Source organism: Bacillus sp. TH19, from assembly GCF_016651075.1.
Taxonomy (GTDB): domain Bacteria; phylum Bacillota; class Bacilli; order Bacillales; family Bacillaceae_G; genus Bacillus_A; species Bacillus_A mycoides.
Map to the genome: position 1 here is coordinate 1,499,460 of NZ_JAEKEO010000010.1, position 115,343 is coordinate 1,614,802.

At 33.8% G+C, this 115,343-nt stretch carries 87 protein-coding genes, 5 pseudogenes and 2 other annotated features (1 of these 94 only partly in view); of the genes and pseudogenes, 76 read left to right on the forward strand and 16 right to left on the reverse strand.

Annotated features, from left to right (window positions below):
* On the forward strand, positions 1-2,123 hold the 3' portion of the coding sequence (gene topB, locus JFU54_RS25455) for a DNA topoisomerase III (protein WP_002012275.1). 22 nt of this gene lie to the left of the window's left edge; 2,123 of the gene's 2,145 nt are visible here — the last part of the coding sequence; the start codon falls outside the window, past its left edge; it ends in the stop codon at positions 2,121-2,123.
* 440 nt (positions 2,124-2,563) lie between these two features.
* Here topB and JFU54_RS25460 read toward each other — a convergent pair whose 3' ends face one another.
* Complete coding sequence (locus tag JFU54_RS25460) at positions 2,564-3,232, reverse strand: YczE/YyaS/YitT family protein (RefSeq protein ID WP_033708993.1); 669 nt, start codon at positions 3,230-3,232, stop codon at positions 2,564-2,566.
* Between the two features lie 138 nt (positions 3,233-3,370).
* Here JFU54_RS25460 and JFU54_RS25465 point away from each other — a divergent pair, with 138 nt between their 5' ends.
* A complete protein-coding gene (locus JFU54_RS25465; RefSeq protein ID WP_000347551.1) occupies positions 3,371-4,246 on the forward strand; it encodes a LysR family transcriptional regulator in 876 nt (291 codons plus the stop codon).
* Positions 4,247-4,851: 605 nt separating this feature from the next.
* Positions 4,852-6,099 carry a DUF4153 domain-containing protein gene (locus JFU54_RS25470; RefSeq protein WP_201066856.1) on the forward strand — a complete coding sequence of 416 codons (1,248 nt, stop codon included), beginning with the start codon at positions 4,852-4,854 and terminating at the stop codon, positions 6,097-6,099.
* Between the two features lie 126 nt (positions 6,100-6,225).
* On the opposite strand, the gene JFU54_RS25475 is transcribed toward JFU54_RS25470, so the two are convergent.
* Positions 6,226-7,191, reverse strand: a complete 966-nt coding sequence (locus tag JFU54_RS25475) for an arsenic resistance protein (RefSeq protein WP_201066858.1) — start codon at positions 7,189-7,191, stop codon at positions 6,226-6,228.
* A 312-nt stretch (positions 7,192-7,503) separates the two neighbouring features.
* Here JFU54_RS25475 and JFU54_RS25480 point away from each other — a divergent pair, with 312 nt between their 5' ends.
* The 3 genes from JFU54_RS25480 to JFU54_RS25490 all read left to right on the forward strand — a co-directional run bounded on the left by JFU54_RS25480 (position 7,504) and on the right by JFU54_RS25490 (position 10,298).
* Positions 7,504-8,196, forward strand: coding sequence for an FMN-dependent NADH-azoreductase (locus JFU54_RS25480; RefSeq protein ID WP_016092819.1), 693 nt, complete (start codon positions 7,504-7,506; stop codon positions 8,194-8,196).
* Between the two features lie 237 nt (positions 8,197-8,433).
* Entirely contained in the window at positions 8,434-9,792 is a 1,359-nt protein-coding gene (gene brnQ, locus JFU54_RS25485) for a branched-chain amino acid transport system II carrier protein (protein WP_002141315.1), read from the forward strand.
* Positions 9,793-9,878: 86 nt separating this feature from the next.
* A complete protein-coding gene (locus tag JFU54_RS25490) occupies positions 9,879-10,298 on the forward strand; it encodes a VOC family protein (protein WP_002141316.1) in 420 nt (139 codons plus the stop codon).
* Positions 10,299-10,379: 81 nt separating this feature from the next.
* On the opposite strand, the pseudogene JFU54_RS25495 reads toward JFU54_RS25490, so the two are convergent.
* A pseudogene (locus JFU54_RS25495) lies at positions 10,380-11,220 on the reverse strand (dimethylarginine dimethylaminohydrolase family protein).
* Positions 11,221-11,436: 216 nt separating this feature from the next.
* Positions 11,437-12,156, reverse strand: coding sequence for a 4'-phosphopantetheinyl transferase family protein (locus JFU54_RS25500; RefSeq protein WP_002141318.1), 720 nt, complete (start codon positions 12,154-12,156; stop codon positions 11,437-11,439).
* A gap of 324 nt (positions 12,157-12,480) precedes the next feature.
* Between JFU54_RS25500 and JFU54_RS25505 the strand changes: the two genes are divergently transcribed.
* The 14 genes and pseudogenes from JFU54_RS25505 (at position 12,481) to JFU54_RS25550 (ending at position 48,572) form a co-directional block, all read left to right on the forward strand.
* Positions 12,481-13,512, forward strand: a complete 1,032-nt coding sequence (locus JFU54_RS25505) for a serine hydrolase domain-containing protein (RefSeq protein WP_012260750.1) — start codon at positions 12,481-12,483, stop codon at positions 13,510-13,512.
* Positions 13,513-13,732: 220 nt separating this feature from the next.
* Positions 13,733-14,743 carry a fatty acid desaturase family protein gene (locus tag JFU54_RS25510; protein WP_002141320.1) on the forward strand — a complete coding sequence of 337 codons (1,011 nt, stop codon included), beginning with the start codon at positions 13,733-13,735 and terminating at the stop codon, positions 14,741-14,743.
* 195 nt (positions 14,744-14,938) lie between these two features.
* On the forward strand, positions 14,939-15,658 hold the full coding sequence (locus JFU54_RS25515; protein WP_002141321.1) for a thioesterase II family protein: 720 nt from the start codon (positions 14,939-14,941) through the stop codon (positions 15,656-15,658).
* Complete coding sequence (locus JFU54_RS25520; protein ID WP_201066860.1) at positions 15,648-21,416, forward strand: non-ribosomal peptide synthetase; 5,769 nt, start codon at positions 15,648-15,650, stop codon at positions 21,414-21,416. Before JFU54_RS25515 ends, JFU54_RS25520 begins: the two co-directional genes overlap by 11 nt.
* Positions 21,417-21,465: 49 nt before the next feature.
* Positions 21,466-22,500, forward strand: a pseudogene (locus tag JFU54_RS30420) (beta-ketoacyl synthase N-terminal-like domain-containing protein); the annotation flags it as partial.
* A gap of 33 nt (positions 22,501-22,533) precedes the next feature.
* Positions 22,534-25,634 (forward strand): annotated as a pseudogene (locus JFU54_RS25525) (acyltransferase domain-containing protein).
* A 72-nt stretch (positions 25,635-25,706) separates the two neighbouring features.
* Entirely contained in the window at positions 25,707-25,847 is a 141-nt protein-coding gene (locus tag JFU54_RS29890; protein ID WP_242489448.1) for a hypothetical protein, read from the forward strand.
* Positions 25,848-25,873: 26 nt separating this feature from the next.
* Positions 25,874-27,721 (forward strand): condensation domain-containing protein, encoded by a 1,848-nt coding sequence (locus JFU54_RS30270; RefSeq protein WP_307838314.1) that lies wholly within the window; start codon positions 25,874-25,876, stop codon positions 27,719-27,721.
* Positions 27,666-30,134, forward strand: a complete 2,469-nt coding sequence (locus JFU54_RS30125) for a condensation domain-containing protein (RefSeq protein ID WP_277956420.1) — start codon at positions 27,666-27,668, stop codon at positions 30,132-30,134. Before JFU54_RS30270 ends, JFU54_RS30125 begins: the two co-directional genes overlap by 56 nt.
* Positions 30,135-30,157: 23 nt before the next feature.
* Positions 30,158-33,325 (forward strand): cyclic peptide export ABC transporter, encoded by a 3,168-nt coding sequence (locus tag JFU54_RS25535; RefSeq protein WP_201066868.1) that lies wholly within the window; start codon positions 30,158-30,160, stop codon positions 33,323-33,325.
* Positions 33,309-34,694 (forward strand): condensation domain-containing protein, encoded by a 1,386-nt coding sequence (locus tag JFU54_RS29905; protein ID WP_242489449.1) that lies wholly within the window; start codon positions 33,309-33,311, stop codon positions 34,692-34,694. The genes JFU54_RS25535 and JFU54_RS29905 overlap by 17 nt, the downstream gene beginning before the upstream one ends.
* A complete protein-coding gene (locus JFU54_RS25540; protein WP_242489450.1) occupies positions 34,652-45,547 on the forward strand; it encodes a non-ribosomal peptide synthetase in 10,896 nt (3,631 codons plus the stop codon). Before JFU54_RS29905 ends, JFU54_RS25540 begins: the two co-directional genes overlap by 43 nt.
* 719 nt (positions 45,548-46,266) lie before the next feature.
* On the forward strand, positions 46,267-47,916 hold the full coding sequence (locus JFU54_RS25545; protein WP_002086219.1) for a copper resistance CopC/CopD family protein: 1,650 nt from the start codon (positions 46,267-46,269) through the stop codon (positions 47,914-47,916).
* A gap of 35 nt (positions 47,917-47,951) precedes the next feature.
* Entirely contained in the window at positions 47,952-48,572 is a 621-nt protein-coding gene (locus JFU54_RS25550; protein WP_012260758.1) for a YcnI family copper-binding membrane protein, read from the forward strand.
* Positions 48,573-48,690: 118 nt separating this feature from the next.
* On the opposite strand, the gene JFU54_RS25555 is transcribed toward JFU54_RS25550, so the two are convergent.
* Both JFU54_RS25555 and JFU54_RS25560 read right to left on the reverse strand, forming a co-directional pair.
* Positions 48,691-49,467 carry an alpha/beta fold hydrolase gene (locus JFU54_RS25555; RefSeq protein ID WP_201066870.1) on the reverse strand — a complete coding sequence of 259 codons (777 nt, stop codon included), beginning with the start codon at positions 49,465-49,467 and terminating at the stop codon, positions 48,691-48,693.
* Between the two features lie 185 nt (positions 49,468-49,652).
* The gene (locus tag JFU54_RS25560) at positions 49,653-50,558 is read right to left on the reverse strand and encodes a DMT family transporter (RefSeq protein WP_002086216.1); all 906 of its coding nucleotides are present in this window, start codon (positions 50,556-50,558) and stop codon (positions 49,653-49,655) included.
* Positions 50,559-50,655: 97 nt separating this feature from the next.
* Here JFU54_RS25560 and JFU54_RS25565 point away from each other — a divergent pair, with 97 nt between their 5' ends.
* From JFU54_RS25565 to JFU54_RS25580, 4 genes are all read left to right on the forward strand, one after another.
* Positions 50,656-51,525 (forward strand): LysR family transcriptional regulator, encoded by an 870-nt coding sequence (locus tag JFU54_RS25565; protein WP_002012297.1) that lies wholly within the window; start codon positions 50,656-50,658, stop codon positions 51,523-51,525.
* Between the two features lie 119 nt (positions 51,526-51,644).
* Positions 51,645-52,076, forward strand: coding sequence for an Rrf2 family transcriptional regulator (locus JFU54_RS25570; protein ID WP_002012300.1), 432 nt, complete (start codon positions 51,645-51,647; stop codon positions 52,074-52,076).
* Between the two features lie 103 nt (positions 52,077-52,179).
* Positions 52,180-52,830, forward strand: coding sequence for a DsbA family oxidoreductase (locus tag JFU54_RS25575; protein ID WP_201066872.1), 651 nt, complete (start codon positions 52,180-52,182; stop codon positions 52,828-52,830).
* A 73-nt stretch (positions 52,831-52,903) separates the two neighbouring features.
* Positions 52,904-53,506, forward strand: coding sequence for a nitroreductase family protein (locus JFU54_RS25580; protein WP_002135720.1), 603 nt, complete (start codon positions 52,904-52,906; stop codon positions 53,504-53,506).
* Positions 53,507-53,695: 189 nt separating this feature from the next.
* On the opposite strand, the gene JFU54_RS25585 is transcribed toward JFU54_RS25580, so the two are convergent.
* Positions 53,696-54,115, reverse strand: coding sequence for a GNAT family N-acetyltransferase (locus tag JFU54_RS25585; RefSeq protein ID WP_002126872.1), 420 nt, complete (start codon positions 54,113-54,115; stop codon positions 53,696-53,698).
* Positions 54,116-54,305: 190 nt separating this feature from the next.
* On the opposite strand from JFU54_RS25585, the gene JFU54_RS30130 reads away from it, so the two are divergent.
* From JFU54_RS30130 to JFU54_RS25595, 3 genes are all read left to right on the forward strand, one after another.
* Positions 54,306-54,440 carry a hypothetical protein gene (locus JFU54_RS30130; RefSeq protein WP_002012306.1) on the forward strand — a complete coding sequence of 45 codons (135 nt, stop codon included), beginning with the start codon at positions 54,306-54,308 and terminating at the stop codon, positions 54,438-54,440.
* Between the two features lie 107 nt (positions 54,441-54,547).
* Positions 54,548-56,158, forward strand: coding sequence for an amidase family protein (locus JFU54_RS25590; RefSeq protein WP_201066875.1), 1,611 nt, complete (start codon positions 54,548-54,550; stop codon positions 56,156-56,158).
* A gap of 158 nt (positions 56,159-56,316) precedes the next feature.
* Complete coding sequence (locus JFU54_RS25595) at positions 56,317-57,336, forward strand: AI-2E family transporter (protein WP_033730335.1); 1,020 nt, start codon at positions 56,317-56,319, stop codon at positions 57,334-57,336.
* Between the two features lie 46 nt (positions 57,337-57,382).
* Here JFU54_RS25595 and JFU54_RS25600 read toward each other — a convergent pair whose 3' ends face one another.
* Both JFU54_RS25600 and JFU54_RS25605 read right to left on the reverse strand, forming a co-directional pair.
* Complete coding sequence (locus JFU54_RS25600) at positions 57,383-57,667, reverse strand: YesK family protein (RefSeq protein ID WP_002086206.1); 285 nt, start codon at positions 57,665-57,667, stop codon at positions 57,383-57,385.
* 112 nt (positions 57,668-57,779) lie between these two features.
* Entirely contained in the window at positions 57,780-58,724 is a 945-nt protein-coding gene (locus JFU54_RS25605) for an L-lactate dehydrogenase (RefSeq protein ID WP_002012312.1), read from the reverse strand.
* Positions 58,725-58,924: 200 nt separating this feature from the next.
* On the opposite strand from JFU54_RS25605, the gene JFU54_RS25610 reads away from it, so the two are divergent.
* The 7 genes from JFU54_RS25610 to JFU54_RS25640 all read left to right on the forward strand — a co-directional run bounded on the left by JFU54_RS25610 (position 58,925) and on the right by JFU54_RS25640 (position 66,342).
* Positions 58,925-60,361 carry a flavin monoamine oxidase family protein gene (locus tag JFU54_RS25610; protein WP_201066877.1) on the forward strand — a complete coding sequence of 479 codons (1,437 nt, stop codon included), beginning with the start codon at positions 58,925-58,927 and terminating at the stop codon, positions 60,359-60,361.
* 117 nt (positions 60,362-60,478) lie between these two features.
* Complete coding sequence (locus JFU54_RS25615) at positions 60,479-61,396, forward strand: CobW family GTP-binding protein (RefSeq protein WP_201066878.1); 918 nt, start codon at positions 60,479-60,481, stop codon at positions 61,394-61,396.
* A gap of 299 nt (positions 61,397-61,695) precedes the next feature.
* Positions 61,696-62,913, forward strand: a complete 1,218-nt coding sequence (locus tag JFU54_RS25620; protein WP_201066880.1) for a substrate-binding domain-containing protein — start codon at positions 61,696-61,698, stop codon at positions 62,911-62,913.
* Between the two features lie 90 nt (positions 62,914-63,003).
* On the forward strand, positions 63,004-63,777 hold the full coding sequence (locus JFU54_RS25625) for an ABC transporter ATP-binding protein (protein WP_201066882.1): 774 nt from the start codon (positions 63,004-63,006) through the stop codon (positions 63,775-63,777).
* The gene (locus JFU54_RS25630) at positions 63,755-64,456 is read left to right on the forward strand and encodes a branched-chain amino acid ABC transporter ATP-binding protein (protein WP_201066884.1); all 702 of its coding nucleotides are present in this window, start codon (positions 63,755-63,757) and stop codon (positions 64,454-64,456) included. The genes JFU54_RS25625 and JFU54_RS25630 overlap by 23 nt, the downstream gene beginning before the upstream one ends.
* 22 nt (positions 64,457-64,478) lie before the next feature.
* Positions 64,479-65,339 (forward strand): branched-chain amino acid ABC transporter permease, encoded by an 861-nt coding sequence (locus JFU54_RS25635; protein ID WP_201066886.1) that lies wholly within the window; start codon positions 64,479-64,481, stop codon positions 65,337-65,339.
* Between the two features lie 49 nt (positions 65,340-65,388).
* A complete protein-coding gene (locus JFU54_RS25640) occupies positions 65,389-66,342 on the forward strand; it encodes a branched-chain amino acid ABC transporter permease (protein WP_002126891.1) in 954 nt (317 codons plus the stop codon).
* Positions 66,343-66,506: 164 nt separating this feature from the next.
* Here JFU54_RS25640 and JFU54_RS25645 read toward each other — a convergent pair whose 3' ends face one another.
* A complete protein-coding gene (locus tag JFU54_RS25645; RefSeq protein WP_201066888.1) occupies positions 66,507-67,295 on the reverse strand; it encodes a LysR family transcriptional regulator in 789 nt (262 codons plus the stop codon).
* A gap of 120 nt (positions 67,296-67,415) precedes the next feature.
* On the opposite strand from JFU54_RS25645, the gene JFU54_RS25650 reads away from it, so the two are divergent.
* The 12 genes from JFU54_RS25650 (at position 67,416) to JFU54_RS25705 (ending at position 78,933) form a co-directional block, all read left to right on the forward strand.
* Positions 67,416-67,982: a DUF4865 family protein gene (locus tag JFU54_RS25650; RefSeq protein ID WP_002064888.1), complete on the forward strand. Its 567-nt coding sequence runs from the start codon at positions 67,416-67,418 to the stop codon at positions 67,980-67,982.
* 24 nt (positions 67,983-68,006) lie between these two features.
* A complete protein-coding gene (locus tag JFU54_RS25655) occupies positions 68,007-68,417 on the forward strand; it encodes a tautomerase family protein (protein WP_201066890.1) in 411 nt (136 codons plus the stop codon).
* A complete protein-coding gene (locus JFU54_RS25660) occupies positions 68,414-68,737 on the forward strand; it encodes a carboxymuconolactone decarboxylase family protein (RefSeq protein WP_242489451.1) in 324 nt (107 codons plus the stop codon). The genes JFU54_RS25655 and JFU54_RS25660 overlap by 4 nt, the downstream gene beginning before the upstream one ends.
* A 101-nt stretch (positions 68,738-68,838) precedes the next feature.
* Positions 68,839-69,282, forward strand: a complete 444-nt coding sequence (locus JFU54_RS25665) for a MarR family winged helix-turn-helix transcriptional regulator (RefSeq protein WP_002012331.1) — start codon at positions 68,839-68,841, stop codon at positions 69,280-69,282.
* A gap of 52 nt (positions 69,283-69,334) precedes the next feature.
* Positions 69,335-70,276: a ring-cleaving dioxygenase gene (locus JFU54_RS25670; protein WP_201066894.1), complete on the forward strand. Its 942-nt coding sequence runs from the start codon at positions 69,335-69,337 to the stop codon at positions 70,274-70,276.
* Between the two features lie 16 nt (positions 70,277-70,292).
* Positions 70,293-71,348 carry an LLM class flavin-dependent oxidoreductase gene (locus tag JFU54_RS25675; RefSeq protein ID WP_201066896.1) on the forward strand — a complete coding sequence of 352 codons (1,056 nt, stop codon included), beginning with the start codon at positions 70,293-70,295 and terminating at the stop codon, positions 71,346-71,348.
* A 625-nt stretch (positions 71,349-71,973) separates the two neighbouring features.
* Positions 71,974-73,377 (forward strand): cytochrome ubiquinol oxidase subunit I, encoded by a 1,404-nt coding sequence (gene cydA, locus JFU54_RS25680; RefSeq protein ID WP_002012335.1) that lies wholly within the window; start codon positions 71,974-71,976, stop codon positions 73,375-73,377.
* Entirely contained in the window at positions 73,364-74,380 is a 1,017-nt protein-coding gene (gene cydB / locus JFU54_RS25685) for a cytochrome d ubiquinol oxidase subunit II (protein WP_002141342.1), read from the forward strand. The genes cydA and cydB overlap by 14 nt, the downstream gene beginning before the upstream one ends.
* Positions 74,380-76,101 carry a thiol reductant ABC exporter subunit CydD gene (gene cydD, locus JFU54_RS25690; protein WP_201066909.1) on the forward strand — a complete coding sequence of 574 codons (1,722 nt, stop codon included), beginning with the start codon at positions 74,380-74,382 and terminating at the stop codon, positions 76,099-76,101. Before cydB ends, cydD begins: the two co-directional genes overlap by 1 nt.
* A complete protein-coding gene (gene cydC, locus JFU54_RS25695; RefSeq protein WP_201066918.1) occupies positions 76,098-77,822 on the forward strand; it encodes a thiol reductant ABC exporter subunit CydC in 1,725 nt (574 codons plus the stop codon). The genes cydD and cydC overlap by 4 nt, the downstream gene beginning before the upstream one ends.
* A gap of 195 nt (positions 77,823-78,017) precedes the next feature.
* Positions 78,018-78,239: a hypothetical protein gene (locus tag JFU54_RS25700; RefSeq protein ID WP_063217781.1), complete on the forward strand. Its 222-nt coding sequence runs from the start codon at positions 78,018-78,020 to the stop codon at positions 78,237-78,239.
* A gap of 244 nt (positions 78,240-78,483) precedes the next feature.
* Complete coding sequence (locus JFU54_RS25705; protein WP_002012340.1) at positions 78,484-78,933, forward strand: DUF6376 family protein; 450 nt, start codon at positions 78,484-78,486, stop codon at positions 78,931-78,933.
* A gap of 35 nt (positions 78,934-78,968) precedes the next feature.
* Here JFU54_RS25705 and JFU54_RS25710 read toward each other — a convergent pair whose 3' ends face one another.
* The 3 genes from JFU54_RS25710 to JFU54_RS25720 all read right to left on the reverse strand — a co-directional run bounded on the left by JFU54_RS25710 (position 78,969) and on the right by JFU54_RS25720 (position 80,845).
* Entirely contained in the window at positions 78,969-79,307 is a 339-nt protein-coding gene (locus JFU54_RS25710) for an EamA family transporter (RefSeq protein WP_002135751.1), read from the reverse strand.
* Positions 79,300-79,641, reverse strand: coding sequence for an EamA family transporter (locus tag JFU54_RS25715; RefSeq protein ID WP_002086172.1), 342 nt, complete (start codon positions 79,639-79,641; stop codon positions 79,300-79,302). The genes JFU54_RS25710 and JFU54_RS25715 overlap by 8 nt, the downstream gene beginning before the upstream one ends.
* 202 nt (positions 79,642-79,843) lie before the next feature.
* Positions 79,844-80,845, reverse strand: coding sequence for a S66 family peptidase (locus tag JFU54_RS25720; protein WP_201066920.1), 1,002 nt, complete (start codon positions 80,843-80,845; stop codon positions 79,844-79,846).
* Positions 80,846-81,064: 219 nt separating this feature from the next.
* Between JFU54_RS25720 and JFU54_RS25725 the strand changes: the two genes are divergently transcribed.
* Together JFU54_RS25725 and JFU54_RS25730 are read left to right on the forward strand one after the other, a co-directional pair.
* Positions 81,065-82,018: a D-alanyl-D-alanine carboxypeptidase family protein gene (locus tag JFU54_RS25725; protein ID WP_002086170.1), complete on the forward strand. Its 954-nt coding sequence runs from the start codon at positions 81,065-81,067 to the stop codon at positions 82,016-82,018.
* Positions 82,019-82,267: 249 nt separating this feature from the next.
* Complete coding sequence (locus tag JFU54_RS25730) at positions 82,268-82,867, forward strand: nitroreductase family protein (RefSeq protein WP_002141347.1); 600 nt, start codon at positions 82,268-82,270, stop codon at positions 82,865-82,867.
* A 43-nt stretch (positions 82,868-82,910) separates the two neighbouring features.
* On the opposite strand, the pseudogene JFU54_RS25735 reads toward JFU54_RS25730, so the two are convergent.
* Positions 82,911-83,080: pseudogene (locus tag JFU54_RS25735) on the reverse strand (DNA mismatch repair protein MutT).
* Positions 83,081-83,796: 716 nt separating this feature from the next.
* On the opposite strand from JFU54_RS25735, the gene entFM reads away from it, so the two are divergent.
* Positions 83,797-85,083: an enterotoxin EntFM gene (gene entFM / locus JFU54_RS25740; RefSeq protein WP_078204441.1), complete on the forward strand. Its 1,287-nt coding sequence runs from the start codon at positions 83,797-83,799 to the stop codon at positions 85,081-85,083.
* A gap of 166 nt (positions 85,084-85,249) precedes the next feature.
* Here the strand turns inward: entFM and JFU54_RS25745 are convergent, their stop codons facing one another.
* Entirely contained in the window at positions 85,250-86,014 is a 765-nt protein-coding gene (locus JFU54_RS25745) for an alpha/beta fold hydrolase (protein WP_002141349.1), read from the reverse strand.
* Positions 86,015-86,289: 275 nt separating this feature from the next.
* Between JFU54_RS25745 and JFU54_RS25750 the strand changes: the two genes are divergently transcribed.
* The 8 genes from JFU54_RS25750 (at position 86,290) to JFU54_RS25785 (ending at position 94,109) form a co-directional block, all read left to right on the forward strand.
* Positions 86,290-88,050, forward strand: a complete 1,761-nt coding sequence (locus tag JFU54_RS25750) for an ABC transporter ATP-binding protein (protein WP_002031356.1) — start codon at positions 86,290-86,292, stop codon at positions 88,048-88,050.
* Positions 88,051-88,136: 86 nt separating this feature from the next.
* Positions 88,137-88,814, forward strand: a complete 678-nt coding sequence (hitR, locus tag JFU54_RS25755) for an envelope stress response regulator transcription factor HitR (RefSeq protein WP_002031358.1) — start codon at positions 88,137-88,139, stop codon at positions 88,812-88,814.
* A complete protein-coding gene (gene hitS / locus JFU54_RS25760; RefSeq protein ID WP_016103187.1) occupies positions 88,811-89,884 on the forward strand; it encodes an envelope stress sensor histidine kinase HitS in 1,074 nt (357 codons plus the stop codon). The genes hitR and hitS overlap by 4 nt, the downstream gene beginning before the upstream one ends.
* Positions 89,885-90,052: 168 nt before the next feature.
* On the forward strand, positions 90,053-90,772 hold the full coding sequence (locus JFU54_RS25765) for a 3-ketoacyl-ACP reductase (protein ID WP_002012353.1): 720 nt from the start codon (positions 90,053-90,055) through the stop codon (positions 90,770-90,772).
* A gap of 149 nt (positions 90,773-90,921) precedes the next feature.
* On the forward strand, positions 90,922-91,593 hold the full coding sequence (locus JFU54_RS25770) for an O-methyltransferase (RefSeq protein ID WP_002012354.1): 672 nt from the start codon (positions 90,922-90,924) through the stop codon (positions 91,591-91,593).
* 133 nt (positions 91,594-91,726) lie between these two features.
* The gene (locus tag JFU54_RS25775; protein ID WP_002012355.1) at positions 91,727-92,605 is read left to right on the forward strand and encodes an aminoglycoside 6-adenylyltransferase; all 879 of its coding nucleotides are present in this window, start codon (positions 91,727-91,729) and stop codon (positions 92,603-92,605) included.
* Between the two features lie 262 nt (positions 92,606-92,867).
* Positions 92,868-93,698 (forward strand): peptidoglycan-N-acetylglucosamine deacetylase, encoded by an 831-nt coding sequence (locus tag JFU54_RS25780; RefSeq protein WP_002064911.1) that lies wholly within the window; start codon positions 92,868-92,870, stop codon positions 93,696-93,698.
* Positions 93,699-93,770: 72 nt separating this feature from the next.
* Positions 93,771-94,109, forward strand: a complete 339-nt coding sequence (locus JFU54_RS25785) for an SdpI family protein (RefSeq protein ID WP_002064912.1) — start codon at positions 93,771-93,773, stop codon at positions 94,107-94,109.
* 205 nt (positions 94,110-94,314) lie between these two features.
* On the opposite strand, the gene JFU54_RS25790 is transcribed toward JFU54_RS25785, so the two are convergent.
* Positions 94,315-94,923 (reverse strand): NUDIX hydrolase, encoded by a 609-nt coding sequence (locus JFU54_RS25790; protein ID WP_002064913.1) that lies wholly within the window; start codon positions 94,921-94,923, stop codon positions 94,315-94,317.
* 81 nt (positions 94,924-95,004) lie between these two features.
* Here JFU54_RS25790 and JFU54_RS25795 point away from each other — a divergent pair, with 81 nt between their 5' ends.
* The 19 genes and pseudogenes from JFU54_RS25795 (at position 95,005) to JFU54_RS25880 (ending at position 115,147) form a co-directional block, all read left to right on the forward strand.
* A complete protein-coding gene (locus JFU54_RS25795; RefSeq protein ID WP_002064914.1) occupies positions 95,005-95,643 on the forward strand; it encodes a pyridoxamine 5'-phosphate oxidase family protein in 639 nt (212 codons plus the stop codon).
* A 235-nt stretch (positions 95,644-95,878) separates the two neighbouring features.
* Positions 95,879-96,110: a binding site (T-box leader), on the forward strand.
* A gap of 114 nt (positions 96,111-96,224) precedes the next feature.
* Positions 96,225-96,457, forward strand: a binding site (T-box leader).
* Positions 96,458-96,611: 154 nt separating this feature from the next.
* Positions 96,612-97,907 (forward strand): homoserine dehydrogenase, encoded by a 1,296-nt coding sequence (locus JFU54_RS25800; RefSeq protein WP_002064915.1) that lies wholly within the window; start codon positions 96,612-96,614, stop codon positions 97,905-97,907.
* Positions 97,900-98,958, forward strand: coding sequence for a threonine synthase (thrC, locus tag JFU54_RS25805; RefSeq protein ID WP_016094234.1), 1,059 nt, complete (start codon positions 97,900-97,902; stop codon positions 98,956-98,958). Before JFU54_RS25800 ends, thrC begins: the two co-directional genes overlap by 8 nt.
* Positions 98,955-99,848, forward strand: coding sequence for a homoserine kinase (thrB, locus tag JFU54_RS25810; protein WP_016094233.1), 894 nt, complete (start codon positions 98,955-98,957; stop codon positions 99,846-99,848). The genes thrC and thrB overlap by 4 nt, the downstream gene beginning before the upstream one ends.
* A gap of 92 nt (positions 99,849-99,940) precedes the next feature.
* A complete protein-coding gene (locus tag JFU54_RS25815; RefSeq protein ID WP_002064918.1) occupies positions 99,941-100,153 on the forward strand; it encodes a DUF6366 family protein in 213 nt (70 codons plus the stop codon).
* 220 nt (positions 100,154-100,373) lie between these two features.
* Positions 100,374-102,677 (forward strand): glycoside hydrolase, encoded by a 2,304-nt coding sequence (locus JFU54_RS25820; RefSeq protein WP_201066921.1) that lies wholly within the window; start codon positions 100,374-100,376, stop codon positions 102,675-102,677.
* 359 nt (positions 102,678-103,036) lie between these two features.
* The gene (locus tag JFU54_RS25825) at positions 103,037-104,038 is read left to right on the forward strand and encodes an LCP family protein (protein ID WP_002064920.1); all 1,002 of its coding nucleotides are present in this window, start codon (positions 103,037-103,039) and stop codon (positions 104,036-104,038) included.
* A 62-nt stretch (positions 104,039-104,100) separates the two neighbouring features.
* Positions 104,101-104,361: pseudogene (locus JFU54_RS30425) on the forward strand (sensor histidine kinase); the annotation flags it as partial.
* Positions 104,362-104,495: 134 nt separating this feature from the next.
* On the forward strand, positions 104,496-105,317 hold the full coding sequence (locus JFU54_RS25830; protein ID WP_201066923.1) for a peptidoglycan-N-acetylglucosamine deacetylase: 822 nt from the start codon (positions 104,496-104,498) through the stop codon (positions 105,315-105,317).
* 15 nt (positions 105,318-105,332) lie between these two features.
* Positions 105,333-105,989, forward strand: a complete 657-nt coding sequence (locus JFU54_RS25835) for a YkyA family protein (RefSeq protein ID WP_002202330.1) — start codon at positions 105,333-105,335, stop codon at positions 105,987-105,989.
* Between the two features lie 177 nt (positions 105,990-106,166).
* Complete coding sequence (locus JFU54_RS25840) at positions 106,167-106,847, forward strand: MgtC/SapB family protein (RefSeq protein WP_002064923.1); 681 nt, start codon at positions 106,167-106,169, stop codon at positions 106,845-106,847.
* An 86-nt stretch (positions 106,848-106,933) separates the two neighbouring features.
* Positions 106,934-107,470, forward strand: a complete 537-nt coding sequence (locus JFU54_RS25845) for a GNAT family N-acetyltransferase (protein ID WP_033706680.1) — start codon at positions 106,934-106,936, stop codon at positions 107,468-107,470.
* A 248-nt stretch (positions 107,471-107,718) separates the two neighbouring features.
* On the forward strand, positions 107,719-109,527 hold the full coding sequence (locus tag JFU54_RS25850) for an IucA/IucC family protein (protein WP_201066925.1): 1,809 nt from the start codon (positions 107,719-107,721) through the stop codon (positions 109,525-109,527).
* Positions 109,528-109,594: 67 nt separating this feature from the next.
* Positions 109,595-111,436 (forward strand): IucA/IucC family protein, encoded by a 1,842-nt coding sequence (locus JFU54_RS25855; protein ID WP_201066927.1) that lies wholly within the window; start codon positions 109,595-109,597, stop codon positions 111,434-111,436.
* Complete coding sequence (locus tag JFU54_RS25860) at positions 111,423-112,661, forward strand: AMP-binding protein (protein ID WP_193663769.1); 1,239 nt, start codon at positions 111,423-111,425, stop codon at positions 112,659-112,661. Before JFU54_RS25855 ends, JFU54_RS25860 begins: the two co-directional genes overlap by 14 nt.
* Positions 112,658-112,933 (forward strand): petrobactin biosynthesis protein AsbD, encoded by a 276-nt coding sequence (asbD, locus tag JFU54_RS25865; RefSeq protein WP_201066929.1) that lies wholly within the window; start codon positions 112,658-112,660, stop codon positions 112,931-112,933. The genes JFU54_RS25860 and asbD overlap by 4 nt, the downstream gene beginning before the upstream one ends.
* Positions 112,934-112,957: 24 nt before the next feature.
* Complete coding sequence (locus JFU54_RS25870; protein WP_002126945.1) at positions 112,958-113,962, forward strand: DUF6005 family protein; 1,005 nt, start codon at positions 112,958-112,960, stop codon at positions 113,960-113,962.
* A 14-nt stretch (positions 113,963-113,976) separates the two neighbouring features.
* Entirely contained in the window at positions 113,977-114,819 is an 843-nt protein-coding gene (locus JFU54_RS25875) for a sugar phosphate isomerase/epimerase family protein (RefSeq protein ID WP_201066931.1), read from the forward strand.
* Positions 114,820-114,940: 121 nt separating this feature from the next.
* Positions 114,941-115,147 (forward strand): alpha/beta-type small acid-soluble spore protein, encoded by a 207-nt coding sequence (locus tag JFU54_RS25880; protein WP_000113539.1) that lies wholly within the window; start codon positions 114,941-114,943, stop codon positions 115,145-115,147.
* Positions 115,148-115,343: the final 196 nt, after the last annotated feature.

A 115,343-nucleotide genomic window follows, 5' to 3' on the forward strand; every position in this document is an offset into this window, starting at 1 on the left:
AACCAGATCAAGGTTTGGCTCTTGTTTCACAGTTTAAATATCGCCGGAAAGATGGATATTTAGAAGTAGAAGCAAATGAGTTATTTCCAAATGGAGCGTACTGTACATGGGCAATTGGTCATTTGACGCAGTTATGTAATCCAGAACATTATCACGCTGAGTGGAAGAAATGGTCATTAAATACATTACCGATGATTCCAGAGCGTTTTCAGTTTGAGGTAACAAAGTCAAAGTATAAGCAATTTAACGTTGTGAAACAGCTGTTACATAATCCTCAGGTAACAGAAATTATTCACGCGGGCGATGCTGGGCGTGAAGGGGAATTGATCGTACGAAACATTATTAATCTTTGCAACGTGCAAAAGCCAATGAAGCGTCTTTGGATTTCATCTTTAACGAAGCAAGCTATTTATCAAGGATTTAAAAACTTACTAGATGAAGCAGATACGATTAATACGTATTACGAAGCATATACAAGATCTTGCGCTGACTGGGTCGTTGGTATGAATGCATCGCGTGTCTTTAGTATTTTGCTAAAGAAAAAAGGAATGAATGATGTGTTTTCCGCTGGTCGTGTACAAACACCAACATTAGCACTCATTGTAAAGCGTGAAAAAGAAATAGAGAACTTTAAGTCAGAGCCGTTTTGGGAAGTGTTCGCAACCTTTAATATAGAAGGAAAGAAATATGAGGGGAAATGGGAGAAAGATAATGAGTCCCGCTTAAATGACCCTGATTTGGCAAATAAAATTGCAGCGTTTTGTCAAAACAAACCGGCTGTAGTAAAAGAAATGAAAACGGAGCGTAAAGAGTTTCAGCCGCCGTTTTTATTTAATTTATCAGCACTGCAAGCGACAGCGAATAAAGCCTTTAAATTTTCACCAAAAAAGACACTTGATATAACGCAAGCACTATATCAAAAAGGGATTGTCTCTTACCCTCGTTCGGATTCTAACTATGTTACACAAGGAGAGGCAGCGACGTTCCCTGATATTTTACAGAAGTTAAGTCAGTTTGATGAATATAAAGGTTTATTGCCAGCACCAATTGAATCGATTATGAATAATAAGCGTTATGTGAATGAAAAGAAAGTTACAGATCACTACGCAATTATACCGACAGAGCAAGTTACAAATCCAAGCAAACTATCAGGTGATGAAAAGAAAATTTACGATATGATCGTAAGAAGGCTGATTGCGGCGCATTATGAAGTAGCAATCTTTGACTACACAACGATTACAACTCTTGTAGACGAACGTGCTGCGTTCATTTCGAAAGGAAAACAACAAATTCAAGAAGGATGGCGTAAAGTCATTTTCCAAGACGATAAAGATGACGAAACGATTCTTCCAATTGTAGCTGAAGGTGAACAAGGGAAAGTTGTAAAGGTGAAAGTGAAAGAGGGGAAAACACAGCCACCGAAACGTTATACAGAAGGACAACTCATTACGTTAATGAAAACGGCCGGTAAGTATTTAGAGAATGAAGAGCTTGAGAAAGTATTGAAGAAAACAGAAGGTTTAGGTACGGAAGCGACTCGTGCCGGTATCATTACGATGCTGAAAGACCGTAAATATATAGATGTACAGAAAAACCAAGTGTACGCAACCGATAAAGGGAAAGTATTAATTACAGCAATCGGTGATAAAATACTAGCTTCACCAGAAATGACAGCAAAATGGGAACAACGCCTTGCGGAAATTGGAGAAGGTACAGCTTCACCAGCGACATTTATGGAGCAAACGAAAAAGCTATCAGCTAAAATTATTGAAGACGCGGTAGAAATGTCGGAGAAATGGGATTTCACCGGATTACATGTTGAATCGATTGAGCGAAAAGGATCGAAATTTACAACAGGTAAAAAAGTGGGGAACTGTAAAAAATGTGATGGCGATGTTATTGATAAGTCGACGTTTTACGGTTGTTCTAACTACAATACAACACAATGTGACTTTACCATCTCGAAGAAGATTTTAAGCAAAGCTATTTCGCAAAAAAACATGACGAAACTATTAAAAGGTGAGAAGACCGATTTAATTAAAGGCTTTAAAAAAGGCGAGAAAACGTTTGATGCGAAGTTAGAGTGGAAAGATAATAAGATTAATTTTGTGTTTGAGAATTAAGTGGTTTTAACAAATGAAAAAGCTCTTTCCTGAGTAAAATGTGCTGTATTAGGTTTGAAAATATAGATAGAAAAGAAAAAGCATGACAATCTTATGTCATGCTTTTTTATTTTATAATTACAGAGTTTTGTATACTAGCACTAAAATTTATTTGAAATAATTGTTTGAAAAGATAGTATGAAATAGTGTTAAGTAGCAATAAAGTCTTTTAAAATATAAAAAAGTTGTTTAAAGATCCTTCTTTAACTAAACGGCAGGTTAGTTTTAATACAATGTTTGTTTCATCATTTAACCAAAGTGATAGAAGGTCAAAGAAAAGGCAGTAATAAAGAAGTGCCATTCCTAATGTGGACTGGCACTTGGTAAGGTGTAAAATTCATTATTTGATTTCGGCTGAGGAATTTGATTCATCTATTTTTCCTGTACTTTATTATGATTCCTTAGACAGCCTTTTCTGTTTTAAATACCCATTGTTGGAGAGGTGGTTGATAATACGGTAGCATCCACCCTAAAATTTTGCCGATAAAATAGGCGGCAATTAGTGTGCCGATTCCGATTGAGCCTAATGATTGAATGAAAACTATACAGATTGCACCAGCCACACAAATGTTTATTAAATCGCTCAAAATTTTTGCTTTACCGAATTTTAAATTAAATTTTTCACTAATTGCATAAGTTAACGCATCATACGGCATTAATGGCAGTTTCGCTGTTGTATAGCCCATTAAACCGACCGCTATAACAAATAAACTAACAATCAAATATACACTTCGAGCAAGGAGAGTTTCAGGTGCAGGGAAAAGTTGTACAAGGAAGAGCGTTGCATCCATGAAAAAACCAAATAAAAACGAAATAATGAATTGACTCACAAATTCATTTAACTCCATTCGTTTACTTAATATCACTTGAATAATAATGTATAAAACATTTGCAAGCGCCATTGTCACACCAACCGATAAACCAATCGTTAGCGTACTTGCATATGCTAATGATGACACAGGCGATACACCAAATCCTGCTTGAATCGACATGCTAATGCCAATCGACATAAAAAATAACCCGAGCACGTATAAGATGATGCGCTTCAAGGTTCTACTCCAATGATTCATAGTATCTCTCACTTTCTAGTTAATATTAGCAATATAAAGACTATAGCTATAGAATTAAATATAACGCTAAATTCGACATATGAAAAATATATATATGATAAACTAATTATATCAAAAAACATATGACGGAGAGATACAATGGATTTCAGGCAATTATATTACTTTAAAGAAATTGTGAAACAAGGAAGCATTTCTAAGGCAGCAGAAGTGCTCCATATCGCGCAGCCCCCACTTAGCCAATTATTAAAAAAGCTTGAAACTGATCTTGGCACAACTTTAATTCATCGATATCGTCAAAAATGGGAGCTTACAGCAACAGGTGAAATACTATACCAATATGCCAATCAAATGTTAATGCAAATTCAAGATGTAAAGCAGCAAATTCAAGAAATTGAACAAGGTATAGGCGGAACAGTAAGTATCGGTGTATCGTCTACATGTTCGAATATGCTCATTGACTATGTTAGTACGTTTAGAACGCAATACCCTAATGTCAAAATAAAAATAGTAACTGGAAATTCAGAAGAATTATTAAAAAGACTAGAACAAAGAGAAATTGATGTTGCCTTACTTTTACGATTGGGCAATAGTGAACAATATGAGATGAAAATATTAAAAAAACAACCAACCGCTGTGATTATTCCATCAAGTTGGGCAACATCGTTTTCATCACAGCATGTGACGATTGAACAGATTGCCCAGTTTCCATTCATTATGCTAGGAGCAATGGAAGGACTCTCCTTCAATGAAGACCTTTTCAAAGTATTTGATGAACATCAAGTCAAGCCAAATATCATTATCGAGTGTAAAGATATAAGGATGGTTGTAGCACTTGTTAGTAGAGGACTAGGATTATCCGTTATTCCAAGAATGGATTACACATCATCATTTTTAGAACATACAACGCTTTTTGAATTGAAACAATTTGATTTTCAGTTAGAGCCTGTAATAGTAAAATTAAAAGACCAAAGAATTTCCAAAGTAGCATCTCAATTTTGGGAAATGGTTGATTAGGAGATATGAACAAAGCAAAAATAGCCTTCAATCAAGTAATAAAGACATCTTACGAAAAATTGAGCCGGGATAAAAAGTTCTTTACTTGAGGAAGTTTCAAAACTGACTGTAGCTATATAAATAAAAGGTAAAAAGTTCTTTACTAATTTGAAAAACGCAGTAATTACATTACTTATTAGTAAAGAACTTTTTATACAAGGACATAAGTGGTTTCAACAAATGAAAAAGCTCTTTCCTGAGTAAAATGTGCTGTATTAGGTTTGAAAAAATAGATAGAAAAGAAAAAGCATGACAATTTTATGTCATGCTTTTTTATTTTATAATTACAGAGTTTTGTATACTAGCACTAAAATTTATTTGAAATAATTGTTTGAAAAGGTGTTATTAAATTGGACGTTTATATCATTTTGATCATTTCTTTGAATGAGGAATGCTTTTTGTTTTTGCTTGGAATAAAAATATACAACAAAAATACTATCTAAAATAATAAAATTTTATTGCAAAACGATAAATTCTATATTAAAATCAAAAACATAATAAATAAGTGTGGTGCTTTTTATGGAAAAGGTAACAACTTTATTTTTTAAAATAGAGGAGGTATAAATATGGAGGTTAACAATTTAATAATTGAAAATATGGATAACCCTCATGAGTTGGAGAGAATGTATAGAAAAGACCCGAAAGCTTTTAAAAAGTCATTCTCACAAGCATGGGATGAAAACCCTGATTCTCAGCTTCTAGCTGCTTGGTATGAAAGGATGCATTTCAAGGAAACGGAAAATGCAGAAAAAATATCGCTGTTTCAAAAAGGTTTCTTATTCATGGGCATGTTAGCTATTCTAGCTGGGCTAAGCACCAGAATCATTTTTCACTTTGTCGAACAGGGAGCAATTGCTCCAATTAACTTGGCTTTTGGTGTAATTCCCTTTATTGCTGCTTATTTTGTTTACAATAATACTCCGAAAAAAAGTATTATTTATTCCCTTGTAGCGTTGTTCCTAATTTCCGGGTTGTATCTTAATATGTTGCCATTAACTTATAAAGACAGCATTATCCTTGCTTATTTACATCTTCCTATATTGTTATGGGTCTTAGTAGGGCTTGCGTTTACAGGAAATGAATATTCAAAAGGAAGTACGAGATTAGCTTATATTAAATTTAATTTGGAATATGGTATTCTCTACGCCAGCATGGCAGTGAGCGGAATGGTACTAGCAGCATTAACCATGCAGTTATTTAGGTTTGTTGACTTGAATATAGAAGACTTCTATTTTAGTAATGTTATTTTATTTGGTGCTGCCGCTCTCGCTATTGTGGCTGCATACTTGGCATCAATGAATCTTAAACTTGCTAAGAATATTACACCATACATATCTAAAATTTTTAGTCCTCTCGTACTGATCACATTGTTGATTTATCTTATAACGGTTATATGGGTCGGGAAAAATCCGTTCTTGGACCGCAATTTCCTAATGGCCTTCAACGGAATACTCCTTGGTGTATTGGCTGTTACCATATTTTCCATTGTTGAGAGTGATTCAGATGAGAGAAAGAACATTTCAGATTATATCAATTTTGCCTTAATTGTTCTTGCGCTTATTATTGACACTGTGGCTTTATCAGCTATCGTATTCAGACTTTCTTCTTACGGGATTACACCTAATAGACTTGCTGTTTTAGGAGTAAACATACTGATTTGGGCAAATCTCATTTGGATTATGTTATCCTATATGCGTTTTCTACAAAACAAATCAGGACCGACAGCTATCCAAGATGCCGTTACGAAGTATTTGCCAATCTACGGACTTTGGGCAGCTTTCGTTATATTTACTTTTCCTATAATTTTTAATTAGAAAGACTTTGTTAACGTAACGACAAGCTAATTTTCTATAACGTATAAAATCCTTAGAGCCGATAAGTATCGTTACTTCTATACTTTCTCGACAATAAAAAAACGTCCCAAAATAGGACGTTTTTTATTATGTATATTGTTGTTTTTTCTTAATAAGCAATAACACTTGTGAAACACAAGCCAGAACGGGCAACTCAATTAACGGCCCAATAACGAGTGCAAGTGCAATAAGAGGCTCGTCTGGAAAAGCAGTCACAGCAATTGCGAGTGCAACCGGCGAGTTTCTCGCTAATGTTGTTAAGCTTAGGCTTACAGTGTCTTCATAGGATAAATGCATCATACGTCCTACAAACTGTCCTAGTATAAAGTTAATTATGAAGAACAGTAATACAGGTATAAGTAACAATAAAACAACATTCATATTTTGTAATAAGTACTTACCTTGTGAGGCGAACATCGCTACTATTGCTAAACTTAAAAATACAATTTGAGCAGAGCTAAAAAACGGAATGAGTTTATTCTCAAGTGTTTCAGCTTTTTTCATTTTATGCATAATGAATTTTGTAGCGTGCGCAAGTAAAAATGGTAAGACGATTACGATAACAATACTTTCTACTAAAATAGAAACCGCTACAGTCTTCATTACACCAGCAAATAAAAATAAATATATTGGAAGCAGTAGTACTTGTAAAATTAAATTTACTGGTAGAATTGATGTAGATAATGCGACGTTACCTTTTGCAATCTCTGTGAAAATTAAATACCAGTCTGTACACGGAGTAACCATTAACATAATAAAGCCGACCCAAAGTGCTGGGTGATCTGAAAGAAATAACGCGCCTAATCCCCAAGCAAGAAAAGGTGTCCATATAAAGTTAATACCTAGGCTTGTTCCAGCGAATTTTAAGTTGCGGAATCCATTTTTTATATCCTTTAATGGAATGCTAAGGAATAATCCATAAAGCATGAAAAATAAGAAGGGAACAATAAATTTTTCCGAATACATATGTATCATATTAAATTGTCCTAATATAACCCCGAATATAACAGCTGCAAGAATGATAAAGGTTTGAATCTTTTCTAAAGTACTCATTAATAAATCCTCTCTATAGATGAATTTCTCTCTCTAGTTGTATTATACAAGGGATTTCACTTATGTGTTTTCGAATTTATCATTTTGAATGAGGAAATATATTTCTTTATTGTTTTTAATCCGAGATATTTTTCTTTTTAAGAAGTTACTTGACTAAAGTAAGTAGATGTATTACAATCACTTACATAAGGTAATTAAATAACAAAAAGTTTTGAGTTACTTAGGTTAAGGTATCTATTGGAACTTTTTATTAGAATAAGAATTTTTATGATGATGAATAATGAATATGATAAGAAAGTTTAGGTGAAGAAAATGGGATTATTTAGCTCGTTATTTGGTAAAAAAGAAGAAAATACAAAAGTAGAGGAGAATAAAACAATGTCAAAAGTATTATTTGTAAAAGCAAACGATCGTCCAGCGGAGCAAGCGATTAGTTCAAAAATGTATGAAACATTTGTAAGTGCTTATAAGGAAGCAAATCCGAATACAGAAATTACGGAGTTAGATTTATTCGCATTAGATCTTCCGTATTACGGAAATATCGCTATTTCAGGTGGATATAAACGTAGTCAAGGAATGGAGATAACAGCTGAAGAAGAGAAGGCAGTTGCTACAGTGGATAAGTACTTAAACCAGTTTTTAGAAGCTGAAAAAGTAGTATTTGCATTCCCATTATGGAACTTTACAGTACCAGCACCATTAATCACGTATATTTCATATCTTTCTCAAGCGGGAAAAACGTTTAAATATACAGCGAACGGTCCAGAAGGTTTAGTTGGTGATAAGAAAGTAGTTGTTTTAGGTGCTCGTGGTTCAGATTACTCTTCTGAACAAATGGCTCCTATGGAAATGGCTGTTAATTACGTTACAAACGTACTTGGGTTCTGGGGAATTGCAAATCCAGAGACAGTTGTAATTGAAGGACACAATCAATATCCAGATCGTTCACAGCAAATTGTTGAAGAAGGTTTAGATAACGTTAAGAAAGTAGCGGCGAAATTTTAATTAATGATAGTAAATGTAAAACCAACATGGATGACCATGTTGGTTTTTTAGTCTAATTTCCATGTTAAAAAATGTATATTCATAAAATGAATGAAAAGTTTGAAAATAGTATTGCAAAATATTATATAACAAACTATAATGAGTTCAAGAATAGTTGATACTTAAATTAAATATTCAGAAAATTCAATTAGTTAAAATTGGAAAATGAAATAAGGAAATTTGAATGGGGGTTATATTATGGCGAATAAAGTACCGTTTTCGTTCATAGTAGTTATCGGATTAATGTTATTTGCACTATTTTTTGGAGCAGGAAATTTAATATTCCCAGCGATGCTTGGTCAATCGGCAGGAGAGAATGTATGGATTGCTAACGCTGGATTTTTAGTAACAGGAGTAGGTTTACCATTACTAGGTGTATTAGCATTTGGGATTTCAGGTAAAGAAGATTTACAGTCATTAGCAAGCCGAGTGCATCCAGTATTCGGAATTGTATTTACGACAGTTTTATACTTAGCAATCGGTCCGTTATTCGCTATTCCTAGAACAGGAAGCGTTTCTTATGAAATTGGTATTAAGCCTTTCGTGCCAGAAGGCTTAAGTTCTACAGCGCTAATTCTTTTTACAATTGTATTCTTTAGCATCACTTGTTTTTTTTCGCTAAACCCTGCGAAAATTGTCGATATTGTTGGAAAAATCTTGACGCCAATTAAATTAACGTTTATTGGAATTTTGGTAGTCTTTGCTTTTATTCATCCAATGGGAGAAATGCAAGCACCTGCAGAGGCTTATACATCACATGCGTTCTTTAAAGGGTTCCAAGAAGGATACTTAACAATGGATACGTTAGCATCATTCGTATTTGGTATTATCATTATCAATGCTATTAAAGAAAAGGGCGCAAAAACAAAAAAAGAAATTATGATTGTTTGTGCAAAAGCAACATTGATCGCTGCATCTATTTTAGCAATAATTTATTCAGCACTTTCCTTTATGGGAGCTTCAAGTGTTGCAAAACTTGGTCACTTAGATAACGGTGGTGCAGTGTTAGCAAAAGTTTCAAGCTATTATTTTGGTTCATATGGCGGAGTTATATTAGGTATAATGGTTATAGCAGCGTGTTTAACAACTAGTGTTGGACTTGTCTCAGCGTGTTCTTCATTTTTCCATAAGCTATTCCCGAGTATTCCATATAAAACGATTGCAATTATGTTATCAGTTTTCAGTGCAGTTGTTGCAAATGTAGGTTTAACACAATTAATCTCAATTTCAGTTCCTGTATTAACAGCGATTTATCCATTAGCAATCGTATTAATTTTCCTAACGTTCCTTCACCCATTGTTCAATGGAAGAGCTGAAGTGTATCAGGGAAGTTTATTAGTAACATTTATTGTAAGTATGTTTGATGGATTAAGTGCTGCTGGTGTGAAATTAGCAGTAGTGAGCGATATTCTTACTAAGTTACTTCCAATGCATGAGGTTGGATTAGGCTGGGTGTTACCAGCAGTAATTGGTGGATTAATTGGATACGGCATTAGCGTTGTGAAAATGAAAAATGGAGTTCGCCCAGCAGCTAGTGCGAATAAGAAAATAAGTTAAATGAAAAAAGTTATAGAATTTGATTCTATAACTTTTTTTGTTACTATTGATAAGAATAGAAAAAATAAAGTAATAGGGGAAATAAAATGAAAAAAACAATTGACCATATCGGGATCGCAGTTCGTGATATAGATAGTACGATACAGTTTTATGAAAAGGTTTTATCAGGAACTTTAATAGATCGATACGTAAGTGAAGCACCTGGTGTTGAAAGCGAAGTAGCTATTCTTGAAGTTGATGGTGATAGAATCGAATTACTTGCGCCAACGAATAATTCGACTTCTCCAATAGCACGATTTATAAAGCAAAAAGGGAAAGGTGTCCATCATGTTGCGTATCGTGTAGACGATTTAGATGTAGCTTTAGAAGAATTAAAGGAACAAGGGATTCGAACGTTAGAACATACGCTTCGAATTAATAAACATGGTAGACGATTAATTTATCTTAACCCAGCGGATACAGAGGGAACAATCATTGAGTACTGTGATTATCCGGAAGAGAAGTAAAGGAAGTTTATCCTTGAGAAAAGGTGTTACGTAATAACGTAACACCTTTATAATGTGAGCTTTTAATTTTTAGTTTTTTAATCATCCCCTTTGTAGAGGAAGAGTGCAGCAGCGAAATGATCCGCCAGATTTTATAATTTCTCCAAAGTCGATTTCAATAACCTCATAACCTCTAAGTCTCAGCTCTTTATTTGTTGTAGTATTAATGGGTAAACTAATCATCTTTTTATTGCCTAAAGATAATACATTGGTTGCTAAAGTAAATTGCTCTTTTTTAGATACTTCTATTAAATTATAACGATCTGATAACATTTTTAATGTACTATTACTAAATGCATGTGGATATATTAAGGCTTCTTCCTTTGAAATGATATTAAAAACACAATCTAAATGTAAAAAATCTTTGGAAAAAGGAACAGGAATTATTTTATAGTGTGTGAGCAACTGTTGAAGTTTTATTACAGAGTTAAATAACGTCTCGATTGCTTACGCCAATATATACAATATCTTGATCGATAATGACGTCGCCGCCTTCTATATGACTATTAATACAATCTATATAAGTAATATCTTTTTCTAATAATATTTTCTTGAAAATTTGCTCTTCTCCTTTACGAACTTCATTTTTCATGTTAGAAATGAAAACAGTTTCCCCTACAGTAAAACCGATATCTCTCGTGAAAACTTGTTCGGGAAAGCGTACTTCAGGAGGTAGCATTAAAGTGTGTATTCTATTTTCTTTAAGTATATCAATAAATTTTGAGTATTGTTCTCTCGCTAGATTTACATTAAAGCCTAAATTGATAAAATATTTTTGGGTCTTGTTTATACCGCTAGAAATATTCATATATAATGGTTCGCATAGTACAACTTTTTTTAACGTACTATATTCACTTGAGCAATATGACTTTAAAATACTCATTCTAATAATCCTCCAATATAGGTGATTTTTAAATTGTTATACGATGATTGAAGCTTAAAATATTTTTGGATACAGAAGATAAAACGTAATAAAATATGAACTTAAAAAGATTGAGCTTATAATAATTAAAGTGATTATTATAAGTTGTTATTTTTCTGTATTTTCAGTTTTTTATAACGACGGGTGTATCATTGCTCTAGAAAAAACGTAAAATAATTATAGGAACTCAGAATAATCTAGTATCTTTATAGATGAATTGTTTATCTGTTCCAAATCTGTATAACAAACCGCGATAGTGTAATTTTGCTCTAACCGATTTAGGCAGAAATAGAATTGACTAAAATCGGAATTAGTGTTCCGTAAGGTTATTTTATTTTGGGACCAATCGTCCATATTGAAGCCAAAACTATCTAATGGATATAGAAGTCCTTTTCCAATTGCTTTAACAAATGATTCTTTTAGAGTCCAAATATCAAAGAAAAACGATAACTGTCTATCGTGAGGAATATACTGAAAATAGTCGATTTCTTCTTGAGTAAAGCATAGTTCGGTTACGGAAAGATCTATAGGTTGAATTTTTTCAATGTCTACACCAATTCGTCCAGTTGAAGCAAGTCCACATATAATCCATTCTTCAGAATGAGATAAATTAAAATCCCCCTTCCAACCATGATATTTATTTAAAAAAGGGCGGCCTGTTCGATCTCTTTTAATAGAGATAGTATCTGCAGGTATGAGCAATAATCTTTGCAAACGTTTTCTGATGCATAGATGAGCTAATAATGTTCTTTGTTGATCTTCTAATTTATGAAATCTTAAAATTCTTTCCCTTTCATTTTTAGGTAATTCTGTGAGTTTCAGCTCTATGTCTTTGTAGGGTAGTAAAATTCCTAATTTAACTGCAATAATTTCTAAGTAACTATCAATTTTTTTCATAATGACCTCACTAACAATATAAATAATAGTCTCAAGAGAATTTAAATGTATAATTAATTTTATTATTTATCAACTACCATTAAATTATAGAGAGCGATATAAGATTTATTGAGAAATCATGTGAATTATATTAAGTGTTATTGTATAGCTATTTTGAAGAAATGAACAAACTTATGTTTTATTTTTTTTTGAAGTCAATTCAATTATTAAAAAAGTTTCTCAAGGTTTGTTATGTATTTTAGATTGCTTTGAAAATTAAATGAAGTTACAATTAATCCTGTTTAATAGTTGGAAAAATCAGAAAAATAAAAGGGGATTGGGTAAGTGATAATTTCTGGAGAAATAAAAGAATTTATAAAGAATTATGATGATAAATTACCATTCTCAGGTGCGATTTTAATTCAAAATAAAAAAAAGATCTTTGAAGATGGATTTGGATATGCGAATAGAAGTGAACAAATTTTTAATACATCACGTACTCGGTTTGGTATGGCTTCTGGGTGTAAAATTTTCACTGCAGTGGCAATATGTCAATTAGTTGAAAAGGGTGTTTTAACTTTTGATACCTGTTTGAAAGAGTGTTTAGAAGACTCATTCCCACATTTTTATGAAGGCATTACAATTCATCATTTATTAACTCATACTTCGGGCATACCAGATTATTTTGATGAAGAAGAAATGGATGATTTTGAAGATTTATGGAAGGATACACCAATGTATTCTATTAAATCTCCTGCAGATTTTCTGCCTATGTTTCAAAATTATCATATGAAGTTTAATCCTGGAAGTAAATTTTCTTATAGTAATGCAGGTTATATTTTACTTGGGTTGATTGTAGAAAAATTGACAGGGATGAAGTTTGCAGAATATGTAAAAGAGAATATATTTCAGGTTTGTGGCATGTCAGATTCAGGATATTTCCGGATGGATCAACTGCCGGAACGAACTGCACTTGGATATATAGATAATAAAGATGATAACACTTGGAGAACTAATATCTATTCGGTCCCTATAGTTGGTGGGCCAGATGGAGGGGCTTTTACAACAGTTTTAGATTTAGGAGAATTTTGGAATGGATTATTTAATGGGAAACTCCTAAATAAAGAGTACACTAATCAGTTGTTAACTCCTTATGTGAAAAATAATAGTTTACATTATGGATATGGTGTTTGGATTTCAATGGAAAATGATGAGATTCTCAAATATTTTGTATTTGGATTTGATCCAGGTGTGAGGGTTCATTCATCTGTAAATGCAAAGTCTAAGATGCAATTCCATATTATGTCTAATGTGGAACGAAATGTAGTTCCTCTTAAAAGTGGGATTGATAAATTAATTTCTGAAAAAAAGATTTAGTTTTTGAGATTCATGGATGTTTTTTGATACCTACAAAATAAAAAAGGATATGAATATTTAACTAAGAGTTAATATGCTTATAAAAACTGTTGGATTGTTCGCTTTAAATGATTAATTAGAGTATAAATTTTGAGAGCCTAAGGGTGTTTGTTAAGGATTTAAATGAAGGATTCCTGATATAAATCAACAGCATTAATTTCTATATAAAGGAGTTAATAATATGATTAGAGGAACTACCGATTTAGGGGAAAGTCAAAAGAAAGAGTTAGAGAAGCATCGTTTTTCGAAAGAAATCAACTTGGAAATTCGCGAATTACAAAAAACCAACAATTGGTATAATTTTTTTGCCATAGGATTGGATTGGGGTATTGTGTCCTTAGTAATTGCATTGAATTATTTTATCCCTACTATGTGGATGTATTTGATTAGTATTGTTATCATTGGTAGCCGTATGCGTGGCCTTGATATTATGATGCATGAGTCAAGTCATCGTATGCTTTTTAAAAATCGTAAATTAAATAAGTGGGTTGCATGTTTCTTTGCTGCTTATCCGATAATGATTTCTTATAAAGCATATTGTAAGAGTCACATGAATCACCACAGGTATTTATGGAGTGAGATAGACCCTGATAAGCAAAGGTATCAAATTGTTGGGTTAGATAAACCGACTAAAAATAAAATGGAATTTTTTATTCAGCATTGCTTAAAGCCTTTGTTCTTAGTACATGTGCCGAATTATTTGATTGGAATGATCAAAGTAACAGCATATGCAAAAGAGGAACCTAGATTTGATCAAATAATCAGGACTCTATATTGGGGCGCTATCATTATTTGTTCAATTGTTTTCGGTTTCTGGCAAGAGTTGATTTTATTTTGGGTAGTTCCGTTTTTAACAACTTTTCAAATGTTAAAATATTGGGCTGAAATGGCCGAACATGCAGGACTAGAATCGGAAAATGAGATATTTGCATCAAGAAATTCTTTTGGGAATTTTTTTGAGCGTTTTCTCATTCATCCTCATAGAAACTCATACCATTTGGTACATCACTTGTTCCCTGCTGTTCCACACTTTAATATAAAGAAGGCTCATCTTATTTTAATGAAAGATGAAGAATATCAAAAAGCGCATCATTGTACAGGGTTCTTTTTTTCCACTGCACCAGGATTCTCTTCTGTAATAGATGATATACAAGGACGGATACCATTTTGGAATAAAGTGAAAGGGAAATAGATCATTATACATGTTGTGCTACATAGGCTGTATGGAAATTTAATGGTTTACCAAAGATAATTCCTGATTGCACCCTAAAATATAAATGGGAGCTAGATTAATAAAAAAAATTGGGAGATGTTAGGTGGCTAATTAAGTTCTATAGAGCCTTTTAAAATTTAGTAAATAATTTTGATTCATAGGAAAGGAGAGTATATGAATAACACGATGCTTTTTTGTTTTCCTTATGCTGGTGGATCCGGTTCGATATATAGTAAGTGGAAAAATTACTTACATCCTAGTATTGAATTGAAACCAATTCAATACGCAGGAAGGGGTAAAAGATTTCAAGAAGATTGTTATGATGATATGAATCACGCGATTAATGATATATTCGAATGTATATATAGAGTTGTAGGTAATTGCGATTACGCGTTTTTTGGTCACAGTATGGGCGGGCTTATCGCTTATGAACTTTGTAAGGAAATAGAAAGTAGAAATCTTAATGCTCCTGTGCATATTTTTCTATCAGGTGTAAAGCCCCCAAATTTTATTAGAGAACAAAAAGTGTCTAACTTACCAGAAAAAGAATTTAAAGATGTGATATTAAATTTAAATGGTACTCCAAAAGAAATTCTTAATAATCAGCAGTTAATGGATATATTTATCCCAATTTTAAGATCTGACTTTAAATTGATAGAAGAATATAAATTCAGTAATGAATTGTACAAGTTAAATACGTGTATTACTGCAATGTACGGTAAGCTGGATGATGTTACTGAGGAATACATGAAAAAATGGTGTGAGTTTACTTCGAGAGATACTGTTGTTTATGGCTATCCAGGAGATCACTTTTTTATTAATGAAAATTACATTGATATTATAAATCTTATTAATTCAACATTGGTTGGGAGAGGAGATTATTATGAGCAATGATGTTTATAATGCAGATTTGTTAACTAAAGAGGAGAAGTTTTGGTTGGATCAACTATCAACGGATTTAGAAATGAGTAGTTTTGTAAATTTTAATAAAAAAGTTGGTGTGAAAAATCAGGAAGAAAAAATATTTACATATAGGTTATCAGAAAACATATCACATAAAATTAGTGAAATAAGTAATCATTCTGAATATGGAATGCTTATCATTTTGATTGCTAGTGTGAAATATTTGCTCTCAATATACACGGATAGTAAAGATATTTCTATTGGAACGCCAGTAATTCAATCAAAATCTGGCACAGCATATTATGATCATCTTTTGATTATAAGAAGTAATGTCCATAGTAATATGACATTTAAAGAGCTTCTATTAAAAGTACAACAAAACATTACAGAGGCAAATAAAAATCAGAAAGTATCGCATAAGCGATTAGCAAAACTTTTAGGAGATGAGAATGCAAATTCTAATAAACTGAATCCTCGTACAGTCATACAGTTTGAAAATATTCAACATAATATTTCTAATCATTATACAAATGCAGATACCGTCTTTAATTTTACATGGCATGGAGATAAACTAGAGTGTTGTATCACTTGTAAAGAAAGTGTAGGAGACTTGATTGAAAGAGTTATAAATCAATTGACTCATTTGTTAAAAGCAGTAGTAGCTAATCCGAGTATAAGGCTCTCTGAAATTGATATTTTATCCAATGAGAGAAATCGTATTCTAAATGAGTTTAACAACACAACAACAGATTTTCCTAAGGATCAATCTGTTGTTGACTTGTTTGAATTTCAAGTAGCTAAAAGTCCACATAAGCTAGCAGTCTTTTACCAAAATCAAAATTTAACTTACGAGGAATTAAATATAAGAGCAAATCATATAGCACATAAATTAGTTGAATTAGGAGCTAAAAAAGATTCTGTAATAGGAATTATGTTAGATAGATCGCTCGAACTTCCAATTGGTATATTAGGTGTTTTAAAGGCAGGAGCTGCATATTTACCCATTGATCCAAACTATCCAAATGAACGAATTAATTATCTTTTAAGTAATTCTAATGTAGATATCATTTTGAAGTGCAGCAATAATGAATTTAATTTTATAATTGAAAACACTAGATTTATTGATATAGATACAACTTTGAGAGACGGTACACCTATAGAAATGAGTGGGAATTTAGAATTGAAAATCCCATTAGAGAGCTTAATGTATGTTCTTTATACATCTGGAAGCACTGGTGACCCTAAAGGAGTTATGGTGAAAAGAAATTCATTTATGAATTTGCTCAACTGGTATACCAATGAATTTGATATGAATCCAACCGATAATGTATTATTAATTGCCCCAATTAGTTTCGATACAGCGCATAAAAATTTATTTGCTCCATTGATAAAAGGGGGGCGATTGCACCTTTTTGAGTCAGGTATGTATGATTACAATAAAATGTCTGATTATATAAATATTCATAAAATCACGAGCGTTAATTGTACCCCAAGTGGTTTTTATCCATTGGTTGATTATAATGAGAGAACTAATTTTAGCAGGTTAATCACGTTGAAGCGTATTTTTTTAGGTGGTGAATCGATAAATTGTAAAAAACTCAAACCTTTAGTTAAATCAATAAATTTCAAGAGCGAAATTATAAATACGTATGGTCCCACGGAATGCACGGATTTAGCCGCTTTCTATAGAATTAGTAATCAAGAGATAGAACAATTGAAGGTGATTCCAATCGGGAAGCCTCTTAATAATGTCGAAATATACATTGTTGATCAAGAAATGAATCTTGTACCTATTGGTGTAACAGGAGAACTGTGTATTGCTGGGGTTGGATTGGCACGTGGGTATTATAATGCTCCAGATTTAACGAGAGAAAAATTTGTAGAGTTTCCGAAAATTACCGAAAAAAAAGTTTATAAAACAGGAGATATGGCAAGGTGGATGCCTGATGGGAATATTGAATTTATTGGAAGGAAAGATAATCTTACGAAAATAAGGGGGTTTCGGGTAGAAGTTGGGGAGATAGAGACTGGTCTTATGAAGCATCCAGATGTAGATGAGGTTGTTGTTGTTGCAATCGAAGATACTTTCGGTACGAAAGTATTAAGTGCTTATTTTGTTGCCAATGTGAATATAACAAACTCAGAATTAAGAAATTTCCTTATTAAAAGTTTGCCGAATTTCATGGTGCCAACCTACTTCACTCAACTGAAAAAAATGCCACTCAATCAAAACGGGAAAATTGATCGTAAAGCATTGCCAGTGTCCAACTTGGATCCAGTATCAGACTTCGACTATGTTGCACCAGAAGGCGAATTGGAAAAAAAGGTTGCACATATATGGAGAGATGTTCTTAATATTCAAAAGATAGGAGTGTATGATAATTTTTTTGAGTTAGGTGGGCATTCTTTAAATGCTGCTTCGATTATATTGAAAGTTAACCAAGAATTTGACGTGAATATACACTTAAGTGAAATGTTTAAAAAGCCAACTATAAAAGAATTTACAACTCTAATACTGGATGGGGAACAACATAAAAGTTCAATTATATTACCTGTTGAAGCAAGAGAATACTATCCTGTTTCATCACAGCAAAAAAGGCTATTTATTATGTGGCAACTTAATCGTGATTCAGTAGCTTATAATTTACCGTCGGGGACAAGCATAGAGGGTGATCTCGAATATGATATGTTGGTGAGAGCTTTCCAACATCTTGTTGATCGTCATGAATCTTTACGTACATCGTTTTCATTCATCAATGGACAAGTGGTGCAGTATGTACATCCTAAATTAAAGGTTATTGTTGATATCGTTGAAGCGTCGGAAGAAGAATTAATGGAGTATGTACATGGGTTTGCTACACCTTTTAATCTGGGACAACCTCCTCTATTTAGAATCAAAGTTATTAAAATCAGAGAAAATAAGCATTTGCTGTTAACTGATGCTCACCATATTGTCTTTGATGGTATATCGATGGACATAATTATGGAGGAATTTTATGATAGTTATTTAAATAAAGATTTGCCTCCGATTAAATTACAATATAGAGACTATGCAGTATGGCAGGCAGAATTTTTTCAGACTGATGATTTTAAGAGTAAAGAAAAGTATTGGCTAAACATATTTAAAGATGAACCTCCATTACTGGAGTTAAATACAGATTATCCACGACACCCGGTGCAACTTTATGATAGTGATTATGTACCAATTATGGCGGGATACGATTTGACAAAGCGTTTGAAAAAGATAGCGAAGGAGAATGGGACAACCCTATATACGGTGCTACTTGCTGCTTTAAATGTATTGTTTTTAAAATATACGGGTCAAGAAGATATTACGATTGGTACCCCTACAGCTGGCCGATCTCGTCCAGGTTTGGAACGGACTATTGGTATGTTTGTGAATACGGTAGTAATAAGAAATTTCCCATGTCGTAAAAAAACATTTCTGAATTTTCTGGATGAAGTGAAGGATAATACAATAAAAGCCATTGATCATGAGGAATATCCGTTTGAATTGTTAGTAAATCAAGTAGATGCTTATCGAAATACAGGGAGAAATCCAATATTTGATATTATGTTTTCTTTGGATAATGATGAGTATTTCTTTAAGGATAAAGGGGAATTAACTTTCCGAAAATTCCCATTTGAAAGTAGTATGACTCAATTTGATATGTTCATTCATGTATTAGAAATTAATGAAGATATGCATTTTAAGTGGAAGTATCGTAAGGATATATTCAAGAAGGATACAGTACAAAGATTAGCAGAACATTTTATTTATCTACTTGATGAGATTACCGAAAAGATGGATATACCATTACAAGATATCCAGATGATGTCTGAATCAGAGATGAAAACCGTTCTTTATGAATTTAATAATACGACGGATGAATATTCGTATCAAATGACGGTGCATGAGATATTTGAGCAGAAAGTGAAAGAAGGTCCATCAGAAAATGCCATCGTGTATAAAGAAATGACACTAACGTACTCTGAGCTGGATGCAAGGGCAAATCAACTGGCCCGCACTTTAAGAAAAAAGGGAGTGCAAAGAAATAGCGTTGTTGGACTTATTGCAGAGCCTTCCTTAGAAATGGTCATAGGAGTTCTCAGTGTGCTAAAAGCAGGAGGGGCATTTTTACCGATTGATCCCACTCTTCCAATAAGCAGGATAAAATATTTTTTGAGAGACAGTGATTGTCAGTTGGTTCTGGCCCGAAATAATATGAAGGAACGCTTTACTTTTGAACAGGAAGTAATTAGGTTGGATGATGAAATAAACTGTAAAGAAGATGGTTGTTATCTTGAAAACATAAACCAGCCCGACGATTTGGCATATGTAATTTATACCTCTGGAACAACCGGTAACCCTAAAGGGGTTATGGTCGAACACAAGAATATTGTGAATCAGTTGATAGGACTCATTCGGAAATTAAAATTTAATCAAGAAATGAATCATTTATTGCTAGCAAAAATCACATTCGATGTTTCTGTTCAACAAATCCTTCTCCCGATTCTCTCTGGGGGTAGGTTATATATTCCTGAGGAAGAGCTAATCGCTGAGCCAAGAAATATGTGGAACTTTATTGAGAAAAATAAAATTAATGTCTTGGGCGCTGTACCTACCCATTTGAAAGTTTTAATAGATAATATTGTCATAAGTCAACCTCTTAACTATGTTCTTGTAGCCGGTGAGGTCTTTACAAAGAGTCTTTATGATCAATTAAAGAGTACTGTTAATGCTGAGATGATTATTAATCTGTATGGTCCAACCGAGACGACGATTTTTTCAACATACTATATTTGTCGTGAAAATGAAGAGGGTTCGAGCATACCAATAGGTAAGCCTCTAAGTAACTATAGGGCATATATTTTAAATCAAGATTATTATCCTGTACCTATTGGTGTGACTGGGGAGTTATATATTGCTGGGGCAGGTGTAGGAAGGGGATATATCAATAAGTCAGATTTGAAAGATGAAAAATTTATGTCCAATCCATTTATTCCAGGTGAGAAAATGTATAAAACGGGAGACCTTACAAGGTGGCTCCCTAATGGGGACATTGAGTATCTTGGAAGGATTGACCATCAGGTAAAGGTTAAGGGAGTCCGAGTAGAGCCAGATGAAATAAAAAACCACATTTTAAATCATGAATATATTGATAATGCAATTGTTGTTGCGAAACAAAATCAAAGTAATGAAAGCTATTTGTGTGCGTATCTAATTACAAACCAAGAGGTTACCAGTACAGAATTAAGGGAGTATTTGAGGAATAAGTTACCTGAATATATGATTCCGTCACATTTTGTGCAATTAGAGAGTATGCCTGTAACGAATAACGACAAAGTCGACGTAAGAGCCTTGCAAGAAAGGGATGATGAGAATTATATATCGTTAGGTACTACTTATATAGCACCTGGAACGAATCTAGAAAAAATGATAGCGGAGATCTGGAAACAGGTACTTGGGGTAAATCAGGTCGGTATTTATGATCATTTCTTCGAACTTGGTGGAAATTCACTGAATATTATTCAAATAAATGAACGGTTGAAAAATGATTTGAACATCGACATAACTGTAATGATGCTATTTAGATATCCTACAATTTATTCTCTATCCCAGCAATTAAAGATGACCGCTGAGAGCAGGGTACAGGAAAAAATGAATTCAAATAGAGTTCAGGTAATAAAGGAATCGAAAAATAGGTTAAAACAAAGACGTCAAAGAAAGAGGGATTCGAATGAATGATAGTGCACAGGAACCGATAAGAAATGGTATAGAGATTGCTATTATTGGAATGTCTTGCAGATTTCCTGGTGGAGATACTATAAATGAATTCTGGGAAAATTTGAAGAATGGTGTAGAATCGGTAACCTTCTTCACAGATAAGGAGTTACAGAAAGGAGGAATTGATCTAGAAACGATCCAAAATCCCAATTATATAAAGGCTGGTGGGGCTATTACAGGAACAGAATGGTTCGACAATAAATTATTTAATTACTCACCTAGGGAATTAGAGGTAATGGATCCGCAGCTGAAAATTTTGCACGAGTGTGCTTGGGAAGCATTAGAGAGTAGTGCTTACTTTTCGGATAACTTTAATGGTTTAATTGGTACTTATATTGGAGCATCTACAAACTTATATTGGTTAGAAGCGGTATATGATGGGGCGAAAGATTTTATAAAAGAAGCAGAATTTTTAAATGGTTCTCAATTTTTTGGTACCAGATTATCACATAAATTAAATTTGAAAGGTCCTAGTTATACAGTTCAAACTGCATGTTCCTCTTCATTGGTTGCTGTGCACTTGGCATGTCAAGCTCTATTAAGTGGAGATTGTGACATTGCTTTGGCTGGAGGGGTTTCACTTACATTACCTGAGAAAAGAGGGTATTTATACAAGGATGGCATGATTCTTTCACCAGATGGACACTGTAGACCTTTTGATGATAATGCTAGGGGAACGGTCAATGGAAATGGAGCGGGAATTGTTGTTTTGAAGCGTATGGAGGATGCGATTGCTGATGGAGATTTCATCCATGCTGTTGTGAAAGGATCCGCAATAAATAATGATGGCGCTGATAAGGTTAGTTTTAATGCGCCAAGTGTAGAAGGACAAGCTGCTGTTATTAGAGCAGCTCATCACATGGCCGAGGTAGAATCTGAAAGTATATCATATGTAGAGGCTCATGGTACTGGAACAATGCTAGGTGACCCGATTGAGGTTGAAGCCTTGAAGTTGGCATTTAATACAGAGAAGAATAATTTTTGTGGTATTGGATCGGTTAAAGGGAATATTGGTCATCTTGATAACGCTGCAGGTATAGCAGGTTTGATAAAAACTGTAGTTGCTTTGGAGAATCGCATGATTCCACCAAGCATTAACTACGAGAAAGCAAATGAAAAAATTAATTTTGGTAATAGTCCATTTTATGTACAGGATACATTGGCGGAATGGAAGAACCAAGAGTTTCCTTTAAGAGCAGGAGTAAGTTCATTTGGTATGGGAGGAACAAATGCCCATGTTGTACTTGAGGAACCTCCCCAAAGAGAAGCTTCTGAGCGGAGTAGGAGATATCAATTACTTTCTTTTTCTGCACAAACGAAAAAATCTCTTGAAGAGCAAACTAAAAAGTTAGCTGAATATTTAAATCATAACAATAATGTGAATTTGGCTGATGTAGCTTATACACTTTTAAATGGAAGGAAAAATTTAAAATATCGAAGAGCATTAGTGGTTTCGGATATAGAGGAAGCGAAGCGAGAATTTTTTATTCAAAATTCTGCTAAGGTTCAAACTAACATTTGTGATGGCGGTAGTAAGCAAATAATTTTCATGTTTCCCGGGCAGGGTGCGCAATATGTAAATATGGGATTAGATTTATATAAAGAAGAGAAGAGATTTCGAGATGAAGTGAATCTTTGTTGTGAGATTTTAGAAGAGATTAGTGGGATTGATTGGAAGGAAGTCTTATATCCAAAGGACCTGGAAGCTAGAATGAGAGATGATATAAATCAAACATCTAATACACAGCCTGCAATATTTATTTTTGAATATTCATTAGCAAAAACATTAATGGAATGGGGCGTCTATCCGGACGGCATGATTGGACATAGTATAGGGGAATATGTGGCGGCTTGTTTGGCGGGAGTGTTCTCATTAAAGCAAGCGCTACAGTTGGTGTATGAGCGGGCGACCTTAATGCAGCAATTACCTAAAGGAAGCATGATAAGTGTAATGGCTTCGAAAAATGAAATTTTACCACTAATGAATCAAGATGTATCTATTGCCGCGGTGAATAGTCCAATATCATGCGTAATCTCAGGTTCTGATGAGGCAATCTATACTTTTGAGGGGGAATTGATTAGGAAAGGTTTTCAGTTTAAAAAACTTACAACTTCCCATGCCTTTCATTCATCCATGATGGACTCAATTTTAGATACCTATGGAAAGAAGTTAAAAGAAATTAATTTCCAGGATATTAAAATACCATTTATATCCAATTCTACAGGAGAATGGATTACGGAAGAACAAGCAAAAAGTGCAGATTATTGGGTGAATCATCTGCGACATGTAGTGGAATTTTCTGAGGGCATTAAGCATCTACTATCGGGTACGGAAAGTATTTTTGTGGAGGTTGGACCAGGTAGAACATTAAGTAGTTTTGTTAGACAACATACTCAAGGAGAATCAAAATGCCCAATTATTAATACTGTAAGGCATCCTAAAGAAAAAATTTTTGATGACAATTACTTGCTTCAAAATATTGGTAAGTTGCATATTCATGGCGTGAAGATTAACTGGTCCAAGTATTTTTCGCAAGAAAGAAGATATCGTGTTCCACTCCCTACGTATCCTTTTGAACGGCAGTTCTTTAGCCTTTCTAAGGATATTGAAATGGAAGAGAGTTCCCCTTTCTCGCAAAGTGACTATGTAGAAGAGCTAAAGAGGAATGTTGTTCCGAAAGATGATAAACAGCGGAAAATTATAGAATCATATAAGAGAGTTACGGGAGTAAAACAAGTTAGTATCCATGATGATTTCTTTGAATTAGGAGGTAGCTCATTAACGGCTATCAATGTTGTTTCGAGCTTACAGAAGGATTTTGATATTTCTATTAATCATTTATTTGAATACCCTAGAGTCTCTGATCTAGCGCAGCATATGACATATAAAAAGGAGAAGACCATTCCAGATGCATTAGCAACTTATCTGATTGCTAGAGGAGAAAGGCATCGGTTAATGGAGGAGAAGATAAGAGGCGACATAGCGATACGAAGTTTATATGATGATAGAAACAAAAAGTATTACGAAATCAACCTTTCTTGCCAAACCGGTTATAAGGAAGTTCTATTGACAGGAAGCACGGGATATTTGGGCGTTTACTTATTACATGATTTATTAACTGAATTAGATTGCAATGTACATTTGATTGTAAGAAGTGACAATGGTATACAAGCAGAAAATCGCATTAAAGAAAAAGTTTGCTCTTATTTTGGAACATCTTTTTATGATAAGTATAAGAAAAGAATTTTTGTATATAGTGGCGACCTGACAAAAAATATATGGGCTTAGATTTGCCGAACTATCAATATTTGAGTGAAACAATCCAATGTATTATACATTCAGCAGGCAGTGTTAGTCATTATGGGAAATATGAAAAATCCTATGAAGCAAACGTTCTAGCTACGAGAAATGTAATTGATTTTTCGCTTAAGGGAGTAAAGAAAGATGTGAATCATATTTCTACATTGGCTGTAGCTTCTGGTGTAGTAAAGAATAACGAAGATATATTGTATACGGAGTATGATAATGATTTAGGGCAAATTATTGAAAATCCTTATCCAAAGACAAAGTTAGAAGCTGAAAAGATTGTACTGGAAACGAGGGATAAGGGAATAAATGTAAATGTTTTTCGGGTGGGAAACATTGGTTTTGATTCTAAAACAGGAAGGTTTCAAGAAAACATAGAGCAGAATGCATTATACTCAATGATGAAATCATATATAAGAATTGGATTGGTTCCAGAAATGGAAAGAGATATAGATTTTGCATGTGTGGATGATGTTAGTCAGGCAATTATTAAGTTGTTTAATAAAAAAGAATTAATGAATGAGACTCATCACATTTTCAATCCTAACTATGTAAGCTTATCAGCTCTTTTAACAACGTATGGATTAGACATAGATGTAAAAGAAACTTCAATTGATAAATTTATAGATTATATCTTTGATGAAAAGCAATTTAATCAATATGCATCAGATATATATAACTTACAGCTGCATTGTATAGGAGATGAATTGAAAACATTTAATGATGTCGAACAAACATTGTTCCATATAATGGGAGATAAAACGAATATGCTGTTAAGAAAAACGGGTTTTGTATGGAATAATATTACGGATGAAATGACGAAAAAAATGATTAGATATGGTCAAAAAGTGAATTATTTCGAAAAACATTAAATATAAAGTGGTGATAATTTGAAGTATAGAGAATATTTTTCACTAACTCATCCTCAACAAAGGATTTGGTATATGGAGAAAATTAATCCTCATCAGCCATTGCATAATATTGGGGGAACAGTAAAGATACAAGGAGAAGTGGATTTTGTTTGTCTTGAGAAAGCAATTAATTATTTTATAAAAAAAATGATGGAATCAGGCATCGATTTGTAGAATCGGATGAGAAGGTTCATCAATATGTGGAGGAATATCATAAATATCAAGTTCGATATACTATTTTTAATAGTCAGAAGGATTTAGATGCCTGGGTTCAGCAGGAAGCTGCAAAACCTTTCGATATCAATGAACAAGACTTATTTGATTTTGCTTTGTTCAAGTTACAAGATACTAAAGAAGGGGGATATTTCGTTAAGGTCCATCATATAATTTCTGATGGTTGGTCTATGAATCTTTTAACTGAACAGATTTGTAATGCATACACTCAAATTTTGAAAGGTGAAAAAATAACAGATCAGCTTAATAGTACCTATATGTATTGCCTTGAGAAGGAAGAATCTTATTTAACTTCAAAAAGATTTATGAAGGATAAAAATTTTTGGAATGAGAAGTTTAGTAAGCTCCCAATTGTGAAGCGGAAGAACGAAGTAGATTGTGCAAAGGCAAATAGAAAAACATATTCTTTAACAAATAATCAATCGGATGAAATTAAACAATTTGCTACTGGCATAAATGTTTCTGTGTACGCATTCTTTGTTGCCCTATATTATATTTACTTAAATAAAGTAAATGGGCAGGATGATTTAATTATTGGAATGCCTGTACTTAATCGAGCGGGGAAAAATGAAAAAAATATTGTGGGGATGTTAACAAGTACTATGCCATTTCGTCATACTGTTGATAGTGAAATGACAGTCTTAGATTTTATAAAAGGCATTAATCGTGAATTGGTTCGCTGTTATTATCATCAAAAATATCCATATGATGTATTGGTGAAAGATTTGGAATTAAAGAAAAAGGGATACGGTGATTTATTTGATACATGTATTAACTATTACAATACAAAACTTCCTACTGAAATTAATGGTACACCAATAGAAAATGAAGAATTTTACAATAGGAATCAGATTTATTCAATTCAATTGATTATTCGAGAATGGTCTAGATTAGGAGGATTTAATCTAGATATAGATTATAAGGATCATATGTATACAGAAAAGCAAATTGAACAAATGTATCTTGGAATCAGTCATTTACTGAATCAGATGTTGGAGTCGCCTAATAAAAAGTTGATGGAATTAGAAATTTTACCAGAAGATATGTGGAATAAATTGATATATGAATTTAATGCAACGAATAGGGAGTATCCAAAGGACAAGACAATCCATCAGCTTTTTGAAGAACAAGTAGAAAGGACACCAGATAGAGTTGCGATTTGCCTGGAAGATAAGGAACTTACGTATCGTGAATTGAATGATAGATCTAATCAATTAGCGAGATATATATTAAAGAAAAATGTAATAAAAGGTACAGTAATAGGAATATCAACTACGCATTCTCTAGAAACAATTATTGGAATTTTAGGAATTTTAAAAGCAGGAGCGGTATATTTACCTATTGATCCACAATATCCATCTGAACGGGTCAATTATATGATGCAAGATTCAGATATCAATATTCTGTTCACTAATTTTGATATTTCGCATCAATGGGATCTTTCTTTGTATGCGGTTGAGGTTATCCATATAAATGCAGCTCATATTTATATGGGAGATACTTCTAATATTAAAAATAGAAGTGAGCCGACTGACCTTGCTTACATCATATATACATCGGGTTCTACGGGAAACCCTAAAGGTACAATGATTGAACAGAAAGGATTGGTTAATTATATTTCCTGGGCAAATCAAGTATATGTAGGCGCAAGTGAAAATGAAGTTTTCCCATTGTATTCATCTCTTGCTTTTGATCTTACTGTTACAACTATATTTACCCCATTAATTAGTGGTAATCAGATTATTATTTATCCTGCTGATGCAAACGAATATGTATTATATAGAATATTTAAAGAAAAAAGCAAGTATTATTAAATTAACTCCATCTCACCTGTTTTTATTGAAAGATTCAGACTTTGTTGGGTGTTCAATTAAAAAAATTATTGTTGGTGGAGAAAATTTAACAGTAGACCTTGCCGCAAACATACAGAAAAAATTAGGTAGAGAAACAAAAATATATAATGAATATGGGCCCACAGAAACAGTTGTAGGATGTATGATTCATCAATTCGATATTGAAAAAGATAAAGGGGTATCTGTTCCTATTGGTGTACCTGCACAAAATATGAAAATATATGTGTTGGACTCCGAACTTCGCCCAGTACCAATGGGAGTTGTTGGAGAAATTTATATTTCTGGGGAAGGTGTTGCAAGAGGATATTTTAACAATCAGGATTTAACAAGAGAGAGATTTATTGTAAATCCATATTCGGCAAAAGAGCAGATGTATAAATCGGGTGATTTAGCTAGATTTATTGAAGGAGATAAGATTGAGTATTTGGGAAGGAAAGATGATCAAGTAAAAGTTCGTGGGTTCCGCATAGAACTAAAAGAAATCGAAATAAACTTGCAAAAATATCCGAGCATTAAGGAAGTGGTAGTGATTGATCAAGAGGATTATGATGGAAACCACTATCTTTGTGCCTACTATACTGAGAATGCTAAGGTGAAGACATCCGAACTATTTAGATTCTTAAAAGAGATCTTACCAGTTTATATGATTCCTTCGTATTTTATTGTGTTGAAAGAAATACCGTTGACGTTTAACGGAAAGCTGGATAGAGAGGCCTTGCCGAAACCTGAAGTTAAAATAGAGAAAAAAACTGAAGGTGAGATAGAAAGTGATTTAGTAGGTATTATACGTGAAGTATTAAATGTTGAAAAAGTAAGTATAAGAGACAACTTCTATCATCTAGGCGGGGATTCCATTAAAGCAATTCAAATTTCTTCTAAGATACGTGAGAAAGGGATTAAAATAAAAACAAAGGATATTTTGGCTAATCCAGTTATTGAAGATATGATTTTATATTTAGAAATGACTAGCACAAAAGAGCAGAAGAGTAATCAACAATGTGTTGGTAGTATTGAAACGATACCATCTATCTCATGGTTTTTTTCGCAAGATTTGAACAATATAAACCATTATACACAGTCAGTGTTAGTCAAAGTAAAGGATGACGTTGAGGTTGGGATACTTGAATCGGCATTTAGCTTATTAGTTTGTCATCACGACGCTTTTCGCTTGAATTACCGGATGGAAACGAAGGAATTATTTTATAATCAAAATAATTACAATAAAAAAATAAAAATAGAATCATTAGATTTATCTGAATTATCAAAAACAGAGCAAGGTATTCGTATTGCTAGTATTGGAGAAATATTGAAATCGAGCTTTAATATTGAAAATGAAATTCTTCTTAAAGTTTGTATATTTGATTTGGGCGATTTTGGTAAAAGATTATTAATGACAGCTCATCATTTAGCTGTTGATGGTATATCTTGGCGAATTATTTTTGAAGATATAAATCAATTATATAAACAGATAGAAAATAAGCAGAAAACTTCTTTGCCGCCAAAAGATAATTCGGTACAGGATTGGGCAATTGAGTTAAAGAGAATGAGTAAAAAAATTCCAGAATCAGAAAAGCGATACTGGGAGCATGTATATCAATATGAAGAGAATTCATTTAATGATTTTGATTTAGGATTGGATCGTATGGAATTTTGCGAGAAAATGATTAAGAAGTTAACAGAAGAAGAAACTATGCAGCTGTTACAAAAAGCAAATGAAGCTTATCGAACAAAAGGTAATGAACTAATGATTATAGCGCTATCATTGGTAATGGCTAAGTATATTAAAACAAATGATGTGATTATTGAAATTGAAGGGCATGGGCGTGAAGAATTAAATGATGAAATTGATGTATCGCGAACTATTGGATGGTTTACGAGCCTATTTCCAATTCGGTTACAATTTGAGGATGTAGATATATCACAACAAATTAAACAATTAAAAGAGCAATTGCGTAGCGTTCCAAGTAAAGGTCTAAATTATGGAGTTTTAAAGTATATTTCGAAGGAATTAAGTTCCGAATCTCGAAAGTATGTTCGTTTTAACTATTTAGGTGATTTTAATGCTACATTTTCCAATGGAATTTTTGAATTTGCGTATGAAAATTCCGGTCAAGATAACAGCAATAAAAATGAGATGGATTGTTTGCTAGATATCGTTGCGTATACAGTAGATAAAAAGTTGAATTTGTCGATTACGTATAGCAAAAACAAATTTAAACAAGAAACAATATCGCAATTTTTCATGGAGTATATGAATCAATTGAGAGATTTGATTCAACATTGTTGTCAGAGAAAACATGCTGAATTCACCCCATCTGATTTTGAAACGGCAAACCTCTCGAGTGAAGATCTTGAAAATATATTTAATATATGATAATAGAGAGGAGTCATTCAATCATGATGAGAGTAAAAATTGTTTTGATTACCCTTGTAATATTATTAAATGTACAGATGCTATTTGGGATTCAAATAGCAAATGCAGAGAATGATAGAATGTTTACGGAAAACGATAAAGAACAACTAGACTCGCTTATAAAAAAACAAATGCAAGAAGCCAAAATTCCTGGAATGTCAGTGATAGTAGTCAAAGGTGATCAAGCTGTATATAAAAAAAGTTTTGGCTATTCAAATCTTGAGACAAAGCAACGTGTAACGGAAAAAACATTATTTGAAATCGGCTCGAATAGTAAGGCGTTTACAGCTCTCGCAATATATCAACTTGTTCAAAAGGGGTTAATTGATTTAAAGGACCCTGTTAGCAAATATTTGCAGTGGTTTCAAATGATATATGAAGGTAATTATAAAGGACAACAACTTAATAAAAATGTTGAAATAACTCTTGAACAGCTTTTATATCATACGAGTGGGATCCCTTTTCATACCATTGGGGACATACCTATCTCAAATGACAATGATGCGTTGGAAAATACAGTTAGAGAAATATTAAATCAAAAATTGGAGACATATCCAGGAGAGCAATTCAATTATGCCAGTATTAACTACGATATTCTAGGATTAGTTATACAAAAAGTTACCAATCAATCTTTTGAACAATACGTTCAGAATAATATATTAAACCAATTTAATATGGGTAATACTTTTTTGTTTAGAAAAGATGTCGCTAAATATGATATGTCAAAGGGATATAAAATAGGTTTTTTAAAGCCTATAGAGTTTAATGCACCTATTTATCGAGGAAATACACCCGCAGGTTATTTTATCTCGAATAATGAAGACATGGAAAAGTGGCTTCGTATGCAGCTTGGGATATATGGACTAAGTGATAATCACCAAAAGGCAATTTATAGTACACATATACCAAACAGATCAGTTCCACCATCTGAGGATGGCTCTTCTTATGCCGGAGGGTGGCAAGTTTTTCAAAATGGTCCTGGTGAAATATCGCATGCAGGAAGTAATCCGAATTTCTCCTCTTTCGTTGTATTTCACCCTCAAGAGAAGTTAGGAGTTGCGGTGATGGCTAACATGAACTCCGATTACACTCAAAATATTGGCCAGGTTATTATGGACACACTTGTGGGGGAGAGTGTGGTGACAAACGGTAAAGATACGTATAAGAGTATTGATGCCTTTTCTGTTACTGTACTTTTGTTTATGGTTCCTTTTTCAATTATTACTCTATACTTCATTTTCATAGTTATGATTCAGGTGTATAAGAAAAAAAGGAAGTTGGAAAAAAATAAATTTAAAAGTATTTGTATTCCCTTTATAACGTTTCTGTTTGCGTTCTTAGCTGGGTATGCCCTTTATAAAATTCCATTTGTATTTTTCGGGAGACTTTCTTGGGATTTTGTTAATGTTTGGTTACCTATCAGTATGAGTTTTGCGGTATGGGCTACTTTAATTAGTATTGTACTGTTCTGCCTATATTTATCTTTAATAACTGTTTTTCCTTTGCATAATAAGAAAAATTTTTTTCCGATTTTTGTGTTGAGTGTAACCAGTGGTTTTGGAAATGCGATGATTATTTTTATTATTAATGAAGCTTTAACTAGAAGTAATTATTCAAGCAACAATAGTTTGTTTTTATATTTTTTGCTAGGAATTATTACTTATGTATTAGCGCAAAAATTGGTACGGACGCAGTTGATTACCATTACAAATAATCTGATTTATGAAAAAAGGACCCAGTTAATTAACGATATATTAAAAAATCCTTATGAAAAAATTGAAAAAATAGAGTCAGAAAGAATTCAAACCACCTTAAATAATGATACAGAAGCTATCAGTAATTATGCTGCCACCATAATTACTGGTTTGACTGATTCAATTACACTTTTATGTTGTTTGGTTTATTTGGGAGTAATTAATGTTTATGGACTGCTTGTTTCTATTGCAGTTATTTTGGTTGCAGCAGGTATGTATTATGTAGCTGGAAAATCAGCTAATAATCTTTGGGAACAAACAAGAAACATCCAAAACACTTTTTTTAGATATATAAACGATCTCATTGGCGGTTATAAAGAGTTAAGCATAGGAAAGTCAAAACGAGAAGAGTTTGGACAAGGGATGCAAGAGAGCTGTGAGGATTATAAGGATAAGCGGATTCAAGGTGGTCTTAAGTTTGCTAATGTTTTTATTATTGGTGAATTGCTGTTTGTTATGGTAATTGGGGCTGTTACATTTTTATTTCCGCTTTTATTTAAAGGGGTACAGAGTGAGTTTTTAAGAAGCTATGTTTTTGTTTTTCTTTATATGACAGGACCTCTACATAGTATACTCAATACTATCCCTAATGCGATTCAAATGAAAATTAGTTGGAAGAGAATAAATGATTTTTCAAGGTATTTAAAAACCGAAACTAATAAGACAGACGTAAACAGTACTTTGATACCTCAAAGTAAAATAAACATGGAGATTAAAGAGCTAGTATATCAATACGAAAGTGAACATGGAGAACCTTTTCAAGTTGGGCCAATTAATTTTGAACTTAAATCAGGAGAGGTTGTATTTATAACCGGTGGCAATGGTAGTGGTAAATCAACTCTTGCTAAACTAATTACAGGTTTGTATTCTGCAAATAGCGGAAACATATTTGTTAACAATCAAGAAATAAATCAGGAACAGTTAAGAGAGCTATATTCCGCAATATTTAGTGATTTTTATTTGTTTACAAAAGTCTATGGTATTGACTATAGCTCAAAGGAAGAAGAAATAAAAAAATATTTGAAAATATTACGCATCGATGAAAAAGTACAAATTCAAAATGGAGAATTTAGTACAACTAAACTTTCAACAGGACAACGAAAAAGACTAGCACTATTAATTAGCTATTTAGAGGATAAATCTATTTATCTATTTGATGAATGGGCGGCAGATCAAGACCCTGAATTTAGACATTTTTTCTATACAGAACTATTGGCTGAATTAAAGGAAAAAGGAAAAGCTATCATTGCTATTACTCATGATGATAGGTATTTTCATATCGCGGATAAAGTTATCAAGATGGAAAGAGGAGAAATTATAGAAAATATGAAGAAGCATAATTATTTAGATTCATTTGATTGTCTCAAGGAGGAGCTCAATGATGATAAAATTGGATAAACAAAATTTGGAAGATATTCTTGGTTTAACACCAATACAGGAAGGGTTGTTATTTCACTACTTAAAAAATCCTCAAAGTGATGAGTATTTTGAACAGATATGTTTGGGGATTTTAGGTAGAGTTGATGCAGGATTGTTTAAGAAAGCTTGGGACGCGGTTGTCCAAACAAATGAGCAGTTACGTACACTATTTCGTTGGGAAAAAGTGAAAACTCCTGTTCAAATAGTATTGAAAGAACATACCCCTCATATTAAAATAATTGATCTTACACACAAGAGTGAAAGTGAAAAAAATATTTTACTAGAAGAGATAAAAGTTAAAGATCGTGAAAAAAAGTTTAATCTTCGAGAAATACCATTCAGGGTTACTTTGTGCATATTAGCAGAAGAAAGACATGAAATGATTATAAGTAATCATCATATTATATATGATGGCTGGAGTAATGGAATTATTTTAAAAGAATTCCTAAACGCATATCGATGCCTTAGTGAATCAGAAACTTACAATCTGCCTACTAAAAAAAAATATAAAGATTTTATTAAATATATTCAAAAACAGGATAAAGAAGGGCAGAAAGCATTTTGGCAAGAGTATTTAAAAGGATTTAACTCGCAAAATAGATTGGAAGTAACAAAAAAGAAACATAAATCAATTCGAAAAGATCATCAGTATCGTATTCAATTTTCAAGGGATAAGTTGGAAGGATTTGCGAAGGGAAATGAAGTTACTCTTGCCGCCCTTGTTTATAGTTTATGGGGAATTGTGCTACAAAAGAATCATAATATCGATGACATTATTTTTGGCGCAACTATTTCGGGTAGAGCAGGAACATTTAATGGGATTGAAGAAATGGTAGGCCTATTTATAAATACAGTTCCATTAAGAGTTAAAAAGGATTCTGGCGAAACATCTATAGAACTTATCAAAAAGTTAAATAAGACATTGCAGGATTGGGAATTGTATGGGACATCATCTTTAGTAGATATAAAAAAATATAGTGAATTGGATACGGAAATCGACCTTTTTGATACTATTGTTGTTTTTGAAAACTACCCTTTAGATCAGACGATACTGAAAAACAAAAATAGAATCGCTTTGAACTCATATTCCACCTTTGAAATGACTAATTATGGCTTATCTATTAGTATAAGTTTGCACAAAGATATTGAGATATGTTTCAGTTACAACGAACAATTATATGAATTATCTAAAATTGAGCGTTTAGCTCAGCATTTTACTATAATTGCAGAAGCAGTCATAAAAAATCCTCATAAAAAAATAGAAGAGATTGATATCGTATCTATTGAAGAGAAAAACAAATCCTTTTGGAATTTAATAATACTCGTAAAACATATTCACATCAGTTGACGATTAGTCAGTTGTTTGAGCAACAAGCGATGAAAACCCCAGATAATGTTGCGATTGTATATAAAAATAGGACTATGACTTATGAAGAATTAAATGACATATCCAATAACTTATCAAATGAACTGCTTAGAAAAGGAGTGAAAAAGGGTGAGATTATTGGAATCATGACGGATCCATCAATTGAAATGCTAATAGGGATAATTGCTATTTTAAAAGTCGGAGCTGCATACTTGCCAATTGATCCAGAATATCCAGAGTCAAGGAAAATGTATATGATACAGGATAGTCAAACAAAGTTCATATTGACCAGTAAGGATGTAATTAATAAAAACGACTATGTAATTGGAAAATTCAACAATGATTGTATTTTTATATTGGATAATAGTAGAAAAATTTCGGGTGAGACTCTTCTACCAAAAGTAAACCTTAGTCCGAATGATTTATTTACGGTTTTGTATACTTCAGGTACTACAGGAAAACCTAAAGGTGTAATGATAGAAAATCGAAATGTTGTTAATCTTGTTCAGTGGTTTGGAAAAACATTTAATATAACGGAAAAAACAAATCTATTGCAACTAACAAATTATGTGTTTGATCCGAGTATTGAGGATTTTTTCGGTACATTACTTTATGGAGCGACATTACATATAGCCGAAAAGAATTTAATTTTAAATAAGGAGCATTTTTGTGATTATGTTGATCAACATGAAATTCATATTATTAATTTCATACCGACTGTATTAAAAGAATTATTATGTCATGATCGCAAATTGCAGAGTTTACACACAGTTATTTCAGGTGGAGAAAGACTAGAAGAATCATTAAAAGACGCACTGATTGATAGAGGATATAAATTATATAATAATTATGGTCCAGCAGAAACGACAGTGGATGCTTTAAGTATTGAATGTTCAGAAAATACCATCTCTTTAGGGCGGCCGATTTCAAATGTTAGATGTTATATATTAGATAAAGATAAAAATATTAGTCCAATAGGTGTTCCTGGTGAGTTGTATATTGCTGGAGACGGTGTAGGAAGAGGGTATTTGAATCTACCAGAATTTACAAATGAAAAGTTTATGAATGATCCCTTTAATCCAAATGATCGTATGTATAAAACAGGGGACTTAGGAAGATGGCTTCCAAACGGAGAAATCGAGTTTCTTGGAAGAGAGGATCATCAGGTGAAAATCAGAGGGTATCGGATTGAACTTTCAGAAATTCATAATTTAATATTAAAAAGGAACTACATTGAAGATGTTGCTGTAATTGATTGGGAAATTAATAATGGGAAAAAAGTTATCTGTGCATATATCGTTTCCCATGTTCAGGTTAACATGGAGGAACTTAAGGGATTTTTAGCAAAAGAATTACCAGATTATATGCTTCCGTCATACTATATTCAGCTAGAGAGTCTGCCCTTAACTTCCATAGGAAAGCTTGATCGAAGGAACTTACCAGCTCCTCAAATTCATACTTATAAAGGTTACGTTGCTCCAAAAAATAAAGTTCAAGAAGAACTAGTAGAGGCATGGTCTGCAGTATTGGGTCTACATCAGGGGGAAATTGGTATACATGATAACTTCTTCGAGTTGGGAGGAGACTCAATTTTAAGTATTCAAATAGTAGGTAAAGCGCTTCAAAAGGGTATAGAGATTACCGTGAGTCAGATGTTTGAGAACCAAACGATAGCAGAACTGGCGGATTGTATTGCAGATATTAAAGAAAGCTATAGTGAAGATCAAATAGAAGAACCTGAGACTGGAGAAGTGCTTCTTACACCGATTCAAAAGTGGTTTTTTGAGCAAGATTTGGAAAATTATCATCATTGGAATCAATCTGTGCTATTGGAAACACGAGCAGGTATAAATCCGACTTTGTTGCATGAAAGTTTTCGTATACTTACAAATTATCATGATAGTTTTAGGCTCCGTTATTATCAAAGGGCTGGAGAATGGATTCAAGTTTATTCAGAGTCCGATGAGAATGTGTTATTTGAATTACATGATTTTAATAATAGTCATATGCATGAAATTTTATCAAAATTGCAGTATGAATTAAACATTACAGATGGGCCATTAATTAAAGTTGCATATTTTGATTCTGGGGATCAGGAAAAAGGAAGGTTGTTTATAACAGTACATCATCTTGTAATAGATGGATATTCATGGCGACTTATGCTGGACACTCTACAGATGATATATGAACAGCTTACAAATAGTGGCTCTGTTCAACTTCCAGTGAAAGGCCTCTCTTTTAAAAAATGGTCTGAGCATCTCTATGAATATGCTTATTCCAATCAATTAAAAGATGAACTTGCTTTTTGGAAGAACAATGTCCCTTCTTCTGTAAATACTATACCTATTGACATGGAAGGGGGGAGAAATGATGAAAACTCTGCTCGTACACTTTCTTTTATGTTGACGGAGAAAGAAACAAAGTATTTACTGCATGACACGTATCAATTATTTAAAATGAGAATTGATGATATTCTGCTTTCCGCACTTTCTAGTACATTAGCAAATTGGAGTGGTGAAACACTAGTTGATTTGGAGGGCCATGGTAGGAATCCTTTGTTAAAAGAGTACGACACTTCAAGAACTGTAGGATGGTTTACTTGTGTATATCCTATTGTTATGGGCGACATTGAAAAAGAGAAGGGCATAGCAGAAATATTGAAGCAAGTAAAAGAGCGGTATCGTGCTATACCAAATGGTGGAATTGGTTATGAAATTTTATATTACTTAGCAGAGAAAGAGATGCGAGGGCAAATTTCGTCTAGGAAAAGGGCACAAATAAGTTTTAATTATTTAGGACAGTTCGAACAAGCAATTAAAAAACAGCAGTTATTTAATATATCGGATGTGAATACAGGACCAACCCGTGATTTGAATGGAATTAGAAGTCACTTGCTTGAAATTGAATGTATGATCGTTGATAAAAAATTATGTGTAGAATGGAAATATAGTGCGAATAGTCATTTGGTTGAAACCATCCAAGGCTTGGCAAAGGACTTTGTCAACAATTTGAAGAATATAATTGACCACTGTCAAACAAAAGAAGGTACATATTTGACGCCTTCAGATTTCCCACTTGTCTCCATAGATCAAAAGAAAATTGATGAATGGATTGAGGTATATAAAAATATAGAAGATATATACATGCTTTCACCTGTACAACAAAGTATGGTTTTTCATCATATCTATTCACCAAAATCGTCAGTAACTGTGGAGCAAACAATATTTTCAATAAAATCAAAACTAGATATTGAGATATTTGAAAAGGCTTGGCAAAAACTTTTAGATAGACATGAAAGTTTAAGAACATCATATCATTGGGAAGGGCTAGAAGAACCTGTACAGATTGTTCATAAAGATTTAAAAATTCCTTTTCAAGTTTTAGATTGGACAAATTTTTCGAAATCTGAAGGATTGCAAAAGTTAGAACAACTTATTGAGGAAGATCGTAAGAAGGGATTCGACCTTTCAAAACCACCACTTATGAGAATTTTGGTCATTAAGCAAGAAGAGTATGCCTATGATGTAGTATGGACGCATCATCACCTTCAGTTAGATGGTTGGTGTAATAGCATCCTCTTTAAGGAACTGGGTCAGTGTTATGAAGCATTATGTGTTGACGAAAAGATAACATTTGGACATGTATATTCATTTAAAGATTATATCGACTGGTTACGTAGGCAAGACAAGAAGAAAGCGGAACAATTTTGGAGAACCGAGTTAGATGGATTTAAAACACCTATACGATTCAATAATATTTTTCCTGCAAAAAATTCAAATCAGTTATCTGCTTTTGGAGATGTAGTATACGAAGTATCTGAAGACAAACAGCAGATAATTCAAGACTTTACTAGAAAGAATCGGATTACACTAAATACTATGATTCAGGGGGCTTGGGCAATTCTTTTAAATCGCTACTCCCAAGAAACAGATATTATTTTTGGGGTAACTTCATCAGGGCGTCCGGCTGAGTTAGAAGGTTCGGATTCAATAATTGGTTGCTTTATGAATACTCTTCCTTTTAGGGTAAAGATAAATAAAAATGTAAATTTGATTAAATGGCTTAAAGATGTACAACTGAAGCAGGTTGAAATGCGTCAATATGAATATACCTCACTCGTTGATATAAGAAGTTGGATTGATATGCCAAGAAGCTCTGCCTTATATGATTTGTATGAGAGTATTGTAATTGTTGAAAACTATCCATTCGATGTGAAATTGAAAGACGGAATTGGTTCATTACAAGTGAAATCAGTACGTATAGATGAACAAATGGATTATCCTTTGGTTGTTTATTGTAATCTACAACCAAAGCTTCAATTGAAGCTACTATTCAATAGTTCCTTTTTAAATGAAACAGAAGCAAATCAGATACTTTCACATTTAATCAATATTTTGTGGGAAATGCTTGTTAGCGAAGATGGTAAGTTAGAGAATATCTCAATGATTTCCGAAAAAGAACTTACACATATTTTAAGTGATAATAATTCTACTTCATTGGATTATCCTAAGAATCAATGTTTTCAGGATTTATTTACTGATCAAGTAAAATTAAATTTAAACAAACCTGCTGTTATACAGGGGAATGAAAGTTTATCTTACACAGAATTAGATATACTTTCAAACCAGTTAGCGCATAAGCTCATTAAATTAGGAGTAGGGCCTGAAATACCTGTGGGAGTGTATGTTGAACGTTCACCTAAAATGATTGTAGGAATTTTAGCTGTTTTAAAAGCTGGTGGAGCTTTTCTACCTATAGATATGGATTATCCTGGCGAAAGAATAAATTTGATGTTGAAAGATGCCCAAGTACCTATATTACTCACCCAAAATAATTTACAGTCGAAGATTAGAGATTATCAGGGGCATACCGTTTGTCTTGATATAGAATGGGATTCAGTGCTCGAAGAACCAAAAAACCAACCGAGTGTTAGAATTGAACCCCAGAATTTGGCATATATCATCTATACTTCGGGTTCTACTGGTCGACCAAAAGGTGTAATGATGTCTCATGAAGCAGTTGTAAGCCACTCCATTGATATTTGCAAACGTTATGAGCTGACACCGGAGGATCGTGTTCTTCAGTTTTCTTCGATAAGTTTTGATATTTCACTTGAACAGATTTTTACAACACTAGCTGCAGGAAGTTCTCTTGTTTTGCGTGATAAGAATATATGGACTCCTTATCAGTTTTCTCAGAAATGTGTTGAACTTGGACTCTCAGTTGTTAATCTACCTACAAATTATTGGGGCGAAATTGTACAAGAATGGTATACAAGACCAGAAATAATTCCAGATAGTAACCTCAGACTCGTCATAGTTGGTGGGGAACAAATGCCAGCGGAGAAAGTAGGGATGTGGGAACAGTTACCTTTAGAAGATATTATTTTGTTAAATGCATATGGACCTGCTGAAACGGCGATGACAAGTACTTTATATGAAGTGTCTGGAAAAAGAACTAAAAGTGCCGACTTAAAAGTTATTCCCGTGGGAAAACCACTTGCTAACAGGCGCATTTATATCCTTGATGAGAACATGCACCCTTTGCCGATTGGAGTGAAGGGGGAAATATTCATAGGTGGCATACCTTTAGCTAGAGGTTATATTAACAATTCTAAGTTGACGAAGGATAAGTTTATTCGAGATCCGTATTATCATAATTATGGAAAAATGCTTTATAAAACAGGAGATATGGGGAAATTACTTTGCGATGGTAACATTGAGGTTCTGGGGCGGAAGGATGACCAAACAAAAATACGAGGGCATCGAATTGATATAGGAGAGATTGAAGTTGTTTTAAACAAATGTGATAACATAAAAAACTCTATAGTTGTCGTGAAGAATGGAGTAGCAAATGATAAGTATCTTGTTGCATTCTATGATTCCCCCTCACATGGTACAAATAATCAATGCAGTATAAGGGGTTTTTTGCGGAAGAAACTTCCTGAATATATGATTCCTTCTTATTTTATTCAACTAGGAAGCCTTCCGCTCAGTCCGAATGGAAAAATTGATCGGAAGTCCCTAGAAAATATGGAGATTAAAGTACAGTTTGATGAAGAGTATCAAAAATCTTATAATACGATACAACAAAAACTTGTAAGTATTTGGAGAAAGATACTGGGAACTGATGGTGTAGGCATTAATCATCATTTCTTTGAAATTGGGGGACAATCATTAAAAGCAATAACACTTGTTTCTGAAATTCATAGGGAATTTGAAGTTGAACTTCCACTAGGAAATATATTTACATTTCCTACTATTAAGGAATTGGCTGTAATCATTGAAGAAATGATGGGGAAAAAAGAAACATATGAAGCGATTCGTCTAGCACCACCACAGGAGTATTATGAAGTCTCTCCAGCACAAAAAAGTATGTATATTGTTAGTCAATTGAATGGTGCATCTACAAACTATAATATTACCGGAGCAGTATTTCTTGAAGGGGAAGTTAATATAGTACAGATAGAAAAGGCATTGCAAGCTTTAATTAATCGCCATGAAAGCTTGCGAACATCATTTAAACAAGTACAAGGGAAAATAGTTCAAAAAATCCATCAGAATCCTGAATGGAATATGCAACACTTGTATGCAGATGAACAAAATTTTGAGAGTGTTGTTGAAACATTTATTAGACCATTTGATTTAGAGAAAGGGCCCTTGTTCAGAGCAGCAATTGTGGAGGTGCTACCATCATCGAAATATTTGCTTGTTTATGATATGCACCATATTATATCCGATGGTTTATCAATGGGAATTTTAATTAGAGAGTTTGCATCTCTTTATCAAAAAAATAATTTGCCAGACGTAAGAATTCAATACAAAGATTTTTCAAACTGGCAAAACAAAATGATAGAATCCGGGAACTGGAAACTAAAAGAACTGTACTGGCTTGAAATATTTTCAAAAGAAATACCATTACTCAATTTACCAACTGATTATCCAAGGTTAGATGAGCCAATGTTTGAAGGTGATGTAGTTCAATTTAATTTGGATGCATATTATACATCTAAATTAAATGAAATCTCAAGCCGAAAAGGAGCTACTCTGTACTCATTATTACTTTCGGCATTCAATATACTACTGTTTAAATATAGCGGACAAGAAGACATTATAATTGGAAGCCCGGTAGCAGGAAGACTGAATTCTGAATTAGAAAATGTGGTAGGTATGTTTGTTAATACACTTGCGCTCAGAAATTATCCTACTTCAGAGAAACGGTTTGAGGATTTTTTGAAAGAAGTTGCAAGCCACACACTTCAAGCTCTCGAACATCAGGAATATTCATTTGAGATGCTCGTTGATAAGCTACAATTGCGAAAAAATGTGAATCGTCATCCTCTGTTTGATGTGATGTTTGCTTTTGAAAATGTTGATGCAGTAAGGGCGGAAATAGGTGATTTTGAAATTAAACCGTACGAGTATACGAATCGTACATCTAAATTTGATTTAGAGCTGAAAGTAACTGAGCAGGATGGACAACTTCGTTTTATATTTGAATATAGTACAGGTTTGTTCCGTAAAGAAACGATAGAACGAATGGCGGAACATTTCGTTAAAATTATTGATACTATCATAGAGGACATTACTATTCCAATTGAGGAAATTGATCTAGTAACCATGAAAGAAAAAAATAGAATAGGTGTTTTTAATAATACTGATACTTTGTATCCAGAAGAAAAAACGATTAAACGTATATTTGAAGAACTGGTGGAAAAACATCCGAATCGTACTGCTGTAGTGTTTGGACAGAGAACAATAACTTATAAGGAATTAAATGATAAAGCAAATCAATTAGCTAAACACTTGATTAAGAAGGGGGCAGGAAGTGATACAGTAATCGCTTTATTAGCTGAGCCTTCTATTGAAATGATCATTGGACTATGGAGTATTATTAAAAGCGGGGCAATTTATTTACCTCTTGATCCGGAGTTTCCATTAGAACGAATAAATAGCATGATTGAAGACAGTGATACAATTCTTCTTTTGACTCAGTCTCACTTAGTAACTTCTAATGATTTTACTTGTGAGGTTATGGAATTGGAAGATAAGAGCTTATTTTTTGAATGTCCTTCAAATATAGAGGAAAGAAGTACAGTTGATAATCCAATATATATTATTTATACATCTGGTACCACTGGGCTCCCAAAAGGGGTACCGATTAAGAATCAAAGCTTGGTAAATTATATTTCATGGTTCACACGAGAAGCAAGTATAACGTATAGGGATAAAACACTACTATTATCTTCCTTTGCATTTGATTTAGGATATACAAGTTTGTATACAGCTTTATTAAATGGGGGTGAGTTACATTTAGTTCCAAAAGAACATTATATGCTCCCAGAAACCCTTATCACATATTTGAAAGAGAAAAAGATAAGTTATATAAAACTGACTCCTTCACTATTTAATTATTTAGTTAACCATCGTATGGTTGAAGATTATGAGAATTGCATGGCGCTAAGGTTAATCGTATTGGGCGGTGAAGAAGTGAAGTCGGCTGATATTAGTAAGTTTAATAGGGTGTATCCGCAAACTGTAATTATGAATCACTATGGACCTACAGAAACTACTATTGGCGCTCTATTTCACAAATTTAATGCTACTGATTTTGACCTTGTATCCAAGGGAACGGTTATTGGAAAGCCAGTAGATAACACGAAAATATTCATTTTGGATAGAGGTCAAAAACTTGTTCCACTTGGAATGGCTGGTGAAATTTGTATCGGGGGAGTAGGAGTGACAGAAGGTTATTTGAATCAAATTGATTTAAATAGCGAAAAGTTTATTACGGTTTCACCTTTGGGACATGAAAAAATCAAACTCTATAGAACGGGAGACTTAGGGAGGCTCACATGCCATCAAGAAGTAGAATTTCTCGGAAGAATTGACAATCAATTAAAAATTCGAGGATATAGAGTGGAGTTAGAAGAAATAAATTCAGTACTGTTGCAACACGATATGATACTTGATGCAATTGTTGTTCCAAAAAAAGATAAAGAAAATAATAATATACTATGTGCTTATATTGTGTTGAAAGAGAATGAGAATGGGTGGGGAATAAGGGAATACCTTTCAAGTAAGATTCCTTACTACATGATGCCCTCTATCTTTATTAAGTTAGATAGAATTCCTTTGACTTCAAATGGTAAGCTAAATGTTAAAGCACTCCCAGAAATTAAGGATGAATTATTGATAAAAACTAATTATGAACTGCCTGAGGATCCAATTGAAAAAACTGTTGCACAAATGTGGGAAGAAACTCTTAATGTTAAGCAAATTAGTATGAATGACTCGTTTTTTGAAATGGGTGGAAACTCATTGTCGTTAATGCTTTTAATGGCAGAAATTCACAAAAAGTTTAGTGTAGATATATCGTTAAGAGAAGCGTTTAAAGCACCAACAGTAAGAGGTATAAGTAAGCATATAAAGAAAAGATCTGAAAGTAAGTATGTGTCATTACAACCTGTGGAAAAGTGCGAATATTACGACCTTTCTTCAGCTCAGAAAAGGATATATACACTACAACAGATGGAAGGGATTGGAACTAGTTACAATATGCCAAGAGCAACCTTACTAGAAGGTGAAATCAATCTGGATAAATTGGAAAAAGCTTTTTGTGAGATTGTAAAGAGACATGAGGCATTTCAAACATCTATTGAAGTAGTAGATGGTGTGCCCAAACAACGAATTCAGGGAGAAGTGGATATAGAAATTAGTTATTCTGTTTTAGATGAACATTTATGTTCTAATCCATCAAGTAAGCTGAATGTCGAACTGGAAAATATAATTGATGAATTTATTGAACCGTTCGACTTAAGTAAAGCCCCTTTAGTAAGAGTTAAGATCATTCGCTTAAGTAGTCATAAACATGTGCTCTTAACAGATATGCACCATTTGATTTCAGATGGATATTCAGTCAATATTTTACTGCAGGAGTTATCAGAATTATATCAAGGAAAACTGTTACAGGAAAACCCTATTCAATATAAAGAATTCGTTTATTGGCAGAATGAGTTTTTAAAGACAAGTGCTGCAAGTATACAAGAAAAATATTGGTTAGATGTACTTTCAGGGGATCTTCCAGTATTAGATATGCCTACGGATTTTCCTAGACCAATTATACAAAGCTTTGAAGGAAATAGTTTTATTTTTGAAGGAGGAAATGAATTAAAGCAACGTTTAGACAATTTATGTTTAGAAACAGATACGACATTGTACATGATTTTGTCTGCAGCTTATAGTATTTTGTTATCAAAATGTTCCTCGCAGCACGATATAATTGTAGGAATGCCTATTTTAGGGCGGACACATTCTGATTTGAAAAATATCATTGGTATGTTTGCAAATACTATTGCAATTAGAAGTTTCCCTATTGAGAAAAAAAACTTTACGGAATTTTTGTCAGAGATTAAAGAACAGTTAATTAAAGCGTATGATAATCAAGATTACCAGTTTGATATGATTATTGATAAGTTAAAAATTAAGAGAGACTTAGGGAGAAACCCTATATTTTCTACAATGTTAGCTTTTCAAGAATCTCAAATCAATGAAAGTATAATGGGGAATTTGAAAATGACGCCTGTTCAATATAGAAATAAAATTTCGAAATTTGATTTAACCTTATTTGTAGAAAAAGGAAAAAAAGAGTTGTTTTTTGAATTTGAATATGCGAGTAGTTTGTATAGAATGGAAACTATAAAAAAATTAGCGGAGAATTTTTTAGGTATCTTAGACACGATTAGTTCAAATAAAGAAATAAAATTAGAAAATATTGAGATTGAAGGGTTAGTAATCGAGAATACAGAAATTGAAAATGTCAAATTTAATTTTTAAGATAGATAAGATATTGGTTATTGAGGCTATTCCTAATATGATACTTTAGGAATAGCCGTTTCATATAAATGCATTCTTTAAATATCTATAATAAATAAAAGGATATATTGTATAGAAAAGGTTAGCTTTTAATTATAATTAAAACGATGATATAGAAGTGGCGATATAAAGGGAGTTCTCTATCATGGAGAGACTTAAAGAAGTGTTTCATTTTGTTTAGGATAGCGGTATCGTAGTTCATGATCTAGATAGTTATACGTTTTTACGAAAAGGTTTGGTAAGGAACAGTAATAGAGCGTTACGTAAGTGAGGTGCTAGGTGTGGAAGGAGAAGTAGCTGGATGGTGATAGAATTGAATTACTTACACCAACGAATACTATACCTTCTCCAATGGCACGATTTATAAATAAAAAGGTGTTACGTAATAACGTAACACCTTTTTATTTATGTATTTCACATTTTCTTCACAAATGATTCACGAGAACTTTTCTTCTTAGGAAACTTACATAAATATATTTTATGATATAATAACAATCGACTTTAAAAATGTAAGTTGTTTTAATTAAAGTAGCTGCTATTATATTAGAAGCTTAAAGGTGGGGAGAAAGAAAGCGTCATGTTGTATAAAAAAATACTTAATCAGGTTAATATTTCGTCAGGAAATTAAGCTAGGAAGTATAAAGTAATGAAAGTGTAGCGAGAAAGAAGAAAGAAGTGAAATGATTGTGAAAGTAATACGAAGGTTAGGGGCATGGCTATTAATAGCGTGCGTGTTTATCATATTGATACCAAAAAGTGCATCTGCTCATGCGTATGTTGTGAAATCAAATCCTGCTGAAAATGAAACGTTAAAGAAAGCACCATCTGTTGTGAAAATTGAATTCGATGAGGACATACAAGTTTCAAGTTTTAATACATTGTTCGTAAGAGACACCTCAGGTAAAAGAGTAGATTTAAAAGATGCACATATTGATAAGAAAAACAAAAAAATATTAGAGGCTGGGTTAAAAGAGAATCTCAAAAATGGTCTTTACTCTATTCAGTGGAAAGCTATTTCAGCTGATGGACATCCGATTCAAGGAGTTATTCCATTCCGTATTGGATTAGCAGAAGCGGGAACAGATGATATACAAGTAGAAGAGATGGGCTATGTTCCGCAAATCGATATGATCATGGAACGTGGGGTTCTATATACAAGTTTCTCACTATTTTTAGGAGTTCTATTCTTTAATCTTATTATGTATAAAGGGAATGCAACCTCAGTTCAATCAAGGAGTAAGAGAATAATATGGATATCATTATTTGGGATATTTATTAGTTTACTATTCAATCTACCATTGCAGGCGAAAATAAATGCTGATGTTTCATGGTTAGAAGCATTCGATCCTTTATTATTAAAAGAAACATTACAGCTATCTGTTTTTGGTTATGTATGGATCACTCAAATGGCTCTTATTAGTACGCTTATAATTGTTACATATTTTGCAGTGAAGAGTGAGAGGCTTTCGTCGTTTAAAGTATGGAGCATTCCAATTGTATTATTTATGGGGTTACTGGTTATGAAAGCTTTCAATAGTCATGCATATGGATTAAAGTTTAAAGAAATTGCTGTCGTTATGGACTTTCTACATTTATTCGCAGCTTCGTTATGGATCGGGGGGCTATCATCGATTGTTCTTCTTTTACGTAAAGAGGATGACAAGTGGACTATGTATTGGGATGCGATTAAGCGTTTTTCGCCATGGGCAACAGGTGCTGTCATAGTGATTTTATTAACGGGTCTTTTTAACAGTACATTTTTTATTCCCACGATCCATTCCCTATTTGATACGAAGTATGGATTGGCCTTATTAGCAAAGATACTTTTATTCGTGTGTATGGGGATATTGGGAATTATTCATTATGTGAAAGGGAGAATGCGAGCGCAGCAAAGGTTAGGAGCCACGGTGAAAGTAGAGTTTATCATTGGAATTATCGTTTTCGTAATCGTAGCGTTTATGACAAATGTACAAACGCCGCCGATGCCTCCTACGGGACCTTTTACAGAGGGTAAACAATTAGATAATGGATATGAACTTACTTTACATGTAAGTCCTAATAAGGTAGGACAGAATACATTTCATATTACTTTGAAGGATGAGAATGGACAGCCTGTTACTGATATGGAACAAATTGTATTGACGACTCAATCTTTAGATATGAATATGGGCAAAGGTTCATTTAAAGTTTCGGCAGTGTCACCGGGAGAATATGAAGCGGAAGGTATGTATATTAACATGACAGGAAACTGGAATATACAAGTTCACGGATTAACAAAATCTCTTGATAGTTTCGATACGGATTATAAATTTATTGTAGGTGGCAGATAAAAAAGACGTTATAAATGAAAAGGAGTTTATAGAAAATGAAACGTATAAAAAAATTAGGAACAACAATGATCGCAACAATAATTGCAATGGGGATTTTTTCGTTACCTGTTAGTGCTCACGTAACTGTGAAACCAGCAACTTCTGACGTTGGCTCTTGGGAGACTTATACAATAAAGGTACCTGTTGAAAAGAATATGGCAACAACAAAAGTCACACTGAAAATACCGTCTGGAGTCGAGTTTCAACAGCACGAGCCAGTGCCAGGGTGGAAAGTGGAAGAACAAAAAGATGCAGCTGGAAAAGTTAAAACTGTAATATGGGAAGCAACTGGAGAAGGGATTTTACCTGGTCAGTTCCAACGATTTACTTTCGTTGCTAAAAATCCAGATAAAGAGCAACAAATAGCTTGGAATGCATATCAACAATATAAAGATGGAGAAATTGTTGAATGGACAGGCGATGAGAAAGCTGAAAAGCCCCATTCACTTACTACGATTGCAAAAGGTACATCATTAACAGGAGAACATGGTGAAGTATCTAGTGTGGAAAAAAATGAAGGTACAAGTAATATGCAAACAATAGCAATTGTTTTATCAGTTTTAGCAATTGTATCTTCCGTAGGTACGTGTGTTTTTGTAGTACGTCGTAAAAAGTAGGGAACATTGAAAGGTCTCATTGAAAGTAATGGGACCTTTGTTAATAAAATTTTGAGATTAAGCAGCTTCAAGTGGGATTAGAGCTACAAATACAACATGGTTTATTAAGATAAGGAACTCAATTGACTGTCATTACTTCTTCTGGTAGGTTATCATGCTTAAGCCAGTTTTCAATTAAAGTATTAAATAGTTTGGGATTTGCTAAAGGGATTCCATGACCGATTTTAGGAATGATAATACCTGTGCAAGTAGGATTGCTTTCAAGGATTGCAGTCATCGAGTCTTTCATGATTCTTTTTTCGTTTTCTCCAACAGTCACTAATATATTGCTACTAGCATTCTCGAAACCTTTTGGTATTGTAAACGACATATTTTCTTCTAATATCCTCACAAATGTATTTTTACTTATTTGACAACTTTCATGATAATAGTTATCAAATTGTGTTTCATCTATGTACATTGATTTTGCTTGTATTTTGGAAAACGTCTTACTCTTTATAAGTGGATAGGTTAAGCCAAGGGATCTTATTAATGTTTTAGCGAAAGGAATTAGTTTAACTAATGCGCTATTTATCATAGCGTATTGAATTAAGTTTGGTTTCATGCTGAGCATTGCAATTAATACTTGAGCACCTAACGAAAAACCGATTACTATAACAGTTTTACCTTGTCCTTTTTCTTCAACTAATTCAATGATTTTTTCAGCACTAAAGTGTATTGAAAAATGATCCTTACTACTATTTTCCCCTTGCTCGGGTAAATCAGGAACAAGGCAGTGAAAGTTAGTAAAATGTTTAATTTGTTTGTCCCACATCCATCCACTGACTCCGCCCCCATGAATAAAAACCATAAGTGGAGAGCTTGATTCTCCAAATTCCTTATACTGTAAAACCATATAATTCCCCCTTATGATTAGAATTGTTAGTCCATACATATGTATTAGAGATACTATTTTCTACTTAATTATCATCATACAATAAAAAAGGAAAATTTTCCTTTTGCTAAGATGTTAAGTGACTGTACTGATAAAATGGTAAAAAAGAAAGAGCCTACAAGTGGTAGACTCTTTCTCATATCTATTTATTTCACTTCAACTTGCTGCCTTACAGCAAGTGCTTTCGGCTTTATATTTACAAAACAAATGCTTACGATAATAAATAAAAGTCCGATGAATAAGCTAATTGTAATGGCCTCATGTAAGAAAATAGAGCTTACAATAATAGCGATCAGTGGGATAAGGAACGTATAAGCCCCAACTTTACTTGCCTCACCAGCTCCTACAAGTGTAAAGTAAGCGAGCCATCCCATTGCAATAACAAAGAACGAGATGAATAGTAGTACACTTACAAATGGTATACTCCAAGCGATGTTAGACCAGCTCTCAAATTCTGAACCAAATCCGATTAAGCAAAGTCCGCCAATAATAAGCTGAAGTGTTACCATCCAAATGGCATTAACGCGGTGTCCAGTTTTCTTAATAAATACTGTGCCGAGTGCCCAGCCGATAGCGCACCCTAAAGCAAGTAGTACACCGATAATAGAAATATGTCCAGTTAAACTACTAGAGCTAATAACCCCAACACCAATAAATCCAAGAATAAGTCCGAAAATTTTCAAGCCGTACATAGATTCTTCAAGCCAAATCCATGAGAAAATGCCGAGTAAGACAGGTTGGAGAAATACGATTGCGGAGAAGAGTCCGGCGGGCATATACTGAAGTCCGACAGTTTGTAGTCCGTAAAACAAAATAATATTGAGTAAAGATGAAATAAAGTATAAATGCCAAGTTTCCTTCAAATTTAATTGTTTGTATTTTGGTAATGCGAAAGTAAGTAAGATAAATCCTCCTATTAATGTTCTAATCCCTGCAAAGAGTACGGGTGGTGTGTAATGCAGAGCGAATTTTGATAACGGCCAATTAATTCCCCACATAATAACGAGAAATGTAAGGATTATGGCAGTCTTAGTTCGAGAAAGCTGTGTCACTGTAATCCCTCCTTGTTGTATTCCATTTCACTATGATATGATATCGACTATGATAAATAAAATGAATCTTTTTTATAAGGAGTATAAGTGATTAGTTATGACCATTACACAACTTCAAGTTTTAATTAAAACGGTTGAATTAGGGAGTTTTACGAAGGCTGCCGGGATGTTAAATATGACACAGCCAGCTGTAAGTCATGCGATTTCAAGCATTGAGTCAGAGTTAGGAGTTACCATTCTTATACGCGATAAACGAAAAGGGCTAATCGTTACGGATGTTGGAAATAGAATTCTTGTACATATTAGAGAAATCTTAAACGGCGTTGAGAAGATTGAACAAGAAGTAGCGATGGAGAAAGGGCACGAAGTTGGGACGATTCGAATTGGGAGTTTTCCGAGTGCTTCTGCACATTTCTTACCCAAAATGATAAATCTTTTTAAGGAGAAGTATCCGAACTTAGAAGTCGTTCTTTGTGAAGGCACGATTAAAGAAGTTGAAGATTGGTTAGTATCGAGGGTTGTTGATATAGGAATTGTTATTTTGCCTAATAAAGATATGGAGATCGTGCCCTTAACGAAGGGGAAAATGGTTGTTGTCTTAAGAGAGGATCACCCTCTTTGTAAGAACGATTCTATTACAATAGGTGATTTAGAGAATGAACCGATCATATTATGTAAGGGTGGGTACGAACCACCCATTATCGATATGTTTAAACAAGCGAACGTACCACTTCGGGCTGAATATATAATTTCCACAGTTACAACAGCTTTAAATATGATTCAAGAAGGATTAGGAATCGCAATTTTGGCTGAGTTATCTTTAACGAGTTTACCAAAGAATATACAAACGAGAGAATTGGAACCACAAGTATGGAGAGAAATTGCTTTAGCTGTTCCTTCATTAAAGGATTCTTCAATCGCTGTGCAGCTATTTATTGAAGAATTTCAAGACTTGTTTGCAGAATAAGAAGAGGTGTCTCATATATTGTAATGGGGCACTTTTTTATTTGCTTTAAAAAATTTGTAAAAAGGATTGACTTATACTCTAGTTGTAACTATAATGATTACATCGAGGTGGTAATCACAATGAAAATTAGTAGCCGCTTTTCTATAGCTGTTCATATTTTATCTATTTTGAAAAACAATCCATCTTCAGTTTGTACTTCGGACTATATGGCCGAAAGTGTAAATACAAATCCGGTAGTAATTCGAAAAATAACGTCTTACTTGAAACAAGCTGAGTTTGTATACGTCAAACGCGGTCCGGGTGGCGCGGGATTATTAAAGGATTTACATGAAATCACATTATTAGATGTGTATCATGCAGTGAATGTAGTGGAAGAAGACAAACTATTTCACATTCATGAAAAACCGAATCCAGACTGTCCAATTGGGGCGAATATTCAAGCTGTTTTAGAGGTTATTTTAGTTCAGGCGCAATCTGCGATGGAAGAAGTGTTGAGAAATATTACGATGGGGCAGTTATTTGAATCTTTACAACAAAAAATGAATGCATAATATGATAATTGCAAGTCTCTAAAAGAGAATGCATATTTTTTTCTTAAAATTGTAACTGTTTTGGTTACATCTAAAAATAAAAAGAAGGTAAGGTGTAAAAGATATGACTGTAAAAATGAAAGTATACTCAGATTTTATATGCCCGTTTTGCTTTTTAGCAAAAGGCCCATTAGATGAAGTAGCGAAAGAGAAAGATGTGGAAATCGAATGGATGCCATTTGAATTGCGTCCAAGTCCATATTCTAAAATAGATCCTTGGAACGAGCCAGATAAGTTAGGTTCATGGGATTCTTTCATTCTTCCTACTGCAAAAAAATTAGGGGTTGAAATGCGTCTGCCACGCGTTTCTCCGCATCCATATACACATTTAGCTTTTGAAGGGTGCCAATTCGCGAAAGAGCGTGGACTTGGAAATGAGTATCATCACCGAGTATTTACTGCGTTTTTCCAAGAAGAGCAAAACATTGAAGATATTGATGTATTAACGAAATTAGCGGTAGAAGTAGGGCTTCCTGAAGCTGAATTTAAAGATGCTTTAGTAAATCGTAAATATAAAGAAAAACATCAAGAAGCAATTCAGCATGCATATGATGAAGCAAATATTATGGCTGTTCCAACTGTCATGATTGGAGATGAAGTCATTCAAGGACTTGCTAGTAAAGAAACGTTACAAAGAGTAATTGATAAAGAAATCGAAAAGGATAAAACAAATTCATTTGAAGGTATGCATTGTAAGACGGATGGATATTGCTAATTCGTCTTGCATGAAAGAATCAAGTTGATTTGTTTAAATAAAAATAATAAAACATATATTTGGAGGAATTAAAATGTCAGCAACTACAACAAACTTAAAAGAAGCAATCGTGAACCGTCGTTCAATTCGTAAAGTAACAAAAAACGCTACAATTACAAAGGAAAGAATTGAAGAAGTATTAAAAACAGCTTTACATGCACCAACTTCTTTCAATATGCAAAGTGGCCGTATGGTCGTATTAATGGATGGAGAGCATGAAAAGTTTTGGGATATCGTAAAAGAAACGCTTAGATCACGCGTACCAGCAGAAAATTTTGAAGCAACAGTAGAAAGACTAAAAGGCTTCCATGCAGGTGTAGGAACAGTTCTATTCTTTGAAGATCAAGCAACAGTAGAAAAAATGCAAGAAAATGCACCATTGTATAAAGATCAGTTCCCATTCTGGTCTCATCAAGGAAATGCAATGCTACAACATACTGTATGGATGCTATTATCGGCTGAAGGAATTGGAGCGTCATTACAACATTACAATCCAATCGTAGATGCTGAAGTGAAAGCAACTTGGAACATTCCAGCAGAGTGGAGCTTAGTAGGACAAATGCCATTTGGTGAGCCAAATGAACAACCAGGGGAAAGAACATTCTTACCTACTGAAGATGTAGTGAAATTTTATTAAAAAATACAATTCAAAATCAAAATTAAAAAAGTTAGATAAATGAAAGGACAGTAGATAGTATATATACTATCTACTGTCCTTTCTTATTTAATATTCACACCCAATCGTGGAAGATCTTATTTAAGATAAGCATTACTGTGAGAACAATTTCTTTAATATTGATGACGTATAATTAAAAATCTATTATGTTTATTTTTTTGAAATTACAGTAAACATACCCGTCATGTTTGGTGAGTAATCTTTAAAATCATATTTTTCATAGAACGATTCTTTACCTTGTGATGCAAACAAACCGACAAATGCCTTATCAGGGGCATTCTGATTTAAGTATTCAACCAAAATATGCATGATTTCTTTCCCGATTCCATTTTTCTGATAATCTGGATGGACTACTATATCTTGAATATAGAAATAGATAGCCCCATCACCAACAATTCTCCCCATACCCACAATTTGTTCATTATCCTTGACTGTGATGCAGTGAACAGAATTCTTCAGTGATGTTTCCACCACTTCAAAATTCATATAATTAGTCCATCCCACAGACTCGCACAAATATTTGTACTCTTCCAATGTTGGAATGTTATTTTTAAACTCATATTTTTTCAAAATTTATCCTCCAAGTCCTCAAATTCAACAAGTATAATAAATTCGACATTTTTCTATCTATTCCTCTTACGCAACAGAACTCCTTTTAGTTATTGAATTTAGTGTAGTTTCCTTATTTGTATTTGTGTTAATTTATAAGAGTTTAGGGAAGAAATATAAGAAATAATCCGGTGAGAAAGGAAGTAGAAAAATGAATGATGAGAAAAAATATACAGTGGTAGGTACTGATGTTGATGAAGTGAAACGTTTAAATAAAAATTCAGGATTAACATATAATCAGGTGAAGGAATTGTTAGCAAAGCAAATGCAAAAAAAAAGTAATTAGATTGAAATCTTTCATTTTTTCATTTAGCATTTTGATTGGAGAGAGTTAAGTAAAAGGTAACTCTCTTTTTCATATAAATGAGCAACTTTTAGAGTGGAGGAAGCAACATGAAAAAATGGGTAAAGATAACGTTGTCTATCGCCGGAGGTATTGTTCTATTGGCGTGTGCCGGAGGATATTACGTGTATAAAAATTATTTTCCAAAGGAACCTGAGCGTATTGTATATGATAAAGACAGAGTGTTAAAACCGATACATAATCAGCTTAAAGGGATCGACATAGATAATATAAAGATAAAAGAAAAAGAAGTTGTAAATGCGACTGTGGATGAGCTTCAAAAAATGGTTGATGATGGGGAATTATCATATGAAGAATTAACGAGTATTTATCTTTTTAGAATACAAGAACATGATCAAAGTGGAATATCATTAAATGCTGTTACAGAGATTAATCCTAATGCGATGGAAGTAGCACGAAAGTTAGATAAAGAGAGAGCGTTAAAGAAGAAATCGAACTTATATGGCATTCCTGTCATTGTAAAAGATAATATACAAACGGAAAAAGTGATGCCGACAAGCGCAGGAACTTATGTATTAAAAGATTGGATTGCAGATGAAGATGCGACGATCGTGAAGAAGTTGAAAGAAGAAGGTGCTTTTGTTTTAGGAAAAGCGAATATGTCTGAATGGGCAAATTATTTATCTTTTACAATGCCAAGTGGATATAGTGGGAAGAAAGGACAAAATTTAAATCCATACGGTCCGATTAAGTTTGATACATCGGGATCAAGTTCTGGATCTGCTACAGTAGTTGCAGCAGATTTTGCACCGCTTGCGATTGGCACAGAAACGACTGGATCAATTGTAGCACCAGCATCTCAGCAATCAGTAGTTGGATTACGTCCATCTTTAGGTATGATTAGTAGAACTGGAATTATTCCGTTAGCTGAAACGCTTGATACTGCAGGACCTATGGCAAGAACGGTAAAAGACGCGGCAACGTTATTTAATACAATGGTAAGTTATGATGAAAAAGATGCTATGACAGAAAAAATGAAAGATAGAGATAGAATAAATTATACGAATGATTTATCGATAGATGGATTAAAAGGGAAAAAGATAGGGATTCTTTTTTCTGTAGATCAACAAGATGAAAATAGAAAAGCAGTAGCAGAAAAGATTAGAAAAGACATTCAAGATGCAGGTGCGATATTGACTGATGATATTCAGTTAAACAGCGAGGGTGTAGATAATCTGCAAACATTAGAATATGAGTTCAAGCATAATGTTAACGACTATCTTTCGAAGCAAAAAAACGTGCCTGTAAAATCGTTAGAAGAGATTATAGCGTTTAATAAAAAAGATAGTAAAAGACGAATGAAATATGGACAAACATTAATTGAGGGCTCTGAAAAATCTGCTATAACGAAAGGTGAGTTTGAAAAAGTAGTTCAAACGAGTCAAGAAAATGCAAGAAAAGAGCTAGATAGGTATTTAGTAGAAAAAGGTTTGGATGCTCTTGTGATGATTAATAACGATGAAGTTCTTCTATCAGCTGTGGCTGGTTATCCAGAATTAGCAGTGCCGGCAGGGCATGATTCTGATGGGCAGCCGGTAGGCGTAGTGTTTGTTGGGAAACAGTTTGGTGAAAAAGAACTTTTTAATATTGGATATGCGTATGAACAGCAATCTAAAAATAGAAGATCTCCTAAAATATAGAGTTGATAAAGTAGTTTTTAGAAAAGTATTAGATGAAAAATCCGACATTTAAAAAGAAAAAAAGGATTCTTCCCAATTAGTAAGAAAGATTGTCTATAGAAGTTCATAAAATGTAATATATTCAATTTCCATCCATTGAAGGGGGAGGTTAATTTTTAATGAATGAAGTGAAAAATTTCTTTCGAAGTAGAGGGTTTCAACGGTTTCTCGTTTTAATAATATTAGTGCTTGTATTATATGGATTAAAAAGTATGATTAATTTAATATTAATTACGTTTATTCTCACGTTTTTGATGGATCGATTTCAAAAGTTTATTTCAAAAAAATTGAAAGTAAATAGGAAAGTGGTTATTGCTTGTTTATATATTGTATTAGTGACGTTTATTGTAACTACATTATATAAATATTTACCTGTGCTAACGATACAAATTTCACAATTAATTTATCAATTTAAATTGTTTTTTCAACATCCACCTGATAATGAGATGATTAGATACGTACTTTCAGCAATTAATGAAATGGAAGTATCAAAATATATTGAACAAGGTGTGGATGTCATTTATCAATCAATAGCAAACATAGGAAAGGTAAGTTTGCAAATACTATTGTCTCTTATTCTAAGCTTATTTTTCTTATTGGAAAAAGAGCGAATTATTTCATTCACGTCTAAATTTAAAGATAGTAAATTAAAAATTTTTTATGAGGAGATTGCATATTTCGGTGAAAGGTTTGCAAGATCGTTCGGAAAAGTGATTGAAGCACAGTTTTTAATTGCGGTTGTAAATTGTGTGCTCACTGTAATTGCACTTGTCATTTTAGGATTTCCACAGCTTCTTGTATTGGCTGTCATGGTCTTTCTACTCGGTTTGATTCCAGTTGCTGGTGTTATCATTTCCTTGTTTCCACTTTGTATCATTGCCTATAACGTCGGCGGGGTTGTGTATGTTGTTTACATACTAGTGTTCATTACAGTAATCCACGCTCTTGAAAGTTATTTATTAAATCCAAAATTTATGTCTGCAAAAACGAATTTACCTGTTTTTTATACATTTATGATTCTTATCTTTTCAGAGCATTTCCTCGGAATATGGGGGCTTATTATTGGGATTCCAATCTTTATCTTTTTATTAGATGTACTTGATGTAAATAATGATGAACCGATTAAAGATAATAAGTGATAGAAAATGACCGATGTTTTCTCTTGATGAAAACATCGGTCATTTATTATTTTTTCTTTGGAGGAGGTAGTTTAATGAAGGTATTTGCAATTAAAGCTATAATAACAGCAGCAAAAATAAAGACTGCAATTACACTAACTCCCATACCTGCCCATCCTCCTACAAGGAAGATACTTATCGGTATTGCTAACAAGCTTAAAATAATTAGAATCAATCCGAGATTCTTATCATATTTTTTAGTTGGAAATAGCGTTCTGATGATTAAGAAGAGGAAAAGTATTAAGGATGCTACAGCTAGCAAGAGGATTGCAATCGTCAAAGAATCATTCATGAAATCACCCCTTTTTATAGATAATATTACCGTTTAAATTGAGGGGGAACTATAAAAATATAAAAAAGCAATCCAATATAAATCGGATTGCTTTTTTGATTGAAAAATATGATTAAAGAACAGGAGCCATTGTTTCTTTCAACACTTGAACAGAGTGATCGAATTTTAATTCTTCCTCTTCACTTAGTTCAACTTCTAAAATTTCACGAACACCGCCGCGGTTTAAAACAGCAGGTACGCCGATATAAACATCTTGTTGGCCGTATTGACCTTCAAGATATGCTGATACAGTTAATACGCTGTTTTCATTGCTTAAGATTGCTTTCGTAACACGTAAAAGTGACATGCCGATGCCGTAGTATGTAGCACCTTTTCGTTCAATAATGTGATAAGCTGCATCACGAACGTTTACGAAAATATCATCTAAATCTTTTTGGTTATATGTGTTGTCTTTTTCAAGAAGCGTTTGTAGTTTTTGAATACCAATTGATACGTGACTCCACACCGGAAGTTCTGTATCACCATGCTCTCCGATAATATAAGCGTGAATGTTATGAGGTCCAATATCGAAGTACTCACCTAACATATAGCGGAAACGAGCAGAATCAAGAGTTGTACCAGAACCGATTACGCGTTCTTTCGGTAATCCAGATTCTTTCCAAGTTACGTAAGTTAAAATATCTACAGGGTTTGTTGCGATTAAGAAGATACCGTCAAAGCCGCTATCCATAATGCTACGAACAATTTGCTTGAAAATTTTAGCGTTTTTCTCAACTAAATCTAAACGTGTTTCACCTGGCTTTTGTGGCAATCCAGCTGTAATTACAACAAGATCTGCGTCTTTACAATCTTCATAACTACCTTTCCAAACTTTTGTTGGAGCTGGTGCGAAAGGAACGGCATGGCTTAAGTCCATTGCTTCTCCTTCAGCTTTTGCTTCATTTACATCCACTAAAACAAATTCTTCAGCTACAGCTTGGTTAATCATGCAGTAAGCATAACTACACCCAACTGCTCCTGTTCCTACTAATACAACACGGTTAATACCTTTTTTCATTTCAAAATTCCTCGCTATTTCATAAATTTTATTATGTAAGATAATACGTCTTACTTCTATAGTTTCATATCTATTTTATTACATTTTATAAAAGATATTCAAGTGATTGAAAATGTATCCACTCAATTACTTGAATGAAACATAGGAATCCTGTTAAACGAATATAATTCAGTAAAATCCTTCGTAAAAGGGGAATTGGCATGGGGAATCCATTATCGATGGAACAAATGCTTCAAATTGTTCATGAAGGGCTTGCCAAAACGAATAACCCCAAACGGATTACAGTTGCCGGTGCAGGGATATCTGGATTAGTTGCAGCATCTTTATTAAAAGAGGCTGGGCATGAGGTAACGATTATAGAAGCGAATAACAGAATAGGTGGCAGGGTGTATACGATTCGGGAACCATTTAGTGCAGGATTATATTTTAACGCAGGTCCTATGCGTATTCCGGATACTCATGATTTAACTTTAGCCTACATTCATAAATTTAAACTACCGTTAAACCTTTTTATTAATAAAACTTCTTCAGATATAATTTATACGAATAACAAAAGAACGAGATTGGATGTGTTTGAAAAGGATCCAAGTGTACTTGGATATCCAGTTTTAGATAAAGAAAGAGGGAAAACAGCAGAAGGGTTAATGTTAGGGGTATTGGAACCGATACTTAATTATATTAAGAAAGATCCGGATAAAAACTGGATTATTGTTGAAAAAAATTATAAAACATATTCGCTCGGTTCATTTTTAACCGAGTATTATTCAGATGGGGCAATAGATATGATCGGAGTACTTCTTGATATGGAAGCATACATGGGAATGTCTTTAATTGAAGTATTACGCGAAATGATCTTTTTCACTTCAACGACGAAATATTATGAGATAACGGGCGGGATGGATGCATTACCAAATTCATTTTTACCAGAGCTAAAGGATAATATTTTTATGCCGTATAAAGTAGAAAAAATTATACAGGAAGATAATAAAGTAATGATGCAAGTAACACATGAACAAACGTTAAATTCATTTATAGTAACTGGTGACATCGCTATTGTCACAATTCCATTTTCAGCTTTGCGATTTGTAGAAGTTCAGCCATATCATTTATTCTCTTATTATAAAAGGCGGGCAATTCGTGAATTAAATTATATTGCTTCAACTAAAATTGCGATAGAGTTTAAAAGTAGATTTTGGGAAAGAGCAGGACAATATGGTGGTAAGTCAATTACAGATTTACCTATCCGCTTTACATATTATCCGAGCTACGGCATTCATACACCAGGGGCGGCTATCGTTTTAGTGAGTTATACGTGGGCAGATGAGGCGTTAACGTGGGATAGTCTCTCAAATAGAGAACGTATTCGTTATGCGTTGAAAAATTTAGCGCAAATATATGGAAATGTGGTTTATAGTGAGTATGTTGCGGGAGAATCTTTTAGCTGGAGTCAAAATCCGTATTCTTGCGGAGCATTTACAGCTTTTGAACCAGGGCAAGAGCTTGAATTGTTTCCATATATTACGCCGCCAGCGGGTAGAGTGCACTTTGCAGGAGAACATACGACATTAACACATGGATGGATGCAAGGAGCAATCGAGTCTGGAATTAGAGTTGCTCATGAAGTGAATGGAAAATGAAACGATAATCTAGCAGTTTTGTTTACAAATAGGTATTCTTTTAATAAAATGATAAATATAAATCGTAATAATTACGCTTTGAAGAAATTTGAAGTAGAGAAATGGATGGTCGGTCGAATGAGTAAAGTAGAAATTCATATATTAGGTGGTTTTTTAGGTAGCGGAAAATCAACATTGCTGCAAAATTTATTATTAGCAGAAAAGAAGAAAAATCGAAAAGTTGCAGTTTTGATGAATGAAATCGGTGAATACTCGGTAGATACAGATATTATTGGAAAAGAGAATGTGTTAAGGGAACTGCTGAAAGGATGTATTTGTTGTACGTTAAAAGAAGAGCTTGAAATTCAATTACATTCTTTATATCAACAAGAAAGACCAGATGTAATTTATATAGAAACAACAGGTGTCGCACATCCAATTGAAGTGTTAGATGCATGTGTATCACCAATTTTAGCTCCTTTCCTTGAAGTGAAATCTATAGTAGTCGTATTAGATGCAGTAAGATGGTTAAACCGAAGTATATTAAGTGCAAATGTACAACAGCTATTACATGAGCAAATGAAATATGGAAGTCATATTCTTATTAATAAATCAGATTTATTAACAGATTCGGATAAGAACAAAGTACTTGAAGACGTAAAGGCAATAAATAATCATGCGAAATTGTTTGAAACAAAGTATTGTAATATATCTTTAAAAGATATAGAAGAAGCTGAATTTGTGAGAGATGGAGAACATGAGACACTACATGTCAAACAGCATTTACATATACAAACGATGACGTATCAATTTACGAAATCGATTGATCAAGATAAATTATACGAATGGCTTTCGAATTTACCAGATAGTATTTATCGCGTAAAAGGATTTGTGAAATTCCATGGAGATAAATATCCGCATCTATTCCAATATTCGTTCGGCGTACCAACTTTACTGGAGCAAGACTTCGGTTTCCCGACAAACTTAGTAGTAATAGGAGAAGGGATAGATAAGAAACAATTGGCTGAAGGGTTAGAGAAAGTTGAAAATAATTAATCAGTTTTTCTAATCGTTTTTTTTAGGTAAGCTGCAAATAATTGACTTAATGAATTAAGTCAATTATTTGCAGCTTTTTGCGTGACGAATACTGTAATGAAACAGTAATTTCATTTGAACAACGGAATATATATTGATTGTATGTCTGTTTCCATTTAATAGGAAGGTGATTATAGATTTGTGCCGAATGTAGAGGTTACTACAAGAGTTTACCATTACCAATTTTAAAGTCATGATTACGGACAGGGGAATTTGGCGTGTTTGATTCTATCAGAAAGTAAAGTATGGAGAGGATCACAATGTCGATGAAAAAACGTAAATGGCTAAGGACGGTGGTTACTGGTTGTGTTTTAGGGTCGTTATTAGTAACAGCAGCTTGTTCAGGAAAGAAGACAAGTACAGAAGATGAAAAAACGATTAAGATAGGGGTTCTTGCTTCGTTAACAGGTCCACTAGAATCATATGGAAAACAAACGGTAAATGGATTTGAATTAGGGTTAGACTATGCAACTGGTGGAACAGGGAAAGTAGAAGGAAAGAAGATTAAGTTTGTTGTAGAAGATACAGAAACGAAAGCAGATGTAGCGGTTAAGAAAGCTACGAAGTTATTAGAAGAAGAGAAAGTTGATTTTTTAGTCGGATCATCTAGTTCAAGTGATACATTAGCAGTTTTACCACTAGCTGAAGAATACGAAAAAATTATGGTTGTAGAACCGGCAGTTGCTGATAGTATTACCGGGAAGAACTGGAATAAATATATTTTTAGAACAGGAAGAAACTCTTCGCAAGATGCGATTGCTGGAGCTGCCTCAATTGCTAAAAAAGATGTAAAGATTGCGACGTTTGCTCCAGATAATGCTTTCGGTCGTGAAGGAATTGCAGCATTTAAAGCGGGAGCGAAGAAATTAGGTGCGAATATTGTAAACGAGCAATACGCGGATACGAATTCAACTGATTTTACTGCGAATATTCAAAATATTATTAGCTCAAAACCAGATTATTTATTTATCGTTTGGGCAGGTGCGAATTCACCATGGAAACAGTTGAAAGATATGAATGTGGAAGCGCAAGGTATTAAAATTTCTACTGGTGCACCGGATATACCAGCATTAAAAACGATGGATGCGCTAATAGGGATGCAAGGGTTTTCTGTTTATTATCACTCACTTCCTAAAAATAAGGTGAATGATTGGTTAGTAGAAGAACATAAAAAACGTTTTAATGGTGCTGTTCCAGATCTGTTCACAGCAGGAGGAATGTCAGCAGCAATTTCTATCGTCGAAGCTTTAAAGAAAACGAAGGGCGATACAGATGTAGATACACTTATTAAGAAAATGGAAGGAATGGAATTTGAGACACCGAAAGGAAAGATGAAATTCAGAGAGAAGGATCATCAAGCATTACAAACTCTTTATTCTATAACGCTGAAAAAGCAAGAGGGTGTTGATTATCCAGTACCAGTGTTAGAGAGAGAATTAACAATGAAAGAAACAGAACCGTCTGTTCAAAATAAATAAACTGAATTTTCTGTTGTTTTTTGTATAAAGAGGGGATACCCTCTTTATACTTATTTCTTTCATAACATGGCTTTCAGTGGGAGGGATTTCATGACACATTTGTTAGAGACGAAAAATCTTTGTGTATCTTTTGGGGATCATCATGTTATTAAGGATGTTAATTTAACGGTACAAAAAGGAAAGCTCATTTCAATTATTGGACCGAATGGTGCTGGAAAGACAACACTATTCAATTTACTAAGTGGGCAAATTTCTCCGACGAAAGGTGAAGTTTATTTTAAAGGACAGGATATTACAAAATTATCAATTTCAGATCGAACGCGCTTAGGAATTGGTCGTTCTTTTCAGTTGACAAATATTTTTCCAGAGCTAACAGTACTTGAAAATGTGCGTCTAAGTGTTCAATCATTCGTTCAAGATTATTACAGTTTCTTTCCGAATGCAGCCAAGTTAAAGCAGCAAACTGGAGAAGCGAGACGTCTTTTGAAGACAGTACTCCTTCACGAGAAAAGGGACGTATTAGCTAAAGACTTAGCTCACGGAGAAAAAAGAAAGTTAGAGCTTGCTATGTTATTAGCATTAAAAACGGATGTATTGCTACTAGATGAGCCGACAGCAGGTATTTCTGTTGAGGAAGTTCCGGCTATATTACAAGTAATCGAAAATATTAAAAAGAATCCAGAGAGCACAATCGTACTTATCGAACACAAAATGGATATGGTGCTAGATTTATCAGATCATCTTATCGTTTTATTTCATGGGGAGTTATTGGCTGAAGGATTGCCGGAAGAAATGATGAAAGACGAGCGAGTACAAAGTGCTTATTTAGGGGGAGTATATAGTGGCACTACTACAAGTGAATAATATAGAGACGTATTTAGATCAGTTTCATATTTTACAAGGGGTATCTCTTACTGTTGAGAAAGGAACGATTACTGTACTGTTTGGAAGAAATGGGGCAGGGAAGACTACGACATTACGTTCGGTTATGGGATTTCACCATATCGCGCATGGTGAAATTTATTATGATAGTACACAAGTAAATGGATTATCTACACATTTAATTTCAAGGAAAGGAATAGGGTATGTACCAGAAAATCAAGGTATTTTTCACGACCTGACAGTAGAAGAAACATTCGCTCTTGCTAGTGGGAAGGGAGAAGAAGCGGAAGAAAAAATAGACTGGATGCTTGAATTATTTCCAGATTTAAAGCAATTTTGGCACAAAAAAAGCGGACTCTTAAGCGGAGGGCAAAAGCAAATGCTAGCAATTTCAAGAGCATTTATTAATAGTGATGGTTTATTACTTATTGATGAGCCGAGTAAAGGCTTGTCGCCCATTATGATAGAAAAATTAATGATAGCCATTTTGAAAATGAAGGAAAAAACGACTGTTTTACTTGTTGAACAAAATTTTATGATGGCTAGTCAAATCGGTGATTATTTTTACATTATGGATAATGGGCGCATTGTGCATAAAGGTTTCATGGAGGAACTGCGAGAGGATAAGGAAACATGTCATAAATATTTAGGTATTTCTTAACATTGATACGGGGGGATAGAACGTGGATGTGCTAATTAACTTATTTGTAAATGGCGTTTCGACAGGGATGCTTATTTTTTTATTAGCGTCTGGTCTATCACTTATTTTCGGTTTAATGAGCGTACTAAATTTTGCGCATGGCGGTTTGTTTGCATGGGGAGCATTTACAGGCGTTTGGTTATTTAATATGACAGATAGTTATTTATTAGCGCTAATTGGGGCAGTCGCTATGGGTGTGTTCCTCGGTTTCATTTTAGAAAGATTTCTTATTAGACCAGTGTATGGAAACCATGTGCGGCAGCTTCTCGTGACACTCGGAGGAATGCTCGTTCTTAGCGAGTGCATCAAAATATTTTGGGGTCCTAATCCAATTGCTGCAAAATTACCGTTATGGCTTCAAGGAAGTTTTACATTTGGAGGAGTTATCTTAATAAAATATCGCCTATTCGTTATTTTAGTTGGGATACTAATTTACATCGCTTTACTATTGCTGCTGAAAAAAACAAAGATAGGACTTATGATTCGCGCTGGTGTAATGGATAAAGAGATGGTTCAAGCTCTCGGAATTAACGTAAAAGCGATATTCTCGTTTGTTTTTTTATTAGGAGCAGGGATGGCGGCGTTAGGTGGTTTTCTACTAGCACCATATTCAGGAGTTATTTTTGCTGAGATGGGTATGCAGTACGCAATTTTAGCTTTTATAGTAGTTATTATTGGCGGATTAGGTAGCGTACAAGGTTCAGCGCTAGCATCTTTAATTGTCGGATTAGCTGGTGCTTTTACAGCATATTTTATACCGGATTTATCACTTGCAATTAATATGTTAATGTTACTATTTTTCTTAATAGTGAAGCCAACGGGACTTGTTGGTGAAAAGGGGTGAAATGGTGAACAGCACATCGAATCGAATTAAAGTATACTTCGGAGTATTTATGCTCATTTGTTTAAGTGTATTTCCATTCGTAAATGATTCACGGAGCTTGTTAATTTTGTTCACTCAAATCTTCATCTTTGCTATTTTCGCTATGAGTTTTGATGTTCTCCTTGGATATACAGGTATTGTTTCATTCGGTCATTGTATGTTCTTTGGTATAGGGGCGTATGGGGTAGCACTTTTATTTGATCGACAAGGGGTGTCTATCACAAACTTTTTTATAGGAATAGCAGCCGCAATTATTGTATCAGCCATCGTTAGTTATATAATCGGTTTGCTTTCTTTACGGCTGAAAAGTCATTTTTATGCAATGTTAACGCTCGCTATTTCCCAGCTGTTTTTTGTACTTGCTGAAAAATGGCGTTCACTGACTCATGGAGGAGATGGATTTACATTTCGTGTACCAGATATATTCCGTGATCGTTTTACATTTTATTATATAACATTTATATGTCTAATCAGTATTTTCATTTTGTTACGTCTTTTCACAAAATCTTCAATTGGGAAAGTGTTAAAGGCGATTTCACAAAATGAACAACGAGTTGAAGCACTTGGCTATAAAGTTCTTCATTATAAAATTATTGCTAGTGTTGTTGCAGGAGTAGTTGCAGCGATTAGCGGTGGTTTATTTGTTATCACTTTACGCTTTGTTAATACAACTGTATTTTCAATTGAAATGACATTAAATGCATTATTGATGACAATGATTGGGGGAGTTGGAACTTTAATCGGAGCAATCGCTGGAGCTGGGATTATTGAATCATTGAAATATTATTTATCCGAATTAGCGACGGAATATCCGATTTTTGAACGATGGACGATCATTCTTGGTTTATTATACATTATCGTGCTACTAGTTTTTCCGAAAGGGTTAGTTGGAACAGTTAAGAAGTTGAAGAATTTTAAAAGAAGTAAGAAGGAGAAGAGTACAGGGGTGGAACAGAACGTGTGAAATAAGTCTTCAAGATGAACAGGGATGTCCTAGTAGTTAAACATATTAACTAGGTAACATCCCTTTTTATTTTATTAAGCCGTACGATAGTATATGAAGTTATATTAGCGATCCGAAAAGGGATATCTATTTACCCGTAAAATACGACAAGTGTAGCCTCTTTATTAATTAAATAGTTCACCTGGAATCACTTTATCTAAGTCTCGAGTTGTAAAGAAGTTAATAGGTAGTTTTTCAACCGCGACATTTTCAACTGGAACTAATTTATCATTTCTAATCGGTAAAAAAGCTATCCCATTTCCCTCAACGATAAACTCTTCAATAAGCGAATAAGAATCTAACTGTTGAAGTTGATGCTGAGATAGATTGTGTTCTTTTAGAAATTGTATTGTCATATTTCTAAAAGGGCACTTTTTATCGTTACTAACAAAGAAAAGTTCTTTTGAAAAGTCAATGTTACACTGTTCTTTCGCTTTTAATAAGCCTACAGAAATTGAAGTGGTGAATACTTTTTTAAACGCTGCGTTGGGATAATCCTCATAAGTTATGACCATATCAACTTTTTGTTGCTGTAGTAGTTTTTGCAAATGACTACTACTTTCTATGTATATTTGATAATTCCTGAAATTTTCTTTAATACGCATACTTAAATAATTAGTCAAAATAGATTGTGACGTCGCTATTACATAAGAAGAAGCACTTGTTTTAATTTCATCTTTCGCTTCTTCTAAAAGAGCTAATATTTTATTCGTGTAGTCTAATAAAATGTCACCAGAAGGTAACAGGGAGACACCTTTGTTATCTCTATGTAGTAAAGGTGTTTCTAATTCTTGTTCTAATTTTTTGATTCGCTCAGTTACATTTGGTTGTACATAGCCTAGCTCTTTAGCAGCTTTACTAATAGATCCTTCGTTAGCTACAGTTTTAAATATGATAAGATCATTTATTTCCATTCATTTCAGCCCCTTATAAGGTATCATTATAAATGATATCAAACATAATTTATACCTATTTTACGTCAGCCGATCATCGGTTTATCATTATGTATATAAGATCGAAAGTGAGTGATAAACATGATTGGTATGCAATATAAGGTCATTTTGCCAAAAGATTATGATATGGGGACTATTAGAGCAAGGGTGAAAAAGAATGGTTATAAAACGGATGGTTTTCAAGGGTTGAATTTTAAGGCTTATTTAATTGCTGAGGCAGGTAAGGATGGGGATTTCCATAATTGTTATGCACCTTTATATATTTGGAATGGTCATGAAGGGATGAATAAATTTATCTTTGAAGGGTATTACGATAATATTTTGCAATCGTTTGGGTGGCAACAAATAAATATAGGTGTTCCATTAGTTGTTAATTTAAGTAATGATTTTAGAAAAAGTAGATATGCTGTTGAATATGCAGGGAGTATTTCTCAAAGTAAATCGCTGATTGGGACGCAATTAAATAAAGTAAATGAAAATGTGCAAAACATAGAAAAATGTTTAGGAAATGTAATAGTTTATAATCCGGATAAGTGGGGATATAGTCAATTCAGTTTTTATAAGGAAAAGCCTGAAATAGATGTAATGGACGATGTTACTATTTATGAGATTTTACATATTTCACGAGGATATGTTGTTGAATGCTAAATTAAGAAAAAGGAATGAAAATCTATGCCTTTTGTGAACGTTTATTATCATGAAGATATATTAAATAAAGAAGAGTTGAACAAGATAGGTGAATGTATCCATCTTTCATTAATTGAACATTTTAACATCCCTGAAAATGATTATTTTCAAATATTTTTACCTTATCAACAAAATCAATTTTTGTATAATCCATATTATTTGTTGGAAAGAGGAGAAATGAGAACTGAGAATATGATTCATGTTTCTATTACATGTGGACCTGGAAGAACAGTGCAACAGAAAAAAGGTTTGTATCAATCTATATCCTTTGAAATTTCAGCATGTTCTAATGTGAAAGTTACTGACATTTTTATTACATTACATGAGACAGCTGCTGAAAACTGGTCATTTGGTCAAGGGATGGCACAATTGGTAAAAATGAAGGGAGCAAAATGATGAATGAACCAATTGAATTCTATATTCCAAAGAAAATGAGAGAAGTAGCACCTGTATTTTCTCATTATAGTGAAGAGATATTATTTGAGGAAGTGTGGCGGGATGCCGCTTTAACATTAAGAGAAAGAAGCTTATGTACATTGTCGGCACTAATCAGTCTTGGTAATACAGAACAATTACCATTTCATCTGAATCTAGCTAAACAAAATGGGATAATGGAGAATGAATTAGTTGCATTAATAACACATATGGCTTTTTACGTTGGTTGGCCAAAAGCTGTGGCAGCTTTAAATATAGCAATGAATGAAATGGAAAGTTAAGAATAATGATTTTGGGAGGTGTTTTTAACATATTTCTACTTGCATTACTATCACTTGAGTGGTAAAGTGATAGTAAGATCAACGCTAGGAAGTGATGAAACATGCGTGAAAATACGATAGGATCGTTAATATGGCTACGTTTAATACGATTTACGAACCAAAGTAATCAAATGTCAAATGAGTTTTTAAAACGTTTTGATTTAACAACAGCCCAATTTGATGTGCTTTTGCAAATACGGACTTATCAGCCATTAACACAAATGGAGTTAGCAGAAAAGGTTACCGTTACACAAGGCGGTATTTCTCGAATGTTAACACGTCTTGAAAAAGAAGGATATATTATACGAAAACAAGATTGGAAAACGAAAACAATTAGTCTTACAGAGCAAGGGGAAGCGGCTTTAGAAAGAGCATTGCCAGAGCAACTTGCATTTCAATCATCATTTTTTGATGATGTATTAAATGAAGAAGAGCAGAAAATACTATACGAGTTGATGTCAAAAGTTCATAAGCATAGTGAAAAAAAAGAATTACCGAATGAGTAATTTTTTTTACCCAATCAATTGACTAATCAAGTGATAAAGAGGAGGAAGTTTTATGTATACAATTCCAGGGCATCACCACATTTCTATGGTGACAAAAAATGCGAAAACAAATAATGATTTTTATCAAAAAGTATTAGGATTACGCCGGGTGAAAAAGACAGTCAATCAAGATAATCCATTTATGTATCATTTGTTTTATGGTGATTTAACAGGGAGTGCCGGAACTGAATTATCATTTTTTGAAATGCCGAATGTAGGTAGAAGAATCCGTGGTACAAATGCAATAACACAAATAGGCTTGCTCGTACCTTCAATAGAAAGTCTTACATTTTGGAAGAGACGTTTTGAGTCACTCCAGGTGGCGCATGGGGAAATTACAACTTACGCCGGAAGAGACGCACTGCACTTTGAAGATCCAGATGGTCTACGGTTAGTGCTGTTAAATAATAAAGATGAAGAGGTGCCTGAATATTGGACTGCATGGGATGAATCTTCTGTAGAGCAGAATCATCGTATTTTAGGTATGGGAACAGTTGAAATGACAGTGCGCAGTTTAAATAAATTATCAAAAATATTAACAGGTTTGTTTAGTTATAAAGAAGTATCTCGTTCAGATGATGAAGGGATTTATCAATCTATTGCTGGTCAATCTTTTGGAGAAATTTTGGTAAAACAGCAAGAGGGAGAGAGTGAAAGACCTGGAAAAGGAAGTATTCATCATTTAGCTATTCGTGTAAAAAATGATGAAGAACTGCGTTATTGGAATGAAGCGGTGAAAGATAAAGGGTTCCAATCAACAGGCATTATCGATCGCTTTTATTTTAAAAGTTTATATTTCCGTGAGTCAAATGGCATTTTATTTGAGATTGCGACGGATGGACCAGGATTTACTGTAGATTCAGCAGTTGGAAAATTAGGAAAAGAGCTGGATTTACCACCATTTTTAGAAGAGAGAAGAAAAGAGATTGAAGAGAAATTAATACCGCTTTATTAAAAGGGAGAGAGCAACTATGGAAAAATACCGTATTGATACAAGTAAAGGAATTGAATTTGGATTATATTCAATTGGAGATCATATTTTAAATCCGCATAATGGTTCGAAAATAAGTGCAGAAAAAAGAATTCATGAACTAATTGAAACAGCTAAGTTAGCAGATGAAGCTGGAATTGATGTGTTTGCTGTCGGTGAAAGTCATCAAGCGCATTTTACAACGCAAGCTCATACAGTTATTTTAGGAGCTATTGCACAAGCTACGAAAAACATTAAAATCGCGAGTTCTGCAACAGTATTAAGTACGTCAGATCCGGTTCGTGTATATGAGGATTTTGCCACAATTGATTTAATTTCTAATGGTCGTGCTGAAATCGTTGCTGGTCGCGGCTCTCGTATTGGGGGATATAGTTTACTTGGTTACGATGTAAATTATTATGAAGAACTATTTGAAGAGAAGATGGATCTTTTATTAAAAATAAATAAAGAAGAAAGTGTAACATGGAAAGGGCAGTTTAGAACACCACTTGAACATGCGGCAATTATACCGAGAGCTAAAAATAACAATATGCCAATTTGGCGTGCTGTTGGAGGACCGCCTGCTAGTGCAATTAAGGCAGGACGCGCAGGTGTACCAATGATGCTTACGACACTTGGTGGCCCAGCTGTTAATTTTAAAGTTTCGGTTGATGCATATCGTGAAGCAGCTGAGCAAAGTGGTTTTGATCCAGCAACATTACCAATTGCGACAACAAGTTTATTTTATACAGCAGAAAATTCACAAGATGCACTTAGTGAATATTATCCTCATATTAATGCTGGTATGCTTGCGCTACGCGGTGGTGGGTATCCAAAACAACAATTTACTAACGCAGTAGATCACCGTGATGCGTTAATGATTGGTAGCCAGCAACAAATTATTGAAAAAATGCTTTATCAATATGAATTATTTGGACAGCAACGTTTTATGGCACAGATTGATTTTGGCGGTGTACCATTTGATAAGATTGAGAAAAATATTGAATTAATTGCTACCGAAATTATGCCGGCTGTTAGAAAATATACAACGAAATAATGATTAAAGTACCGGGAATATAATTTATTCTCGGTACTTTTTTATTTAGTCTGTTTGAAAAATGACAAAAAAACGAATTTTATGTCTAGAGAAAGGGGAGTTTTTTTCTATTTGTGAATAACAATATTGTTGATTTGAATTTTGGAAATACATTTTTCTCTTGACAAAAAACTAGCATATTTCTAGGTTTGATTCGGGGACATTTTTCAAGGGGAAAGTCAAGCGTATGAAGAGAAAAACATAATAACAATTGATATAAGAGTGTGTTGTATGTTTGAAAAGTACGTTTTTAAAATGTGAGAAATCAAATTCAAAAAAATTACAAAAGACATATTTCAGACAAAATCCTGTCAATAATACGTCAAAAATCACCTGAATTTATTATGTAAGTATATTATACAATTCGATTAACGAATAAAACACTACTGAAATAGTGAAAAGGTAAATCGTATGAAGAAAGTTCTTTTGTAATTATCTAAAAAACTGACAATCTATATTTTCAGAAAGTACATAAACGAATTTATCTTTTTGTATTTCCACATGATTGAATTGTTCGTTATGAAGTGAATTCATACAATTCAATCGATATTACGATATAAAAAAATATGAAGGAAGTGACTTTAGTATGGAAACGCTCGAATTGGCACGAATACAATTTGCATCAACAACGATTTTTCATTACTTTTTCGTTCCGCTGTCTATAGGTTTAGCTTTTATCATTGCGTTAATGCAAACGTTGTATGTGGTAAAGGGACAAGAAATTTATAAGAAGATGACAAAGTTTTGGACACAAATATTCCTTGTTAACTTCGCAGTAGGTGTAGTAACAGGTATTTTACAAGAATTTCAGTTTGGTATGAACTGGTCAACGTATTCACGTTTTGTTGGTGATGTTTTCGGACCATCACTTGCAATTGAAGGTTTATTAGCATTTTTCATTGAGTCTACATTCCTAGGTTTATGGGTATTCGGTGAGGATAAACTTCCGAAGCGAGTTCACCTTTTATGTATTTGGCTCCTCTCAATAGGAACAATGTTATCAGCATTTTGGATTTTAACTGCAAGTGCATTTATGCATGCCCCAGTAGGATATGAAATGGCAGCAGATGGACGTGCGCAAATGAATGATTTTTGGGCGATTATTCAAAATCCACAATTATGGGTGCAATTCCCGCATACAATTACAGCGGCAATTGCAACTGGTGCATTCTTTATTGCAGGTGTAAGTGCATGGAAAATATCAAAAGGTCAAGAAACTGCGGTGTTTAAAAAATCGTTCCGAGTTTCTATCGTTGTTGGAACAATTACAACTGCACTGGTATTATTTTTCGGTCATGCACAAGCACAAAATTTAATTAAGACACATCCGATGAAAATGGCAGCAGCTGAAGCATTATGGAATACGAGTGAGGATCCAGCGCCATTTACAGTATTTGCAAAAATTGATACAGAGAAGAAAGAAAATTCGTTTGAAATTCAAATCCCTTATATGCTAAGTCTATTGTCATACGATAAATTTAGCGGTCAAGTTGAAGGGATGAACCAAATTCAAAAACAATATGAAGAAAAATATGGACCTGGAGATTATATTCCGCCAGTACATACTATGTTCTGGAGTTTTAGAGCGATGGTAATGAGTGGAACATTCATGCTTCTTTTAGGAATGTACGGCTGGTTCTTATCAAGAAAAGATCGCTTAACTGAAAACCCTTGGTATTTAAAAATAATGGTATATGCAATTGCACTACCGTTTATCGGTAATACAGTAGGATGGATCATGACTGAAATGGGACGTCAGCCTTGGGTTGTCTTCGGTGTTATGAAAACAGAAGATGCTGTATCTCCAAACGTTTCATTTGGAGAAGTATTATTCTCTCTTGTTTCATTCACATCACTATATTTAATTGTTGGAGGAATTACTGTTTACTTATTCGTTCGTATCATTAAAGGACATGCGAATAAGAAAACGAAAAAGGATTATCAAAGCCATGATCCATTTGATAAGGAGGAAGAGTATGTTATCTCTTAATGAGTTGTGGTTTCTAATTATCTCAACCTTATTCGTTGGCTTCTTTGTACTTGAAGGTTTCGATTTTGGTGTAGGAATTGTTTCAAGGTTTTTAGGGAAAAACGATTTGGAAAAACGTATATATTTAAATACAATTGGGCCGTTTTGGCACGCAAATGAAGTATGGCTTGTTTGTGCTGGTGGCGCTATGTTTGCGGCATTCCCACACTGGTATGCAACTTTATTTAGTGGGTTTTATATTCCATTTGTGTTTATGCTTCTTGCATTAATTATAAGAGGTGTTTCCTTTAAATTCCGTGCGAAAATAGAAAATCATAAATGGAAGAGTTTCTGGGATTGGGGCATGTTTATTGGAAGTTTGCTACCACCCATACTTTGGGGAGTTGCAATCGCAAACTTTATGACAGGTGTACCAATTGATGGAAGTAAAAATATGGTAGGCGGATTTATGAAATTACTTCACCCATTTGCGTTACTTGGGGGAGTTATGTTTCTTCTTCTATGTATTGTTCATGGTTTGCAATTCCTTACTATACGTACAACAGGAAAATTACGAGAACGCGCACGTATTGCCGCGACAAAGATTGCACCTTTTGCATTAATAACACTTCTTGTTTTTGCAGCTGTAGGGTTATGGAAAACAGATATTTTCACCGCACATGGTTCAGAGTGGCTAATGGTTCCAATTGGAGCTTTTGTAGCGCTATTTGTTTCTACTTTATTAAATAAAAGAAGAAGAGATGGTTGGGCTTTCTTTATGACGAGTTTAACAATCATATTGTTAAGTGCAAGTGTGTTCATCGGTATGTTCCCGCGTGTCATGATTAGCTCATTAGGAGCGGTAAATGATTTGACAATTTATAATGCGGCATCAGGACCTTATGCATTAAAACTGATGAGCTATTTTTCTCTTGCTATTTTACCGTTTGTTATCGGTAGTCAAATATGGAGTTTCTATGTATTTAGACAACCTGTTAAGTCAGACAAAGATTTGGAGTACTAATGAAAAGAAAAAGAGGACTTCCATCGTATCCTGGTAGCCGAGTTTTATATGTAACTTTAAGTCTTATTAGCATTTTAGAGGCGTGTAGTATCATTGCGCAGACAGTGTTTTTAGCACGAGCAATCACATTTTTATTTCATGGAGAAACAGTGCAAGCTGTACTAAATGAAACTGTTTATTTTGGGATCACGTTTGCAGCACGCCAAATGTTAGTGCGAACATCGCAAATATTGGTTGAGCGTTTCGCTGAAAAAACAGGATTTGCATTACGTAAACAGTTAATAGAAGCATATTTTACGTTAGGGCCGAGATTTGTCCAAACGAATGGGACTGGTCATCTGGTTACTTTATCGATAGAAGGTATTGAGAAATTTAAAACATATATTGAATTAACAATTCCTAAAATGATTAGAAGTAGTATCGTACCGGGGCTAATTGTTCTATATGTTTTAACACTGGACATTAAGTCTGGAATCATTTTAGTTGTAACGATTCCAATTGTGATCATATTTATGATCCTTCTAGGATTAGCAGCGCAGAAAATGGCGGATAGCCAATATGAGACATATCGTGTACTTTCTAATCATTTTGTAGATACGTTAAAAGGATTAGAAACATTAAAGTATTTAGGGAAAAGTAAACAGCACGAAGGAAAGATTGAAAAAGTAAGTAAACGATATAGAAAAGCAACGATGCGTACTTTGCGAGTTGCTTTTCTTTCTTCTTTTGCATTAGATTTCTTTACGAGTTTATCAATTGCATTTGTAGCAGTTGGATTAGGGATACGGTTAATAGATGGGACAATTATACTGTTACCAGCTCTTACGATTTTAATTTTAGCGCCGGAATATTTTCTGCCGATTAAGCAAGTTGGAGCGAATTATCACGCTACATTAGATGGACAACTTGCAATGGAGCAAATAGAAGAAATTTTACAGAAACAAAAAGAAATAGAAAAGAAAGATTCAAATGTAGATATAGTATGGAATTCTTCTAGTAGTTTGAAATTACAAGATGTAAAACTAAATAATGTTGAATCTGAAAAGGCTATATTAGAGGGAATTGATTTTACTTGGCAAGGTAACGGTGCTATAGGCATTATTGGTGAAAGTGGGGCAGGGAAATCAACGCTAATCGATGTGTTAGCAGGATTTCTACCGCCTTCCGGTGGGAAGATGTTAGTAAATGGTGTGGAAATTGGTGAATCTACTCGAGAAGATTGGCAAAAAAATATTGCTTATATTCCGCAGCAACCTTATATTTTTCCGCTTTCATTAAAAGATAATATTTGTTTCTATGAAACGAATACAATTGATGAAGAAGTTGAGAGAGTTATTAATGAAGTTGGTCTTCGTTCGCTCGTTGCATCATTACCACATGGGATGTACGAAAGGATTGGAGAAGGTGGACGTATGCTTAGTGGCGGACAAGAACAACGTGTCGCTATGGCACGTGCACTTTTAAGTAAAAAGCCAATCATTTTATTAGATGAACCTACAGCACATCTTGATATTGAAACTGAATTTGAAATAAAGCAATCGATGTTACGTCTGTTTGAAGGTAAGTTAGTATTTCTTGCAACACATCGTCTACATTGGATGAAGCAAATGGATCATATTCTTATTTTTAATAAAGGGAAAATTATAGAAAGCGGAACATATGAAGAACTTTTAACGAATGAGACATTACATTTTCATAGCGAAGAGAGGGGAGAGCGATGAGTAACTGGATTAAGCCTTATATACAGCAAAATAAAGGTAGAATGACTTTGACTATTTTCCTTGGGCTTCTTGGAGTTAGTTCGGGTGCGATGTTACTTTTCATTTCAGGTTATTTAATTTCTAAATCTGCTCTCAGACCGGAAAATGTAATGGCTGTATATGTTCCTATTGTCGCAACGCGTGCATTTAGTATAGGACAAGCGGTCTTTCATTATTTAGAGCGTTTAGTTGGGCATGATGTTGTATTACGTATATTAGAAAAAATGAGAACGAAACTATATAGAATTGTAGAACCACAGGCGTTATTTTTACGCTCTCGATTTCAAACTGGTGATGTACTAGGTGTATTGTCTGATGATATAGAACATTTACAGAATCTATATTTACGTACAATATTCCCTAGTATATTAGCGTTAGTTGTATATAGCATTTTCGTAATTGTTATAGGCGCATTTGACTTAGTATTTGCACTTATCGCAGCTTGTATGTTAGCTGTTATTGTTTTTCTTCTCCCATTCGTATCACTACTTTTGATGAAACGACATCATGTTGCTTTGAAGCGAGGAAGAAATCGTTTGTATCAACAATTGACAGATGCTGTATTTGGGTTATCTGATTGGCAGGCGAGTGGTAGAAAAGATGAATTTATTAATGAGTATGTAGCGCAAAATGTCCAGTTGTTAAAGACAGAAAAGAGAGTGAAACGCTGGTACCATATTCGAGACAGTATCATTCATTTAATAGTCGGCATTGTAGTTATTTCAATGATTATGTGGACTGGAAATCAAGCGGCAAGTGAACAGATTGCACCTACAGTTATCGCAGCTTTCGTATTAATGACATTATCTGTGACAAATGCGCTTATCCCTATATCAGATGCTATTGATCGAATTCCATCTTATGTAGAATCTGCTCATAGGCTTAAAAGCGTAGAAAGTGATATCATTTTGCAAGATGGAAATAAGTTACCTGGAGATAAAGATTACGTTGCACAAAAACATATAGATATTGAACTGAGTAATGTGTCGTATAATTATCCGGATAGTAATGAACCTGTATTAAAAGATGTATCATTGCAAATAAAGGCAGGAAAGAAAATTGCTATTTTAGGTAGAAGTGGAACAGGGAAATCTACTTTACTAAAATTGTTAACTGGTGCACTACGTCCGGTGAATGGCCAAGTTATATTGAATGGTGAACAAGCTCGTACGGATTTTTTGTCAAAATATATTTCTGTATTAAACCAAAAACCACATTTATTCGATACGACAATTGGAAATAATGTGCGGATCGGTAAACCAGAGGCTAATGATGAAGAGATATGGAAAGCTTTAGAGAAAGCACAGCTAGCACCACACATTGCTTCTCTTCCTGATGGATTACAAACAAAAATGCATGAAATGGGAAAGAGGTTTTCTGGCGGAGAAAGGCAAAGGGTAGCATTTGCAAGAACTCTTATGCAAGAAACACCGATTATTGTACTTGATGAACCGACTATCGGTTTAGACCCTAAAACGGAATTAGCCTTAATAGAAACAATGTTTTCTGCAACAGAAGAAAAGACTGTTATTTGGATTACACATCATCTTGTAGGAATTGAACATGTAGATGAAGTTATTTTCCTTGATAGTGGCCAAATCGCTATGCAAGGTAGTCACGAACAGCTACTGAAAGAAAATGAGAAATATCGTAGGTTATATGAGCTTGATAAAGGTATATAGGAATGAAATGCAAAAAACCACAAATTCTTGGTAGTTCAAGGTTCGTGTTTTTTTGTATTTGTGGTGAAATCATATAAGCCGTATAAGCTATTTGATCATGAAATGGTTATATATTGTTAGAAAGGGTGTTTAAAATCTATCCTTTCAAGGCAATACTTGAGCCATAGTGAATGGATTGTTGGAAGGCGTGATTATATGTTTGAAGAGGATGGCATTGTTTTAATTTTGGAGCCTGCTGATGAGCGGAATCTGAGGAAATTTATTTTTACAGTACCGAAGTCAGTTTATGAAAAAAAAGAAATTTTATTACATTACGGAACACCTTTAGGCCAAGGATATACAGACATTATAGAAGATATTATTAGTGTACATATAGACATAGATATTATAACAGTAATAGGGCATGTGAGAGGATAAAGAGAAACTTTAATTAGTGAGAGTTATATGTACCTGGAAAACAGACGTACTGAAAAATAAGTATGTCTGTTTTTATATTTAAATGAAGATAGTTTCGAGGTACATGTTGAACAGGATAATAATGATTTTTCTAGAATGTATAAGAGGAAGATTAAAAAATAAGATATGATGTGATAAAGTGTATAAGAAGAAAATAAAGTGTTTATAAATGAATAAAAGTATGGAAATTATTTAGGAGGTAAAAATGAAGTTTACAAAAACAATGTTACTTTCAATTGTAGTTTCAATTGGTTTGATGGGATGTTCGCTAGTAGAGGAAGGGAAGAACTCCATAGATTACGCTCAAAAAGCGACAGACTATGTAAATGAAATAAGTGCATTTGCAAATGAAGCGCCAGCATTAGCAGAAAAGGCCGTTAATGATGGGGAAGCCCGGAAAGAACTAGAAACGAAACTTACTGAAATTAAACAAGATATACCAGCTTTTAATGAATTAACACCACCAGATGTAGCGAAGGATCTTCACCAGCAAATCGTCGGGTATAATGAAAAGTTAAATACATTAATTGATACATCTATGACAAAGATAGAGGAAGGGAAAATGAATGTAGAGCAGTTTAAAAACTCTGAGCTTATGCAGACGATAGAACAAGTTCGTGATTTGAAAGATAAGGTTCAAAATTTAGGGCAATAACAAAAAGATCCGTTTATCATAAACGGATCTTTTTGTTATTGAATACAATAGATGATTACACCAATGACAATAATAATGTTGCCAATGATTTTTCGTTTCGTGATTTTCTCCCCTAGGAAGTACCAACTGAAAATTAAAATGATGATATAACTTAATGATTCTAATGCAGATGCTTGCTTTAATGCCATGCCCTTTAAGGCGATCACATTTAATCCGGCATTAATTACAAATAAAAAGTAGCCGATGATAACATAAGGATTCACATATTCTTTTATTCTAGAATCGTATTGTTGTAAAGTAGCCTTTTTTAATAATATTTGTGAGTAATTGGCTAAAATTATCCCAAATATCAATAATAACATATAACTATTCATCTTTTGTCACCACCACAATTCCGACGATAATAATAGCTGCGCCAAGTATGTGATTCCACTGTATCGTATCTCCAAACAGGAATACTGACCAAAGCATTGACCATAGTATGATAATCCCACGGTGTGAATATGCTCTAGAAATTTCAAAGTTCTTAATGACTTGTTGCCATAGAATTGCATATCCGAATAAAAGTACAACAAGTCCGAAGTAAGCAATAAAAAATGAAATTGATGCAATAGGGAATTGAGATGCCCATTTCATGTAAACCATAATGATAGAATATATCAAGAAGGCTACATGTAGAAATACATAGTTTTTAATAGTTGGTTTCATATATTCACTCTCTTTTACTTTATATACACATATGTAAACTCGATGTATATAATCAATAGCTTCTTATTATATATAAAAGGCATATTGAAATGATTTTTGTTTATTTCTTCACATTCCAAAATATATAGTATCATGTCTTCTAATGTAAAACAATAGAAGGCAATGCGTAGCTTTAGAGCTGAAAATAATAGAGCTAGTAGAGTTAGATTTTCCACTGTTCTATAATTTGTATCGTTTTATTTGTTGCATCCATCTCTACTTGAATACCTATTGGCAAAGTAATCATTGGATGAGTATGACAACAGTCAAAATCGGCTAGAAAAGGAAGTTTTTGATTTTGTAATACTTCTAATAATATTTCGTAAGGTTTTCTATTTGTACCACAATCATCAAATTGCTCATGTTTTCCAAGGATGATACCTGAAACTTTATCAAAAACGCCGTTAATTTTAAGTGATGAAAAACTTCTTTCGATAGTAGCTGCATCTTTTGAGCTATCTTCAATAAAGAGAATGTCACCATCTTGAATAAGTGGCATATAGGGGCTACCCCAAATACTTTGTATAGTATTTAAATTCCCACCAATAATACGTCCAGTAGCTTTCCCACCAATTACTGAAATCCAATTGTTCGGTCGAAGATCTTTTTCTTTCGTTTTTTCTTCCCAATTAATAAATTCATCTGACCAAAATAACGGCTGGTTTATGTTGTAAGGAAGGTGTTGATCAGTTAATAAAGTATCCGCAAAATATTTGTACGTGCAATCTACGAAAGGCTCAAATTCACCAAAAGAAGGAACAAGTGCTGGACCATAAAATGTAGGAATTCCTGTTTTTGCATAAATACCTAGTAATAATGCTGTTGTGTCTGAATAGCCAATCATTAATTTAGGATTCTTTTGAAAAGTCTCATAATCAATATAAGGTAATAATGAATTTGAATTCAGTCCCCCAATTGTTGACATGATACAAGAGACGTTAGGGTTTCTAATCAAGTCATTTAATTCATCAGCACGTTCTTTAATGCTCCCGGAGCGATAATAATCATATTGACCTGTTAGTGAACCTTCTAACATATGAAAACCTTTCTGTTCTAAGTATAATTTTGCTCGCTCAAATCTCTTTGGAGAAGTATAGGTTACTGGTGAAGAGGGAGAGTAGATGCCAATTGTATCGCCATATTTTAATGCTTTTGGAAGTATCATTTGTATAAATCCTTTCTATTATATAGTGTTTTTGTGTTTAAATGTAATTGAATATTCTTATATTTCGTTGTTTTTAGTGTAACACATATGAAAAAGAGAACGAGGTTGAAATTATAATTGTTATAGATGAATAAATATGCTTTTTACCTTGACGATATAAAGTAATTGTTGTTATGGTTAAACATGAGTGTATAAAAGGTTTGTTAAAGGAGTTTTAGAATGAAGCGGTTAAAATGGGGAAGATTAACAATCCTGTTAGTAGTAATTCTGGGTATATGTTGGTTCTTTTTCCAAGGAGTTCAAAAGAGTGAAACAAATGTAGATACTCAGCCTTTACAAGTGGCAGAGCTACCTAAAACAGGGCTATCTGAAAAAGTAGTTCCACCAAAATATATACCACCAGAAATTGATGCAAAAGCAGCTATTATTATCGATGCGAGTAATGGAGAAGTTATTTATCAAAATAATGAAAATGAAGCTGTTGCCCCTGCTAGTATGTCAAAAATGATGACAGCATATCTCGTTTTAGAGAGTATACATAATGGGAAAGTCCACTGGGAAGATCCAGTGAAAATAAGTGCAAAGTCGGCACAAACAGAGGGTGCAAAAATCCCGATGCAAGCAAATGATACATTAACTGTTAAGGACTTATATCATGCGTTAATGATTGAATCGGCTAATAATTCGGCTGTCGCTTTAGCGGAACATGTAGCTAAGACAGAAAAAAACTTTGTTCAACTTATGAATGAAAAAGCAAAGCAGTTAGAAATGTCAGATAAAGCTAAATTCGCGAATGCTTCCGGATTGCAGGAGCCCGACGGAAGTGAAACGAAAATGACAGCAGCTGACGTAGCAAAATTAGCGTATCATCTTATAAAAGACTATCCAGAGATATTAGAAGTGACTCACTTACGTCAAAGTCAGTTAGCATTTAATAATGTTAATGTTACAAGCACAAATGAGATGTTAAACAAAAATAATAAAGCTTTATATATAGAAGGAATAGACGGATTAAAAACAGGATTTACAGATAGCGCAGGGTATTGTTTTACAGGTACTGCAAAACAAGGTGATAATCGCATTATTACAGTTGTTATGGGGACAAAAAGTAAAACAAAACGTTTTACAGAAACAAATAAATTAATGTCCTATGCATTTCAATTGCTTAATTAGGTGAAGAAAGAAGTAATTTAGATTGTTATAAAAATAAGACAGACAGTTTATTGAACCTTGATTTTGGTGACAATAAACTGTTTTTTTTATTTTTTGACGTATAGGAAGTGGAAACTCAAGTGATATCATTTGAGTTTGTTTTTGTTTGTTGATATTATTAAGTTAAGAACTTATTAATAATAAGTTCGAGAGGCATTATATGCTTCGTACATATGATACTGCCTCAAATGAAAATTGGAGGGAATTGTAATGGCAAAAGATTTTTACTCAGCAATTGAAGACAGAAGATCTATTTACGCGATTAGTAAAGAGCAAGTAGTTTCTGATGAAAGAATTCAAGAAGTGATTTATCATGCTGTGAAACATACACCTTCGGCTTTTAATTCTCAAAGTGCAAGAGTTGTTGTATTACTAGGTGAACAACACGACAAATTATGGAATGTTACGAAAGAAACGTTACGAAAAATTGTGCCTGAAAATAATTTTGCACCTACTGAAGAGAAAATGAATGCATTTAAAAGTGGCTATGGAACAGTTTTGTATTTCGAAGATAGTAAAGTAGTAGAAAGTTTGCAAGAGAACTTTGCACTATATAAAGATAATTTTCCTACATGGTCTCAGCAATCTTCTGGAATGTTGCAATTTGCGATTTGGACAGCATTAGAGATTGAAGGTTTTGGTGCTACACTACAGCATTATAATCCGTTGATTGATGAGGAAGTAAAAAAAGAATGGGATGTACCTGAAAACTGGAAGTTAACTGCGCAAATGCCATTTGGTAAACCGGTAGTTTCGGCAGGAGATAAAGAATATCAGCCATTAGAAACTCGTGTGAAAATTTACAAATAAAATAAAAAATAAAAGGTGAACAGAGATATAATCTGTTCACCTTTTATAAGTAGTAAGGATTTTTTTGTAGGAATTTTTCATCTGATTCTTTAATTTGTTTTTACGTGTTTCAATAGTTGATACTTTTTGTAATGTTATAAGTGAAACGAATTGAAAAAAAGCATAGTACAGTTCTATATTTTTATTTATAGGATCATCTATTATGTTTTTCATAAATATATCTCCTTTTTTTATCTCACTATTTGCGGGCAGTAAGGCTTCCATATCAAAATTCAATGATACGTATAGAATACCGACCTGTAAAAGTTCGATTGGTTTCAGTGTGGGGTGAATAAAATTTGTATGGATTAAAATCCTACTTTATATATGATAATGTAAATATCCTGAAAATTCCATGGATAGTGAAAAATAGATAGTGGAATGTGTATTTTCGTCAAATTAGAACAGAATTTTTGGAGTTAAATCTTACAAATCGTCAAATCTTTTAAAAACGATGGATAATATCAAAAAAGTTTTCTGAAAATATTATACTATTGATAAAAAAAGCATTTTTTGTCATGATAAGAGTATGCTTCATGGAAGGGACTTTACTAGAAAATACATTCTTTGCATTGTATTAGATTAATAGAGTTTTTTAAAGTGGATAGCAAAAGAAAAATATATATTAAGATAATGAATGGAATGTCGAATTTTCAATGAAATACATAAGAAATTTGAAAAAAGCATTGCAAAAACACACTGTTTAATGATAAAGTTCACATGAAGTTCACACTAAATTCACTTCAATCGTTTAAAATAAACGATGTGTGAAAAATAAAACTCTTGCTAAAAAATGGAACTGGATGAATATTTTACTTTGATAATATTGTAAAGTACTAAGTTTATAGTTTTCTCAAGAGGATAGTAGGGAAAGGAAGTAAAGACAACTTATGAAAAAAGTAATCGCAGGTTTAGCAGCAGCATCTGTAGTAGGTGTAGCAGTTCCTGGAATGGATTCTGCTCATGCACAAGTTTCAAATGATGCGCTAAAAGAAATTAATGGACAAACTCAAACTCAAACTCAAACGACTGTAACTGAAACAAAAACGGTAGAAACAACTTCTGAATTAAAATACACAGTAACAGCTGATGTATTAAATGTACGTTCAGGTGCTGGTACAGGACATAACGTTATTTCTAAAGTGAAATCAGGTCAAGTACTTCAAGTAATTGGACAAGAAAACGGTTGGTTCAAAGTTAGTGTAAACGGTCAAACAGGTTATGTAAGTGGGGACTTCGTAACAACTGGTGGCAACAAAGGAACTACTACTACTGTTCAGCAAGGAACAGGTACTTACACAGTAAACGTTTCTTCATTAAACGTACGTACAGGCCCAAGTGCATCTCATACTGTTTTAGGTTCTGTAAATAAAGGGAAAACAGTTCAAGTTGTAGGTGAAGTTCAAGATTGGTTTAAAATTAACTTCAATGGTGGAACTGGATACGTAAGTAAAGACTTCGTAACAAAAGGTGGTTCAGCTGTATCTAACGAAACTCAGCAACCAACTACAAACAACAACAACAATACTACTACAGTTCAAACTGGTGGATCTTATGTTGTTAACACAGGTGCTTTAAAAGTACGTACAGGTCCAGCTACATATAACCCTGTAATTGGTGGGGTAACAAATGGTACAGTATTAAACGTTACTGGCGCTGAAAATGGTTGGTATAAAATTAACCATAATGGCCGCACTGGTTACGTAAGTGCAGACTTTGTTAAGTTTGTAAAAGGCGGAGTGAACAATGTAGTTACTGGTGGTAACCAAGGTACGAACCAAGTACAAAAACCAACAGCACCAACAGGTGGAGATACATCTTCAATCGCTGGATTCGCTAGATCTTTAAATGGTTCACCATACAGAACTGCTGGTACAACACCTGCTGGTTTTGACTGCAGTGGATTCATTCACTACGTATTAAATCAAACTGGTCATAAAGGCGCTCGTCAAACAGTTGCTGGATACTGGAGCTCTAAAACAAAGACTAACAGTCCACAACCAGGTGATTTAGTATACTTCCAAAATACTTATAAATCAGGTCCTTCTCACATGGGCGTTTACTTAGGTAATGGACAGTTCATCAGTGCAGAAACTGACGCAACTGGTGTACGCATTAGCTCTGTAAGCAACTCTTACTGGAGTAAGCACCTATTAGGTTACACAAAAGCATACTAAGAAAAAGTATTTTATATACTTTTCGTATAGAGAAAAGGCTTTCCAGGGAAACTTGGGAAGCCTTTTTCATAGTTGGATAAACTAACAGTATAGTAGTATTTATCCTGCTATTTGCGGGATAATAATCAGCGGGGATGGACAAATCCCCGCTGATTAAAGTTTCACTTTATGTCAATTTTCCATGCAAAAACTTAGCATATAAATCATGAAAATAGTTTGGACGGAATAAGTTTGCTGCATGACCTGCTAATGGAATTTCTTTATATAAAACGTTCGGAAGAATGGACTTCAAATCAAAGAGACAAGATTTATAGAGATGATCATGTTCTCCCATCACCCATAATATAGGATGGGGAAGTGCTTTTAATTTAGATTTTAAGTCGAATTCTAAGCGGTGTCGTAATGACTCAGCAATAATGGACGAGTGTAATTGTAATCCGAAACGGTAATAAATATTTCGTGAAATAACAGCGAACGGATTTGCCCTTAGTATTCCACTTGGAAAAATAGTACTAGCATACTGAGAAAGCCAAGATGAATATTCATCACCACGTTTTTCCCAAAAATTCTGAAAAACATTATATAAACGGGAAGGGTTATTATAATGTCCACCAATATGACAAATACTCAATACTTTTTCTGGATGCATTTGTGCAAATGTCGTAGAGATATAACAGCCATAGCTTAGAGCGCAAATATGAGCCTTTTTAATTCCCTCTTTTTCATACAAGTTCAATAATTGATCTACGAGGCGCTGTATTGAAAAGTCGATAGCTTCTCCTTTATCGTCGCCGTGACCTAATAAATCATAAGTTATAATGTTGTAGGAGGCAGAAAATCGTTTATGCTCTTTTTTGAAGGCGCGGCGATTTCCAACTAATCCATGAATAAAAATGATTGTTTCCTTTTCGGAATGTGTATTTGTTTGCAAAAAGGATACTCCTTTCAATGCTGGAGATTTATATAGTGTTTTAAATTAGCTAATTGATAAAATTAGTTATATATTTTCTATGCGTAGTCTATAATTTACATAGAATAATAATAAGTACCAGGTAATAATATCAGATATTTATACTTGTTGTAAAGATGAGTTTATATGTATATTTTGTAAAATTAGAAAAAAGTGTGTTTACATTCAGTTTACATTTATAGCGTATTCTAGTTTTAGAAAGAATAGTTTTGTTTATAACGAGGAGATGAACGACAATGGAAGTTAGGAATACAGAAAAGAAAAAAGGGAATTGGAGGCAGTTTTTACGTCTCATTCAAGATACAAATCCACCGAAAGGCATTCTTATTTTTGCATTAATAATGAGCTTACTTTCTACTGGAGCGAGTTTGTTTATTCCAATGCTGACAAAAGGTTTAGTTGATAATTTTTCACTTTCTTCAATTAGTACGGGACAAATTGTTGGATTAATTGCATTCTTTATTATTCAAACAATTGCTGCAGGATTGTCAATTTATTTACTGAATTATATTGGACAAAAAATTGTAGCTGGACTTAGAGAACGATTGTGGAAAAAGGTACTTATTTTACCAGTGTCTTATTATGATCAAAACAGAACGGGAGATACAATTAGTCGTATGACAAATGATACAGGTGTTGTTAAAACATTAATTTCTGAGCATTTGTCAAACTTATTAACAGGCGGTATCTCAATTATTGGGTCATTAATTGTATTATTTGTTTTAGACTGGAAAATGACAATTTTACTTTTAACGGTTATTCCATTATCGGTACTAATTTTAGTTCCACTTGGACGGAAAATGTATAAGATTTCAAAAGCACTTCAAGATGAAACGGCTTCTTTTACTAGTGTATTAACACAAGTACTATCAGAAATTCGTTTAGTAAAATCTTCAAATACGGAAAAAAAAGAATATGAAACAGGTAATACAGGTATCCAAAAATTATTGCAATTTGGTTTGAAAGAAGGAAAAGTGCAAGCATTAATTTCACCTGTTATGTCGTTTGTTTTAATGGCATTGCTTGTTATTATCGTAGGGTATGGTGGAATGCGAGTTTCTAGTGGTGCATTAACAACAGGTGAACTTGTAGCATTTATTTTGTATTTGGTTCAAATTATTATGCCAATGAGTCAGTTATCAATGTTCTTTACTCAGTTCCAAAAAGCAATTGGTGCAACCGAAAGAATTAATACGATTTTAGAATATGAAGTAGAAGATCATGAAACAGGTATGAATGTTACAAATGCGAAGCAGCCGATCGTTATTGAAAATGTACATTTTGAGTATAACGAAGAAGAGAAAATCTTGAAAAATATCGACTTCACGATTGAATCTGGAAAAGTAACGGCGATTGTAGGACCAAGTGGTAGCGGAAAAACAACTTTATTCTCGCTGTTAGAACGTTTTTATGAGCCAACTAGTGGTTTCATAAAATTAGGGAAAGAACCAATTACAGCATATTCATTACAATCATGGCGACGTCAAATTGGTTACGTTTCACAAGATAGTCCGTTAATTGATGGAACGATTCGTGATAATATTTGCTACGGTGTTGAGGGTGAAGTGACGGATGAAGAAATTGAAAAAGTAGCAGCGATGGCGTATGTTGATGCGTTTATTCATGATTTACCAAGTGGATACGCAACAGAAGTTGGAGAGCGTGGTGTGAAGCTTTCTGGAGGGCAAAGACAACGAATTGCGATTGCTCGAGCGTTACTACGAAACCCGCAAATCCTTATGTTAGATGAAGCGACATCAAGTCTTGATAGTAAATCGGAATCGGTTGTTCAGAAGGCGTTAAATAACTTAATGAAAGGTAGAACAACTTTAGTTATTGCGCATAGACTTTCTACTGTTGTAGATGCAGATAAAATTATCTTTATTGAAAAAGGGAATCTTACAGGAAGTGGCTCACATGATGAGTTATTACGGACACATGACATGTACCGTGAATTTGCAATGCAACAATTGAAAATTAAAGAAGGAGCATTATAGAATGAAAACAAACAGTGAAGGGGCACTTCACTGTTTGTTGATTTTAGAGTGCTAAAAAGTATGTTAAGCAGAAAGGATATGATTCCTTGATACCCAAAATTTTAATTGTAGATGATGATCCGCACATTAGAGAACTTGTTTCTGTATTTTTGGAACGAGAAGGTTTTCAAACATATGAGGCCGTTGATGGATTAGATGCTCTTCGAAAAATAGAAGAAGTGAAAGTCGAAATGGCGATTATTGATATTATGATGCCAAATATGGATGGGTTTGATTTATGTTATGAATTAAGAAAATACTATGATATCCCAATTCTTATGCTGACTGCTAAAGGTGAAACATCTCAAAAAGTAAAAGGATTTCACCTCGGAACAGATGATTATCTTGTAAAACCATTTGATCCTTTAGAATTAGTTGTGAGAGTGAAGGCATTATTGAAACGTTACCAAATTACAGTATCGCAATCTATTCAAGTTGGGAATGTACTGTTAAATCGTAAAACATTTGAAGTTAACGTTGGAGAACAAACGGTGACGCTGCCGCTAAAAGAATTTGAGTTGCTCTTTACATTAGGATCTAAAGCGGGAAGAACTTGTTCAAGAGAGCAATTAATAGAAGACGTATGGGGATATGATTTTGAAGGGAATGAACGCACGCTAGACGTTCATATTAATCGGTTGCGTGAAAAGTTTCAAGAAGAGCTATCAAAGTTTAGTATAAGGACGATAAGGGGCTTAGGGTATCGCTTAGAGGTAAGTAAATGAGAAAAAGAGAAAGAATGAGTAAGATGAAGATGTTAAAAGTAATGGGGGCGATAGTAGCGCTCTTTGCTTTTCTTACTATAATTTGGTCAATAGCCTTTTTTGTATCGTCTAGTGTAATGAAAGCTTTTGAAATAAACGTATCGCCTTTTATTACTTTTCTAATTAGTGATATGGTCGGCTTTGTTTTTATCGTTCTTATTTGGACATTAATCGGAATTTTAATGAGACCGAAGCGAGAGGCGATGATTTGGACGATCATTGAACCGATACAAAAAATTGCAAAAGGGGACTTCTCTGTAAAAATACGGAATGAAGAAAAGTATGATGGTGAAATTGGTGTGCTTGTAAAAAGTATTAACGATATGACGGATGAACTTAATGCAATGGAGAAAATGAGACAAGAATTTGTATCGAATGTTTCTCATGAAATACAGTCGCCATTAACATCTATTAAGGGATTTGCTCGAGCGCTACAAGATGATAATCTACCAGTTGAAAAAAGAAAACATTATCTTACTATTATTGAAACTGAAACAACGCGATTATCTAAATTGAGTCAAAATTTATTGAAGCTAACACTTTTAGAGTCAGAGGAGTATTCACCAGAAAGAGCTACTTATCGATTAGATCAACAGTTGAAACAAATTGTGTTAAATAGTGAGCCTCTTTGGGATGAAAAAGGACTTGAGCTAGATCTTGATATGGATAAAGTGTGTGTTACTGCAGACAAAGAAAGTATGAGCCAAGTATGGATTAATTTAATTCATAACAGTATTAAATTCACACCAAATGGTGGCACGATTACAATTCATTTAAAAGAACATAAAGAATTCCTGGAAGTAAGTATTCATGATACGGGAATTGGTATATCCGAAGAACAGAAACAACATATTTTTGAACGTTTTTATAAAGCGGATTCTTCACGAAACCGTGCTTATGGAGGAAGTGGATTAGGTCTAGCAATTGTAAAAAAAGTACTCGACCTTCATCAAGGAAAAATAAAAGTTGAGAGTGTAGAAGGAAATGGTACAGAATTTATTGTGCGTATTCCAAATCATGAAGAAAAATAGTGTTAGAAGGAGGCCTTCTAACACTATTTTTCTTTAAAAATGCATTTACCATTACTATAGTTACCTATAAGTAACCTACGCACATAAAAGTGCATCATTGCCTTTTTACATAAACATAGCTACACTTTTAATATAATAAACAACTGAGAAGATTAAGGAGTGTTACACTTGGCAGAATTATTACAAGGAAAAAATGCTTTAATTACAGGAGCAGGTAGAGGGATTGGTCGCGCTGTAGCGATCGCATTAGCGAAAGAAGGCGTAAATGTTGGTCTTTTAGCTCGTTCAGAAGAAAACTTAAAAGCAGTTGCGAAAGAAGTAGAAGCAGAAGGTGTAAAAGCTGTTATTGCGACTGCTGACGTATCTTCATATGAAGAGGTAACTACTGCAATTGAAACATTAAAAAACGGTTTAGGATCTATCGATATTTTAATTAATAACGCTGGTATTTCTAAATTCGGTAAGTTTTTAGAATTAGAAGTTGCTGATTGGGAAAAAATCATTCAAGTAAACTTAATGGGTGTATACTATGCAACTCGTGCAGCTTTACCAAGTATGATTGAACAACAATCTGGTGATATTATTAATATTTCATCTACAGCAGGACAAAAAGGTGCACCTGTAACAAGTGCATATAGTGCTTCTAAATTTGGTGTTCTTGGTTTAACAGAATCGTTAGCGATGGAAGTTCGTAAACATAATATCCGTGTAACAGCTTTAACACCAAGTACAGTAGCAACTGACATGGCTGTAGACTTAGGATTAACTGATGGAAACCCTGATAAAGTAATGCAAGCGGAAGATATTGCAGAGTTTATCGTAGCGCAGCTGAAATTAAATAAACGTACATTTATTAAATCAGCAGGACTTTGGTCTACTAATCCGTAAGGGATAAATATAAAATACAAAGAAGGGACATCTATTCTGTAATGGAGTGGGTGTCCCTTCTTTATTTTTTGTGTATGAAACGGAATTTTCGGTATAATTAAATGTGAATGGTAGAGAAGTATTAAAAACTTTAAGGGGATGGTATTTACATGAGTACGATTGAGAAATGGACGGCTGTGGATCAATTTATGAGTGATGTATTAATACCGAAAGATTCTATATTAGAAGAAGTTCTTCAAGCAAATGCTTCAGCTAATTTGCCGGCACATGATGTATCGCCAACGCAAGGGAAGTTTTTACAACTATTAGTACAAATCCAAGGAGCTCATAACATTTTAGAAATTGGTACTCTAGGCGGATATAGTACAATATGGCTTGCAAGAGTATTGCCATCTGGAGGGCGAATTGTTACATTAGAAGCAAGTGAAAAGCATGCTGAAATTGCACGGAGCAATATTGAGCGTGCCAATTTGAATGATAAAATTGAAATACGATTAGGATTAGCGTTAGATTCTTTAAAACAAATAGAAAATGAGAAGTATGAACCATTTGATTTTATTTTCATAGATGCGGATAAACAAAATAACCCTGCTTATTTTGAATGGGCACTGAAACTATCACGCCCTGGTACTGTAATTATTGGGGATAACGTAGTACGTGAAGGTGAAGTTATTGACAATACTAGTAGCGATCCTCGTGTACAAGGGATACGCCATTTCTATGAGCTAATAGCTGCTGAGCCGCGTGTAAGTGCTACTGCGCTTCAAACTGTAGGAAGTAAAGGGTACGATGGGTTTGTAATGGCAGTCGTAACAGAGTAATGTAAGGAGGAAAAAGGGATGAAAAAGAAGTTTCAAAAATTATAACGTGTATCTTGTACAACGAATTTAGCTCGTGGACCTCCAGTTTACATAGCTTTATATTATATATTAAAAAATTGGAGGCTATAAGAAGATGAGAACTGAAAAAGAAATGTTAGACTTAATTATAAATACAGCAAAAGAGGATGAAAGAATTCGAGCTGTCATCATGAATGGGTCACGTGTGAATCCAAATGTGAAAAAAGATTGTTTTCAAGACTATGATATTATTTATGTTGTAAAAGATATACAATCTTTTACGTGTAATCATAGTTGGATTAATAGATTTGGAGAAATAATGATTGTGCAAATGCCGGAAGAAATGTCGTTACTTCCAGCTGATAAAGACGGGAAATTTCCGTATTTAATGCAGTTCATGGATGGGAATCGAATTGATTTAATGCTAGTTCCAGTTGATTTAATAAATAAATTTATTGGACAGGATAGTTTAAGTAAATTACTACTGGATAAAGACAATTGTATTGGAGAATTTCCGCCAGCAAGTGATAAAGATTACGTTATAAAAAATCCTACAGAAAAAGAGTTTTTGGATTGCTGTAATGAATTTTGGTGGTGCAGTACAAATGTAGGAAAAGGATTGTGGCGCGAGGAACTTTCTTATGCGAAAGGAATGCTTGAAGGCCCAATGCGTGATATGTTAATCGTAATGCTAGAATGGCATATTGGTATGAAAACAAATTTTACAGTTAATACTGGGAAGTTTGGAAAGTATTTTGAGCAATATTTTGAAAAAAATATGTGGGAGCAATTTAAAAGGACCTTTTCAAATGCAGAATATGAAAATATATGGGAGTCATTCTTTGTAACGGGTGATTTATTTAGGGAAGTTGCGAACGAAATTGCTAACACATATGGATATCAATACCCGCAAGATGATGATGACAAAGTGACAAGCTATTTAAAACATGTGAAAGTTTTGCCGAAAGATAGTACATCGATTTATCCCGCATAAACGGGTAGTAAAACCCCCACCTCAAAATCCAGCGAATGCAAGGAAGTTAGGTGGGGGATAACTGCCCGTAAATGCCCGATTGGTTCAACTAATAATCAGTGGGGAATGGACAAAACCCCCACTGATTAAAGTTTCACTTTATTAATTGTATAAAGCAGTAAGACTGTCCTAATTATGGACAGTCTTATTTTTATATATTGATAAGAAATTCTCTAACAAAGTGCAGATGAATCACATATGAAATTTTAGGGAGGTTTTTATCATGTATTATTTTTATGCGCCAGAAATGTTCGTTCCATTTCCTTTGGGGCTAGAACGCAATATTTCGTATGCTTATATGCCATATCATTCATTTTATTATGGAGACTATGTAAATGCGATGCCATACGCATTACATGTTCCTCAAAATTATGAAGCCCAAATAAAAGAAGAGGATCGAGGGTCATGGACGCCATTTATATGGGTTGAAAAATATGCGTATGCATTTTCAGGACCATACAATAAAGCGGAAGTAGCTCTTACATTTGATGATGGACCAGATTTAGTATTTACGCCAAAAATTTTAGATAAGTTAAAACAATATAATGTAAAAGCTACTTTTTTCTTGCTTGGTGAAAATGCAGAAAAGTTTCCGAATGTAGTAAAGCGTATCGCGAATGAAGGGCATGTAATTGGTAATCATACGTATAATCATCCGAATTTAGCGAAAGTAAATGAGGCTGAGTACCATAATCAAATTATAAAAACGGAAGAAATATTAAATCGTTTAGCTGGTTATGCACCGAAATTTATACGTCCACCGTATGGTGAAATACTTGAAAATCAATTGAAGTGGGCGACGGAGCAAAATTTTATGATTGTACAGTGGAGTGTTGATACGGTTGATTGGAAAGGTGTAAGTGCTGATACGATTACAAATAATGTGTTAGGGAATTCATTTCCAGGTAGTGTCATACTTCAGCATTCAACTCCAGGTGGACACTTACAAGGATCTGTAGATGCACTAGACAAAATCATTCCACAGTTAAAAACGAAAGGAGCACGTTTTGTAACACTTCCAAGCATGTTCCAAACATCGAAAGAGAGAAAATAAAAATGTTAATAATTGGAATTTGGATGATTGTATAGTATAATGAAGATGTAAGTTAGGGGGTGGATATGATTGATGGATGCATTAGTAAACATAGGAATGAGCATATTGATTGGTATTATATTTATACTTGCGGCACTTATTCTTCAAAAAAATCCACCGACGGATATTAACGCAGCATATGGTTATCGGACGAAACGGTCTATGAAAAATAAGGAATTATGGGATGCAGGTAACAAGTATAGTGCAGAAGTGATGAAACAGAATGGATACATTATGATGTTAATTGGAAGTGCTATTAGTATATTGTTTAGATATCCTCATACAATGATAGCGATTATGATTGTTATGCTATTGTTAATCATTCGCTTATTTATGCGAGTAGAGAAAAGATTAAAGAGACTTGAACCATAATGAGAAATAAAATAGGCCTCCCAGGCAATCTAAGCTGGGAGGCCTATTTTATCCCGCATTAACGGGCGGTAAGACTCCCACCGCAAAATTCGGCTGGAGCAAAGAAGTTAGGTGGGAAATCAACTGCCCGTAAAGGCCCGATTGGTGAGGGCTGATAATCAGTGGGGGATGAACAAAATCCCCACTGATTAAAGTTTCACTTTATTTACAAACTATTATTTTTTAGCAATTCTTTTCCTTGTTCTACAACAAATTCATAGTATTCAAGGTCATATGGATAAATATCTTCAAATGTTATCGTTATCGGTTTATTGTTTAAAACAGAAATAACCGTAAAAGATGAAATCTCTCTTTTTAATAGTTGTAGAAAAGAAGTTGCATGTACTTTCATCACATCGTCTACTTCTTCACCTGGTGCAAATGAGAGTGGCTTTATTACATTGTGAAAATACATATGACAAAATTCACGATCAGTAAGATTTGAAATTTCATAATCTATTTTATAGATTCCTTTGTATGTTAGATCAGTAGTTTGAAAGGAAAGTCCTAATTCTTCTTCAATTTCACGAAGACCGCCAATTTGTACATCTTCATCATGCATAATGTGTCCAGCTGATGTAATATCCCATATATTAGGAGCTTCTTTTTTATTTTTAGAGCGTAATTGGAAATATAAGAACATATCCTCAGCATCTTTTTCTACAAACCAGCAATGAAATGTTTCGTGCCAATCACCGTCACGATGCACGTCATCACGTAATTTCTTTCCAAGTGTATTTCTTTCAGGATCAAATATTGTTAACCACTCTGTCATTTTAATTCCCCTTTCTGCAAATTTTATTATACAATATTTGTATTGAATTTTGGGAAAATAAAGAAAAAGGAGTGATTATTAATGAAGATAGAGAGTAAGGAAATAAAATCAATAATTTCAACTGAGGAAGAATTACGACAAATATTGGGGCAACCGAGTGAACGGGCTTTGAAAAAAGTTATTTCATCACTTGATCATCATTGTGTAGATTTTCTGTCTAAATCTCCTTTTCTAGTATTATCTACTGCAAATAAATTCGGAGAGTGTGACGCTTCGCCGAGGGGAGACGCACCTGGATTTGTATATGTTTTAAATGAAAATAAAATTGTTATTCCAGAAAGACCGGGAAATCGTCGTATAGACTCTATTTTAAATATTATTTCAAATCCACACGTAGGGTTAATCTTTTTTATTCCGGGTCTTGGGGAAACACTCCGAATAAACGGTAAAGCATATATTACAAACGATGAAGAAATTTTGAAAGAAATGCAGGCGAATGGACGTAATCCGTTACTTGGAATTGTTTTGGAAATAGAAGAATGCTATATTCATTGTGCAAAAGCTTTTATTCGTTCAAAAATGTGGGATACAGAGTCATGGTTAAATAAAACAGAGCTACCTTCAGCAGCGAAAATGTTAATGGAGCATGCGAAAGTGAATGCTTCAGAAGAGGAAGTTAGACGTTCTTTAGAAGAAAGTTATACGAAAAGATTGTATTGAAAATTATTTTATTAATATAGTTTAGGTAAGAGCGAAACTTCTCGTTTTAGAATGAGATTTTCATATGTGAACTGCTGGTTTATAAGTTACGAAGTTGTAAGATACGTAATAAGAGGAGTCTTCATGAAATGTTATTGTGAAATATAATGAAAACTTATCTTTAAAATAGTTAGTAAAAATAGGCTTGCTTTTTAAAAATTTGATAACTATAATAAGTTAACAAATAGACATGAACGAAAAAGTAATGACAAGGACATGGAATCATTTTTACGGTTTACAGAGAGGGAAGCCAAGGGTGTGAGCTTCCTAACACGAGAAATGGTTTTACCACCTTTGAACTTCAATAGTGAACGAGTAATCTAGTAATTATTGACGGTATCAGCCGTTATCTGAACTTGAGCAATCTAGAAGAAAATAAGTCTAGGTTGGAACAAGGGTGGAACCACGAAAACACATTCGTCCCTTTCCTAGGGATGAGTGTGTTTTTTTATAGTCATTAGATTGAAAATTAAAAATAATTAAAAAATATTATTGATTTTGTTTTTTATGCGAGTATAATGAGTTAACAAATAAACATGAACGAAAAAGTAACGATAAGGATATGAGATGATTTTTACGGTTTACAGAGAGGGAAGCCAAAGGCTGTGAGCTTCCTAACACGAGAAATGATCTTACCACCTTTGAACTTCAATAGTGAACGAGTAATCTAGTAATTATTGACGGTATCAGCCGTTATCTGAACTTGAGCAACCTAGAAGGAAATAAATCTGGGTTGGAACAAGGGTGGAACCACGAAAACACATTCGTCCCTTTCCTAGGGATGAGTGTGTTTTTTTATTACTTTGAAAGGAGGTGCGGTAACATGAAACGATTAGTACGTACGGAAATAACTACCACCTGCATGAAAAAATGGCAGAGCAAGGTGATTGATAGAGATAAAAAATAAAATTTTAGGAGGAGATTAGAAGATGAATAAGGTTATTAATGTTGGGGTATTAGGGTTAGGTACTGTCGGAAGTGGTGTTGTCCATATTTTGAAAGAACATTATCGAAAGATCGCTCTTGATACAGGATATGAAGTAAAGGTAAAGACAGTCGTTGTACGTGATTTGGAAAAGGAACGTGATGTTTGCATTGATGGAATCGTAGTAACAAGTAATGTCGATGAAGTTCTAAATGATTCAAATATTGATATTGTAGTAGAGGTAATGGGCGGAATTGAAGAAGCGAAAGAGCATATTGTTAAGGCTTTACAAAGTAAGAAACATGTCGTAACAGCAAATAAAGATTTAATGGCCGTATACGGTGCGGAGCTTTTGCAACTGGCAAATAAAAATGAATGTGATTTATGTTATGAAGCAAGTGTAGCGGGTGGGATTCCGATATTAAGAGGATTAACAGACGGGCTAGCGTCAGATCAAATTGAAAAAATAATGGGAATCGTAAATGGAACAACAAATTATATGTTAACAAAGATGAGTCAAAATGGATGGTCGTATGAAGAGGCTTTACAGGAGGCACAAAAATTAGGTTTCGCAGAATCTGATCCAACAGCGGATGTAGATGGGCTAGATGCTGCGAGAAAGGTAGCAATTCTTGCAAACTTAGGTTTTTCGATGAATGTTTCTTTAGATGATGTTCAAGTTAGAGGTATTCGAAAGGTTGAAAAAGAAGATTTAGAGATGGCCGAAAAATTAGGATTTACTATGAAATTAATTGGTAAAGCTGAAAAACAAGGATCATCCATTCACTTAAGTGTAGAACCGACTTTATTACCAAGTCATCATCCGCTATCGAATGTGAATAATGAATTCAATGCGGTGTATGTTCACGGTCAAGCAGTAGGAGAAGTGATGTTTTACGGACCTGGAGCTGGGAAGTTACCAACTGGTTCTGCTGTAGTAAGTGACATTATTTCAATCGTTAAAAATATGAATCAAGTTCCGAAAAATAAAAGTGTATTAAAAGAACCGGAGCCGTATGAATTACAAGGAGATGAAGAAGTAGTTTCGAAATACTTTTTGCGCATTTCATTACGAGATGAGCCTGGAATGTTTAAAAAAATAACAGAATGTTTCGTTGATTATTCTGTGAGTTTAAAAGAGGTAATTCAATTACCTTTGAACCGTGAGCTTGCAGAAGTCGTTGTTGTGACGCATCGAACTTCAAAATATCAATTCGAACAAGTTTTAGGGGCGATAGAAGATGTCGCAAGTGAAATAAACAGTTACTACATTATTGAGGAGGAAAAACAATATGTATAAAGGACTATTAAACCAGTACGCTTCGTATTTACCGGTGAATGAAAACACACCTGATGTCAGCTTAATGGAAGGAAATACACCCCTTATTCCATTATTAAATATATCAAAACAATTAGGGATTCAGTTATACGGAAAGTATGAAGGAGCGAATCCAACAGGTTCTTTTAAAGACCGTGGTATGGTAATGGCAGTTGCAAAGGCGAAAGAAGAAGGGGCAGAGGCAATCATTTGTGCATCTACAGGTAATACATCGGCATCAGCTGCAGCTTATGCGGCACGCCTAGGGATGAAATGTATTATCGTAATACCAGAAGGAAAAATTGCGCATGGGAAATTAGCACAAGCAGTTGCTTATGGAGCGGAGATTATTTCAATAGAAGGGAATTTCGATGATGCACTTAGAGCTGTAAGAAATATTGCTGCAGAAGAGCCGATTACATTAGTAAACTCAGTGAATCCTTATCGAATTGAAGGGCAAAAAACAGCGGCATTTGAAATTTGTGACCAGTTGCAAAACGCACCAGATGTTCTAGCTATCCCTGTTGGAAATGCTGGGAATATTACAGCATATTGGAAAGGGTTCTGTGAATACGAGAAAGAAAAAGGCTATAAGAAGCCAAGAATTCACGGCTTTGAAGCGGAAGGAGCGGCGGCAATTGTAAAAGGACATGTAATTGAGGCGCCTGAAACAATTGCAACAGCGATTCGCATCGGTAATCCGGCAAGTTGGTCGTATGCAGTAGAGGCTGCCGAACAATCTAATGGTGAAATAGATATGGTGTCAGATGAGGAGATTTTACATGCGTATAGATTATTAGCAAAAACTGAAGGAGTTTTCGCAGAGCCAGGATCAAATGCTTCATTAGCGGGCGTAATTAAACATGTTCAATCTGGAAAAATCAAAAAAGGCGAAACAGTTGTTGCAGTATTAACTGGAAACGGTTTAAAAGATCCTGATATCGCTATTTCTTCTAATAAATTAGACATTGCAAGTGTGTCAAATGATATAGAACAAATTAAAGATCATATTAAAGGGGTGATTATGTCGTGATACCATTAAGAGTTCGTGTTCCTGCTAGTACAGCGAATGTTGGACCAGGATTTGATTCTGTTGGAATAGCTTTGTCATTATATTTAGAAGTGAGTGTAAAGGGAGAAGCTGAGAAGTGGCAAGTAATACATTCTTTTGACGATTCGATTCCAACAGACGATAAAAATTTAATTGTTAGCACGGCATGTAAAGTATGTCCTTCATTATCACCCTATATAATAGAAGTTACTAGTAATATTCCGCTGACAAGAGGGCTAGGAAGTAGCGCATCAGCGATTGTAGCAGGAATAGAGCTTGCGAATCAACTTGGGAATTTACATTTAACAACTGATCAAAAAGTTCAAATTGCTACAAATTTTGAAGGACATCCAGATAATGTTGCTGCTTCTATTTTAGGTGGAACTGTAATCGGAGCACTGGATGGAAAGAATGTTTCGGTTGTAAGGATTGAAATTAAGGAATTAGGCGTAATTTCTCTTATTCCGAATGAAGAGCTAAATACGGAGGAAAGTCGATCTGTATTACCAGAGATGTTTCCGTTTCATGAAGCAGTTAAAGCTAGTGCGATAAGCAACGTATTAGTAGCTGCGTTATGTCAAAAGAAGTGGGAAGTTGTAGGTGAAATGATGGAACGAGATCATTTCCACGAGCCATATCGTTTAGAACTTGTACCGTTATTACCATCAATTCGTAAATGTGCAAAGGAATTTGGAGCATATGGCACAGCGCTTAGTGGTGCGGGACCATCCATTTTTATTTTAACTCCGTACGAGAAGCGTAAAGAAATAGCTGACCAATTAGCGAGAGTATTTGCAGCTATGAAAGTATGTGAGCTTGAAATTGATCATAAAGGGACTACTGTAAATAAGGAAGAACATATTGGATTATAAAGAAAGCTAGCATCGCTAGCTTTCTTTACGTTATGGAGAATCTATTTTAAAGGGGATTTTTCGGAATGAACATTAATTTTAGAGGTGATTATATGAGTTCAAAAGAGTCACCAGAAGAAAAAAGAGAACGCATGAGACAAAGTGAATTGAAACATAATCCTACCGGTTCTTTGAATGATGGACTCAACAGGGCGAAATCAGGTAGCCCTGCTGATATGACAGGTGGTATGAATTGGAAAGGTACAGGGATATTAATTTTAGTGCTAGTTGTAGGATATATTATATACACTTACTTTTTCAGTTAAGGAAAGCTTGATGGAATTTAGATTTGCTTGATCTAATTATTAGTGAGAATAAAAAAATAAGGATTAAAGTCCCACTGTATTACATATTTTCTTTAAACAGATTATAGTTATACGTAAATTTTTTTTGCTCATAATAGAGCTAGCATAATGCTAGCTCTATTATTTTTTGCCATATTCCTGTAACAAACCTCCTGTATATTCATTGGTGGAGGTGCAGAAGATGAAAAAAATGATAGCGATATGTCTTCTTACAACATTGTCATTTTCGACTTTAGTCGGGTGTGATGTAAAAGGTAATGATGCTTTACAAGAGTCTAAAATAAAGAAAGCGACGTATAAAGATTTTACTTACGATGTAAATCCTGAGACTTTTACGTTAACTGTAGAACATGATGGTGTAAAAGAACAGGCATCACAACCGTTACCAAAAATGAAGGTATCGAATTTGAAAAAAGACAAGGATCATACATCATGGGAATATCCGGATCAAAAAGTAAAAGTAAATTTAGAAAAGAAAAAAGATCACTTGAATATTGAAGTGGAATCGACTGGTGCAGAAAGTTTTACATGGCCAAAAGTGCAAGCTGAAAATTATACACTTCCGTTATGGGAAGGTAAGCAAATTCCAAGTAATGATGAGAATTGGAAGAAGTTTTTAAAGGATGATGCATATTCATTTGCTGAATCATTTTCTATGAAGTTTTTTGCATTAAATGGTTCTAAATATTCGATTGTATATATTGCGAACAATATGTTTAATAATGAATTGAAATTTCATTCAGATCCGAAAATAGGGTTTGATTTTACACATGAATTCCCGAGTATAAATAAAAATAAAACATATGGCTTTCAATTATATGTGACAAATAATGATGCAGTAAGTATTGCTAAACTGTACAAGGATAATATTGTCGAAAAAGGTGAATTTAAAACATTACAAGAAAAGGCAAGAAAAAATAAAGAAATTGAAAAACTTTACGGAGCGGCTCATTTTTACTTTTGGAATCAAAATGGTTTATCAGAAAGTAACGTAAATTGGCCGAAGTTAAGAGAGCAAATAAATAGCCCAGTGTTTAGCCATATAAAAGAGCTTATTCAAAAGAATAGTTCAGAGCCTGGGGAATTGAATGTATTTGAGCAAGTGAGTAAACAAGACTTTATCGATAAGTACCAAAAAAATGTTATTTTACGCTATACAAACGAAGTATTATCTATGAAGGAATTGTATAAAGAGGATATTTTCCCGAAAGTTGATCAGGAAGCTAGTGTGTTATTAAAGAAAGGTGTAGATCACTTATCGAAGACAGAGCTGTATAGCTTAAATAAACATTTATTAAAGTCAGTACTCGGTGATGCAGTTGAAGAAGTAAGTAAATGGGGTAAAGCAGATGGAACGGATATACTAAAGGAAATGAAAGAGGCCGGGATAGAAAAGGCGTGGATTGGTCTACCGAACTGGGAACAAGGATATATGCAGCCTAATTTTGTTACAGAAGCTAAGAAAACGGGATATTTAGTTGGTCCGTATGATTCTTATCATTCTATTCATGAGAAAGGTGATAAAAATTGGAACACAGCTTCCTTTAATGATCCAACGTTATATGAAGAGGGTACTGTAACGAAGAAAAATGGAGAAAAAGTACAAGGATTTCTAGGTAGAGGCCGAAAATTAAATCCGACATTATCACTTCCTAGTGTAAAAGAGCGAATGAACGATATATTACAAAATGGTCCTAAATATAATTCATGGTTTATTGATTGTGATGCGACAGGTGAAATTTATGATGACTATTCAGAAAAACATATAACGACACAAGAACAAGATTTACAAGCCAGATTAAAACGAATGGATTATATTGCACAAGAAAAAGGGATGGTAGTTGGATCTGAGGGTGGAAATGATTTTGCGAGTAGTACGATTGCATTTGCTCATGGAATTGAAACGCCAGTTATTAAATGGGACGATGAAGATATGAGAAAAAACAAAACAAGCCCGTATTATGTAGGTGGATATTGGTCACCAAATCAAAATGTTCCCGAAAAATATGCAAAACAAGTACCGTTGAAAGAAGAATATAAACAAGTATATTTAAATCCAGTATATTCGGTACCATTATATAAATTAGTATACAACGATTCCGTTATTACAACGCACCATTGGGAATGGGGAAGTTTGAAGGTGAAAGATGAAGTTGGAAATCGTATGTTATATGAGTTATTGTATAATGTTCCTCCGTTGTACCATTTAGATGAAGTAGAGTGGAATAAGCATAAAAAAGAAATTACACAGCATCTGAAAGTTTGGAATGAAGTTCATGAAAAAGCAGTAAAAGAAGAAATGACGAACTTTGCATATCTGTCAGAAGATAAGCTAGTACAATCTGCTTCATATGGAAAAGATATTAAAATTATTGTGAATTTCTCAAATAAAGATGTAGAAATAGAAAAAACGAAAATACAAGCAAAATCAGCTTTAATTAATAATAATGGGAAGCAAATGATATACACACCAAATGAGAAATAATAAGGTGAAACTTTAATCAGTGGGGGATTTATCCCTCACTGATTATTAGTCATCACCAATCAAAATTTCACGGCACAAACTTGACTCTTTTATTCCTGCTAAATTATGAGGTGAAAGTCTTACTACCTGCAAATAAAAGAATGATAAATCTGTAAATTTGAACGTTTTGAAGTGTTAAATTTTTGAAGTTGATAAATAGTGACTTGCCAAAAATAAGCACGAGAGTATAATGTGAAATGGAATACATATTGGATTCATGATGTAACCTTACAAAAATGTAAGGTGATTGAAAGGAAATTCAATATGAAGATTACTAGACATACATTATACTAGGAAAAGAGAAAGAGAGGAGAATGAACATGAGCTCTGAATTAGAACAAGATACGAGAAGCAGTAAAAAACGTTCTAAAAGAAAATCAATAAAATGGTTCATTTTAATTCCATTTTTCCTACTTGTTTTTGGAGGAGTAGGATATGGATCGTTTATATATAACAAAGCAAAAGCTGTTGTAAGTGATGCATATGCAAAAATTGATAAGTCATCAAAAAGGGACAAAGAAGTGGAACCTTTAAAGGATAATATTTCGATTTTAATCATGGGTGTCGATGGAAGCGAAATGAGAAAAAGCCAATATGGTGAAGCGGTTCGAACAGATGCACTTTTATTAGCGACAATTAATAAAGATGATAAATCCGTTAAATTAGTAAGCATTCCTCGTGATTCACGTGTTTATATTCCATCTAGAAAGAAATTAGATAAAATTACACACGCACACGTATTTGGTGGTGTTGAAAGTACAAGAGATACAGTGGAAAGATTTTTAAATGTACCAGTTGATTATTATGTGAAGTTTAACTTTGAGTCATTTGTACAAATTGTAGATTCAATTGGTGGTATTGATATTGATGTACCTGTTACTTTCACAGAACAAGATAGTAAAGACCAAGCAGGTATGATTCATTTAGAAAAAGGTTTCCAACATTTAAATGGTGAACAAGCCCTTGCACTTGCGAGAACGCGTAAAATTGACAGTGATACAATGCGTGGTCAAAGACAACAACTTGTAATTGAAGCAATTGCGAAAAAAGCAATGTCTGTTCAATCTATTAGTAAAATGGGCTCTCTACTTGATGCAGTTGATAAAAATATGAAAACAAACTTAACGTTTGATGATATGCTTGCTATTACGAAAAATATGGCAGGATCAGATTTGCAAATGGAAAAGATGCAAATAGAAGGAACGGATAAACGTATTGGTGGTATTTATTATTACATTCCAAACGAAAAAAATGTGAAAGATATTTCGACTAAGTTAAATGAGCATTTAGGTGTTACACCAAAACCAACTCGAAATGAATAAGTATAAAAAAAGGTTGGCCTCAGCCAATCTTTTTTTATGGAAATGGAGTGCTTCATTTATTTTTAGTAGAAGGGCTACTAGTTTTTTCACGTCTACAGTTAAATCATTTTAATTTATATAAACAAAAGGTGCAATTGTACGATATACTAGAGGGAAGAATTTGGTAATTAACTCCTAAAATAGAGAAAATAAATTCATCTCATTGCAAGTTGAAAGCGAATTGAATTGATGGAAGATCAAACAGGTTAAAACAAATCTTCTTGAAAGTTGTACATAGTGCAATCAAGAATTGGTATGAAAAGAATAAAGAGTTTGTTGAGGCAGTAACAACAATTTTGATAAAACTCCCATTATAATTCATATTTTAGATTGTTTATATAGTGTAATAAAATAAATAGATGTATAATTATATTGGGTGATTTATATATAAGATTAATAGGGAGAGGAATTCGATAGAATGGAAAAGGCTTTTAAAATTAAACGAGTTGCAGTTGTTTCAGTAGCGATTGCAATAGTAGCTATTGGGTATTTCATGTTTCAATCTATTACTTCACCAGCAAAAGCTGTTGCGAAGCAAGAAAATATAGTGCAGCTTGCAAGTGAACAATCGAAAGTTGAAATGAATAAAACGGCGCCAAGTCGTTTTAATGGACAGGAAAGAAAAGTTGCTTACCTTACATTTGATGATGGGCCAGGAAAATATACGGCTGAATTATTGAATATGTTAAAACAGCATGATGCGAAGGCGACATTCTTTTTAATTGGTGCGAATGTAAAACAGTTTCCTGATTTAGTAAAACGTGAAAATGCAGAAGGACATTATGTTGGAATGCATAGTATGACACACAATTTTGCGAAGTTATATAAAAATGGCGAGTATGTTAATGAAATGAAAGAAGATCAAGGCTTAATCGCAAATATTATTGGGAAAGCCCCTAAATTAACACGTCCTCCATACGGATCGATGCCTGGTTTAAATGAAGGTCTCCGAAATAAAGTAGTTGAGGATGGTTTAAAAGTGTGGGACTGGACAATTGATTCTTTAGACTGGAAATACAATAAAGTACCAGTGGATGCAGCGGCAGCGCAAATCGCTCAAAATGTAGTAGCTGGTGCAACAAAACCGCAAGAAGTCATTTTAATGCATGACATTCACCCGCAATCAGTTGCTGCTGTGCCAGCAATTTTAAAGGGTCTAAAAGAAAAAGGTTATGAATTTGAGGCATACCATGAAGAGAATCACTTCCCAGTGAATTTCTGGCACGATAACCGTATGTAATTGGAGGAATTGAAGTTGAAGTATGGAAAAGTAGCAGTAGTTGGAGCATTATCAGTAGGATTATTATCAGGTTGTTTCGGTGAAAAACCAGAAGAAAATTTATATACGGCTTTTGAAACAGCAGCGACACAAGAAAAATCGTTAGCTGATGATACGAAAAAGTTAGAGCAATTAGAAAAGCAAGGGCAAGAACTATATTCTCAAATTTTACAAGAAGGTAAAGAACATAATGAAGCAGTCACGAAGAAGATAGAGGAAGCTACTGCAAATGTAAATGAGCGTGAGAAAGTATTGAAAAACGAGAAAGAACTGTTAGAGAAAGCTCAGAAGGAGACGAAATCAGTTCAAAGCAATATAGAGAAGCTTGAAGATAAGAAATTACAAAAACAAGCTAAAGCAGTAGAAGAGTCGTATAAAAACCGTTATGCTGCATTCCAAAAAATGAATGAGGATTACACGAAGGCGTTAGCGAATGAAAAAGAGCTGTATGAAAAATTAAAAGTAAAAGAAACGAAGTTAAAAGAAATTGGTGAAAAAGTTAAAACTGTTAATGAGTTAAATGTGGAAGCGCAAAAGGCGAAAGAACAATTTAATAAACACACAAAAGAGTATAATGACAGTAAATTAGCATTTTACAAAGATGCACAGATTAAGACTAAAGAACAAAAATAAATAATGATCTTAATCCTAATCCTAATAAAAAAGCTATAGAAAAAGCCGGAGAAACATTGCAAAAAGTGTTTTTTCGGCTTTTGTCGTTAAATGAATAGAAAAGACTGGAATTGATATCATAAAAGAGTTATAGTGTATTATTCGAAGGAAAACATTGTAAAGTAAGGAGAATGAAATATGTCATATGAATTTTTATTCAAATTAGGTTTAGCACTCTTTTTAGGATTATTCATCGGGATAGATAGGCAGCTAAAGAATAAACCGCTTGGTGTGAAAACAAGTATGGTTATTTCTGTAGCAAGTTGTTTAATTACAATGGTTTCAATTGAATCAGTGAATGTTTATTCTGTACCGGGTCATACAAACATGGATCCAATGCGTCTCGCCGCTCAAATTGTTAGTGGGATTGGTTTTCTTGGAGCAGGGGTAATTTTACGAAGAAATAATGACGTTATTTCAGGATTAACGACAGCCTCTATGGTATGGGCCGCTTCAGCACTAGGTATTGCGATTGGCGCAGGTTTTTATATACAAGCGACGGTTGCTATGATTTTAATTATATTAGCGATTAATGTACTTCCTCACCTTGTGAAAATTGCAGGCCCATATTCATTGAGACAAAAGGACTTGTCTATCAAAATTACTGTAAATGAGCATCGAGAGTTAGATGGGATTTTTAAGCAAATTAAAAATTTAAATATGCAAGTGAAGCGAGTGAAAATTAAAGATATTGATAATGGAGCATCTCAGCAATTAGAAATGGTAATTTTAGCTCCAGAAGATTTATATACAACTGAGTTATATAGTTCTCTAAAAGAAATCGATCATGTCGTATCTGTTGAAGTTGAAAGTAGATAAAAAAGATTGAAAAGGGTGATGAAAATTTACTCTTTTTTTATATGGGAAAAACATTTTGCTATAATTAATTACAAAGGGGGATATAAGTGATGGAGATACATGTTCGAAGGGCAACGAAAAATGATATTGCAAGTATAGCAAAAGTGCATGTGGAAAGCTGGAAAACAACGTATAAAGGGATATTTTCTAACGGGGTTTTAGACAATATAACGTATGAACAACGAGAAAACCTGTGGAAAAGCATCTTCCAAAAAGATGATAAGAACGAATATAGGTTTGTAGCAGAGACGTTAAATGGGGAAATTATCGGATTTATCGATGGTGGAGCTGAAAGAACGGGGACATATAATTGTGATGGGGAATTATATGCAATATACATTTTACAAGAGTATCAAGGAATGAAGATAGGACAACTTTTATTTCAAGCTTTACTATCAGATTGTAAAAAAAATAATATGCAATCTCTTTTAGTTTGGGTTGTCTCTAATAATCCTTCTAAAAAATTTTATGAAAAATATAATCCTGAAAAAATTGATACAAAATTTTTAGAAAGACTACATATAGAAGAAATAGCATATGTGTGGCGAAATATGGATTGTTTATACAAAACATTATCAATTTAGGTTTGAATAATTATATTATGTAAATTAAACTTACGGATATTAAAAAACATCAATAATTATATTGATGTTTTTTTGCATACGGATTTAATGTTGTGGAAAAGACAAAAGGTTTAGTCAGATAAAAAAATTCTGAAATATATATTGAAATGATTATCATTATCAATTAAAATTGTGATTGATAATGAAATTCAATTATCGATAGTTTTATGGAAATTTTAATAGTGTTCGTCTAAAAGAGGAGGACCAGTATGCAGCATGCGAAACAAATCGCAGAACATGCAACAATACAAAGCTTTTTAAACTGTTATTTAAGAGAAACAGGGAGTGGAGAATGGATTACAGAGGATGAAAGAATAGAAAGTATCTTCAGTAATACGTTGAATAGAAATATAGTCCCCACATATTTATGTTGTCGGCTATCGGCACAGAAGGTTACTTTGTATGGAGAAGTTATATATAAATCATCAACAGATCGCCATTTGTTTGGAGAACAGTTTTATTATCAAATCGGAGAAACTAAAACTGTTATAAAAGCAGATTACGTTACAGTTATTACATTTTTAATAAAAGAGATGTCTATCAACTATGGAGAAGGAACTAACCCTGCTGAACTTATGCTTCGAGTTATTCGTAGTTGTCAAAATATTGAGGGATTTACAAAAAAGAGAGCAGAAGATACATCTGCATTATATGGTTTCCATACAACTTTTATTGAGGCGGAGCAATCTTTATTATTTGGACATTTAACTCATCCAACACCAAAGAGTAGACAAGGTATATTGGATTGGAAAAGTTCCATGTATTCTCCTGAATTAAAAGGGGAGTGCCAACTTCACTATTTTCGGGCACATAAAAGTATAGTAAGTGAAAAGTCATTGTTACAAGATTCTACAACGGCGATGATAAAAAAGGAATTAAAGAACGATGAAAAGGTAGGTCAAGAATTTATTGAAGAGTACTGTCAAGAAGATGAATATTCATTAATTCCAATCCATCCGCTACAAGCAGAATGGCTATTACATCAACCTTATGTACAAGAGTGGATAAATCAAGGAGTACTTGAGTATATGGGTCCCGTAGGTAAGTATTATATGGCAACATCATCACTTAGGACGCTATATCATCCTCATTCGAAATATATGCTTAAGTTTTCATTTCCGGTGAAAGTAACAAATTCAATGCGCATTAATAAGTTGAAGGAACTTGAGAGTGGCCTTGAAGGGAAGGAAATGTTAAATACGTCAATTGGTGAAGTACTAGAAAAGTATCCAGGTTTTGATTTTATTTGTGATCCAGCCTTTATTACCTTAAATTATGGAGCAAAAGAGTCTGGATTTGAAGTGATTATTCGAGAGAATCCTTTTTATAGTGAACATGCAAATGACGTTACTTTAATTGCAGGACTAGTTCAAGATGCTATACCGGGAGAACGTACTCGTTTATCGAATATTATTTATCACTTAGCGGATTTAGAAGGTAGAAGCTGTGAAGAAGTAAGTTTAGAGTGGTTTAGACGATATATGAATATCTCTTTAAAGCCGATGGTATGGATGTATTTACGTTATGGCGTTGCATTAGAAGCGCATCAACAAAATAGTGTTGTTCAATTGAAAGATGGTTATCCAGTTAAGTTTTACTTCCGTGATAATCAAGGTTTTTATTTCTGCAATTCAATGAAGTCAGTGCTAGATAATGAACTAGCGGGTATTGGCGAACGTACTGGGAATTTATATGACGATTACATTGTAGATGAAAGATTTCGTTACTATTTAATTTTTAATCATATGTTTGGACTAATTAACGGTTTTGGTACAGCAGGATTAATAAAGGAGGAAATTCTTCTTTCGGAATTAAGGTCTGTACTTGAAGCGTTCCTTCCATATAACCGCGAACCTTCTACATTTTTAAGTGAATTGTTGGAAGAAAATAAATTAGCATGTAAAGCAAATTTGCTAACGAGATTTTTCGATGTTGATGAACTGACAAATCCTTTAGAGCAAGCAATTTATGTACAAGTAGATAATCCACTCGTTAGAGAAGTGGCTGTTCGTTCATAAGTAGTGCTAAAATTTCACGTAATACAAATAATGGAATTTGATATTCCGTATTATAGCGGAGGGATTTATGAAAGAAGAAGTTTATCACATAAAAATATTGAAGGCACTCCAATCAAAAGAGTACATTTCAGTAAGAAGAAGAGTATTCCGGCAATTAGTAGAATCGTTAATTTATGAAGAAATCATTACGCCGATTCGTATACAAAAGGGAGAGCAAATACTTTTTATTATACAAGGTCTTGATGAAAAGGATCAAAATGTAATGTACCAATGCTATGGGCGAGAACGTATGACATTTGGGCGTATTTGTTTACATGACTCATTAATAATGAGAGTTCAAGATGAGGAAGAAGAAATACAATCAGTTTCACAATTTTTACAGGAGATTTTTCGGATTGTTCAAGTGGATCGAACGAAATTGGATTCTTTTATTCAAGAATTAGAACAAACAATCTTTAAAGATACGATTGCACAATATGAGAGAAGTTGTGAAGAAGACTATCTTGCGAAATCTTATGATGAGCTTGAAAGTCATTTAATAGATGGACACCCGTATCATCCTAGTTATAAAGCACGCATCGGGTTTCAATATCGTGATAATTTTCAATATGGATTTGAATTTATGCAACCAATGAAAATTATATGGATTGCAGTTCATGAGAAATATACAACTGTAGGATATGAAAGTGAAGAGAGTTATAACTGTACCTTTAAAGAAGAAATTGGTGAAAAGAAAATCGAAGAGTATATGGATCGTATTCGAACAATGGACTGTGATTCGAAGAAGTACATGTTTATACCTGTTCATCCTTGGCAGTGGGAGAACTTTATTATTCCGAATTATACTGACCATATACAGGGTAAATATATTATTTATTTAGGGAAATCAGAAGATGATTATTGCGCGCAGCAGTCGATGCGGACATTAAGAAATGTTACGAATCGAGAGAAACCATATGTAAAGTTATCAATGAATTTACTCAATACTTCAACTATCCGTACATTAAAACCACATTCGGTTGTGAGTGCACCTGCTATATCGAATTGGTTAAAAGATATAGTAAATCATGACCCTTATTTAAGGGATGAATCGCGTTTAATTTTGTTAAATGAATTTTCGAGTGTTACGTACGATGCGAATAAAAAAGCTACGTATGGCTCATTAGGATGTGTTTGGCGCGAAAGCGTTCACAAATATTTAGATAAGAAAGAAGAGGCAATCCCATTTAACGGTTTATATGCCAAGGGAAAAAATGGGACACCAACTATTGATTTGTGGTTAAAGAGATATGGAGTAGAAAGCTGGTTACAATTGCTTATTCAAAAAGCAATTATCCCAGTTGTACACCTCGTTGTAGAGCATGGAGTCGCATTAGAATCACATGGACAAAACATGATTTTAGTTCATGAAGAGGGAATACCAGTCCGTATTGCACTAAAAGATTTTCATGAAGGACTGGAGTTTTATCGTCCATTTTTGAAAGAACTCGAAAAATGTCCTGACTTTACTAAAATGCATAAAACATATGCGAATGGTCAAATGAATGATTTCTTTGAAATGGACCGTATTGAATGTTTACAAGAAATGGTTTTAGATGCGCTTTTCCTATTCAATCTAGGTGAACTGGCTTTCGTGCTGGCAGATGAGTATCAGTTGAAAGAGGAACAATTTTGGATCATTCTTGTTGAAGAGATAGAAGATCATTTTGAAAGATTTTCGCATTTGAAAGAACGTTTTGAAGCATTACAATTATATGCACCTACATTTCATGCAGAGCAATTAACGAAGCGTCGTTTATATATGGATGTGGAATCGCTTGTTCATGAAGTTCCAAATCCATTGTATAGAGCAAAGCAACTTACAATACAAAAATCAGTTGTTACAGGGGGAAATCATGCTAATCGTTAATAAACAAGAATTTAGCAAATATGATTTTGAATTGAGATTACAAGGTTACGAGGGAGTGGAACAATTTCAAGAAGCAGAAGGAAATAGATTTGCACTTTGTCTGAAAAATCCATTCGATATTATTACGCTTGTGTTTTTCCTAAAAGAAAAAAGAGCATCTGTACTACTTATTCATGAAGATACGCCAAAGGATACAGCTATTGAAATGGCAAAGCGCGCAAAGTGTACTGCACTTTTATACGGAGAAAGTAACGACTTTACAAAATTAGAAGTTCCAAATCTATTACAAGAAGAACCGTCTTTATTGCAGTATAGTTCAGGTACAACAGGAGAGCCAAAACTGATTCGTAGAGCATGGACGGAAATTGAAACAGAAATTGCTGCTTACAATGAAGCTTTAAAATGTGAAGAAGACGAAGTGCCAATTGTAATGGCTCCAGTTTCACATTCATACGGATTAATTTGTGGCACGTTATCAGCAATTACGAGAGGTAGTAAGCCTATAATCATTACAAATAAAAACCCTAAATTCGCATTAAATATAGTTCGTAATACCGAAAAACATATCATATACGCAGTACCACTTATGTTACATATTATGGGGAGTTTTCCACAAGGGACTTTTCAGTTTCATAAAATTATGACATCAGGATCACCTTTGCCAGAAACGCTATTTTATAAGTTAAAGGGCATGACGAAATACATGATGCAGCAGTACGGCTGTTCTGAAGCTGGTTGCATTAGTATATGTCATGCTATGGAAACACATTTGGATTTAGGAAAACCACTTCCTCATGTAAGTATTAACATAGGTTCAAATGAAGATGAACCTGAAGAAATCGTAGTAAAAATTGCTGAAAAGGAGATTTATACAAAAGATTTAGGTTATAGATCTGAGCAAGGCCTTCATTTCATGGGGCGAATAGATGATGTTATTAATGTGTCCGGTCTAAAGGTATTTCCTATAGAAGTGGAAGAAACGATGCTTCGATTAGAAGGTATTCAGGAGGCGATTGTATACCGGGGCAAGCATCCTGTGATGGGAGAAATAGTAAAAGCGAAAGTAGTCTCTCGTATTGAACCAGTACAAATACGAGAATGGTGCATACAGCATTTACCGTCTTATAAAGTGCCACATGAAATTGAAAATGTAGCAGAGATTCCGAAAAATAAAACAGGGAAAGTAAGTCGGAAGTTATTAGAGATGGGAGAGATAACAACATGAGTCGTGAAATGTTAAAAGAAGCAATTTTAAGTATTATGAGAGAAAAAATGGAACTGAAAAATGTAACGCATTTAGAAGAAACGATGCGTTTAAATCAAGATTTATATATAGATTCGGTAATGATGTTACAGCTTATAGTATACATAGAAATGGATTTAAAGCTATGCGTTCCAGAGGATGAGATAGACCCAAAGGCGTTTCTTACTGTAGGATCTTTGCTTGACTTTATGGAAGAGTTACAGCCGTTACACGAAATAAATGTGAATAACTAACCTTTTAGGAAAGTGGATGAGAGTATGACTTCAATTAAAGTTCACTGTTTAGTGAGTTGTTTTTGTGAAATTATAAAAAGGCGTAGCGATATAGATTTCCGTCCATTTTATTTCGGATTATGGGATGGAGATTTTGATATAACAGAAGGCGGGATTATTTCTTATCATTCCGAAAACATTAATCATGATAACTACTTACTTTGGTATGAAAAATTGTATGGCATTAAAGTGAACGAATGGTACGATCATTCAAAAGATAAAAGTAGCAATGTAGAAACATTTTTAGAATTAGTAGAAAATAAGCCAGAAAATCGTTACGTAATTGTAATGGTTGATATGTCTTTATTGCCTGAGAGAGAAAATAAGTTTCATCAAAAACCGTTTCCGCATTACTTAATGATATCGAAGACAGAGAAAGAAGATGAATGGTTCATGCTTGATCCTGATTTTCGCTGGGAAGGGAATATGGAAAGAGAAAAAGTGCTCCATTCTGTTAAAGACAACCCATTTGGTGGAGGCTATTTCATTGATATAGAAGGAATTCAGGAGCCAACACAAGAGATGGTAGAAAGTTATTTCATGGAAACATTCAAAAAAGATGATAATGAACTAACAATGGAATTAAAAAAATTAATAATAAAAATGGTAAATGAAGAGGATGGGTATTCACTTTCCGGGCTCGTAACGGCAGTAAAGCAAATACCCGTATTGGCAATACGTAAATATAGCTATGAACATGCCTTTGCATACTTCCGTGAAACTTTACAATATTCGGAGCAAGAATTTGATTATTGGTGTGATCGAGTGGAAGACATTGTACAAGGATTTACAAATGTACAGTACCGTGCTATTAAAATGGCAATGACAAATAATAAAGATATGTTATTACCAATTGTTGAGAAACTTGATGAAATGAATACAATTGAACTGCAAATTAAGGATGAACTAGAGAAACAGTTTCTGTTATGGAAAGAAATGATAACAAATCAGTCTTTCTTAACTAATACAAGTTCATTGAATTTAAGATAAGGGAGTTCAAACCAATGAAATATTCGCTATGTACAATTTCATTTCGCCATCAACTAATTTCATTTACTGATATTGTTCAATTTGCATACGAAAACGGTTTTGAAGGAATTGAGTTGTGGGGGACCCATGCACAAAATTTATATATGCAAGAGCGTGAAACGACAGAACGAGAAATAGATTATTTAAAGGATAAAAATTTAGAAGTTACGATGATAAGTGATTACTTGGACATATCATTATTAGCGGATTTTCAAAAAACGATGGAAAAATGTGAACAGCTGGTAACACTAGCTAATTGGTTTAATACAAATAAAATTCGTACGTTTGCCGGGCAAAAAGGTAGTGAGGATTTCTCGGAACAAGAGAGAAAAGAGTATGTGGAGCGAATTCGCATGATTTGTGATCTATTTGCTCCGCATAATATGTATATACTATTAGAAACACATCCAAATACGTTAACGGATACTTTGCCGTCTACTTTGAAATTGTTAGAAGAAGTAAATCATCCATATTTAAAAATAAACCTTGATTTTCTTCATATATGGGAGTCTGGTGCAGACCCTGTAGATAGTTTTCATCGATTAAAGCCATGGATACAACATTACCATTTTAAGAATATATCATCAGCGGATTATTTACACGTGTTTGAACCAAATAATGTATATGCCGCTGCTGGAAGTCGTATAGGAATGGTTCCATTATTTGAAGGTATTGTAAACTATGATGAAATCATCCGGGAAGTGAGAGATACTGATCATTTTGCTTCGCTTGAATGGTTTGGGCATAATGCGAAAGATATATTGAAAGAAGAAATGAAAGCATTAACGAATAGAAAATTAGAAGTAGTAAGTTCATAAGGTGAAATGATGAAAGAGTCTCGTTTAGGAGACTCTTTTTTATTTTATCAATAACCAAAAATTACCATGTATTTAATTTCGGATTTGATACAGTTTAATATATATAAGGAGGTGATCGGTAATGGCTAGAAATCGTAACGCTAATCAATTAGCATCACATGGAGCACAAGCAGCTCTAGATCAAATGAAATATGAAATTGCACAAGAGTTTGGTGTACAGCTTGGAGCTGATACTTCTTCACGTGCAAACGGTTCTGTAGGCGGTGAAATTACAAAACGCCTTGTAGCAATGGCAGAACAACAGCTTGGTGGCGGATATACTCGCTAAATGTAGAAGGTTATAGGAGAAAGGAAGGATTCTTCCTTTCTTTTTTATTTTCAATTAATTGGTATGGATATATTGTGAACAGGATTCAAAGAATAGGAGTAATGCTATATTTTACCCAATTTCTTTTGTTGTAAATGGAAAGTAGTAAAGATGAAATAGCCCTGGTGGAATGTAAACATAATTTCCAGCAGGGCTA

Coding starts and splice junctions, on each gene's coding strand:
- JFU54_RS25480 (WP_016092819.1), top strand. CDS start 7,504: ATGGGATTATTTAGCTCGTTATTTGGTAAAAAAGAAGAAAATACAAAA.
- JFU54_RS30130 (WP_002012306.1), top strand. CDS start 54,306: ATGAATGATGAGAAAAAATATACAGTGGTAGGTACTGATGTTGATGAA.
- cydB (WP_002141342.1), top strand. CDS start 73,364: ATGTTATCTCTTAATGAGTTGTGGTTTCTAATTATCTCAACCTTATTC.
- JFU54_RS29905 (WP_242489449.1), top strand. CDS start 33,309: ATGATAAAATTGGATAAACAAAATTTGGAAGATATTCTTGGTTTAACA.
- JFU54_RS25500 (WP_002141318.1), bottom strand. CDS start 12,156: ATGAAAAAAATTGATAGTTACTTAGAAATTATTGCAGTTAAATTAGGA.
- JFU54_RS25785 (WP_002064912.1), top strand. CDS start 93,771: ATGGATGCATTAGTAAACATAGGAATGAGCATATTGATTGGTATTATA.
- JFU54_RS25555 (WP_201066870.1), bottom strand. CDS start 49,467: ATGGTTTTACAGTATAAGGAATTTGGAGAATCAAGCTCTCCACTTATG.
- JFU54_RS25815 (WP_002064918.1), top strand. CDS start 99,941: ATGAGTTCAAAAGAGTCACCAGAAGAAAAAAGAGAACGCATGAGACAA.
- JFU54_RS25470 (WP_201066856.1), top strand. CDS start 4,852: ATGGAGGTTAACAATTTAATAATTGAAAATATGGATAACCCTCATGAG.
- JFU54_RS25580 (WP_002135720.1), top strand. CDS start 52,904: ATGTCAGCAACTACAACAAACTTAAAAGAAGCAATCGTGAACCGTCGT.
- JFU54_RS25545 (WP_002086219.1), top strand. CDS start 46,267: ATGATTGTGAAAGTAATACGAAGGTTAGGGGCATGGCTATTAATAGCG.
- thrC (WP_016094234.1), top strand. CDS start 97,900: ATGTATAAAGGACTATTAAACCAGTACGCTTCGTATTTACCGGTGAAT.
- JFU54_RS25850 (WP_201066925.1), top strand. CDS start 107,719: ATGCAGCATGCGAAACAAATCGCAGAACATGCAACAATACAAAGCTTT.
- JFU54_RS30125 (WP_277956420.1), top strand. CDS start 27,666: ATGCAAACGAATATGTATTATATAGAATATTTAAAGAAAAAAGCAAGT.
- JFU54_RS25675 (WP_201066896.1), top strand. CDS start 70,293: ATGGAAAAATACCGTATTGATACAAGTAAAGGAATTGAATTTGGATTA.
- JFU54_RS25520 (WP_201066860.1), top strand. CDS start 15,648: ATGAGCAATGATGTTTATAATGCAGATTTGTTAACTAAAGAGGAGAAG.
- JFU54_RS25615 (WP_201066878.1), top strand. CDS start 60,479: ATGAGTAAAGTAGAAATTCATATATTAGGTGGTTTTTTAGGTAGCGGA.
- cydC (WP_201066918.1), top strand. CDS start 76,098: ATGAGTAACTGGATTAAGCCTTATATACAGCAAAATAAAGGTAGAATG.
- JFU54_RS25465 (WP_000347551.1), top strand. CDS start 3,371: ATGGATTTCAGGCAATTATATTACTTTAAAGAAATTGTGAAACAAGGA.
- JFU54_RS25720 (WP_201066920.1), bottom strand. CDS start 80,845: ATGATACTTCCAAAAGCATTAAAATATGGCGATACAATTGGCATCTAC.
- JFU54_RS25725 (WP_002086170.1), top strand. CDS start 81,065: ATGAAGCGGTTAAAATGGGGAAGATTAACAATCCTGTTAGTAGTAATT.
- JFU54_RS25655 (WP_201066890.1), top strand. CDS start 68,007: ATGCCTTTTGTGAACGTTTATTATCATGAAGATATATTAAATAAAGAA.
- JFU54_RS25570 (WP_002012300.1), top strand. CDS start 51,645: ATGAAAATTAGTAGCCGCTTTTCTATAGCTGTTCATATTTTATCTATT.
- JFU54_RS25575 (WP_201066872.1), top strand. CDS start 52,180: ATGACTGTAAAAATGAAAGTATACTCAGATTTTATATGCCCGTTTTGC.
- JFU54_RS25750 (WP_002031356.1), top strand. CDS start 86,290: ATGGAAGTTAGGAATACAGAAAAGAAAAAAGGGAATTGGAGGCAGTTT.
- JFU54_RS25620 (WP_201066880.1), top strand. CDS start 61,696: ATGTCGATGAAAAAACGTAAATGGCTAAGGACGGTGGTTACTGGTTGT.
- JFU54_RS25610 (WP_201066877.1), top strand. CDS start 58,925: ATGGGGAATCCATTATCGATGGAACAAATGCTTCAAATTGTTCATGAA.
- cydD (WP_201066909.1), top strand. CDS start 74,380: ATGAAAAGAAAAAGAGGACTTCCATCGTATCCTGGTAGCCGAGTTTTA.
- JFU54_RS25550 (WP_012260758.1), top strand. CDS start 47,952: ATGAAACGTATAAAAAAATTAGGAACAACAATGATCGCAACAATAATT.
- JFU54_RS25710 (WP_002135751.1), bottom strand. CDS start 79,307: ATGAATAGTTATATGTTATTATTGATATTTGGGATAATTTTAGCCAAT.
- JFU54_RS25860 (WP_193663769.1), top strand. CDS start 111,423: ATGCTAATCGTTAATAAACAAGAATTTAGCAAATATGATTTTGAATTG.
- JFU54_RS25670 (WP_201066894.1), top strand. CDS start 69,335: ATGTATACAATTCCAGGGCATCACCACATTTCTATGGTGACAAAAAAT.
- JFU54_RS25730 (WP_002141347.1), top strand. CDS start 82,268: ATGGCAAAAGATTTTTACTCAGCAATTGAAGACAGAAGATCTATTTAC.
- entFM (WP_078204441.1), top strand. CDS start 83,797: ATGAAAAAAGTAATCGCAGGTTTAGCAGCAGCATCTGTAGTAGGTGTA.
- JFU54_RS25775 (WP_002012355.1), top strand. CDS start 91,727: ATGAGAACTGAAAAAGAAATGTTAGACTTAATTATAAATACAGCAAAA.
- JFU54_RS29890 (WP_242489448.1), top strand. CDS start 25,707: ATGGAGAAAATTAATCCTCATCAGCCATTGCATAATATTGGGGGAACA.
- JFU54_RS25800 (WP_002064915.1), top strand. CDS start 96,612: ATGAATAAGGTTATTAATGTTGGGGTATTAGGGTTAGGTACTGTCGGA.
- JFU54_RS25475 (WP_201066858.1), bottom strand. CDS start 7,191: ATGAGTACTTTAGAAAAGATTCAAACCTTTATCATTCTTGCAGCTGTT.
- JFU54_RS25840 (WP_002064923.1), top strand. CDS start 106,167: ATGTCATATGAATTTTTATTCAAATTAGGTTTAGCACTCTTTTTAGGA.
- JFU54_RS25700 (WP_063217781.1), top strand. CDS start 78,018: ATGTTTGAAGAGGATGGCATTGTTTTAATTTTGGAGCCTGCTGATGAG.
- JFU54_RS25595 (WP_033730335.1), top strand. CDS start 56,317: ATGAATGAAGTGAAAAATTTCTTTCGAAGTAGAGGGTTTCAACGGTTT.
- JFU54_RS25795 (WP_002064914.1), top strand. CDS start 95,005: ATGAAGATAGAGAGTAAGGAAATAAAATCAATAATTTCAACTGAGGAA.
- JFU54_RS25605 (WP_002012312.1), bottom strand. CDS start 58,724: ATGAAAAAAGGTATTAACCGTGTTGTATTAGTAGGAACAGGAGCAGTT.
- JFU54_RS25510 (WP_002141320.1), top strand. CDS start 13,733: ATGATTAGAGGAACTACCGATTTAGGGGAAAGTCAAAAGAAAGAGTTA.
- JFU54_RS25870 (WP_002126945.1), top strand. CDS start 112,958: ATGACTTCAATTAAAGTTCACTGTTTAGTGAGTTGTTTTTGTGAAATT.
- JFU54_RS25460 (WP_033708993.1), bottom strand. CDS start 3,232: ATGAATCATTGGAGTAGAACCTTGAAGCGCATCATCTTATACGTGCTC.
- JFU54_RS25660 (WP_242489451.1), top strand. CDS start 68,414: ATGATGAATGAACCAATTGAATTCTATATTCCAAAGAAAATGAGAGAA.
- JFU54_RS25600 (WP_002086206.1), bottom strand. CDS start 57,667: ATGAATGATTCTTTGACGATTGCAATCCTCTTGCTAGCTGTAGCATCC.
- JFU54_RS25820 (WP_201066921.1), top strand. CDS start 100,374: ATGAAAAAAATGATAGCGATATGTCTTCTTACAACATTGTCATTTTCG.
- JFU54_RS25535 (WP_201066868.1), top strand. CDS start 30,158: ATGATGAGAGTAAAAATTGTTTTGATTACCCTTGTAATATTATTAAAT.
- JFU54_RS25875 (WP_201066931.1), top strand. CDS start 113,977: ATGAAATATTCGCTATGTACAATTTCATTTCGCCATCAACTAATTTCA.
- cydA (WP_002012335.1), top strand. CDS start 71,974: ATGGAAACGCTCGAATTGGCACGAATACAATTTGCATCAACAACGATT.
- hitS (WP_016103187.1), top strand. CDS start 88,811: ATGAGAAAAAGAGAAAGAATGAGTAAGATGAAGATGTTAAAAGTAATG.
- JFU54_RS25625 (WP_201066882.1), top strand. CDS start 63,004: ATGACACATTTGTTAGAGACGAAAAATCTTTGTGTATCTTTTGGGGAT.
- JFU54_RS25565 (WP_002012297.1), top strand. CDS start 50,656: ATGACCATTACACAACTTCAAGTTTTAATTAAAACGGTTGAATTAGGG.
- JFU54_RS25515 (WP_002141321.1), top strand. CDS start 14,939: ATGAATAACACGATGCTTTTTTGTTTTCCTTATGCTGGTGGATCCGGT.
- JFU54_RS25715 (WP_002086172.1), bottom strand. CDS start 79,641: ATGAAACCAACTATTAAAAACTATGTATTTCTACATGTAGCCTTCTTG.
- JFU54_RS25490 (WP_002141316.1), top strand. CDS start 9,879: ATGAAAAAAACAATTGACCATATCGGGATCGCAGTTCGTGATATAGAT.
- JFU54_RS25590 (WP_201066875.1), top strand. CDS start 54,548: ATGAAAAAATGGGTAAAGATAACGTTGTCTATCGCCGGAGGTATTGTT.
- JFU54_RS25650 (WP_002064888.1), top strand. CDS start 67,416: ATGATTGGTATGCAATATAAGGTCATTTTGCCAAAAGATTATGATATG.
- JFU54_RS25825 (WP_002064920.1), top strand. CDS start 103,037: ATGAGCTCTGAATTAGAACAAGATACGAGAAGCAGTAAAAAACGTTCT.
- asbD (WP_201066929.1), top strand. CDS start 112,658: ATGAGTCGTGAAATGTTAAAAGAAGCAATTTTAAGTATTATGAGAGAA.
- JFU54_RS25830 (WP_201066923.1), top strand. CDS start 104,496: ATGGAAAAGGCTTTTAAAATTAAACGAGTTGCAGTTGTTTCAGTAGCG.
- JFU54_RS25645 (WP_201066888.1), bottom strand. CDS start 67,295: ATGGAAATAAATGATCTTATCATATTTAAAACTGTAGCTAACGAAGGA.
- brnQ (WP_002141315.1), top strand. CDS start 8,434: ATGGCGAATAAAGTACCGTTTTCGTTCATAGTAGTTATCGGATTAATG.
- JFU54_RS25770 (WP_002012354.1), top strand. CDS start 90,922: ATGAGTACGATTGAGAAATGGACGGCTGTGGATCAATTTATGAGTGAT.
- JFU54_RS25855 (WP_201066927.1), top strand. CDS start 109,595: ATGAAAGAAGAAGTTTATCACATAAAAATATTGAAGGCACTCCAATCA.
- JFU54_RS25780 (WP_002064911.1), top strand. CDS start 92,868: ATGTATTATTTTTATGCGCCAGAAATGTTCGTTCCATTTCCTTTGGGG.
- JFU54_RS25790 (WP_002064913.1), bottom strand. CDS start 94,923: ATGACAGAGTGGTTAACAATATTTGATCCTGAAAGAAATACACTTGGA.
- JFU54_RS25880 (WP_000113539.1), top strand. CDS start 114,941: ATGGCTAGAAATCGTAACGCTAATCAATTAGCATCACATGGAGCACAA.
- JFU54_RS25705 (WP_002012340.1), top strand. CDS start 78,484: ATGAAGTTTACAAAAACAATGTTACTTTCAATTGTAGTTTCAATTGGT.
- JFU54_RS25640 (WP_002126891.1), top strand. CDS start 65,389: ATGCTCATTTGTTTAAGTGTATTTCCATTCGTAAATGATTCACGGAGC.
- JFU54_RS25665 (WP_002012331.1), top strand. CDS start 68,839: ATGCGTGAAAATACGATAGGATCGTTAATATGGCTACGTTTAATACGA.